Source organism: Rhizobium giardinii bv. giardinii H152 (assembly GCF_000379605.1).
GTDB lineage: Bacteria > Pseudomonadota > Alphaproteobacteria > Rhizobiales > Rhizobiaceae > Pararhizobium > Pararhizobium giardinii.
Genome location: NZ_KB902735.1, coordinates 55,148 through 164,773 on the forward strand (window position 1 = coordinate 55,148; position 109,626 = coordinate 164,773).

The window sequence follows — 109,626 nt, forward strand, 5'->3', positions numbered from 1 at the left end:
TGACGACACGCAACGCCTGATGGCCGCGGGCCAGCGTCTGGCGGCGGAAGTCTCACGCTTGTTTACCTCCCAGACAGACGACCGTCACTATTGGCTCGAGACGATGGTCAATCACGTTCCTGATTACATCTACGCCAAGGATCTCGAAGGCCGGTTCCTGATCGCCAACCGCGCAACCGTCATCGACAATGGCTTCACGGAAATGGAGGAACTCGTCGGCAAGACCGACTACGACCTGCATCCGCACGACATGGTCGCCAAAACGGTTGAAGCGGAACGGCAGGTCATCGCGACGGGCAGCCCGATCTTCGGAATGGAGGAGCGGGCGTTCATCGACAAGGGCTACGAGCGCTGGCTGATGACCTCCAAGGTGCCGCTGCGCAACAAGCAGGGCGTAACCATCGGCATCGTCGGCGTCTCGCGCAATATCAGCGACCGCAAGAAGGCCGAAAGGCTGCTGCTCGGCCAGGCCCGGCTGCTGGAGATGATCGCCAAGAGCACGCCGCTCGCTGATTTCTTCAAGGAGCTGATCCTGCTGATCGAGGCGCATCTGCCCGGCATCATCGGGTCCATCCTGCTTCTTTCGGAGGACGGCCGGCATCTTCTGACGGGGGCAGCGCCCGGCCTCGACGATGCCTATTGCGCGGCGGTCCACGGCACCGCCATCGGCCCGAAGGTCGGGTCCTGCGGCACGGCCGCCTGGCGCGGCGAACCGGTCTTCGTCGCCGATATCCTGTCCGATCCCCTCTGGGAGGATGTTGCCGATCTAGTGCGGCCCTTCGGTTATCGCTCCTGCTGGTCGATGCCGATCATGTCCTATCAAGGCAAGGTGCTTGGAACCTTCGCGCTCTATTCCCATAAGGTCGGCCTTCCGTCGGCGGAACAGAACGAACTGATTTCGATGGCGGCGCATCTGGCCGGCATCGCCATCGAGCGCCAGCAATCGGAAGAGCGCATCCAGTTCATGGCGCATCACGACGCGCTGACCGGATTGCCGAACCGGGTGTTGTTCGATAGCTGCGTCGCCACCGCCCTGCAACAGGCGCGCATCACCGGCCAGTGGGTGGCGCTCGCCTTTCTCGATCTGGACAATTTCAAGCTGATCAATGATACGATGGGTCATCACGCCGGTGATGAACTCCTGCGTATCGCCGCCGGCCGCATGCTGGACTGCGTGCGCAAGTCGGACATGATCGTGCGTGTCGGCGGCGATGAATTCATCATTCTGCTGACCGGCCTGCCGCCGGATAGCGGCGTCGTAACCTCCCGGCTCGAGACCATTCGCGCAGCGATCGGCGCTCCGCTCGTTCTTTCGGGGCGCAGCCTGCAGGTCAGCTGCAGCATGGGCGTCGTCTGTTATCCCGATCATGGCCAGACGGCAACCGAACTGCTGGCCAACGCCGACTCGGCCATGTACAGGGCCAAGGAAGTCGGCCGCAACAACCTGCAACTGTTTGACGCCGAAATGGCGGCGAAGGTGCGCGCAAAGCTGCGGCGGCACGAGGAACTGCGTGATGCCGTCGCGCGCGGCGAATTCGTGTTGCACTATCAACCGGAGATGAACCTGAAGACCGGCAGGATTTTCGCCGCCGAATCGCTCTTGCGCTGGCAGCACCCCGAGCGGGGCCTTGTCTCGCCGGCGGACATCATCCCGTTGGCTGAGGAAACAGGACTGATCGTGCCGATCGGAGACTGGGTGCTGAACGAGGCCTGCCGGCAGAACAAGGCCTGGCAGGACGCAGGCCTGCCGCCCATCGTCGTCAGCGTCAACGTGTCCGCCCGCCAGTTCCGCGAACGCAACTGGGTGTCGCGGGTGGCGGAAGCGCTTGAGGAAAGCGGGCTGGAGGCCCGGTATCTCGAATTGGAGCTGACCGAAAGCCTGATCATGCAGGATGTCGGCGCGGCGATCGCCACCATGCACGAGCTTCAGGCGCTCGGCGTCCACCTCGCCATCGACGATTTCGGTACCGGCTATTCGAGCCTCAGCGCACTGAAGAGCTTTCCCGTCCGGCGGCTGAAGATCGACCGATCCTTCGTTCAGCATATTCCGGGCGACGCCGACGACATGGCGATTACCGGTGCGATTATCTCGCTTGCGCAAAAGCTGCAGATCGCGGTGATTGCCGAAGGGGTGGAAACCCAGGCGCAGGTCGATTTCCTGCGGGCCAGCGGCTGTGACGACGTGCAGGGCTATTTCGTCAGCCGGCCGGTGAAGCCCTGCGCGTTTGCTGCCCTCATGGCGTGATCCCGCCGCCGCACTGTTGCGCTCTGGACAGGGTCGACAGGCGCTCTCATAGTTGTGAAGAGCCTTGATCGGCGCAAGCCCCGATCCAGCCGCAATTGCCATACTTGTGGCGGGGACCGGTGGATACTGCCGGAGCAATGATTTTTGCGTGGCGTCTTCGGCCGCGCCTTCGCCAATCCGCGTCAACGCCATATATAGAGTTCAATGACACTGTCCAAATCGCTCTCCCGCCGGCAATTTCTCAATCTCTCCGGGCTTGCCGTGGCTTCGGCCGGCCTTGCCGGATGCACCTCCTCGATGAACACCGACCGGTTTCGTGCCGAAACCGCGCCCTATTTCCGCAATCCGGCGCTGGAGGGCCGTTTCAGCGACCCGCGCTATGGAGCGGAACTGGAGGGGCCGGTCTATGGCGGGGAGCCTAGCGGCCTGCCGCCGCAATCGGCCTATTATGCCGAGATGTACGGCCCGAAAATCGATGACGGTTTCAACATACCGGCGGTCCCCTACGAGCAGATCGATGCGCGCTACTATCGCCAGGAGGTGCCCAACACGTTCGGCGAGCGGCCGGGCACGATCATCGTCGATACCGGCGAACGCTTCCTCTATCTGATCCAGTCCGACGGTTCCGCCATGCGCTACGGCGTCGGCATCGGCCGCGAGGGTTTTGCCTGGTCGGGCAGGGGTGTGATCCAGTGGAAACAGAAGTGGCCGCGCTGGAAGCCGCCGAACGAGATGGTGGCCCGCCAGCCGCAACTGGCGCAATACTCGATCGCCAATGGCGGCATGCCCCCGGGCATCGACAATCCGCTCGGCGCGCGGGCGATGTATATCTTCCAGAACGGCGAGGACACGCTTTACCGCCTGCACGGATCGCCGGAATGGCAATCGATCGGCAAGGCCGTTTCATCGGGCTGCGTGCGGCTGATCAACCAGGACGTCATTGATCTCTACGACCGCGTCCGCACCGGCGCGCCGATCCTGGTGATCTGAAACTTTTCGCCCGGTTTCTGCGCCCTTCGCTGCGCGCGGCGAAGGGCAAGCATTTGACCTTGCTCCATAATTCCTTGAGACTTATGGAGCGGCCCTAAGCGCCGTTGTGCTCGTCGAGATGCCGGTTGAGGTCGTGCAGCGCCGAGCGCAGGGCGGCGGCTTCCTTCATGCTGCATCCGGTCGCCTTGCCGATTTCCATCAGGATCCCGAAGGCCTCAGTCTTCAGCGCCACGCCTTTTTCGGTCAGCGCGACGATCACCTGCCGCTCGTCGCCCTTGTCGCGCGTGCGGCTGACGAACCCGGCCGTTTCCAGCCGCTTGAGCAGCGGCGACAGCGTGCCGGAATCCAGCCCCAGCTCCTCGCCAATGCCTTTGACGGTCATGTTGTCGTGCTGCCAGAGCGCCAGAAGCACGAGATATTGCGGGTAGGTGAGGCCGAAGCGGTCGAGCAGCGGCTTGTAGGTGCGGTTGAACGCGTGCGCCACGGAATAGACGGCAAAACAGAGCTGCTGGCCAAGCGCCAGCGCCTCGCCATCCTTGAGATCGTCCTTACGCGTGTCATTTTCGTCGGTCATACAGCGTATCCTCGCAGTTTTGGCGTCGGTTTGCAATTTGCAAAATTATATTGCGTCCGATTAAATTATGCGCTATTGAAAATGACAGCAAATTACCCTGCAATCAACCGCCTGGAACCAAGGAGACAGACCATGCCCATTCTTTACACCACCAAGGCATCCGCAACCGGTGGCCGTGCCGGCCGCGCCGTCAGCGAAAACGGTGTCCTCGATGTGACGCTGACCGTTCCGAAGGAACTTGGCGGCGATGGCGCCACCGGCACCAATCCTGAACAGCTCTTCGCCGCCGGCTATTCCGCCTGCTTCCTCGGCGCACTGAAGTTCGTCGCCGGCAAGGAAAAGGTGAAGATCCCGGATGACGCCACCGTGACCGCAACCGTGGGCATCGGCCCGCGCGACGACGGCACCGGCTTCTACATCAGCCCGTCGATTTCCGTGAACCTGCCGGGCGTCGATCGCGAGGTTGCCGAAAAGCTGGTCGCCGCCGCCCACATCGTCTGCCCCTACAGCCACGCGCTGCGCACCGCGACTGAAATCCCGGCAACGCTGGCCTGAGGCTCTTCGCCTGCTTCAAGAGAAAGAGCCCGGCGGAGCGATCCGCCGGGCTTTTCGTGTCGGGAAGCGTCTTCGTGATGACTGGGCAGAATCAAAATGGCGGCTCCATCCGGAACCGCCGTTTTGGTTTCCAGAACCAGACGGCTCGCTACCGCTTCAGGCTGCCCAGGATGCCGCGCACCAGCGCACGGCCGAGCGAGGAGGCGACGGTGCGGGCGACGGATTTCATTGCGGCTTCGGCGACGGATTCACGCTGGTAGCCGGAGCGGGCGCGGGGCTTTGCCTGCGTCGAAGCCGGTTCGTCGTCGCCGAAGCCGGGCAGGGTCCAGCGGCTGCCGCCGGAGGCTGGCGGCGCTTCTTCCGCCTCGCGCGCGGCTTGCGCCTGTTCCGCCGCCTTGGCGGCGCGCTTGGCCAAAAGCTCGTAGGCCGATTCCCGGTCGAAATCCTCGTCGTAGAGCCCGGCCACCGGGCTGATCTTCATGATGTCGGCGCGCTCGGCCTCCGTCAGCGGCCCGACGCGGCTCGAGGGCGGGCGGATCAGCGTGCGCTCGACCATCGACGGCGAGCCCTTGCCTTCGAGGGTGGAGACCAGCGCCTCGCCGGTGCCGAGATTGGTAATGACCGTTGCGCAGTCGAAGTCCGGGTTGGGGCGGAAGGTGTCGGCCGCCGTCTTTACCGCCTTCTGCTCGCGCGGCGTGTAGGCGCGCAGCGCATGCTGGACGCGGTTGCCGAGCTGCGCCAGCACCGTGTCCGGCACGTCGAGCGGGTTCTGGGTGACGAAATAGACGCCGACGCCCTTGGAGCGGATCAGCCGCACCACCTGCTCGATGCGCTCGAGCAGCACTTTTGGCGCGTCATTGAAAAGCAGATGGGCTTCATCGAAAAAGAACACCAGCTTCGGCTTGTCCGGATCGCCGACCTCCGGCAGTTCCTCGAACAGTTCCGACATCAGCCAGAGCAGGAAGGTGCCGTAAAGGCGCGGGTTCATCATCAGCTTGTCGGCAGACAGCACCGAGATCGCGCCGCGGCCGTCGCGGGTCGTGCGCATGATGTCGGAAACCTTGAGCGCCGGCTCGCCGAAGAAGTGCTCGGCGCCCTGCTGCTCGAGGATCAGAAGTTCGCGCTGGATCGAGCCGGTCGAGGATTTCGAGATGAAGCCGTATCTGTTGGAAAGCTCGGTGGCGTTCTCGCCCATATAGGTAAGCAGCGCCTGGAAATCCTTGAGGTCGAGCAGCGGCAGGCCGCCTTCGTCGGCGATCTTGAAGGCGATGTTGATCACGCCTTCCTGCGCGTCGCTGGCATTCATCAGGCGGGAGAGAAGCAGCGGCCCCATCTCCGAGACGGTGGCGCGCACGCGGTGGCCTTTTTCGCCGTAGAGATCCCAGAAGATCACCGGGAATTCCTGGAAGCTGAAATCGCTAAAGCCGATCTGCTCGACCCTTGTCCTCACCCAATCCTTCTCCTCGCCGATCGCGCCGATGCCGGAAAGGTCGCCCTTCACGTCGGCGCAGAACACCGGCACGCCGGCATTGGAGAAGCTTTCGGCCAGGATCTGCAGCGTCACCGTCTTGCCGGTGCCGGTTGCCCCGGTGATCAGGCCATGGCGGTTGCCGAACTTGAAATCGAGATATTCGGGCTTGTTGATCGTGTCGTCCGGCTTCCGGCTCGTGCCGATGTAGAGCTTCCCGTCCTCGAGCATGGGGGTCCTGTCTCCGTTTTACGATGAAAGCCGCGGGCTCGCCGAACGGCGCGGGGTTTCATCACATTGTTTTCCAAGGGATGTTATAGGAGCAGTGCTTGCCACCGGCAACAGAAGGATTGTAGCGGGTCGGGGGCCGAGCGCGCCCTATGGCCGCATTGTATTCGCCGCGGAGGCATGAAACGATGGTCGGGTTCACGCTGTGGACAGCCGGTTCGAACGGCGCTTGAGTTTCAAGCCGAGATAATTTACGTTGACGTCAACGTCAAAAAATACGAGGAGAATCACCCATGAACGAACTGATCACCCGCGTTGCGGACAATGTCGGTATCGACCCGGCAACGGCTGAAAAGGCCATCGGCATGATGCTCGGCTTTCTGCAGCGCGAAGCCGCCGACGGCCCGGTCGCCCAGATGATCGAGGCCATTCCCGGCGCTGCCGAAATGGTCGCAAAGTTCAACGGCGAAGGCTCGGGCAATGGCGGTGGTCTGCTCGGCGGTCTCCTGAGCGCAGTCGGCGCCGGCGGCGGTGTCATGGCGCTCGGCCAGCAGCTGATGTCGCAGGGCCTCGGCATGGGCGAGATCACCGCCCTTGCCAAGGAAACCATCGGCTATGCCAAGGAAAAGGCCGGCGCAGACGTCGTCGACGAAGTCGTCGCTTCGGTGCCGGGCCTCAGCCAGTTCGTCTGATCAAGACGGTTTCGAGATCGTTCACGGCTGCTTCCCAAGGGTGAAAGCGGCCGTGAATACAGGCAGCGCCAGCCCGGCCCCGGATCGGGCGGTGGACGGGCCGAGAAGATCCATCACCGTGCCCGTCGCACCTGAGCGGATCAGCAAGCTGCCCTTGAATTTTCCCCGAGTTGGTCAAGGTGGAGAGCGGGAAGCTCGCAAGGCCGGAAACGCCAACTCGATCAGAATCGCGCTGGCGAGGTCAGCATCGGAATGGCCGGCTGATTCGTCCACCTCAAAATCAGCCGCGCCGATAGTTCGTCCTCAACAGGATTTTGCCATGGCCGACACGGCGATGTCTTCGTCGGACAGCGTTCTTGACGATATACATGCCTTGTTATATAACGTGTTATATAAATCGGAGTGACCATATGGCTGAAGATGTCGTCCGTGCTTTCGGCTTCCTGAGCCTCGGTACCCGCATGAAGCGGATCGGCGAACGCCTGCAGGCGGACACTCAGAAGATCATCGATGAGATGGGCGTCGAAATCGCGGCAAGCCAGTATCCGCTCCTCGCTGCGGTCGACCGGCTTGGTCCGCTGGCGATCGGCGATTTGGCCGATGCGATGGGTGTGAGCCAGCCCGGCGTCACCCGCAGCATCGCGCAACTCGTCGATCTCGGAGTGCTGCGCGCGGAACCGGCGCCGGATGATCAGCGCCGCAAGCTCGTCAGCCTTACGGCGCAGGGCCAGCGGCTGGTGGATGAAGCAAAAGAGGCGATCTGGCCGCGCATCGAAGCGGCTGTCGCCGATCTCTGCGGCAAGCTCGATGGTCCGCTGCTGGATCAACTGGCAGCGATCGAAGACGGGCTTGCCGCTCTGCCGCTCAACCGGCGTGAACCGAAACCTTGAAACAAACGGGTGTTGAGATGAGCCATATCCTCGACCGGCCGATCTGGAGTGCCCTGGCGACCCGCCATGCGGCCCTTGCCGAAGGCAGTCCCCTGGCAAGACGCTATCAGCCATCCGTCAGCGCCTTTGCCGCTGCTCGCGACGACCGGCCGGAGAGCCTCGAAGCGCTCGGCCGGCTTGCGGCCCGCGACGAAATACTTCTGCTGGCAGAGGCAAACGAAATCGTTCTGCCACGCGGCCTTCAGATCCTCTCCACCGCCGATCTCGTCCAGATGACGGCCGAACAGCACCTGCCCCTGGTATCCGACCCGCGCATCGAGCAGCTGGGCGAAGCCGATGCCGCGGAGATGCTGGCGCTCGCCACCCTGACGAAGCCGGGGCCGTTTTCCATCCGGGCACAGGCGTTCGGCAATTTCTGGGGCGTGAAGATCGATGGCCGGCTTGTCGCCATGGCGGGAGAGCGGATGAAGCAGCCGGGATACACCGAACTGAGCGGCGTCTGCACGCATCCCGACGTTCGCGGCAAAGGGCTTGCGCGTTTGCTGTCGCGGTTCGTCGCGGGACAGATCTTCGCGAAGGGCGATCAGCCCTATCTCCACGCCTATGTGACGAACACGGCCGCCATCGCGCTTTATGAGACAATCGGCTTCAAGATCCGCTCGCCGATAAATGTCGCGGTCGTCGCGCCGGCGGCGTGAGAAATCCCTCTTACGGTTCTGCGATGTGAGGGCCAGACAATTTGCGACCCTCCACCCGCCACATGGGCGGGCGGCGAGATTACGGCCCTTGCCAAGGAAACCATCGGCTATGCCAAGGAAAAGGCCTGCGCAGACGTCGTCGACGAAGTCGTCGCTTCGGTGCCGGGCCTCAGCCAGTTCGTCTGATATCGGAAACCGTTCACGGCCGCTTCGCCGAGGCGGGGCGGCCGTGAACACCACCGGTGCCAGGCCGGCGCCGGTCAGTTCTGCCAGGCCTTGACGGTCTCGGCGATCCATTCGGCCGTCAGCGCCACCGCCGGCACCTTGACGCGCTCCGGATGCGTCAGCAGGAATAGCGGGCGCTCCGCGAGGGCGTTCGGTTCCTCGACCACGTCGAATCGCGCATCCTTTCGTGCAAAGCTCTCCGGCAACATCAGATCGGCACCCAAAGCCAGCGAGGCGGCAATCAGCACGTCGAGGCGGGTCGATGTCAGCACTGTCCGAGCATGCGGCCGCAACCGGTCCAGCGCCTGCATTTCCGGAACATGCGCCAGGCGCTCGCCATAGCGCACCACAACCTTCCCGGCCGTTTCCTCGTTGACGCCGGCCGGGCGGCAGAGATGGAAGCGCAGGGTTCCGAGGCTGCGGATCTTTGTGTCCTGCTCTGCAGTCCTGCCAAAGCGAAGCGCGATATCCGCTTCGCGCCGCTCGAAACTCAGGGATTGATCGTCGGCGACAAAGTCGAGGCTGATGCCGGGATTTTGCCTGGCAAAGACATCGAGCGCCGGAGCGAGAAGGGTTGAAAGTACGAAGCCGACGCTGGTAACGCGGACATGATCCTTCAGTTCCGCAGTCGCCCGCATCAGCGAGGCGATCGACAGCGAGGCCTCCTGCGAGATCGTCCGCAACCGGTCGATGATGCCGGAAAGCGGCGGGGTGGCAACGAGCTTGCCGTCAATGCGATCGAAAAGCGCGCTGCCGATGCGGCGCTCAAGGGCGGCGAGCCGTCGTGACACTGTCGTCTGGTCGACGCCGAGAGCCGCTGCCGCACCGGATAAGGTGCGATGCCGCAAAATGTGATCGAGAAGTTCCAGATCGGCCCAGTTTGAACCTGCATTCATGCAGCTTTGTCCTTGAAAATTTCGGGTATCCCTGTGTCCGCGCAGATTGGTAGTCTTGGCCATTCCAATCCGCAAGGGAGTTTTTTCATGACCGATACGACGATGCCCGCCACCACGATCCTCTCGCTCGCAGGTGTGGTCCTGACCCCACCCGTCCTTTCGGACGCGACCCTGATCCTGATCGATTACCAGAATGAATATCTTTCCGGACCGCTGACCCTGGTTGGAGCGGACGTCGCGCTGGAGCGGGCGGCGATCCTTCTGCAGGCCGCACGCGCGGCCGGGACGCCGATCATTCATGTCGCGCATCGGGGCGAGGCGGGCGATCTCTTCGACCGGGGCGCGTTCAGGGGCGCGTTTATCCCGGCTGTCGCGCCTGTGGAAGGCGAGGCGGTCGTCGAAAAGACCTATGCCAATGCCTTTGCCGCAACCGATCTCGAAGCCCTCGTCGGCCCGGCCGGCACGAAAATCGTCGTGGCGGGGTTCATGACCCATAATTGCGTCTCGTCCACCGTCCGTGCTGCTCGCGATCGCGATTATTCGATTACGGTCGCGGGCGACGCCTGCGCCACGCGTGACCTGCCGCTACCGTCGGGCGTCGTGCATGCGGTTGACCTGCATCGGGCGACGCTGGCAGCCTTGGCCGACACGCACGGTTTGATTGCCGATGTTGCCGAGCTGGTCCGCTAGAGTCCGGCAAAATGGCCGTCGGACCATGCTCCGGCGGCCCAAAGAGCCTGGCGCTCAGGCCGCCTCGTCCCAGACGGGGGCGAGGCCCTGCGGGTTGACGATGCGGCCATCCGGCTTGGCGAGCAGGTGGATCGCCTTCATCTCGTCGGTCGACAGCACGAAATCGAAAATGCCGAAATTCTCGGCCAGCCGCGATTGCGTTGCGGTTTTCGTCAGGGCGACGACGCCGTGCTGCTGGATCAGCCAGCGCAGCACCACCTGCGCGGCGGTCTTGCCATGATGGCTGCCGATGTCGTTGAGCACCGGATCCCTCGGCACGCGGCCGTCGGCCATGGCGTAGTAGGCGGTGATCGACATGCCGAGACGGTCGGCATCTTCCAGCACCTTCAACTGGTCGAGGTAAGGGTGATATTCCACCTGGTTGGTGACGAGGGGTGCTGCGCTCAGCCGTGCGGCCTCGTCCATCTGGCGGGTGTTGAAGTTGCTGACGCCGATATGGCGGACCTTGCCGGTCTGCTGGACGGCATTCAGGCGCTCGATCTGCTCGGCAAGCGGCACCGGGCTTCCCGGCCAGTGCAGCAGCAGGAGATCGACATAGTCGGTTTTCAGCTTCTGCAGGCTTTCGTCGACGGAAGCCGAAAAAGCGCCTTGCCTGTAATTGTCGACCCAGACCTTGGTGGTGAGGAAGATATCGGCGCGCGGCACGCCCGACTGCTGGATGGCGGTGCCGACTTCCGCTTCGTTGCCGTAGATCTGTGCGGTATCGACATGGCGAAAGCCAATCTTCAGGGCTTCCGGCACGATGCGCAGCACGTCCGGGCCGGGCATGCGGAAGGTGCCGAAGCCGAGGGCGGGAATGGCGGCGCCGTTGGCGTTGACGATCGGTTGCATGAAATTTTCCTTTTCGAGGCGGCCCGGCCTGCACTGCCGGGCGTTTTGAATGAAACAGGCCTATAGATGTGGCAGGCGTGGATCGGGTCAAGCCAGCCTCTGCGGGGCCGCTTTTCCGTCAGGCGGTCTGGGCAACGGGCTCCGGCCTGCGATCCAGCATGCTGCTGATCAGGGTGAGAACCAGCGCGCCGGCAACAAGAATTGCACCCACCCATGGCGTCGCCTGCAGGCCGAGCGGCGAGGCGACCACCAGGCCGCCGATCCAGGCGCCGGCGGCAATGCCGAGATTGAAGGCGGCGATGTTGAGTGCCGAGGCGACATCGACGGCACCGGGGCGGTGCTGCTTGGCCAACTGCACGACATAGAGCTGCAGGCCGGGCACGTTGGCAAAGGACAGAAAGCCAAGGGCAGCAAGCGTGATCAGGGCAGGGATCGCCGAGACCGAGGTGAGGGTGAACAGCGCCAGCACGGCAGCCTGGGCGGCAAACAGAATGGTCAGCGCCTTCACCGGATTGCGGTCGGCGATGCGGCCGCCGACGATGTTTCCTGCAGCGATCGCAAGGCCATAGAGCACGAGCACCAGGCTGACGGAGGAGGCGGCAAAGCCGGTGACCTCTTCAAGCATCGGCGCAAGGAAGGTGAACGTGACGAAGGTGCCGCCATAGCCGAGCGCCGTCATGCCGAAGACGAGGAGCAGGCGGCCCGAGCCGAGCACGCGGACCTGATCGAGAATGCTGGCCGGGGCCGCCTTGGACAGCGTTGACGGCAAAAGCGCGGCGATTGCGGTCAGCGCGATCGCGCCAAGCCCTGCGACGGCCCAGAAGGTGGCGCGCCAGCCGAAGGTCTGGCCAATGACGGTGCCGAGCGGAACGCCGGTGACGATGGCGACCGTCAGCCCCATGAACATCAGCGCGATGGCCGAGGCACGGCGGTTGGCCGGCACGAGATCGGCGGCAATGGTCGCGCCGACGGAGAACGGAGAGGATGCGGGCGACGAGCAGCATTTCATAGGAGGGGCTGAGTGCAGACAACGTGTTGCCGGCAATGAACAGCATCATCAGGCCGAGAAGCAGCGGCTTGCGCTCGATCCGGCCGGTCAGGGCGGTGAGGATCGGCGCGCCGAAAGTGACGCCGAGCGCATAGATCGACACGATCAGCCCGGCGAGCGGCAAGGTGATGGCGAGATCGGTGGCAACCGTCGGCAACAGGCCGACAATGACGAATTCGGTGGTTCCGATCGCATAGGCCGCGATCGTCAGTGCATAGAGGGCAAGAGGCATGGGAGCACCTTTGGTCGCCCGTGGGAGGCCGGGCTTGGGTTGGCGGCGGCTCACAGGATCCTCCGGGCCGCCGCTGGGTTTCGTTGGGCGGACTATGGATCACAGGGACTTGCGCGATAATCGAGAGGAATGGATAAATACCTGTGAAACGAATTCACAGGAGAGAGTGGGATGGACAACTGGGCAGGGGAGATGGAGGTGTTTGTCGCGGCGGCGGAATTGCAGAGTTTTTCCGCAGCCGGGCGGCGGCTGAAGCTGTCGCCGTCCGCTGTCAGCAAGCTCGTCACCCGCATCGAGGATCGCCTCGGCACGCGCCTTCTGGTGCGCACGACGCGCTCGCTGCTTCTGACGCCGGAAGGGGAAATCTATCTCGCCCGGGCGCAACGCATCCTCGCAGACATCGCCGAGACCGAGCGGCTTGTCGCCGAGGGTGGCCGGGCAACGCCGCGCGGCCTGCTGCGTGTCAATGCCTCGGTCGGCTTCGGCGAATGCTACGTCCTGCCGCTTGCCGGTGAATTCCTGGCGCTCTATCCGGAGGTCCGGCTCGAACTGTCGCTATCGGACAGCCTCATCGACCTGATCGAGGAGCGGACCGACGTGGCGATCCGCGTCGGCCCGATGCGCGATTCGTCCCTGAAGGCGAGGAAGCTGCTCGACAGCCATCGCATCACGGTCGCCACGCCGGGGTATATCGAGCGCCACGGCGAGCCGAAAACACCCGCAGATCTGGCGGCGCACAATTGCATCACCTTCACCTTCGGCAGGACGCCCGGCGAATGGCCGTTCCGCGATCCGGGCGTTGCCTCCGTCTATCTGAGCCCGGCTTCGGGCAATGTGCAGGCGGCGAGCGGCTCGATTGCCCGGCACCTCTGCCTGCAGGGGCTGGGCATTGCCCGCATCGGCAAGTTCCACGTCGAGCGGGATCTCGAAAGCGGCGCTCTGGTCGAGGTGCTGAAGGACTACAATCCGATCGAGCCGGAACAGTTCTATGCGGTCTTTGCGGGCCACGAGCATCTCGCGGCCCGCATCCGGGCGTTCATCGACTTTTTGGCCGAGCGGGTATGACGGCAAAGGCGGACACCGCCCGCAGGTTCAATCCCCTATTCGGCAGCCTTGAGGGATGTGATGATGGCCTGGAGTTCGGGGCCGTGCTGTTCCTGCATGCCCTTCGTGCCCCAATAGGTGATGACCAGAAGCTTGCCCTCCTTTGGCGACAGGAATGAAAGGCCGATGCTGACGTCGCCGTCATTGTCGCTGCCGGACCAGTCGAGATTGGTCATGTCCATGCCGTTGAGTTTCTCGCTGCTTTCCTTCTGCGTCGACGCGTCGATCTTGACGCCGTTCTTTTCAAGGAAGGCAACGGCGTCTTCGACTACCTTGTCGGTCGTTTCGCCGTCGGCGATGTCGATGGAGATATAGATGGCGCTGTCGCCCGACGTGGCGTCGATACCGCTCTCAGTCTCCTTCGGGCCCCAGTCGTCGGGGATCGTGATCGATGCGATCGGCGCGTCGCTCGGAAAATTCAGGGTCGCGGCATGGGAAGCGGCGGCCGGCAGGAAAGCGGCGATGACGGCCGCGGCAATGGTCTTTTTCATGGATGTCTCCGACGTTCAGCGTTCGTTTGAATCTTGCGGCTGACCGCCGCCGCATGGCATCGCCATTTCTCTTCCCGTCTTCCCCGGATCAAGAAATCAGATGGTTCGCAGCTCAGAGATACGCGAAAACTCTTAAAGGCATGCTCTCCAAATTTGGGTGAAATTCCATTTGTGCGGATCACCCTGCATCTCTCTTATGGCTTGACTGGCAGGATGGCTCTGGCAATTTGATGCGGCACGATCCTCCCCATCCTTTTCTTCCCGTGCTGATCCCTGGTCCCGATGCCCAGACTGCGAAAAATGTCCCTGACGCCTGATCTCGTGGCGCTCTGTCACCGCGACATTGTCGATCCAGGTCCCGACGGGCGCTGGACCGCCATTACCGACGAAGGCTACAGGGATCTTGCCGAACGGCTCGAGCGGGAGAGCCTCGGGCAGCCGCTATGGGTGTTTGCCTATGGCTCGCTGATCTGGAAGCCGGAGTTCGAGGCGATCGACAGGCAGCGGGCGACCGCGTTCGGCTGGCACCGGTCCTTCTGTCTGCATATCAATCGCTGGCGCGGCTCGCATGAGCAGCCGGGCTTGATGATGGCGCTGGAGCGCGGCGGGCGATGCGACGGTGTGATCTATCGCCTGCCGGACGGCGATCGCATCGGGCAGATCGAGCGCATGCTGCGGCGAGAAGTCAGTTCCTTCGAAAATATCGACGCCGTCCGATGGCTGCCGGTAAAATCCGAGAGCGGCCCATGCCGTGCGCTGGGGTTCTGGGTGGGGGCGAAGGGCGAGCGCATTCTCTCCCGCCGGCCGCTGGATGAGGTCGCGGGCATCCTGGCGCGCGCCTGCGGTCATTTCGGATCCTGCGCGGAATATCTCTACAACACCGTTTCTCACCTCGAGGATTTCGGCATCCGCGACCGCAATCTCTGGCGGCTGCAGCAGCTTGTGGCAGAGGAGATCAGGTCGATCCACGGGCCGGCCATCGCCTCGCCGTCGTAACCGCGAAGCGGAAACGCGGATGCGTTCGACGTGTTTCGGCGCTTCAGTGTTCGGCGCGTTGCGCCCCATGCGCCCTGACGATGGCGTCCGCTTCCTTGCCGTACAGTTCCTCGAAATGATCGAAAGTCTTGGAGAAATAGCCGATGCCTTGCGTCGCCGAGCGCAGCGCTCGCGCCAGTTCGTCGAGCGCGCCGCCGGGAACAAGGGCCCGGAAGATGTCCCATCCCTTGGCGGTTTCGTCCCGGTCGAAGCCGAGGACCTGACCCTTCAGCGCCGAGACGATCTGCACGAGGCTGCCCGAATAGACCGACGGAATGTGGATTTCGCTGCGGAAGACCGGCTGCATCAGCACGGCGGATCCTTCGGCCAGCGCCTGCCGCACTCCCATTTTCGCCGCGGTCCGGAACGCGTATTCCGAGCTGTCGACGGTGTGGTGCTGGCCGTCGGTTAGCGTCACGCCGACGTCGATGACCTCAAAGCCGAGCGGACCTTTCTCCATCGCCTCGCGCGCGCCCGCTTCGACGGCGGGGATGTAATTGCGCGGAACGACGCCGCCCTTGACGGTTTCGCCAAAGGTGAACCCCTGGCCGCGCTCGTTGGGGTGGATGCTCAGTTTCACATCCGCGAATTGCCCGGCACCGCCGGTCTGCTTGCGATGGCGGTAGTGGACCTCCGACGGCTTCGATATCGTCTCGCGGTAGATCGGGCTGGGTGGTCGGTCAGTGACGGCGATGTGAAAGACGTCGGACAGGGTCCGGCACAGGTCGCGCAGGTGCACCGGCCCCTGGGTGCAGACGAGCTGGGCGCCGGTCCCTTCCTCTTGGCGGACCTTCAGGCCTCGATCCGTCTCGGAAAGCTTGGCCAGCGTTTCGGAGAGCTTGTTCTCATCCCGCTCGCTGCCCGGCACGAGGATCCGCTCGAGCATCGGCGTCGATGCTTCCGTCCACTCCGGCGGGGCCACGGCCGCGTCGGAGCTCAACAGCGAGGGAACCGGCAGGTGGTCGGACTTGACCGTCGCGAAAACGTCTCCCGCCGCCGGGACAAACGGCGCGTTCGACCGGCCGTTTGCGGGATCCTGCACGGCCCCGAGCGTGGCACTGCCGAGCGACGCGCCTTGCTTCAGGCCCTCGCCGAGCGCACGAACGAGCACGGTCTTGCCGACATTCTGGCGATGATAGGCATGGAAGCTCGCGGCCGCCAGCTTGCCTGCGTCGATATTGGCTGCGCGGGCAAGGCGCTCGCGCAGCGCCTCGACAGGCGGCGCCTCATGGCGCAGCGCCTTCATCAGCCGCATCATGCCGTTGCCATGGCTGGCGGCACCGATCAGCACCGGGATGATCTTGTTTTCCTTCAGAATCCGCGAGGAGATGGCATAGAGCGCGTCGCTGGGCGGCTCGCGGTCTTCGATCAGTTCCTCGAGAAGCCAGTCGTCGAATTCCGACAGATGTTCCAGAAGCTCGGTGCGCGCCTCATGCTCGCGTTCGGCGGCGCTTTCGGGGATCGCGATTAGCGCCGACGTCTGGCCTTCGCGGTAGCGCCACGCCCGTTCCGAAATCAGGTCGCAACTGCCGACGATCCTGTCGCCCTCGCGGATCGGAATCTGACGCAGCAGAAGCGTGTGGCCGGCATAGTCCTGAAGGGCTGCGATCACGTCCCTGAGCCGCCCCCTCGGCTCGTCCATGCGGTTGACGAAGAGGATGCACGGCGTTCCCGAAGCCTCGATCACCCGCAGATAGGGGGCGGCCAGCACGGCCTCCTCGGGGGCGGGCGAAACACACAGGATACAGGCATCGCTGGCAAGAAGCGCATGTTGCGCATGCACCAGCGCTTCGTTGCCCCCGGGCGCATCGAGCGCGCACCACGGTTCGTTTCCGAATGTGAATTCCGTGAGGTTCAACCCGTAGGGGGAATTGGATTTTCTCGGCGCGCCCTCCAGCGAGCCGAGCTTTTCCACGACTGTCGATTTTCCGGTTTGCGAGGGTCCAAGTACAGTAAAGCAGCGCATGAGCGGTCCTCCCCTGCCATAAGCACAATTCTCGGCCCTCACAGGATGCCCTGAACCGGCGCGCCGCGCCAGAGGGGCAATTGTTCTTATTGGTTAAAGCGCGATGCTAGAGCTTGACCGCCACCAGAAACAGCCGCGGGAATTTCAACAGCACATGCCCGTCGGCGAGCGGCGGGTAGGCCTCCCGGATCCGCCGGAGATAGGCGGCGAGATAGGCCGCGCGCGCAGCCGGCGGCAGGGCGTCGAGATAGGGGCGAAGGCCGGTGCCCTGCACCCATTCGACGATCGCTTCGGCATTGGCCAGGCGATGATAATAGATCGTATGCCAGACATCGATCTTGATCGATTTCGGCGCCAGCCGGTCGAGATAGACGGAGGGGGCGGCAAGGGCGTTGCGGCGGCCGCGGTTGACGTAGAATTCGCTAAAGCGGGGATCTTCCGCCAGCTCGCGCATGAAGGCATGCGTCGGTTCGTCGAGATTGTCCGGCATCTGTACGGCAAGGGTGCCGCCGGGGATAAGGTCATCCATCAGCCGGTCGAAGACATCGAGGTGGTCCGGCAGCCATTGGAACACCGCGTTGGCGAAAAAGAGCGCCGCCGGTTCGCGCGGTGCCCAGCGCGCCAGGTCGCCTTTTTCGAAGCGGGTATGCGCCATCCGCTTGCGCGCCGCCGCCAGCATGTTCTCGTCGCTGTCGACACCCGTCAGAAGATAGGCCGGGAAGCGGTCTTGGACGAGTTCCGTCGAATTGCCGGGGCCGCAGCCGAGGTCGTACAGGGCGCCTTCGGGCAGATTTGGCACGTGGCCCAGCAGATCGCGCGCCGGCCAGGTGCGCTCGTCCTCGAATTTCATGTATTGTTCGGCGGACCAGGCCATCGGCTTTCTCCATCGGCGCACAGCACTGCCGCGTCCCCGGACGCGCAAAGGTCGCTTTAACCATTTGATATGCTAAATAATTTTCCCTTGGATCGATTGCAGTTCAAGGAACTATGCAGCGGCACATGTTGCCCAAAAGTCTGAGGCGGTTTTGCGGTAACGGGACGCGCGAAACAAAAATAAAACGCGTGCGCGCTACAGGCTTTCCAGCGACGGCAGGATCAGCGACGGACCGAAATCGGCATATTCGTCGGGCATGTCGCCGCGATTGATCCAGACGGTGCGGAAGCCGAATTTGGTGGCGCCGGCAACGTCCCAGCGGTTGGACGACTGGAACGAGACGACGTTCGGGTAGAGCCGGTAGGTGGTCGTCACCATGTCGTAGACTGCGGGCGCGGTCTTGAAGGCGCGCACCGTCTCGACGGAGAAGATGTCGTCGATGATCAGGTCGAGGCCGGCCTTCTTCACCGCCGATTGCAGCATCTGCGGCGTGCCGTTCGACAGGATGGCGATGCGCGCGCCGCGGCTCTTCAGGCTTTTCAGCACGCTCGGCACTTCCGGATAGCAGTCCAGATGCCAATAGGCGTCGAGCAGCGAGGCCTTGAGCTTCGGGTCGGCGGACGGAAACCGCGCAAAGGCATGGTCCAGCGCCTGTTCGGTCAGCGTCCAGAAATCGGCATGCGCCCCCATCAGCGTCCGGATCCAGGAATATTCGAGCTGCTTGGCGCGCCAGAGGTCGGAAAAGGCCTGGCCCTCCGGCCCCATCTCGCCCGCATGTTTGCGCACCGCCGCGTGAACGTCGAACAGGGTGCCATAGGCATCGAAGACATAGGCCGCATGAGACATCAAAAACCTCCCGTCATTCCCTTCGCGCCGGCCTTTTTCCAAATGCGAAAAGGAATCGGCCGCCTGATCGCCGCTTGAATACGGTTCTTTGCCGGGATCATGTCAAAAATTTGTGCGTTGCACAATCATTCTTCAAGAGAAAGCGGCTCAACTTTTTGCCGGTTTCCAGACCTTGGCCGGAAACCGCAGCGCCTGCTTGGCCAGGCGTCCCTTGAGCCCGAGCACCGTATCGCAGAGACCGGTCACGTGCCGGTTGGGCTTGGCCTCCGGCCTCAGCCCATGCAGCGCTGCCGCCGCCTCTTCCGGTTCCATGTAGCGGGCGAGAATGCCGAGCGTCAGCGCCGTCGAGCGGCCGATGCCGCGCAGACAGTGGACCAGCAGATGCGCATCCTCCGGCAGGCTGTCGATAAAGCCGAAGGCCCGTTCGATCGCGTCGGCCCGCGCCGCTTCAGGCTCGTCGGGATCGGTGACGTCGCCGAACAGAAGTTCCAGATGCCGCTCCGCCGGCAGCTCGATCATCGACAGAAGCTTGGTTCCCGGCGCCCGGATCGAGATCAGGTGGCTCGGTGCCCAGAGCGCCCGATTGTGCCGCGCCTCGGTCTGCGAGGCGACGATCACCCGGATCGGCCAGCCGTTCGGGTGGGAAGGATTGCCGTCGAGCAAGGGCGCATAAAGCGCGTCCGCCTGCTTTTCAGCCGTCCGCCTTTCAACTGCAAGTGCCATGGTCGCCTCTTTGATTCCGTTGCCTATATGAAAATAGCGGCGCTGCCGGGAAGGGGAAAGTGAAAAAAGCCGGTGATCGCGCAAGGGTGGTGGACTCCGGGCGCCGCCAGGCGGATTCCCCGCAATAGTCATTGTGCGTTGCAATATAAATGCTGTCCGCTATTGTGACGGCATGATGACAAAGAAGTTTTTCAAATGGCTGGCATGGATCGTGCTGGCCGCGCTTGTATTCGTGACCGTCTCGCCCATTGGACTTCGCCCCCACACACTGACGTCGGTCGGATTGGACCGCGCCGCCGCGTTTTTCCTGGCGGGTGCTGTTTTCGCCGTCGCCTATCCGAGGAGATGGATGTCGCTGGCGCTCTTTCTCGTCTTCTCGTCATTCGCGATCGAAATGCTGCAGGAACTTTCCCCGACCCGGCATGCGAGGCTAGACGACGCCCTGGTCAAGGCCGTGGGGGCCGTGGCCGGCATCATCGCCGGCAAGCTTGCCCTGACCATACGGCGCGGTATTCTCGCCCGCCGGCTGGCCAGATCCTGACGCGCCCGCAAGGGGCGGCAAGCGTCAAAGCAGCGTCGACAAACGGCTGGGTTCGACCGGCAAACGCTGCGGAAGCCCCATCTGCGCCATCCTCGACCCGTGGGGGATTCAGCCACCGGGCGTCTGCGCGGGCGAGGGGCCTCGCCCGCAGCGTCCTGCGCGCCATCATTTCTTTTTAGCGGCTGCCTTTTTCACCGGCTTTTCCACGACCGGCTCCTGGCCGAGCCGCAGGGCCTTCAGCATTGCTGTTTTCTTGTTTCGCGCCACAAGTTCCGCCTTGATGATGGCAAGAGCGGCAGCGGAGGTCTCGTCCTGGCTGCGACGCACGGTGACTTTGGCAAGCGTCTTGGTGTCGGTTTTATCGGTCAATGTCTGAACTCGCTTTGCAATGCTGAAGGAAAGGGAAGGGAGATTGCTCTCCCCGTCGCCGTCAAAAGACCGCGAGATATTTCAGCAGCGAAACAATGCCGATGATGATCACGATGATCTGGACGATCTGCTTGGCACGGCCGTCGATCGGCAGCCTCGCAACAAGGTAGAGAACAAGCACGATGACGAGAAACGTGATCAGAATGCCGATCAGCATGGATGATGCCATTATCCCACTCCATGAGCAACGACGCATTGTTGCGACCACGGGTGAAATAGGGCGCATCGCGCCAAATGGAAGTTGTAACGGCCGGAATAATCGCCGCGATGTTGCGCGTACCGGCCGGGCCTCGCCCTGAAGGGCTAAAACTGCGTGATCACGCTGATCCCCAGATCCTGCGCCGTGTCCATCGTCATCAGCGCCGGCACCGCTTCTTCGAGGCTGATGTGGCGGCCGATCAGTTTTTGCGGGTTGAGCTTGCCGGTTTCGAGCATCGCCATCATCGCCTCATAGCGCCAGGCCTGCATGCCGTGGCTGCCGTAGATTTCGAGCTCGTGGCCGATCACCTGCGCCATCGGGATCTGCGGCGCCGCATGTTCGCCGAGCATCAGGCCGACCTGCACATGACGGCCGCGGCGGCGGAGATTCTTGATCGAGTTGAAGCAGGTGACGGGCGAGCCGAGCGCATCGATCGAGACATGGGCGCCGCCCTTGGTGATCTCGCGCACGGCTTCTGCGATATCGCCGGTGACGCTGCCGTCGATGGTGGCGACGGCGCCGAGCTCGCGGGCGAAGGAAAGCTTCGTCTCGGAAATGTCGATGCCGATGACATTGGCGCCGAGCGCCGACGCGATCATGATCGCCGACAGCCCGACGCCGCCGCAGCCATGCACCGCCACCCATTCGCCGCCACGCACGCGGCCCTGGTCGACGATGGCGCGGAACGAAGTGGCAAAGCGGCAGCCGAGGCTGGCGGCGGTGGCGTAGTCGAGGCTGTCGGGCAAATGCACGAGGTTCTGGTCGGCATAGTCGATGGCGACATATTCGGCGAACGAGCCCCAATGGGTGAAGCCCGGCTGGAACTGGTTCGGGCAGACCTGGGCATTGCCGGAATGACACTCGCCGCAGCGGCCGCAGCCGGAGACGAAGGGAACGGTCACCCGGTCGCCGACCTTGTAGCGCATAACGCCCTTGCCCTTGGCGGCGACGGTGCCGGCCAGTTCATGCCCCGGCACGTGCGGGAGCGAAATATCCGGATCGTGGCCCATCCAGCCGTGCCAGTCGCTGCGGCAGAGCCCGGTCGCCTCGACCTTGATGACGACGCCGTCCTTGCTCGGTGTCGGGTCCGGCAGCATGCGGATATCGGGGGTCTTGCCGAAGGCGTCATAGTACATGGCTTTCATCGGTGCGGTCCTTCATGTCACAGTTGAGCCTATCTACCCGCGTCTGGCGCACGCATCCAGATTGGACGGTATGACTTTTTTTGATGTACCTATTTACCCTGTTTCTCGATTTTCCGGCTATTGCGGATATCAGAACGACGAAAAAACAGGAGACCGTCATGGCCGTCGACACATCCCCGCGCAGCACCACCTGGACCTATGTCGATGGCGAGTGGCTTTCGGGCAATCCGCCGCTGATCGGCCCGACCTCGCATGCCATGTGGCTCGGCTCGACGGTGTTCGACGGCGCCCGCTGGTTCGATGGCATCGCGCCCGATCTCGACCTGCATTGCCAGCGCGTCAACCGCTCGGCTCTGGCGCTCGGCCTCAAGCCCGTGGTGACGGCGGAGGATATCGAGGATCTTGCCTGGGAAGGCTGCAAGAAATTCGACGGCAAGACCGCCGTCTATATCAAACCGATGTACTGGGGCGAGCATGGCTCGGCAAGCAGCGTTGTCACGGTCGATCCGGAATCGACCCGTTTTGCGCTCTGCCTGTTCGAGGCGCCGATGGGCGGCGGTAACGGCGGCATGTCGGTCACCGTTTCCCCCTTCCGCCGGCCGACGATCGAATGCATGCCGACCGATGCCAAGGCCGGCTGCCTCTACCCCAACAACGGCCGCATCCTGGCCGAGGCCCGCACGCGCGGCTTCGACAATGCGTTGGTGCGCGACATGCTCGGCAATATCGCCGAGACCGGCTCGTCAAACGTCTTCATGGTCAAGGACGGCGTCGTCTTCACGCCGGCCGCCAACAAGACCTTCCTCGCGGGCATCACCCGATTGCGCGTCATGACACTGCTGCGCGACGCCGGCTTCGACGTGGTCGAGACCACGCTGACGCTCTCCGATTTCGAAACCGCCGACGAAATCTTCACCACCGGCAACTATTCCAAGGTCCTGCCCGTCACCCGCCTCGACGACCGCGACCTGCAATCCGGCCCGATCGCGGCCAAGGCGAAGGACCTTTACATGGACTGGGCACATTCGACGGGCCGGCAGGATTTGTGAGGATGCGGCAGATCGGCCATCCGCCGGAAAGCGGATGGCTCTTTCTCGGAGGGCAGGAGGGGGCTGCTGGTGGGGGCCAAAACGGTTTTCAAGGGGCGGGAAGAATTATTAGTCTTTCTCGCCAGCCGCCGACTTGGCCGCCCGCTTGGCAACACCCTTGTCGTACGTGTCCTTCCACCACGGCAGCAAATCACCCGGCTCGAACGGGTATTTCTTCACCTGCCGCACATCCGGAACAGCCGCTGTCCTTACCTCGCGAATGCTCCAGCCGTTGAACTGGTTCTCATGCGCCGCCGCTCGGAACGTCTCCAGCAGGTCATCGCCGGTGGACCGGCTCATGACGTTCTCTAGCTCGTGGATAGACACGAACAGCGGGGTACGCTTGTCGGCGGCCGTCATCTCCGGCTCTTTCTGTCCTGCGATCTTCTCCGCTTCAGCAATCATCGCTGTCCGCAGCTCGGCCGAAGTTTGCGTCCATGGCTCCATGGTCAGCACCACAGCCGCCACTTCCTCCGCAAGTTGATGCTGGATGATGCCGCGTCGAACATGGGAGAAGAACCGCCAGAGCTGGAAAACCGCATTGGCGATCTGATCGTATTGGCTCTTGGCGTCGGCTGCCGGGTCATTGGCATACTGCGCCTGAAACGACAGCTTGGTGGCCTTGCACTCGAACACCGCGACGATTTCTCCGTCACGGAGCATCAGTACGTCGGGCGTCTCGGCGGGATTGTTCTTGTAGGTGTAAGGCTGCGCCGGCTGCGGGTCGAACTCGGGCAGATAAGCCCGGATGGTGTTCCGCGCGTATCCCTCGAAGCGGCTTCGCGCCTCATTCATTACCCCGGTGGGAGCTGCGATAAGGTCGAAATAGAGCCCGACCGTCGAACGGAGCAGCAGGAACTCGGGGAAGGGAGCGATGTAATGGTTGCGCGGTGCCGCCCGGATAATCGGCCGCACGCGCAAGTAGCTGGGATGATAGGCGGCCGGAATGGCATTCCCCGCCGCCAGCTTCTTGTAAAGCTCGAAGGATTCCCGGCGGGCGGTCCACAGTTCCGCCGACACCATGCCCATCGTCTTTTCCATTGCGCCTTCGGCAAGCTCGACCGGCAGTTTCCCGGCCAAGGGCACATTCCATGCCGCCTGCTGGGTTTGGACATAGAGGCAGAAGCAGCAGGCCATGAAGTCCTGAACGGTCAGGCCATGGGTCTTCCCGAAGTAATCTGCGCACTGGCCCTGACCATAGATGAAAGCATGGCGGTAGATGTTCGCCACGTTTTCCCAGCCGGTCTGCCATGGAAACTGCCGGTGCGCGATGCGGTGGAACTCCCGCATGATGGTGTCGCCGGTAAGTTTCTTACTGTCTTGCTGCTCTACTGCCTTCAGCAGATTGATTGTATCGGCAAAATCGCTGAACTCCGTCGTGTTGATGGGCTTCTTCATGAAGTCCGGCACCACGTCCTTCCGCATGTTGAGCGTCAGTGTGATGATGCTCTCCATCTCCCATTTGTAGGCCATGTATTTCGATTCCATATCCGTCGTCTCCACTTCGACGGGATGGCGAATAAGCCCCTTCGCCTGGGCGACGCGGTTGCTCTGGAGGGCATGGATGGCCCATACCATCAGCAGGACGCGGCGGTCATCGGTATCCGACAGGCGACGCAACAGGACTTCAATCGGCTTCGCCTTGGGGTGGTAGGCGTGCATGGGGTTCTTGGGCATGGCCTTGGGTAGGGTTGGCCGGATGCGGGAGCCCCACCCGCGTACGGTTGGCACCCAATCGCGGTGGAAAAAGCCGTAGTGGGAAGTCGAGCGCAGGTAGATATCCCGAATATCCGGAAGGACTTTAGTCAGTGGCGCGCTTCCTGTAGTGGGACACGCGATCCTCCGTGACAGTGACGCTGAGGAGGTATTCGTTCATGGCAATGTGGTTGTCGACCCGCTCCATAATGGTGCCGATGGCCTCGGTCGCGGGGAAGGTCCACGTTTTGCGGGTCTGGTACAGTTTGTAGAGCTGCGAGCCGTCCTGCGGGTTCAGGCCGTCCTCGTCGCGGTTCATGATATCGGCGGTAACGACGTAATTCTTTTCGGTCATGTCTGCTCCTCGATTTCAGCGCTCCAAAGTAGCAGATTCGGCCAAATTCAATCCAGTCGGGATCCACCGCCCACGCAAAAGACGGGTTGAGCTGCCCTCCCGCGATGGCTATGTGGTGCATCTCAAGCGAACCTCGCAAGCAACAAGGCGTATCCAGGCATGATCCCAGAATTCCTCGTCACCCATTCCGGTGGCTTCCATGCCGACGAACTGTTGTCGAGCGTCGTCCTTACCCGGCTTTTCCCGCAGGCGCGCATCACCCGCAGCCGGGCGCCGGAATGGCTCGCACCCGGTCCGGACCGCATCATCTACGATGTCGGCGGCGCCTATGATCCTGATGCCCGCATCTTCGATCATCACCAGCGCGGTGCGCCGCTGCGCGACGACGGCCAGCCCTACAGTTCGTTCGGATTGATCTGGAAGCACTTTGGCCGCGACTATCTCGCCGCTTCCGGCGTTCCGCAAGCGCATGTCGAGACGATCCATGGCTCTTTCGATACGAGCTTCGTGCTGCCGGTCGATCTGGTGGACAACGGGGCGCTCAGCCCCGCCGTTGCCGGAAAGCTGGCGGGGCTCACCTTGCCTGCGCTGCTGGAAACCCTGAAGCCCGTTTTCGACGAGACCGATCCTGAAGCCGACGATCGTGCTTTCCACGCGGCATTGGCCGCAGCCCGCAGTTTTGTCGAGGCAAGGATCGCCCAAAGTGCTGCCAAGCTGCGGGCCGAGGCGCTGGTGAACCAGGCCATCGTCGATGCGGGCGAAGCGCGTATCCTGGAACTGCCGATGGGAATGCCGTTCCGTCCCGCCATCGTCAAGGCGGGCGCCGATCACCTGCTGTTCGTCGTCCATCCGCGCGACAGGGATTGGTGCCTGACCACCATCCGCCGCGCCGACGAAGGCTTTGAGGTGCGGGCCGATCTGCCGGCCGCCTGGGCCGGGTTGACCAATGGTGATCTGGAGGCAGCCTGCGGGGTGAAGGGGGCGAGCTTCTGCCATAACGGCCGCTTCGTTGCCGCCGCCCGAACCCGCGAGGCTGCTCTTGCGATGGCCGAACTGGCGGTGAACGAGGCTGTTTCGGCTGGTTCCGCTGCCGCGGCGGCGGCCGAATAACGAGTGCCGGCAAGCGCCGCGGCTACTTCGCCTCCGCCACCGGCGCCGCGCCATCCGTCGTCAGCGCAAACTGCTTCATCTCCTGCGGCGTCAGATAGTAGAGCCGGTCCGGCGGCGTCTCGAGTGCGTGCAGCCAGACACCGGACTTGACGCCCATTTGCTCCAGATGGCGGCTGACGTCGGCGGTCATCTTTTGCGCGTCGGACATGGCGCGTTCGGCAGAGAGCTTTTCCGTCGAGCCGTTGAAGATCTGGTGGACGCCGACGACGGCGCCCTTGTCGGCCTCGCGCGTCACGCCGCCGGCCATGATGATCGGGCAGGAGGAGGCGCAGAGCGCGCCGCTGGCGACCTTGGTGCCGAGCTTCTTCTCGCGGATCAGTTTCGAGATGGCGAGCGCATCGCCGACGGCGCCGCCGGGTGAATCGAGCAGCACGGTCTTCACATATTCGCCGCGCGCCGCGATCTCCTCGGCGAACCGACCGGCAGCGCCCGGGTCGATCGAACCCTGTGCTGCGAGGATGCCGCCCGGCTGAAGCTCGAAGCGGATCGGCTGCTTGAGCGTCTGCGGGTCGGCGGTGACGTCGGATGGCGCATTCTGCGGCTCGCCATCGGTCAGCGCCGGCGGCAGCACGGGCGCGGCTTCCGGCTGCATCGGGTCGAAGCCGGGGAGGTCCCGGTTGGCGGCGCTGAGCTCGTTCCAGTCGATGATGATGAAGACCACGGTGGTGGCGAGCAGCGCCTGGAAGGCATGGCGCATCAGCGTGCCGTCATCGGCGGAAAGCAGATAGGTCTTCAGCCGCTGGCCAAACCCTTCCAGCTGCGCGCGGGCGGTCATGGTCGGGGTCCCTTCATTTGCGAGGGCCCTTGCCGGAGAGGTCGAAGCTGGCGATGTTGGACTGCTCCTTCGCCTCGGCCTCGGCAAGCGCGGCATCGATATCGACGCCGCTTGACTGCAAGGCCCTCTGCACCTGCAGCGCCTCCAGCAGCTCGGCCGCGGTGATGCGCTCGGCAAAGGGCAGCTTCTGCTCCTGCCGCCGCAACGCGCCGTGGGCGATCGACAGCATGAAGACGAGGACGGCGGGCAAGAGATCGATGGCGATAGCGCCGGCCCAGCTCGGAATGAAATCCGAGGCATAACGCAGCACGGCGGCGGCCGACGAGAGCGGCACGAAGCGGCGTTCGCCGACCGGCTCGCGCGTCAGGATCTGGTCGGCGGCTTCCGACAGGACTTTCGACTGGGCGGCAACCGAGGTGCGGATGGTTTCCATCACCTGGTCCTGCCGGTTGGCGAGATCGGCCTCGGCGCCGCTGGCGACCGGGGCGATGAAGCCGAGCGACAGGTCTTCCGCTGCCCGCTTGACGGAGGCGGCGATCGAGGTCTGCTCCAGCGAGGTGATGGTGCCGGTCAATGCCACGGCTTCGGCCGCGAACTGCTCGGCGCGCGGATCGATCGCGCCGGGTGCCGAAACCAGCGTGCGCATGGTGGCAAGATGGGCGCGCCCTTCGTCGAACAGCGAGGTGACGCGTTCGCGCGAGGCGGTGATGCCGGTTTCGAGCTCCTTCAGCTGCGCCGCCATCTGCCCGAGCAGCTGGACGACGCTGCCGGCGCCGGTCGTGCCGGTCAGCGCGCCGCTTTCCCGCTCCTGGTCCGACAGGCGCTGGAAGCGCTCGGAGGTGCGCTGGATGTCGGGAAGCAGGCTCTGGGCGGCAAGGGCATTCTGGTGCGCCCTGTCGAGATCGGCGGTGTAGTCCTCGACCGTTTCGGCGAGATGCTGTTCGAGCGCCGCGGAGCCGGCAAGCGCGGCGGCGTTCAGCCAGCTCGCCATGGCGATGATCATCACGCAGCCGAGCGCCATGATGCCGAGCATTGCGGTGCGCGCCGAGGCGCCGGTGACATGCGGGTAGAACCGCGCCATATAGGTCCAGAAGGCGTAGATGGCGACGGAGACGGCGCTGGAATAGATCAGCGCCGCGAAGAAGACGGCAGTCGCCGAACCATCGAGAATGGAGCGAACCCCGAGATAGGTGTAGACACCCGACGCCAGCGCCAGAACGGCCAGCGCAAAGCGCGTCATGGTTTCGACGGAATCGATGCCGTCCTGCAAGCGATGAGATGCGCCAAGTGCCATGGAGTTTCTCCGGCTGGTTTGGCCTAACAAACCCTTAAAATACCGGCGAAATCAAGGCTGGAGCCGCGTCTCCCCCGGCACCCCGGGCTGGCGATCAGGCTGGCAGCGCCGCGTTGCCTGGCCGGCGATGAATCGTCCACGCCTGCAGACAGATGCCGATCAGGAAGATCACCGCCCAGATCGCCGTAACGGTCTGAACCGGCGCCGATTCCGGTCCGCTGCCGATCGGGTTTGCCGGCGGCACGCGCGACAGTGTCTCGTTGATCGCCGGCACCAGCAGCAGGAAGAAGGTGAACGACATCGACAGCGCCTGCAGATAGCGGTTGAGGCGGCCGAACCAGCCGAGCCTGGCGATGATCAGCGAGAAGACGACGGAGAGGATCGCAAGGATGCCGATCGCATGCCCGGCATTGAAGCCGCCTGTGCTCGACAGCCCGAAGGAGGTGAGGGCCGAAAGCACCAGCGTGATGACATAGATCCGCCCGGAATCGGTTTTCGGGCGGATCGCCCCGTATTTGGAAAAGCCATAGAGGCCGGCGACAACAGGCACGACGCTGATGACGGTATGGATGATGCCGAGAGTGGACAAGGGATTGGCCATGGAAATTCCTCTTGCGCGATTGAACGATCTTCGTACGCTGAATGAAATATGCAGACCTGAAAACGCCTGGCGCCGGGATATCGCGCATCGAAGCGCTGCCAGCCGGGCCGCATAGAACTTATACGGCCCAGGCGTTTGCGCAATCGAAATTAAGGCACTACCCGCGCAAATTGGTCGTGCGCCGGCCATGGTTTCCGACCAGCTTCGCGGCAGACCGAAGGACACCGTGACGAGCGCCGCCTTCACCCATTGCCGGTCGGCCGGCGAAAGCGGCAGGATCGGTCGCGGCAGGTCGAAGTTGCTGAGGTCGGTCGGTTGCGTTCCGGTGCGATGGCGCGGCATGGAACAATCAAGCGCGAGAAGTATTTTCCATGCCTGTAGCGAAATTTGGCATGGCGGCGGTTGCCTGTTTCAGCGGTGGTCCCTATGTTCCGCCTCACCGATTTCTTTCATGAATTCCAACCCGGCTTTCATGGACCCCGCCACGAAGAGGAGATACCATCATGGCTTTCGAATTGCCGAACCTGCCTTACGACTACGACGCGCTTGCGCCGTACATGTCGCGCGAAACGCTCGAATATCACCACGACAAGCACCACCTCGCTTACGTGACCAACGGCAACAAGCTTGCCGAGGAAGCCGGTCTCTCCGGTCTGTCGCTGGAAGAAATCGTCAAGAAGTCCTACGGCACCAACCAGCCGCTGTTCAACAATGCCGGGCAGCACTACAACCACGTGCATTTCTGGAAATGGATGAAGAAGGGCGGCGGCGGCACCGCGCTTCCGGCCAAGCTCGACGCGGCCATCAAGTCCGATCTCGGCGGCTACGACAAGTTCCGCGCCGATTTCATCGCAGCCGGCACCGGCCAGTTCGGCTCGGGCTGGGCCTGGCTCTCGGTCAAGAACGGCAAGCTTGAAATCTCCAAGACCCCGAACGGCGAAAACCCGCTGGTCCATGGCGCGTCGCCGATCCTCGGCGTCGATGTCTGGGAACATTCCTACTACATCGATTACCGCAACGCCCGTCCGAAGTACCTCGAAGCCTTCGTCGACAGCCTGATCAACTGGGACTACGTGCTCGAGCTCTACGAAGCCGCCGCATAAGTTTTCCGGTTACAACGGACACGAAACCCGGCAGCGATGCCGGGTTTTTTTGTACGGCGCTGCACATCTTCTACGCCACGCTCCTTTGCACCTCACCCTGACCCTCTCCCCGCAGGCGGGGAGAGGGGATGACGGAGGATGCCGCTTGTTCCTTCTCCCCGTCAAAACGGGGAGAAGGTGCCCGGCAGGGCGGATGAGGGGCAGCGACAATGAGCGACAATGATTGTGTGTTTAGGCAGCAAGGCCGCCTTAAACACTGTGACGAGGCTTCATCAGCGGCGCGGCGCCGCAAGCCCGGTGGCGAACGCCGTCAGAAGGTTCATGCCATGCGGCCAGTCGCCGAGCCCGCTTTGACCGTTGACGTGGCCGGCCGCGCCGATATCGACGAGGCCGCTCCCCCACGCCTCGGCCCGTTCTCTCGCATAGCGCGGGGTACCAAATGGATCGTTGCTGCTGGCAACGATCAACGACGGCATGCGCAACGGACCGGCGGGCGGATCGATGAAGTCGCATGCCTCCTGCGGGAAGGCTTGCGTGCGGGGATCGGGAACCGCGACCAGAAACGCTCCGGCGACGGGCAGAGCCGATGCCTGCTGCCAGTGCGCGACGAGCAGGCAGGCGAGACTGTGCGCCACCAGCAAGGGCGGGGCCGGCGACAGCTCGACCTCGCGCTCCAGCGCAGCGATCCAGTCGTTGCGGTCCGGACGGTCCCAGTCCGATGGCCGGAAGCGCCGCATCCGCGGATGCGTCTTTTCCCAATGCGTTTGCCAATGGCTTTCGCCCGATCCGCCGATTCCCGGCAGGATGATGATGTCCGTCATGGTCTCTCCGTGAAATGTCTGCGATTTTGCGAGGATGATGGACACGCGGCCGGTTTTGAATGAGAACTCATCGGAAAACGCTGCCGATTGCCGATGGATTGAAGGTGAAACATGGGAACTGCCGAAACGGACCGGTCCGGGCTCGATCCGACCGATATCGCCATCATCGAAGTGATGCAGGAAAACGGGCGCATCGCGATTTCGGAACTGGGGCGCCGGGTCGGGCTCTCCCAGCCCGCGACATCGGAGCGGGTCAAGCGGCTGGAGGAGAAGGGCATCATCTGCGGCTACGCGGCGCGCATCGACGCTGCGGCGCTCGGGCTCGGGATGATGGCGGTCGTTCGCCTGCGCACGACGCATGAGCATATCCGCGCCTGCCTCAAGCTGTTTTCCGAAATGCCGCACGTCATGGAGGTTCTGCGCCTCACCGGCGAGGATTGCTTTCTCCTGAAGGTGCTGGTTCCGACGCCGGGGGAACTGGAGACGATCGTCGACACGATCGCCCGATACGGAGCGGTGACGACGTCGCTTGTCCTGCGCAGCGAACCGCCGAAAGCGATCGGCCGCGCCTTGCTGCAAAGGCTTTGAGACGAGCCACGCATTTCAGCGCGGGTATTGACCGAGCACGAGAGGCGCCTTTCAGAACCGCTCCGACCCGAGCGCAGCAAGGGCTTGCATTGCGGCTTGGCAGCCTATACACGTAATAAGTGCAAACTTTTGATGCGGTGCAGCGACGAAGTTGCTTGACGCGGCAGGCTTTTGGCAGTTCCATCGCAACTGATCTGCTGGACCAACCAGTGGGTCAGTTGGAGACGCCGATGGAAGGCAGCCCAATACTCACCCAGATGCCGAAGGTCGGGCAGAGCCTGGATCGACGCACGACGCGCGACGTCATCGTCGAGAAGCTGATGGTGCTGATCGCCACCAACATGCTGCGCCCCGGCGACGTGCTGCCCGGCGAGCGCGAACTCGCCAATGTGCTTCATGTCAGCAGGGAGACGGTGCGCGGCGCCATCCAGACGCTTGCCGCGCGCGGCATCGTCGAGGTGTCCCAGGGCAGCCGCACGCGCGTCTGCAACGTCGATCTCAGCCATCTCACCGTTACCATCGCTTCGCCGAGCGCCATCGACAGCTACGATCTCGAGGACGTTCACGCGGCCCGGCTGCATATCGAGCTGAAGGTCGTCGGCGATGCGGCCGAGAGGGTTGGCGACGACACGATGAGCAAGCTCAGGAGCCTGCTCGACGCGCAGAAGCTCTGTGGCGACGACGCCATGCGCTTCCTGATCTGTGACCGCGAATTCCATGTGGCGATCTACCGGGCCTGCGGCAATCCGCTGCTCTCCGATTTCGTCACCGATCTCTACACCTACATGATGAACTACCGGCGCAGCGCCATGTCACGGCCGGGCGCCATAGACGCGAGTTACGACGACCACGTCGAGATCGTCGAGGCGCTTGCCCGGCGTGACCGGGAAGCGGTGGTTGCCGCATTTCGCCAGCACCTCACCCGGATCTACGACACGACGAAGGAACTGCTGACCTGAGGGAGCAATCGAGGGAAAAGAACAACAGCGGGACGGCCGGCTGATCCGGCTGTGCAGTGATTTCAAAAGGCAGCGTCCTTTGCGCGTACGCGTGGCGCTGGCGGGCGGCTGACAGGGAGATTGCCGAGAATGCATGTCATGGTGATTGGCGCGGCTGGAATGATCGGCCGCAAGCTGGTGGAGAAGTTCGCCCTTGAGGCAGGTGCACTGGGCTACGACATCGGCAAGCTGACGCTGGTGGACGTCATCGAGCCGCCGGTGCCGCCGTCGCTGTCGGCCATAGCGACGCCGCTTGCGCTTGATCTTTCCAAGGACGGCGCCGCCGAGAAACTCGTCGCCTTGCGGCCCGGCGTGATCTTCCATCTCGCGGCGATCGTTTCCGGCGAGGCGGAGGCCGATTTCGACAAGGGCTACCAGGTCAACCTTGACGGAACGCGGGCGCTCTTCGAGGCGATCCGCCATGAGGGGCTGCGGGAGCCCTACATTCCGCGCCTTATCTTCGCCTCGTCGATCGCCGTCTTCGGCCAGCCGTTCCCGGACAAGATCGGCGACACGTTCTTCACCACGCCGCTGACGAGCTACGGAACGCAGAAGGCGATCTGCGAACTGCTGCTGGCCGATTATTCGAGGCGCGATATTTTCGATGGCGTCGGCATCCGGCTGCCGACGATCTGCGTCCGCCCGGGCAAGCCCAACAAGGCGGCCTCCGGCTTCTTTTCCAATATTCTGCGCGAGCCGCTCGCCGGTCAGGAGGCGGTGTTGCCCGTCGACGAGGACGTGCGCCACTGGTTTGCCAGCCCGCGCTCGGCGGTTGGCTTCTTCGTTCATGCCGCACGGATGGATACGTCCTTGATCGGACCGCGCCGCAATCTGACCATGCCTGGCCTTTCGGCCCTCGTCGGCGAGGAGATCGAGGCTCTGCGACGCGTCGCCGGTGAGAAGGCGGTCAAGTTGATCCGCCGCAAGCCGGACCCGGTGATCCGCTCCATCGTCTCGGGCTGGCCGACCGATTTCGATGCGCGGCGCGCGTCCGAACTGGGGTTCAAGGCCGAAACCAACTTCGACGAGATCATCAGGATCCATATCGAAGACGAACTTGGAGGACAGATCTGACATGGCGCGTGGTTCGAAGTCCGGCGACGGCAAGATCGCATTGGTGACAGGCGGCGGCACCGGTGTCGGACGCGGCATCGCCGAGGCCCTGAGCGCCGAGGGTTATACCGTCGTCATCACCGGCCGGCGCGCCGAGGTGCTCGAGAAAGCCGCCAGCGACATGGCGTTGCAAACGGGCGGCACCGTGCGTGCGGTCAGGGCCGATATCGGCGATCCCAATGCGGTCGCCCGCCTTTTCGAAGCGATCCGCACCGAGTTCGGCCGGCTCGACCTCCTAGTCAACAATGCCGGCTCCAACGTCCCGCCCGTGCCGCTGGAAGAGGTGACCTTCGAGCAGTGGAGCGGCATTCTCGCCGCGAACCTGACGGGAGCCTTTCTGTGTACGCAACAGGCATTCCGGCTGATGAAGGCGCAGGTGCCGCGCGGCGGCAGGATCATCAACAACGGCTCGATCTCGGCCCAGGCGCCGCGGCCGAATTCCGCTCCCTATACCGCGACGAAGCATGCGATCACCGGGCTGACCAAGTCGACCGCCCTCGACGGGCGGCAATATGACATTGCCTGCGGCCAGATCGACATCGGCAACGCCGCGACCGACATGACGTCGAAAATGAGTTCCGGGGTGCTGCAGGCAAATGGCGAGACCGCCAGCGAGCCGACGATCCCGGTCAAGCATATCGCCGAGGCCGTCATCTACATGGCGAGCCTGCCGCTGGAGGCCAACGTGCTGACGATGACGGTGATGGCGACGAAGATGCCGCTGGTCGGGCGGGGCTAAGTCGAGGAAACCGGAGGGCGTCCGAGAACGGCATGAGGAGAGGCCGCCGGACAATCACCGATTTCAGATGAAATTCATATGGGAGGAAAGCACATGGCAGGCGTTGATTTCGTCGATGTCAGAAAATCATTCGGAGCCTTTCCCGTCATCAAGGGCGTGAACATCGAAATCGAGGACGGCGAATTCGTCATCCTTGTCGGTCCCTCCGGCTGCGGGAAGTCGACGCTTCTGCGAATGCTGGCGGGTCTCGAAAACATTTCGGCCGGCGAAATCCGCATTGGCGACAAGGTGGTCAACGCCCTGCCGCCCAAGGATCGGGATATCGCCATGGTGTTCCAGAACTATGCGCTTTATCCGCACATGACCGTCGCCGACAATATGGCGTTTTCGCTGATGCTGAACGGCTCTTCAAAAGCCGAGATCGACAAGCGTGTCGGCATCGCGGCCGGAATTCTGGGGCTTACGAAACTGCTCGACCGCTACCCGCGCCAGCTTTCCGGCGGCCAGCGCCAGCGCGTCGCCATGGGCAGGGCGATCGTGCGCGATCCGCAGGTGTTTCTGTTCGACGAGCCGCTGTCCAACCTCGATGCGAAACTGCGCGTGGCCATGCGCGCCGAGATCAAGGAACTGCACCAGCGGCTGAAGACGACCACCGTCTATGTCACGCACGACCAGATCGAGGCGATGACCATGGCCGACAAGATCGTCGTCATGCATGACGGCATCGTCGAGCAGATCGGCGCGCCGCTTGATCTCTACGACAGCCCCGCCAATCTTTTCGTCGCCGGTTTCATCGGCTCGCCGGCGATGAACATGATCAAGGGCAGGCTGGATCCGCAAAATCCGAACAGCTTCATCGCAGCCGACGGCATGGCATTGCCGGTCGCGCGGCCGCCCTCGGCGGCAAGGGGGCGTGACCTCATCTACGGTCTGCGGCCGGAATATATGTCGCTCGACCCGAACGGCTTCCCAGTCACCGTCGCCGTCATCGAGCCCACCGGCTACGAGACGCAGTTGATCGTGCGCTTCGGCGGGACGGACGTCACCTGCGTTTTCCGCGAGCGCGTGACCGCCCGGCCCGGGGAGGCAATACACCTGTCGATCGATGCCGATCATGTCCACCTGTTCGACGCCGAAACCGGCATACGGCTGATCGACTGATACCGCCCCGTTTGCCGCTGCGTCGGGCAAGAGGAGCCCCGGCGCATCCGGTCTCGGGTCGAGGTTCCGGCCAACCGGAACACCTCGTTGCAGCATTCGCCAAACGGGACGGCGGGTGCCGGAAAGGATGATGTCCCGTTGTCACCAGGAGGAGCATTATGACTTTCAAGAGACGTGATTTTCTCACCGCATCCGCCGCGCTGGCGGGCATCGCCGGGCTTTCGCCTTTCGGCATCCGCCCGTCTTTCGCGCAAGGGGCGGAGCCGGCCTACAAGCCGGAGGAAGGCGCGAGCCTGAGGCTGTTGCGCTGGACGCCCTTCGTCAAGGGCGACGAGGATGCATGGCTTGCCAACACCGCGAAATTCACGGAAGCGACAGGGGTCGAGGTCCGCATCGACAAGGAAAGCTGGGAAGACATTCGCCCGAAGGCAGCCGTCGCCGCCAATGTCGGTTCCGGGCCGGACATGGTGATGTGCTGGTTTGACGACGCCCACCAATATCCCGACAAACTCGTCGATCTGACCGAGCTCGCCAATTATCTCGGCGGAAAATATGGCGGCTGGTACGATGGCGTGAAGGGTTATGCGACGCGCGAAGACAAGTTCATCGCCATGCCGCTGACCGCCATCGGCAACGCTGTCTGCTACCGTGACAGCCACATGAAGGCGGCGGGGTTCAGCGAGTTCCCGAAGGACACCGACGGGTTCCTCGAGCTCTGCAAGGCCATGAAGGCCAAGGGAACACCGGCCGGCTTCCCGCACGGCAAGGCCGTCGGCGATGGCAACAACTATGCCCACTGGCTGCTCTGGAGCCATGGCGGCAAGATGGTCGACGAGGGCGGCAAGGTCGTCATCAACAGCCCCGAGACGCTGAAGGCGATCAACTACGCCAAGGCGCTGTACGAGACCTTCATTCCCGGCACCGAGAGCTGGCTCGACATCAACAACAACCGCGCCTTCCTCGCGGGGCAGGTGTCGCTGACGGCAAACGGCGTCTCGCTCTATTATGCGTCGAAGAAAGACCCGGCGATGGCGGAGCTCTCGGCCGATATCCGCACCACCAACTTCCCGGTCGGCCCGGTCGGCCAGAGCGTCGAACTGCATCAGACGAGCTCGCTGCTTCTGTTCAACCACACGAAATATCCGGAAGCGGCCAAGGCCTATATCAAGTTCATGATGGAGGCCGACCAGATGAACGCCTGGATCGAGGGCTCCAGCGCCTATTGCTGCCAGCCGCTCAAGGCTTTCGCCAACAACCCGGTCTGGACGTCCGATCCGATCCACGCGCCCTATGCGCGCGCCTCCGAGACGCTGCGTCCCAACGGCTATGCCGGCCCGCTCGGCTATGCGTCCGCCGGCGTGATGGCTGATTATGTGCTGGTCGACATGTTTGCCTCCGCGGTCACGGGGCAGATGACACCGGAAGATGCGGTTGTCGAGGCCGAGCGCCGGGCCAACCGCTACTATAGGGTCTAGGTCCTGAAGGCGGCCTGCATGGGCCGCTTGAGACGTGGTACCGGCGGAAATGCTCCCGCCGGTACCGTTTGGCAATTCGTTCTACGGGAGATGTCCGATGTCCAGCGTGTCGTCCAGGAAGCCGCCTTCGGCGATGGCTTCGCTCATGCAGAACAGGAACATGATCGGTTTCCTGTTCATGCTGCCGGCCGCGGTTTTCCTTGTCTGCTTCCTGACCTATCCGCTTGGTCTCGGCGTCTGGCTCGGCTTTACCGATACGCGCATCGGCCGTGACGGGGTGTTCATCGGGCTCGAGAACTATGTCTTCCTGGCCGAGGACTCGGTCTTCTGGCTCTCGGTCTTCAACACGCTTCTCTACACGATCGTCGCGTCGGTGCTGAAGTTCGTCTTCGGGCTCTGGCTGGCGCTCCTGTTGAATGAGAACCTGCCGTTCAAATCCTTCTTCCGGGCGATCGTGCTCTTGCCCTGGGTCGTTCCCACCGTGCTCTCGGCACTGGCCTTCTGGTGGATCTACGATGCGCAGTTCTCGATCCTCTCCTGGTCGCTGATGCAGCTCGGCGTGATCGACAGCCCGATCAATTTCCTGGGCGACCCGGAAAATGCCCGTGCCTCGGTGATCGCCGCCAATGTCTGGCGCGGCATTCCCTTCGTCGCCATCTCGCTGCTCGCCGGCTTGCAGACCATTCCGGTCTCGCTGCAGGAGGCTGCATCGCTGGACGGTGCGACGAGCTGGCAGCGCTTCCGCTATGTGACGCTGCCGATGCTGACGCCGATCATCGCCGTGGTCATGACCTTCTCGGTGCTGTTCACCTTTACCGACTTCCAGCTCATCTATGTGCTGACCAAGGGCGGGCCGGTGAATGCGACGCATCTGATGGCGACGCTGTCCTTCCAGCGCGGCATTCCCGGCGGACAGTTGGGCGAGGGGGCCGCAATCGCGGTTGCGATGATCCCCTTCCTGCTTGCTGCCATCATGTTCAGCTTCTTCGGCCTGCAACGCCGCAAATGGCAGCAGGGCGGCCAGGATTGATTGGGGGAGAATGACGATGACCACGACCGTGAAATCCGAAGACGCCGTTCTCACCGACGATGTACAGGGCATGACTTATCTCAACCGCCTGCCGCGCAGGATCGTGATGGTCTATCTGCCGATGGCGGTGTTCGTCTTCGTGCTGCTGTTTCCGTTCTACTGGATGGCGATCACCGCGGTGAAGCCGAATTCGCAGCTGACCGACTACACCAACTACAGCCCCTTCTGGGTGGTCGGCCCGACGCTCGATCATATCAAGTATTTGCTGTTCGAGACCTCCTATCCGGGCTGGCTGTGGAACACGATGCTGGTGGCGACCTGCTCGACATTCCTGTCGCTGGCGGCATCCGTCTTTGCGGCCTACGCGATCGAGCGGGTGCGGTTCTCGGGCTCGCGGCCGGTCGGCCTGATGATCTTTCTCGCCTATCTCGTGCCGCCGTCGATCCTGTTCATTCCGCTGGCCTTCATCGTCTTCAAGTTCGGTATCTACGATTCCAGGCTGGCGCTGATCTTCACCTATCCGACCTTCCTCATTCCCTTCTGCACCTGGCTGCTGATGGGCTATTTCCGGTCGATCCCGTTCGAGCTCGAGGAAAGCGCGCTGGTGGACGGCGCGACGCGCTGGCAGATCCTGACCAAGATCATCCTGCCGCTTGCCGTCCCCGGGCTGATTTCGGCCGGCATCTTTGCATTCACGCTGTCCTGGAACGAGTTCATCTATGCGCTGACCTTCATCCAGTCTTCGGAAAACAAGACCGTGCCCGTGGGCGTGCTGACCGAACTGGTCCGCGGCGACGTGTTCGAATGGGGCGCGCTGATGGCGGGCGCGCTGTTCGGCTCGCTGCCGGTGGTGATCCTCTATTCCTTCTTCGTCGACTATTACGTGTCGTCGATGACCGGGGCGGTGAAGGAATGAATGCCCGTCTTTTGCGGCTGCTCCCTCTTCTCCCCGGCGGGGAGAAGGTGGCGCCCCCGGGTCTTGCCTGCGGCAAGCCCGAGGACAGGCTGCGGGCCGGATGAGGGGGCGGCTTGCGCCGAAATCACCGTGAAACCCCCTCATCGCCTCGCATACGCTCGGCTCTTCTCCCCGCGGGGGAGAAGAGGGAGCTTGTCGTAACCGCCTTCCCTCCATGGCGATGGCCCTGCCCCAAATGGGTTCCGCTTTAAGGAATTATGCAGCAGCGCGTTCAGTCGTGGTCGTGGTCGTGATGCGAAGGCAGGTCGAGGCCGAAGGTCTTGGTGAGGTCGCTCACCTGCGCCGGGCTGAGATAGCGTGGGTTGAGATTGCGCAGCAGCAGATAGAGCTTCGCCGTCTCCTCCAGCTCCTCGGTCGCGAAAACCGCCGCCTCCAGGCTGTCGCCGGCGACGACCGGTCCGTGATTGGCCAGAAGCACCGACGAATATTTTCCCGCCAGCCCGCGGATCGCGTCGGCGACCGCCGGATCGCCGGGACGGTAATAGGGCACCAGTGCGGTTTCGCCGGCACGCATGAGATAATAGGGCGTCATCGGCGGCAGGGCGGCGCGCGGATCGATCTCCGGCAGCATGGTCAGCGCCACCGCGTGGGTGGAGTGAAGATGGACGATGGCGCGGGCGCTGCCGCGTGTGTCGTAAAGCGCGGTGTGAAGCGGAATTTCCTTGGTCGGCTTGTCACCGGCGAGGAGCCGGCCTTCGGCATCCAGCCGTGAGATGCGGGCCGGGTCGAGGAAGCCGAGCGAGGCATTGGTCGGCGTGACCAACCAGCCGCCATCCTCCAGCCGCAGCGATATGTTGCCCGACGAACCGGGCGTCAGCCCGCGCTCGAACAGCGAGCGGCCGTAGCGGCAGATTTCCTCACGCAGGCGGGCGTCTGACATTGCAGTTCCTCCGGTATCAGAGCGGTTCAGTTCACAGTACACGACAGTGGCCGGCTGTCGTCATGGCCACTCATCCGCCCTGCCGGGCACCTTCTCCCCGCCAAAGCGGTGAGAAGGGAACTTGCCGCACCGTAGCCATTCGTTTGCAGCCGGGCCGGGCTGTCCCCTCTCCCCGCTTGCGGGGAGAGGGTTAGGGTGAGGGGCAAGAACGGCCTGTTCGCGGTCGTGTCCTGTGCCGATAGAATCGTCAAACCTCTCTATCTTCTTGTTTTACGCAATTCCGATGTCAGGCGGTGGCCCCTTCGATCAGTTCGAAGCCGAGGTCGACCACCTGGGGTGGCGCATTGGTGACGACAAGCTGTGCGGCTACCTGTCCGGTCGCCACGCGCGGCGTGCGGATGGTCGACAGCGGCTGCGGCGTCGCCCGACCGATATCCAGCCCGTTATAGCCGAAGATGGCAAGCTGTCCGGGGATCGAGATCCCCCGCGCCAGACAGTGGAAATAACCGCCCAGCGCCATGTCGTCGTTGGAGAAATAAACCGCATCGAGGTCGGGGGTGCGGGCAAGCAACCGCTCCAGCCCCAGCCTGCCGTTCTCCACCGATGATGCCCCGGCGAGAATTTCGCGGTCGGCGAGGGGGGCGTCGCCCGTTCCGAGTGTTTGGCAAAAGCCGGCAAAGCGCTTGCCGGCGCGGGTGTCGCGGTTGAGGTCGTGGCCGACATAGCCGATCCGGCGATAGCCCCGCTTGAGCAGGAAGGCGGCGCTTTCGCGTCCGGCCGCGCCGTTCGAGAACCCGACCGCCAGATCAAGCGCATCGCCGTCGACATCGAGCATTTCCACGATCCGGCAACCGCTCGCACGCAGCATCTTCACCGTACCCTCGGTGTGCTCGTATCCCGCCAGCATCACCGCCGCCGGCCGCCAGGCGAGCATCGCGGCGGCGAGCGCTTCCTCCTTTGTCGGATCATAATCGGTGACGGAGAAAACCGCCTGGTACCGGTTTTCCTCCAGAACGGCGCTGGCGCCGCGCAGCACGTCGGGAAAGACGATGTTGGACAGCGAGGGAATGACGAAGGCGACAAGGCGCGAAGTGGTGGAAGCCAGCGTTCCCGCGATCCGGTTCGGCACATAGCCGAGCCGCTCGACGGCGGCAATCACCCGGTCCCGCGTCTTGCCGGAAAACGAACCGTGGTTGCGCAGCACGCGCGAAACCGTGCTCTCGCCGACGCCTGCTGCGTCTGCGACCTCGGCAAGCGTTACCGTCGCCTGATGTTTGAATTCCATCGTCACAACTTCAATCCAAGCTCTCGGGCCGGGTAGCGGCATGGCCACCCGAAGACCCTCCGCGCCGCCACCATTTTTCACCACTGGCGCCAAGAAGCAAGATATTTTTGGCAGCGCTACCATCGCTGTTGGCAGCGCTGCCAAAATGGGTTAAAGAAAATGGCGGCGCCGCCAAAAATGGCCTGGCGTGCCGCGGGAGGACCGCCAGGGGACCGCTTTGCGGGCCGCTCTAGAAACCGATTGAGAGGGACAATGGTGAAATCCTATCTTGCGGCGGCTGCCTTGGTGGCCTTGACCCTTACGGCGAGCGCGGCCTGGGCTGCGGACGGTGCTCTGGCAGAGATCCAGAAGGCCGGCGTGATCAGGATCGGCACGACCGGCGACTACAAGCCTTTCAGCTACAAGGGCGCCGATGGCAGCCTCACTGGCGCGGATATCTCGATGGCCAAGGATCTGGCTGCGAGCCTCGGCGTGAAGGCGGAGTTCGTGACCACCACCTGGAAAACGATGCTGGACGACTTCAAGGCCGGCAAGTTCGACGTTGCGCTCGGCGGCATCACAGTGAACCCTGCACGGGCAGAGGTTGGCGACTTTTCCGTTTCGAACGTCAGCGACGGCAAGCGACCCATCGCCCGATGTGCGGACAAGGACAAATACACGACGCTGGAGGCGATCGATCAACCCACGGTACGGGTAATCGTCAATCCGGGCGGCACCAATGACAAATTTGCGCATCAGCATTTCAAGAAAGCGCCGATCGAAGTTTTCCCTGACAACAAGGTGATCTTCGGCCAGATCGCCGCAGGCAAGGCCGATGTGATGGTGACCGACGGCGTCGAGGTGGATCTGCAATCCAAATTGAACGCCGGCGTACTGTGCCCGGTGGCGGTCAAAGAGCCGTTTACGCACTTCGAAAATGCGTATTTGCTTCGCAAGGACCCTGCCTTGAAAGCCGCGGTGGATGCTTTCATGCGTAAGGAACTAGATAGCGGCAACTGGAAGAAGAAGCTCGACGCGGCGATGCAATGAGCTTGCCCTGCCGGCGTCTATAAGCCGGCATTGGGAGGCGACAAGGCGCGAAGCGGTGGAAGCCAGCGTTCCCGCGATCCGGTTCGGCACATAGCCGAGCCGCTCGACGGCGGCCATCACCCGGTCCCGCGTCTTGCCGGAAAACGAACCGTGGTTGCGCAGCACGCGCGAAACCGTGCTCTCGCCGACGCCTGCTGCGTCTGCGACCTCGGCAAGCGTTACCGTCGCCTGATGTTTGAATTCCATCGTCACAACTTCAATCCAGGCTCTCGGGCTGGGTAGCGGCATGTCCACTCGAGGACCCTCCGCGCCGCCACCATTTTTCACCACTGCCGCCAAGAAGCAAGATTTTTTTGGCAGCGCTACCAATTTCATGTTGGCAGCGCTGCCAAAATGGATTAATGAAAATGGCAGCGCTGCCAAATCATGGCTTGGCGTGCCGCGGGAGGAACCGACAGGAGACCGCGGCAACAATTGGAGGAGAGAATCATGACGCTGCAGACGCAGGCGCCAGTCGTTGGCGTACATCCCGCCCAGGCGGTGGAAGACCGTGCCTATGGCAAGGTATTCTGGAGAATCGTGCCCTTTTTGATGTTGTGCTACGTGGTTGCCTATCTCGACCGCGTCAATGTCGGCTTCGCCAAGCTGCAGATGTCGAGCGAGCTCGGCCTCTCCGAGGCGGCCTACGGCATCGGCGCAGGCATTTTCTTCATCGGCTATTTTCTGTTTGAAGTGCCGAGCAACGTCATCATGAACAAGGTCGGTGCGCGTGTGTGGATCGCCCGCATCATGATCACCTGGGGCATTATTTCCGCCGCCTTCATGTTCACCTCGTCGGAAACCGTCTTCTATGTCCTGCGTTTCCTGCTGGGCGTTGCCGAGGCCGGATTTTTCCCCGGCATCATTTTGTACCTGACCGCTTGGTATCCGGCCAATCGCCGGGCCCGGATCATCACCACCTTCATGTCCGCAATCCCGATATCCGCCATTTTCGGCAACCCGCTTTCGGGTCTCCTGATGGATAGTTTCCACGGCACGCACGGTCTTTCCGGCTGGCAGTGGATGTTCCTGATCGAAGCCATCCCGGCCATCCTTTTCGGCGTCGCCACCTTCTTCTACCTCGATGATAACATCCGCGCCGCGAAATGGCTGGACGAAGACGAAAAGGCCGTTCTGACGGCCAATATCGAAGCCGAAAACCGGACCAAGGTCTCGAGCCCCCACAGCATTGCCGGAACCCTCACCGACCGCCGGGTCTGGCTGATGTGCCTGATCTATTTCTGCTTCGTGCTTGGACAATACGGCCTGAATTTCTGGATGCCGTCGATCGTCAAGGCCTCGGGCGTCACCGGAAACCTGAACATCGGCCTGATTTCCGCGATCCCCTACATCTGCACCTTCGTCGCGATGCTGGCGCTCGGACGCTCCGCCGACCGGCTGCGCGAACGGCGGTGGCACCTCGTCATCCCCGCGCTCATCGCCGCCGGTGGCTTTGTCGCGGCGACCATGGCAACGAGCACGACGGTCTCGATCGTCTGCCTATCGCTGGCCGCTGCGGGCGCCATCAGTTGCGCGCCGCTGTTCTGGTCGCTTCCAACCGCCTTTCTCGCCGGTACCGGCGCCGCGGCCGGGATCGCCTGGATCAATTCGGTCGGAAATCTTGCCGGGTTCCTCGGGCCGTTCCTGGTCGGCTATCTGAAGGACTTTACCGGCACCAACAGCGCCGGCATGTATCTGCTGGCCGCAGCGCTGGTCATCGGTTCGCTGGCCGTGTTGACGGTGCCGGCAAAAACCGTCAATCGCTAGACATCGACCCCTCCGCATGGCCACATCCGGAGGGGCAGCTCTTCCCTTACAAGACTGGAGAACATCGCCATGTCACCGCTTGCTGAAAACTCCGGCCCCGTCGTCGTCGCGGCCGTCATCGGTCTTGGTTCCATGGGCCTTGGAATGGCCCGGTCGATGAAGCGCGCCGGTCTCGACGTCGTCGGCTACGACATTACCCCCGCGGCGGTGGATCGCTTCATCGCTGACGGTGGACGCGGCGCAGCCACGCCCGCCGCCGCGGCAAGGGACGCCGACATTGTCGTCTCCGTCGTCGTCAACGGCGCGCAGACCGAGGCCGTGCTGTTCGGCCCCGAGGGTGTCGCGGCCACGATGAAGCCCGGAGCCGTCTTCATCTCCTCGGCGACCATGGATCCGGCTGTCGCGCGCGATCTGGCGCAACGGGCGGAGGCTCTCGGCCTGCATTATCTAGACGCACCGATTTCGGGTGGTGCCGCCAAGGCTGCGAGCGGCGCGCTGACGATCATGGCATCCGGCTCCAAACAGGCGTTCGACACGGCCCGCCCGGGTCTCGACGCCATGGCCGGCAAGGTCTACGAGCTCGGCGACGCGGCCGGAACCGGCGCTGCCTTCAAGATGATCAACCAGCTTCTCGCCGGCGTGCACATCGCGGCTGCCTGCGAGGCGATCACGTTTGCCGCCAGGCAGGGCCTCGACCTCGACAAGGTCTATGAGGTGATCACCGCCTCTGCCGGCAATTCATGGATGTTTGAAAACCGCGTGCCGCATGTGCTGGCCGGAGACTATACTCCGTTGAGCAGCATCGAGATTTTCGTCAAGGATCTTGGCATCGTCCAGGACATGGCCCGCTCGGAGCGCTATCCGGTGCCGCTGGCGGCCGCTGCCCTGCAGATGTATCTCGCCGCCTCGGGTGCCGGCATGGGCCGTGACGACGATTCCTCGCTCGCGCGCCTCTACGCCCAGCTCTCGGGCGCCCAGTTGCCCGGTGCGGCCAACGAGCCGGAGAAGCAGTAAAGGAACGCCACCATGCCGGTTTTCGCCGCCAACCTGACGATGATGTTCAACGAATGGCCGTTCCTCGACCGCTTCGACGCCGCGGCCGATGCCGGCTTTGCCGCCGTCGAATATCTCTTTCCCTATGAAGCCCCGCCGGAGGCGATCGCCGAACGGCTTGCCCGCAACAATCTGCAGCAGGCCTTGTTCAACCTGCCGCCGGGCGACTGGGCGGGAGGCGAGCGCGGTATCGCGACGCTTCCCGGACGGTTCGAGGCATTGAAGTCGGATGTCGAGCGGGCGCTGGACTATGCGGCAGCGACGGGCGTCAGGCGGTTGCATCTCATGGCCGGTCTTGCCGATCCCCATGACGAGGATGCGGCCTCATCCTACCGCCGCTCGGTCGCCCACGCTGCCGGGCGGCTTGCGGAAATGGGCATCGACCTCCTGCTTGAGCCGATCAACGGGCGAAACATGCCGGGATATTTCCTCAATGATTTCGGTATCGCCGAAAAACTGATCGCAGACCTCGGCCTGCCGAACCTGAAATTGCAATTCGATATCTATCACCGCCAGGTCATCCATGGTGACGTGACGATGGCCTTGCGCCGCCTCATGCCGATCACCGGCCATATCCAGATCGCCAGCGTGCCGTCACGCAACGAGCCGGATGGGGAGGAGCTCAACTATCCCTATCTGTTCGAGGAAATCGACCGCCTCGGCTATGACGGTTTCATCGGCTGCGAATACATCCCGCGCGGCCACACGCTGGACGGCCTTGGCTGGTTCAGACCTTTTGCACGGAGCTAGACGATGGCTATATTGCTCGGATCAATCGCTGACGACTACACGGGCGCGTCCGATCTCGCCAACACGCTGACGAAGAACGGCCTGCGCACGGTGCAGACGGTCGGTATCCCCGATCCGTCGCTCTCGCTGCCGGATGTCGACGCCGTCGTCGTTTCCCTGAAGATCCGCTCTGTCGCGGCCGCCGACGCCGTGGCTGCGGCGACCAAGGCCGAACTGTGGCTGCGCGGGCGCGGTGCGGCGCATGTGCTGTACAAGATCTGCTCGACCTTCGATTCCACCGATGCTGGCAATATCGGTCCGGTCACCGAGGCATTGAGCGACGCCGTGGGCGGCGGCTTGGTGGTGGTGACGCCAGCCTTTCCGGAAACGGGACGCACCGTCTATCTCGGCCATCTCTTCGTCGGCGGGCAGCCGCTGAACGAAAGCCCGCTCAAGGATCATCCCCTCAACCCGATGCACGACGCCAATCTCGTTCGCGTGATGGCGAGACAGTCGCGTGGCGCCGTCGGGCTTGTCGATCTGGCGTCGATCGGGGCGGGAGCCGATGCGGTCCGAGCCCGGCTCGAGGCCCTGCGTGCGGCGGGTGTCACGACGGCGATAGCGGATGCGGTCTTCGAACGCGACCTCGAGACGCTCGGCGAGATCGCGCTGGAAACGCCGGTGTCCACCGGCGCGTCGGGTCTCGGGCTTGGCCTCGCCCGCGCCCTCGTCCGATCCGGCCGGGTATCGTCCGCGGTGACGACAACGGCGGACGCCATTCGCCCGGTGGGCGGGCTTGCCGCGGTCGTTGCCGGCAGTTGCTCCAGGGCGACGCTGCGGCAGCTCGAGGTCGCCGAACAGTCGATGCCGGTTCTGCGGCTCGACCCGGAAAAACTGCTTGCCGGTCCCGACGAGATTGCCACGGCGATTTCCTGGGCGGGAGACCGCATTTCCGCCGGCCCCGTTGTCGTCGCCGCGAGTGCTGCGCCGGAAACCGTGTCCCGGCTGCAAGCGCAATACGGACGCGACGCCTCCGGCCACGCGATCGAAACCGCAACCTCGATCATCGCCGCCGAACTGGTGGCACGGGGCGTGCGGCGCCTGGTCGTCGCCGGCGGCGAAACCTCCGGTGCCGCGGTCGACAGGCTCGCCATTCCGGCCTTCCTGATCGGCCCGGAAATCGCTCCCGGCGTGCCCGTGCTGCGCACGGTCGGCAATGCGCAAGGCGACATGCTGCTGGCGCTGAAATCAGGAAACTTCGGCGGCGAGGATTTCTTCACCGCCGCGCTGGCGATGATGCACTGACGGGGGCTGCGCGTCAGCTCTTACAGCGCCGCGCGGCAGGTATGAGCCAGGACAAGGCGCGCCTCTCAATGTAGCTGCTGTCGGACCTGTTTCCGGCGATGGAGGCCATGATTTCCTTTTGGATCTGCGTCAGTGCCATCAGCGTCCGTCTCCGAGCTGGGAGACCATTTTTCGTCCCATTGCATAAGCTCGCGCATCCCCGCGCTCCATCAGAGCGTTGGCGACAACGCGCGCCTTCTGCCGAAGATCGGGCAATGTTTCGATGTCGATGTTGTCGAAAACTCTCAGCCCATACCTCTCGGTCGCAATCCTGATGAATTCCGCCAGACGAGCCTTCTCGGCCCGGTGCGCGGAGCGAAATTCTGCCGCAACATTCACGATGTCATCTCGGCGTGCTCTGGGAACGAGAACTTCGACCCTGACGAGATCGGATGCTCCTCCGGTCTCGCGATACCTCTTGATGCGCTCTTTCACAGGCATGGCCACAGCTCCGACATGGTGCCAATATACGCGTATCCGGGATACGTATCAAGCTTTTATATTTGTTACGAAAAGATCGAATTTTTCAATTTTTGGTGCCGCGCCTTGATCCGAGACAACAACACCAGTCGACTCTCCGTCATCCCGACCGCGGCATGTTCGGGATAGTGCGAGCCGTCCCCGCCGCTTCTTCCGGCGACGGCGTTCGGCGGACCGCATCGTCCGCCATGCTGTTCACCCGCCATCCCCTGATCCACAAGTCCCGGAGGCCGTCGCCTTCGCCGCGAAAATGGCTGTCCGTTACCGCGCAATGCTCCACCCGGTCGGCGCGGAAATTGCGGATGGCGGTGCGCAGCTCGCACCAGGCGACGACCACGGCGGTTGCCGAATAGTAGATCAGCGCCAGCGGCCGGATCGTGCGCTGGCTTGGCCTCCCGAACTCGTCGCGATAATCGAGGAGCAGTTTCTGCTCGTCGCGGATCGCCCGGCGCACCAGCGCGAGATCGAGCCCTGAGGGCGGCGGCGCGATCGTCCCCCAGGCATGCAGCGCGTTGGAGCGCATGGCCTGCCTGAGCGGCGCGGGCAGGGCGCCGGCGATCTTCTGGCTGACGCGCTTGGCGGCGTCCTTCAGTTCCTCGTCGCCGGTGCGCTCCAGTAGCGCCAGGGCCAGCACGATCGCCTCCGTCTCCTCGATCGAAAACATCAGCGGCGGCAGGTCGAAGCCGGGCCGGAGAATGTAGCCGATGCCGCGCCCGCCCTCGATCGGCACCCGCATCGCCTGCAGCGCTGCAATGTCGCGGTAGATCGAACGGACGGTCACTTCGAGGCTTTCGGCGATCTGCGCGGCCGTCACCGGTTTTGTCGCCAGCCGCAGGATCTGGATGATCTCGAACAGTCGCGATGCCTTGCGCATGGTTTTCCTCGTTGCGCGAAACGCTCCTGACAGAACCCTGTCAGTTGGGTGAGGCTATACCACGTTCCCAAGTGTTTGAAAAACAACGCTGCGCTCACTGCAGCACATCTCTTGACAGACGGACAACTGACATGACCTACGCGGAAAATCTCTGGCTCTTCTTCACCCTTCTCTTCGGCATCATCATCGTGCCGGGCATGGACATGGTCTTCGTCATGGCCAATGCCTTGACGGGCGGGCGGGCGTCCGGCCTGACTGCGACGGCGGGCATCATGGCGGGCGGTGTCTTCCATACGCTCTATGCGGCGCTCGGTGTCGGCCTGCTTTTGCACATGGTGCCGCAACTCTTCAACCTGCTGCTGCTGTTCGGGGCCGCCTATATCGCCTGGATCGGCTTTTCCCTTGTGAGAAGCAGCATCGCCATCGCCTCGGTCGAGCCCGGCGCCCGGCTGTCGCTCTGGACGAGCTTTCGCCGTGGCGCCTTGACCAGCATCCTCAATCCCAAGGCCTACCTGTTCATGCTGGCCGTCTATCCGCAATTTCTGAAGCCGCAGTTTGGCCCCCTTTGGTCGCAGGCGCTGATCATGGCGATCATGATCTCGGTCACCCAACTGGCGGTCTATGGCAGCCTTGCGCTTGCCGCGGGGCGCAGCCGCGACGTGCTCATCGCCAGCCCGCGGGCGACGGCGCTGGTCGGCAAGTCGGCCGGCGTGGTGCTGATTGTCGTTGCCGCATTGACCGCCTGGCAGGGCTGGACGTCCGTTGCGTGAAGGCGGCAGCACAAAACTGGAGTGATAAACTCCTGTTAATTCAGTCTGTTGCAGCAGCCGGTCCTGAACGCGATCTCAAAAAAATGTTACTTCCTTCGTCAATGCAAAATGCAATCATGCCGGCGCATCGAGAGGAATGGCCGCGTCAATATCCGTCACGGCTATGTCGGACAGGGAGAATTTCATGCAATTGAAAGCCGTGCTTTTTGCAATCGTCATCGCCGGTGTCGCCGGCGCCGTTACGGCTGCGGACGAACCGCAGGTGGTCCGCCAGGCGCTGATGAAGGGGGTCGGCCAATCGACGGGCGCGCTCGTGGCCATCGCCAAGGGGGAAAAACCCTATGACAGCGCCGTCGTTAAGGCGTCGCTGGAAACGATCAGCAAAAACGTCAAGGCCTTCCCCGATCAGTTCCCGCCCGGTTCGGAAACCGGAATGGAATCGGAAGCCAGCCCGAAGATCTGGGAGAACATGGACGACTTCAAGGCCAAGGCAGCCAAGCTTGGTGCCGATGTCGACGCGACCCTCGCCCAGATTCCCGCCGACCAGGCCGGTGTCGGTGCAGCGCTCGGCGCGATCGGCAAGAATTGCGGCGGCTGTCACGAGACCTACCGCCTCAAGAAATGAGGCGGCGGGTCGTTTCCAGCTAAAAATGGTTCGATGCCGTGCCGGGCTCCAAGCCCGGCGCGGCGCAATAGTTTCGACGGCGTCCGGTGCGCGTCCTGTTTGACGCGCGGCGCTGTCGTGTTTCGCAAGGGGCAGGAGGATGGCGCTGATGGGCGCACGGGTTCGCAAGCTGGTGTCGGCGGTGGTGCTGTTCGGCGCGACGGCCGGTGGCGTCGCCTGGTTCCTGACCAAGCCCGAGCCGTGGCCGGCCGCCCATTGGGAAGGGCTCGGCGAACCGGATCTCGCCAATGGCGAGCGGGTCTTCTGGGCCGGCGGCTGCACCAGTTGCCACGCGGCACCGAAAACGGAAGGCGACGCCAGGCTGGTGCTATCAGGCGGGCTGCCGCTGAAGAGCCCGTTCGGCACCTTCCATGTTCCCAACATTTCGCCGGATGAATCGGCCGGTATCGGCAGCTGGACGCTCGCTGAATTCGGCACCGCGATGACGCGCGGCGCAGGCCGGAACGGCGAACATCTCTACCCGTCCTTTCCCTACGGCTCCTATGCCCGGCTGACGTCCAAGGACGTCAATGACCTCTGGGGCTTCCTGAAAACGCTGCCGAAAAGCACCAATGTCGCGCCGCCGCATGATCTGCGGTTTCCCTACAACATCCGCCTGGTCCTCGGCGGCTGGAAGCTCCTGTTCTTCACCGACAAGCCGCGCGTGACGGTCGACACCGGCAATCCGAAGCTCGCCCGCGGCCAGTATCTGGTCGAAGGTCCCGGCCATTGCGGCGAATGCCACACCCCGCGCAACACCCTCGGCGGCTTCGAGGCGGATCGGTGGCTGGCGGGTGCGCCAAACCCGGAAGGCGAGGGCCGCATCCCCAACATCACCCCGGGCTCGAAGAGCATCGGCGCATGGAGCGAGAGCGACATCGTCACCTATCTCGAGACCGGCTTCACGCCCGATTTCGATTCGGTTGGTGGCTCGATGGTCGAGGTGCAGAAGAACCTCGCCAGACTGCCGGCGGGCGATAGGGAGGCTATCGCGGCGTATCTGAAGGCGGTGCCGGCGAGGGAATAGTAAAATGCTTGCATTTATTGCTAGCATTCCTTAAAGTGATAGCATTCAGCAAACAAAGGAAGACGCTTGCCGCGAGGGCAACGGTTCGCGCGTAAGATTTTCCTTCGCAGCCGAGGTGGAAAGTTTTCATCGGCCGCATCCGGCGAAGGAAGCCAAGCGCTATCAAGTTCGCACAGCGCGGGAATTCCTGCTTCGCATAGGAGTAGAGCCTTGAACATAATGTCTTACAAGGGCTATGCCGCCCGGATCGAATATGACGCCGAAGATGAGATTTTCTTCGGCAAGCTCGCGGGCATAACCGATGGCATAGGTTTTCACGCCGATACGGTCGCGGATCTTAAAGTCTCGTTCCACGAGGCCGTTGACGATTATATCGAAACCTGTGCCAAGATCGGCAAAGATCCGCAAAGAACCTATTCCGGCAAGATGATGTTCCGTGTTGACCCGGAAGTGCATGCCCGGGCCGCCAAGGCTGCGGAACTCTCCGGCAAAAGCCTCAACCAGTGGGCGGCGGAGGTACTGGCAAAAGCCGCGTCGAAAGCGGCTTGAGCCACCGTGTCCTTTGTGCGCCTGAACAGAGCACACGGCAGTGGCCGTGTCGCCCCCTCTGCCCTGCCGGGCATTTCCCCCTCAAGGGGGGGAGATTGGCGTAGGGCTGGCTTCTTGCTCCTAATCTCCCCCCCTTGAGGGTCCCTTGAGGGGGAGATGTCACGAAGTGACAGAGGGGGTATTCCCGGTGTTGTCGTATACCGTGCGTCTGGACGCACGGCGCTGAAGGAGCGAACCCTGAAATATGCTGCGCCGAGAATGCCTGCTAGTGCGCGCCGTCTCACGCCAGCGCCTGCAGATAGCGCATTCCGGTCACCGGGCCCGGCGTGAAGTTTTCCGATTCGTAGAAGCGGTGTGCCTGGAAATTGCCGGTGGCGGCGCTGACGGAGAGGTAGGTCGCGCCGGCCATGCGGGCCTGTTCGCGGGCCTTTCCGACGAGATGGCGGCCGATGCCGGTGCCGCGATGGGCCGGGCGGACGTAGAGCTGGTGCAGTTCCATGCCGCGGGCTCCCTGCTGGGCGCGGTAGAGCGGCACGAGAATGGTATAGCCGATCAGTTCGCCGCCGGCTTCGGCAACCAGCGCGGTGATCCACGGCATGCGGCCGAACAGGTCGCGTTCCAGATGCTCCGGGGTCACGGCAGCCGTATCGCCGTGATGGGCGGCAAGCTCGGCGATCATTTCGGCAAGCTCGGCCAGGTCGCGGCTCTTGGCGGCGCGGATGGTCACCATCGGCGCGCGGGTGGCCGGATGGGCATGATGTGTCGGAATGGCGGTCTGCAGCATGTCGAGGCTCCTGAATGGCTTTCCGCCATCAGGTGCCGTCCAAAAACAAAAGCCGCCTGATGGCGGCTTGTTGAACGAGATCAGTCAGCCGCACCTATGGGAGCAGCGTAAAATACCAGCGGGCGATGTTTGCGGTTCTGATCATGGCGGGCAATTTCGCCTTTTCGGGAATTTTGTCAACCGGAAATCGTGCCACCGTTAATTTTTGTGGTCGAAACAAGATTGCGGGACGCCATCTTTCCAGCAAAGAGCAGCCACATTCGCTGCCTACCGATCATCATCAGCGACAGCGCCGGTCCGTTGAGAAGTGTCTAATATTCGTCATTCTTATCAATGGCTTGCCGTCGCTTCCAGATTCATTACGGGAGAACCCATCGCATGTCGTTCACGCTCCGTCGCCGCTCCTTCATCATCGGCTCCAGCCTGCTTCTGCCCATCGCCGGCCTCGGTGCCGGTCCCGCCTTTTCCGCCGAGAACGACATCAATCGACAGCTTGCTAGCCTGGAAAAGCGCACCGGCGGCCGCCTTGGGGTTTCCGTCCTCGATACCAAGAGCAACGTCTCCTTCGGCCATCGCCAGGACGAGCGCTTCGCCATGTGCTCGACCTTCAAGGCACTGGCCGCCGCTTTCGTGCTGGCGCGTGTCGACAAGGGGCAGGAGACGCTCGGCCGGCGCATTGTCGTTTCGAAGGCGGATCTCCACGCCCATTCGCCGGTCGCCGAAAAGCACGTCGGCGACGGCATGACGGTCGGTGAACTCTGCGACGCCGCCGTCACCTACAGCGACAATGCCGCCGCCAACCTTATTCTGGCGAGTTTCGGCGGGCCGGACGGGCTGACGGCCTGGCTGCGCTCGATCGGCGACGAGACGACGCGGCTCGACCGTACCGAGCCCGCCCTCAACGAGGCGAAGCCGGGCGATCCGCGCGATACGACGACACCGGCGGCGATGATGCGCACCCTTGGAAAACTGCTGCTCGAAGACGTGCTGTCGCCGTCCTCCCGCGACCAGTTCGCCGCCTGGCTCGTCGCCAACAGGACGGGCGACCGGCGGCTGAGGGCAGGGCTTCCCACCAACTGGACGATCGGCGAGAAGACCGGCACAAGCGGCCATGGGGAAGCGGGCGATGTCGGCTTCATGCGCCCGCCCAAGGGCCAGACGATCCTGGCTTCCGTCTACATCGCCGAAGCGCCAAAGCCGGTGAAGGAACTCGAGCCGATCTTTGCCGAGGTCGGCAAGTTGATCGCCGGGATGGCGTGACGGGCAGGGGAGGTTTCCCGCACTCGTCTCGTGAACTCAAGCGGCAGCTATTCCTTCGGCAGCCTGTAGGCGATCACATAGTCGCCGGGCGTCGTGCCGACCGAGCCGTGGCCGCCGGCGACCATCAGGATGTACTGCGTGCCGTCGGCGGTGGCATAGCTCATCGGCGTCGACTGGCCGCCAGCCGGAAGGCGTCCCTCCCAGAGCACCCTGCCGGTCGTCAGGTCATAGGCGCGCAGATAGTTGTCGACGGCGGCACCGAGGAAGGCCAGGCCACCCTTGGTGATCATCGGCCCGCCGATGCCCGGCACGCCGACCTTGAAGGGCAGGGGCAGCGGCGTCATGTCATGGACGGTGCCGTTGCGGTGCTTGTAGGCGATCTCGCCTGTCTTCAGGTCGACGCCGGCGACATAGCCCCAGGGCGGTGCCTGGCACGGGATCTTCAGCGGCCCGAGGAAGGGACCCATGAAGACGCCATAGGGCGCACCGTCATTGCGGTTCAGCCCCTGTTCCGATCCCTTCTGCGACTGCTCCTTTGGCGGGATCTGTTCGCGCGGAACGAGCCTTGAGGTAAAGGCGAGATAGGTCGGCATGCCGAACATCACCTGGCGCTCCGGATCGACCGCCACCGCGCCCCAGTTGAAGACGCCGAAATTGCCGGGATAGACGAGCGTGCCCTCGAGCGACGGCGGCGTGTATCGCCCTGCATATTTCAGCCGCTGCAGGTTGATCCGGCAGGCGAGCTGGTCGAACATCGTCACGCCCCACATGTCCTTGCCCGTCAGCGGCGGCGGCGAGAAGGAAAGGTCGGAGATCGGCTGCGTCGGCGCTGTGAAATCCTCCGGGATGGCGCCGGTCGGGGCGGGGATTTCCTTGATCGGGATGATCGGCTCGCCGGTCCGCCGGTCGAGCACGTAGAGGTCGCCCTGCTTGGTCGGTCCGACGAGTGCCGGCACCGGCTGGTCGTCCTTGCCGGTGATGTCGATCAGCACCGGCTGGGCCGGCACGTCCATGTCCCACAGGTCGTGATGCACGGTCTGGCGCACCCAGCGCACCGCGCCGGTGTTGATGTCGAGCGCCACGATGGAGGAGGCGTATTTCTCGACATGCTCCGAGCGGCCCATGCCGAGCTGGTCTGGCACCTGATTGCCCATCGGCAGGTAGACGAGACCGAGCTTTTCGTCATAGCTGAAGACGGACCAGCTGTTGGGCGAATTGGTGGTGTAGGTCTGGCCTTGCGGCAGCGGCGTTGTCACGTCCGGATTGCCCGAATCCCAGTTCCAGACCAGCGCGCCGCTGTCGACGTCGAAGGCGCGGATGACCCCGGACTGCTCCTCGGTCGAATAGTTGTCGTTGACTGCACCGCCGATGATGATCTTGCCGGCCACGATCACCGGCGGCGAGGTGGAATAGTAGTAGCCGGCCGGATTGTATTTCATTCCCTCTTCGAGATGCAGCACGCCCTGGTCGGCAAAGTCCTTGCAGACCAGGCCGTTCGCGGCGTCGAGCGCGATCAGGCGCGCATCCGAGGTCGGCAGGTAGACGCGCTCGGCGCAGGGGCTGCCGGCGGTTGCGGCTGGATCGGCATGATAGCTGACGCCGCGGCAGGTCTGGTGCTGCCGGTCCGGGTTCATGCCGGAGTTGGAATCGAATTTCCATTTCTCCTTTCCGCTCGCCGCATCGAGCGCGATCGCCCAGTTGTGCGGCGTGCAGAGATAGAGCGTGTCTCGCACCTTCAGCGGCGTCACCTGATAGGTCGTCTCGCCGACATCGTCGGGCAGCTTCACGTCGCCGGTCTGGTATTGCCAGGCGACTTCCAGCGTACCGACGTTGTCCGGCGTGATCTGCCCAAGCGGCGAATAGCGCTGGCCATAGGAGGTGCGGCCATATTGATGCCAGTCCCCCTCCGGAACATTGCCGCCGAGATCGGGCGTGGCCGCAGCAGCGGCGACAGGCAATTCGCCTGCAAGGTCAAGCGGGTCCTGCGTCATCGAATAGCCGGCAACGGCGATCGCGGCGATGAAGGCGGCGGCAAGCGGCAGGGCGCCGGCCGCATAGACCTCTCCTGACGGGCTTGCAAACCCGAGGCGGCGACGGATGGCCGGCAAGAGGAGCCAGAGGCCGAGGAGGATGATCACGCCGCCGCGCGGGCCGAGTTGCCACCAGTCGAAACCGACTTCCCAGATCGCCCAGCCAAGCGTGCCGAGAATGAGCAGGGCATAGACGATGAGCGCCGCGCTGCGCCGCCTGAACAGGAGAAAGGCGGTCAGCAGAAAGCCGAGGCCGGCAATCACGTAATACCAGCTGCCGCCAAGCACGGCGAGCCAGAGCCCGCCTGCGCCGAGCGCCAGCCCGATCAATGCGAAGACGAGGGCCGTCAAAGTGATCAACATGAATCGTCTCCCGTTCCGGATGCCGCGCCGTGTTGCGTCGTGTCGAGGTTCAATCGCCGCGTGCCGTCACCGGACATATCGCGAAGCCCCTGCCTTTCAATGGCAGCCTTCGCGAAGACTGCGGAATAAGGCAGCGGCCATAGGCGCTTAGGAGATGCAGATGCAGTGTTGACGGGGATGACGCTCGCCTCGCTACGCCCGCAAACGGGGAGGGGACGAGGGAGGCCGCCGCTTCTCCATTCTCCCCGTTCACGGAGAGAAGGTGGCCGACAGGCCGGATGAGGGCAGGGTTTCCGCACCGCCTGCACCGACGGAACAAGGCAGCGCGCTTGCGGGTTTTTCCTCGAAACGATCGATGGAGCCGACAATGCCGAAAAAGAAGCACAAGAAATGGTCGCGGCACGTGACCGAGACCAGCAATGCCATGGACCTGGAAAAGGATGTGTTCCGCTCCCATGACCCCGAGGAAATCGCGCGATCGCTGAAACATTCGGCCGAGACGAGCGACCGGCGCAAATCGAACCCGTTTCGATCTGCCATGTCGATGCTGAATTTCTACATCAACCGCGCCGGCAGGAACCTGCCCCGCAAGCAAAGGAAGGTTCTCGAGGATGCCAAGGGCGAATTGCGAAGGGATTTTGGCCGCGATCCGAAATAGCCCGGCGCCGAACGGGCAAAGGACGCTGTAGCACTTTCAAAAACCTGCATAACGTCGCAAATCGATTCCGCTTTTCCAGGCAATGCAGTAGATCATCCGCGTCGTGATTTACAACGAGGCTGATATGAAGAGATTGCTGTTTGTTCTCCTGGTTGCGGTTGTTGCCGGCGTCGCCGTCATCGGTGGGCGCTGGTGGATCTATGTCACCAACACCAGCGATCCGCTGGACGAGGTGGGCATCGAGCTGAACAGCCGCATGCCGGAGCCGCTGCGCAAATGGGGCTGCGCCCGGTTGAAGGCGAATTTCAGCGCTCGGCTGCCGCCTTATGGCTGCGCGGCAACCGGAGGCACGGCCTGGGAATAGGCGCTGAAGGCGAGCCGCCGGCGAAGCGCCGACTGCTCGTCATCACGTGCCGCAGAACGTGCGGAACACTTCCTCGGCGGGGGCCGGCGGCGCGGCGTAGGCCGAAAAGCCGGGCTGCTCCTCATAGGGTTTCGCAAGCACCGAAAGCAGCGCCTCGAACAGCGAGAAGTCGCCATCGTCCTCGGCCGCGCGGATGGCCTGCTCGATGCGGTGGTTGCGCGGAATGTAGGCCGGGTTGACCAGCCGCATCGCCTGCGCCCGTTCGCGCGGCGTCGCTTGTGCCTCGCGCGACAGCCGGGCGCGCCATTCGGCAAGCCAAGGGCCGAGTGCCGTCGGGTCGGAGAAGGTGGCAGCAAAGGCGTGCTCTGCCGTGTCGCTCTCGGCCACGTCGGCAAGCCGCCGGAAGGTCAGGGTGAAATCCGCCTGTCCTTCCTTCATCTGCCTCAGGAGGCCCTGGACAAGATCGAGGTCGCCGTCTTCTTCGCCGATCAGGCCGATCTTGGCTTTCATGCCGGCGAGCCAATGGGTCTGGAAGCGCGGACCATAGCCGGCGATCACGTCGTTGGCGAGATTGACCGCCTCGGATGGTTCCGGGTCGAGGAGCGGCAGCAGCGTTTCGGCCAGCCGCGCCAGGTTCCACTGGCCGATCGCCGGCTGGCTGGCATAGGCATAGCGCCCGCCCTGGTCGATCGAGGAGAACACCTTGGCCGGATCATAGGCGTCGAGAAAGGCGCAAGGGCCGAAGTCGATCGTCTCGCCGGAGATGGCGCAATTGTCGGTGTTCATCACGCCATGGATGAAGCCGACGCCAAGCCAGCGCGCAATCAGCGCCGCCTGGCGCTCCGCGACCGTCTCAAGCAGCGCCAGATAGGGGCGCTCCTGTCCCTTGATCTGCGGGTAGTGCCGGTCGATCACATAGTCCGCCAGCGTCTTGACACCTTCGGTATCGCCACGCGCGGCAAGAAACTGGAAGGTGCCGACGCGGATATGGCTGGCTGCGACGCGGGTGAAGACGGCACCGGGCAGCACGCGTTCGCGGTAGACCGGCTCGCCGGTGACCACGGCCGCCAATGCCCGGGTTGCGGGAATGCCGAGCGCATGCATCGCCTCGCTGACGATATATTCCCGCAGCACCGGCCCGAGTGCGGCGCGTCCGTCACCGCGGCGGGAGTAGGGGGTCTTGCCGGCGCCTTTCAGCTGGATGTCACGGCGCACGCCGTTCCTGTCGATCACTTCGCCAAGCAGGATCGCCCGGCCGTCGCCGAGCAGCGGCACGAACTGGCCGAACTGGTGCCCGGCATAGGCCATGCCGAGCGGCTCGGCGCCTTCGGGAACGCTGTTGCCGGAAAAGACCTGGGCGCCATCGCGCTCCAGCGCATCGGCATTAAGGCCGAGCTCTTCAGCCAGCGGCCGGTTGAACTTGATCAGCCACGGTTCCGCCACCGGCGTCGGATGGACGCGCGCGAGAAAATGCGCCGGCAGCCGCGCATAACTGTTGTCGAACGGAATCGGTGCAACCGCAGTCGTTCTTTCCGATTTCGGTTGGGTATGGTCCATGCCGCCTGATCTCCATCGGAAGCCGTGTCCGTCATCGGCTTGCGAATGATAGCGCATTCGCAAGCTGAAGGTCAGCCGGATATCGTGCGTGCGGGCCTGCATTGCAAGGCCTTGTTGCGCGCCGCTGGTCGATGGGATCATGCCGGCGTTTTGCGTCGGCGCCAGCCCCTCGCTGCCGAGGGGCCGGCATTATCGCGCCTTGGTCATTGCACCAGGCGAACGGCGCCGGGATTGTTGATTTTCATGTTTGCCAGCTCCGGATCGCAGTTCATCTTGAAATAGCTGTTTCCGGTAAGGGTGATCTCCTGCGCGATCAGGCGAATGCACTCTCCGCCCGTGGCGCCGTTTCCGGAATACTGGATCTCCTGCGTGTCCGGCATGTAGACGATCCCGGTCAGCGAGGATGCGCTGTTGCCGTTGATCACGGCCGGTTCCGTGTTGCCATGCTCCGCGACGATGGAAAACCCGGCCCAGGTTCCTGAGAGCGATGGCGTGATGTGGAACGTCGCACCGCCGTGAATAACGAGCTTGGCATCGTCGAGCAGGAAAAACGTGACGCCGGAACCGGTCACCACCGATTGGCTGGTCAACTGCAGGGAGCCGCCATCGATGAAATAGTTGCCGGGCTCCAGCTTGATTGCGCCCTTGAGCTCGAGACTCCCATAGGTCCCTGGCTTCAAGGTCACGACGTAATCGGCGTTGTTTGTTTTCGGGGTCTTGCCGGTGCCATTGCAATCCCCGTTGCCGCCGCCGCCGTCGACGAAGTTTTGACCGCAACCGGAAAGGTCGACCCACGCGCCCGTGGCCGGGAGTTTTTTGTACTTGAACGGATCCGGGACCCGAGACGATTTCTCGTGTGGAGCCGGACAGGCCAGTTGCACGGCAGCGGGGTCGATCGATATGCCGCCCGCAGAAAACAGACATTCGGCCTTCAGGCTGCCCGAGCCGCCGACATAGATCGCCTGCCCATCGATGGAGTTGGCGGTGATGGTACAGCCGCTCATATCGATATTGGCGCTGCCGCTGACTTCGAAGGCCCGGTATTTTGTCGAGTGAAGGGCAAGAATGCACGCCTCTGTTCCCGGCACCCGGGCGGCAATGGCGCGCTTGCTGATCTCAAAGGGAAGCCGCTCCAGAAACATGGGTTTGTAATTGAACCCGTAGGCCGCCGTTGCCGTGTCCTCGAGAGCGCCATGAGCGAGTGACAGGCTGAAACTCGACAGATCGTCTTCCTCGGGCAGCGGCTCGGAGTTTTGCGGAACGGCGAAATTGCCGAAAAAGACCGCGCTTGCTTCCTTGGTCGCTTCTTCTTCGCTGGAACCTTCACCGAAGGATCGGACTGCCGAAAGGGCGGCACTGTCGAGCGCCGCCTGCAGTTTCGTTGCTTCGACGTAGGCGGCTCCAAGGTCAATCACCATCGCGGCGGTTCCGATGACCGGAACGAATGCGATGGCGGTAAGAGTGGCGAAATTACCCGATTCGTCGTCGAGGAAATGATCGATGCACGTCTTCGATGGCCACCGCATAGCTACCCCCTCTATTTGGACTGGCAATGAAGACCAACATTACGCATCGCTAATGGGTAAAGAATTAAGCAATTCGTTAAGATTGTCTGATCTTGCAATCATGAGGATTCTGGTCATGATTAAGCAAATCAACCTGAAATGGTATTCGTGACGTCGGGGTAATGCCGGCCGCCGTCACGGGATGCATATCTCTCCTGGCCAATTACGCCCTTCGGTCGACCGTGTCGGAGGGGAAATCCAGCGTCAGGCGCTCAATCGATTGTCTGCAAAGCAGGCTTCGCAGATGGCAGCCACATGGCGATGGTCGGTGCCGCAGCAGCCGCCGAGGACCCTGAGTTGCGGCATCTGGCGCGTGAGTTGCCGGTAGCGCCGGCCGAGGTCGGCGGGATCGCCGGCATCCAGCGTCTCGCTTTCGTCGAGCTCCTGATGGCTCATCTTCGAGGCATTGGCGCGGATGCCGCCGATCCGTTTCAGCCACGCCCCGTCGCCGGCGACGACATCGTCGAAATGGCTCGGATGGGCGCAATTGATCATGTAGTAGAGCGGGTAGGCGCCGGTCGCCGCATCCACCGCCTCGATCGCCTGCCTCAGCGTCCGGCCGGTGACAAGATTGCCGTCCGTTTCCACCGTAAAGGAAATCACGCACGGCATCTTCATCCGCCTGGCAGCGCGCGCGATGCCGATCGCCTCGTCAATGCTGGTCAGCGTGAAGGCGGTCACCATGTCGGCGTCGGTGCCGGCGAAGGTCTCGATCTGCGTTGCGTGATAGGCCTCGGCTTCCTCGGCATCCATGTTGCCGGCTTTATAACCGTCGCCGCGCGGACCGATGGCGCCGCTGATGACGATCGGCGCGCCGGGCCGCTCATAATCGGCGCGAAGCTCGCTCAGCAGTTCCACCGCATCCTCGTTGGCTGCCCTCAGCGCCTCCGCGCTATAGCCGAGCTTTGCGCCCCAGTCCGGATTGGACCGCCAGGTTGCCGTGTCGAGCACGAAGCCGGTTCCGTTTTTCCCGGCGATGTCGAGATAGCGGACGTAATAGTCCCTCAGCTGCCGGCGGCCCGCCGGCTCGGCCAAAAGCACGAAGGAGGCGAAATGCGGCAGGTCTGCGCCCTCGTGAAAGATCAGCGTGGTCTCCATGCCGCCATCGGTAAGATACATGCCGCCCTTCAACTGCGGCAGGTCGTGTCGGTATTTGCTCACGGTCTTCATCCTCCCTTGTCGTTCGCGGCAGCGTCGAAAGGCGTCGCCAGGTGCGAGGATTCTTGCCGTTTTATCTCCTGCGAAAATAGAGGACTTGCGGTATACTGGCGAGAGATTATAAAAAATTCAGCAATATCAAATGGTTTTGGACCGGAGCGGCGACTGGGCGAAAAATCGTTTCCCTCGTCGTCCAAGCAAAACCGTACCGACGGTACAGGAGCGGGAGATGCGCAAGGGCGAGGAGACGAGGACCCGCATTCTCGACGTGGCGGAAGCGGCCGTGTTGCAGAAGGGCTTCGGCGGCACGTCGATCGAGGAACTGATCGCCGAGACCGGCATCACCAAGAGCGGTTTCTTCTACCATTTCCGCGACAAGAACGAGCTCGCCAAGGCGCTGCTGAACCGCTACATCGAAAACGACGAGCGGATCTACGACGAGATCTTCAGCCGTGCGCGCGACCTGATGGACGATCCGCTGCAATCCTTTCTGCTCGGGCTGAAGCTTTTGTCGGAATTGTTGTCCGACCTGCCGAACGGCCATCCGGGCTGCCTGGTTGCGACCATCTGCTATTACGAGCGGCTCTTCGATCGGGAAATTCAGGAGATCAACCGCCAGGCGGCTTTGACCTGGAGGCGCCGCTTCCGCGGCATGTTCGATGAGATTTTCGCCGTCTACACGCCGCGCGAGCAGTTTGACGTGGACCAGCTCGCCGACATGGTCTCGACGGTGATCGAAGGCGGCATCGTGCTGTCCAAGGCGTTGAAGGAACCACAAAGCCTGCCGGGTCAGATTCTCGTGTTCCGCAGCTTCGTCAAACTGCTGTTCCAGCCGGTGCAGCAGGCCCGAGCGGCCTCGTGACATGAGCGGTCACGGTGGCAGGCCTGCGTTTCGCAGGCCATCGGCCCACCGCGCTGCATCGTCCGGTCGCCGGATCGGGAAGAAATCGTCGAGGTTCGACAGGCGGAAGTCGGGATCGAGCTGACGCAATCGCGTCATCGCCTCCGCTGCCTCCTCAGCCTGTCCGGCCAGCGCATGGCTTGCTGCAGCGACGCAGGTTGCGATGAAGTGCACCGGCTGCTCGCGAATGGCCGCGCGTGCCCACGACGACGCCTCGCCATACTGGCCAGCAAAGAAGTGGGCGGCGGCCATTGCGGCTTGCGCATTGAATATCTGAGGGTCCTGCGGGTTCAGGCGAATGGCCCGAGCGAGATGATCGAGTGCCACCTCCGGTTCGCCAAGCCAAATCCTGGCCCAGCCGCTGAACAGCCATGTTGAGGCCCAATTGGGATTGAGTGCAAGAGCACGCTCCAATAAATCAGCGCCATAGTCGAGTGCGCCGAGAACATAGGTAAAGGCGATGCCGGCGGTGGAGAGCGCCACCGCGTCATCCTTGCCCAAAGCCGCGGCCCGGCGGGCCAGCCGCTCGGTTTCGACAGTTTCTTGCGCGCGGTCGACCATCCAGCCACTTGCCTTGCGCTGCGAATAGCAGCGGGCCGCCATGCCGTAGGCCGCAGCAAATTCCGGGTCGAGCTCGATGGCGCGGTAAAACAGCCGCAGAGCCTCGTTGTTGGCCTCGCGGCTCCAGCGATGCAGGGCTGCCATGCCGCGCAGGAAGTAATCATAGGCGTCGAGATTCTCGGTGGGCTTGCGCTTGGCCCGCTCGATCTCGGCCTGTTCGAGCTTGGGGCCGATGGCGCCGACCACGTTTGCGGTTACATGGTCCTGAAGCTCGAAAATGTCTTCGATCCCCCCCTCAAAGCGATCCGCCCAAATGTGCATGCCCGTGGCGGCCTCGACAAGTTCGGCAGAGATACGCACCCGGTTGGCCGCCCTGCGCACGCTGCCCTCCAGCACGTAGCGCACGCCCAATTCGCGCCCGACGTGCTTCACGTCGACGGCACGCCCCTTGTAGGTGAAGCTGGAATTGCGCGCGATGACGAAGAGCCAACGAATGCGCGACAGGCCGATGATGATCTCTTCGACAATGCCGTCGCCGAAATAGTCCTGTGCCGGATCGCTGCTCATGTTGCCAAACGGCAGTACGGCGATCGATGGCCGGTCCGGCAGCGCGAGCACGGGCGCTCGCAACGGCATGATCTGATCGAGGTACGCGCGGTAGGTTCGCAGCGGGCGCGCGATATTCTTGAGGTGCTGCAAGCCCATATCGGCAAAGCTGAGATCGACCTTGCCGTCGATCTGTCGGTGCACGTCTTCAGAGATACAGATTCCGCCGGCTTCGGAAATCTCCTCGAGCCGGGCCGCCACATTGACACCGTCGCCGAGGATGTCGTCGCCCTCGATCAGGACGTCGCCGAGATTGATGCCGACACGAAAGAGCATCCGCTGATCGGCGGGTGCCACGGCATTTCGCTCGGCCATCAACCTCTGGATGGCGGCTGCGCACGCGACGGCGGCGACGACTGACGGAAACTCCAATAACACGCCGTCGCCGATGGTCTTTACGATCCGACCGCCGTGTTCCGTGATGATCGGCGACATAGCCTCCCGGTGGACGCGCAGCGCACGCGCCGTCCCGGCTTCATCGGCTCCCATCAGCCGGCTGAAGCCCATGACGTCGGCAGCCATAATAGCCGCCAGCCTGCGTTCCACCTGGGGCTCACCCACGGACCCATGCTTCCCATATGGTTCTAAAACCACACTATAGCACGAGCCCTCCCCGGAGCGCTCGGCTCAATTCATTAAGTGTGTCGAAAATAATCCGACCGAAGACGGTGCAGCGAAGCGGCCATCATCGCTGATGCCGACCACCATTTTGCGTGCTGAGTCCCCCCGGATCTGCAGTGAGACTTAATGGGCCTGCCGCGCGTGGGACGCAGTTCCCGTCCGCGGACGGCCAGCCGGCCCCCTACATCTTCCCCGCAACCTTGATCGCAAAGGCATATTCAAACGCGATCTCCTCCAGCCGCTGGAAGCGGCCCGAGGCGCCGCCGTGGCCGGCGTCCATGTTGGTCTTCATCAGGATCGGCTCGGAGCCGGTGGTCTTCTCGCGCAGCTTGGCCACCCATTTGGCCGGTTCCCAATAGGTGACGCGCGGGTCGGTGAGGCCACCGAGCGCCAGGATGGCCGGGTAGGGCTTTTCCGCAACGTTGTCATAGGGGCTGTAGGCTGCCATGCGCTCGTAGGCCGTCCTGCTCTCGATCGGGTTGCCCCATTCCGGCCATTCCGGCGGGGTGAGCGGCAGCGTGTCGTCGAGCATGGTGTTCAAGACATCGACGAAGGGAACGGCGGCGATGATGCCCTTGAACTTCTCCGGCGCCATGTTGGCGATCGCGCCCATCAGCATGCCCCCGGCCGATCCGCCCTCGGCGACGATGTTTGCGTAGGAGGTGAACTTCTGTTGATTCAGATAGTCGGCCGCCGCGATGAAGTCCTTGAAGGTATTGGTCTTCTTCTCCATCTTGCCGTCTTCGTACCACTGAAAGCCCTTGTCCTTGCCGCCGCGGATATGGGCGATGGCATAGACGAAGCCGCGGTCGGCGAGCGACAGGCAGTTGGTGTTGAAGCCTGCCGGGATGCTGATGCCATAGGCGCCGTAGCCGTAGAGCAGGCAGGGGGCCGAGCCGTCGAGGGCCACATCCTTGCGGTAGAGCAGGGTTACCGGAACCTCGACGCCATCCCAGGACGGCGCCATGACGCGGCGGGTGACGTAGTCGTCGATATTGTGGCCGGATGGCACTTCCTGCGTCTTCAAGAGCCTGCGCTCGCGCGTCGCCATGTTGTAGTCGTAGAGCTGGCTCGGCGTCGTCATCGACGAATAGGAGAAGCGGATGACGTCGGTGTCGTATTCGCCGGCACCGGAGAGACCAAGCGAGTAGGCTTCCTCGGCAAAGGCGATCGCGTGTTCCTCGCCGCTCCTGCGGTCGCGGATTTTGATCTGCGGCAGGCCGTTTTCCCGCTCCAGCCAGACGAGATGGCGGGCAAAGGCCATGTGGCTGATGATCAGCCGCCCCGGCGTGTGCGGCACGACGTCGGTCCAGTTTTCCCGCCCAGGCTTGTCAACCGGCGTCTGCATGATCTTGAAATCCTTGGCGCCGTCAGCATTGGTGAGGATGTAAAAGACATCGCCGCCTTCGGTCAGCGAATATTCGAGCCCGGTTTCGCGCACTGAGACCATTTGGGGCTTCGCATTGATGTCGCTCGTCGGGATCAGCAGATATTCGCTGGTCTCATGGTCGTGGATGTCGATGTAGATGAAATCGTCGAGCATCGAGCCGCCGACTCCCATGAAAAAGCCCGGATCCTCCTCCTCGTAGACCAGCCGGTCGTCGCTCTGCGGCGTGCCGATGATGTGGTGGAAGATTTTTGAAGGCCGATGGTTGTCGTCGAGCACGGTGTAGAAGAAGCTCTTGCCATCCGGTGCCCAGGCGCCGCCGCCGCCGGTGTTTTCGATGACGTCCGTGAGGTCTTCGCCCGTCGCAAGATCGCGCACCCGCAGCGTGTAATATTCCGAGCCCTTGTCGTCATAGCCCCAGAGGCCGCGGCTGTGGTCGCTCGTATGATCGATGCCGGCAAGCCGGAAATAGGCCTTGCCGGCGCCTTCCTTGTCGCCGTCGAGAAGCACCGTGCGCTCGCCACCGTCGCGGGGAATGCGGAAATAACGCGGCTGTTCGCCGCCGGTGACGAAGAAGGTGCCATAGGCGAACGGCCCGTCCTTCATCGGCACGGAACTGTCGTCTTCCTTGATGCGGCCCTTCATCTCGGCAAACAGCGTCTTCTGCAGCGCCTCGGTATCGGCCATCGCCGCCTTCATATAGGCGTTCTCGGCTTCCAGGTGCTTGCGGATTTCCGGATCGAGGATCGACGGATCCTTGAACATCGCCTGCCAGTTGTCGGCACGCAGCCAGGCGTAGTCGTCCGTCCGGCTGATGCCATGGCGGGTATCCGTGACCGGCTTTTTCGGAGCGACGGGAGCAGCGGGCAGATTCTTGAAGATGGACAAGGATGACTCCGGGAAAAATGCGAGGGGTGTAGACCGGAGATAGAGGCCGGGTGCCAAAGGTTCAAGGAAAAAGCTCCGGACACCGTGCGGACGCCTGAACAAATTCGCATGCTGCGTCAGCGGACGGCATGCCGCTGGCCGGTGCGCAAGGAGAAGTGCGAGCACCGGGATTTGCATATGTCAGTTTTAACCGTACGTTAGCGCAATTCCTTCAGATTGCGCCGTAGCGCGCGATGTTCCCTTTCCTGCTGCGCCCTGCCAGAGGCATCATGCCTTGACCCCCAATTTTCGTTCAGCTTGCGGGAAATCGCTCCCGCCGGAGTTTCGTCATGACGTTTCGCAATCTCTCCATTCTCCAGAAGATCGGCCTTGTCGTATTCGTCATGGGGCTCTCTTCGCTGGTCATCGCCTTTGTCGGAGCGCGGGGGATTTCGGCGCTCGAATCGGCGATCGTATCGGTCGGCAACAAGGAGGAAGTCGCCCGCGAGGCGATGGACCTGCGCGTCGACATCATCGCCATCAGCCGCATGACCTACCAGCTGGCCGCGCAGCCTGAAAAGGCAACGGATTTCCGCGCAGAAACGGAAAAGCGCGCCAAGGAAATGCTCGAGCGCCTGCCGAAGATCGAAGCGGCGGCCGATGCAACGGAACTCAAGCAGCTGCAGACGATCCGCGCGACGCTCGAAACCTATTTCGGCGAAATCCGCGCCATGGTTGATGTCGCCGAAAAGAACGGCAAGGACACCGCCGCGATCAAGGCCGGCCTCGACAAGGCGCTCGCCGCGCAGAAGACCGTAACCAGCGCCGTCAAGGAATACAGCACCTATTCGGGCGGGGCGCTTGCGAGTGCCCGCGCCGACGCCCTGCAGTCCTCGTCGCTGGCGCTGGTCATCGCCATCGCATCGGCCGCGGCCTGCATCGTGCTGGGCGCAGTGGCGAGCCTTCTCGTCGCGCGCCGGGGGATTGCTGCACCGGTTCGCGCTCTGACGGCCGCCATGAGCCGCCTGGCCGAGGGTAACCTCGACAGCACCGGCACCGATGCCGAGCGCAAGGACGAGATCGGCGAAATGGCCCGCGCCGTCGAAGTCTTCCGCCGCAACGCGCTGGCGATGCGCGACATGAAGGCCCAGGAAGCGGCACTCCATGCCCTGAGCAGCGATCTGCAGTCGAGCATCAGCGCCGTCGTCGCGGCCGCCGTCGCCGGCGATTTCACCGGCCGTATCGGCAAGGATTACCAGAACGACGATCTCAACCGCTTCGCCGGCAGCGTCAACGAACTGGTCGACAGTATCGACAGCGCCGTCGCGGAAGTGCGCCGCGTCATCGCCGCCCTGGCCGACGCCGATCTGTCGCAGAGCATGGAGGGCCAGTTCCAGGGCGCCTTCGCCGAGCTGCAGCAGAACGTCAACACCACCATGCTGACCTTGCGCTTGACCATGCAGAATGTCCGCGGTGCTGCCGGCACCATCAAGGAAAGCTCCGCCGAACTGAGCTCTGCCGCCAACGACCTGTCCAAGCGCACCGAGCAGCAGGCCGCCGCGCTCGAGGAAACCGCCGCAGCATTGGACGAGATCACCGCGACCGTCCGCGCCTCCTCCTCGCGCGCCAACGAAGCCCGCGACATGGTGCGGGAGACGAAGGAGAGCGCCGGCAAGTCGGGCGAGATCGTCCGCGATGCCGTCAGCGCCATGAGCCGCATCGAGGGCTCGTCGAGCCGCATCAGCCAGATCATCGGCGTCATTGACGAGATCGCCTTCCAGACCAACCTGCTTGCCCTCAATGCCGGCGTCGAGGCAGCGCGGGCAGGCGAGGCAGGCCGCGGCTTCGCCGTTGTCGCCCAGGAAGTGCGCGAACTGGCGCAGCGCTCGGCCAATGCCGCCAAGGAAATCAAGACGCTGATCAGCGCCTCTGCCTCGGAAGTCGAAGGCGGCGTCTCGCTGGTCAGGGCGACCGGCGATGCGCTGCTGGAGATCGAGCAGCTCGTGCTGCGCGTCAACGACCACGTCGAAAGCATCGCCACGGCCGCACGCGAGCAGGCGACGGCGCTTGCCGAAATCAACACCTCCGTCAACCAGATGGACCAGATGACGCAGAAGAACGCCGCCATGGTCGAGGAGACGACGGCCGCCAGCGAGACGCTGGCCGAAGAGAGCCGCCAGCTCCAGACCCTGCTTGCCCGCTTCAAGCTGGAAGAGGCAAGTCGCGTATCGCATTCACAACCGCAGCAACGCACCCGTTACGCGGCCTGAGCGATCAACCGGCCAGCAAAACCGGACAGCAAACAAGAATGAGGGGAGGACGGCAACGTCCTCCCCTTGCGCATTTCGTGTCGTCGCGCTGGAAGGCGCCGGTCTCGCAAGCCGCCCGAAAGGTGGACCGGGCCGCGTTCAGGTCGTAGAATGAAACCTTCCTTGTGGGCTGAGGCTTCAGGGCAGGAGGCGCATATGGCTATATTCATGGACCGGCATGACTTTTCGGCAATTACCGCGGCCGACGCTGCCGAGGCGCACCGCAGGGATATCGAGATACAGGATAGGTACGGGGTCAAGTTCCTGACCTACTGGTTCGACCAGCAGCGTGGAACCGTGTTTTGCCTCGTGGATGCGCCCGATGCGGAAACGGCCCAATGCGTGCACCGCGAGGCGCATGGCTACATCGCCGGCGAGGTTGTCGAGGTCGCGTTGTCGGCGGTCGAGGCGTTTCTCGGCCGAATACAGGACCCCGAGCAGGCCCCGGGACAATCCTCGGGCGAAATGGACTGCGGCCATCGGGCAATCCTGTTCACCGACATCGTCGGCTCGACGGCGATGACATCGCGCCTCGGCGACCGCATGGCGACCGAACTCGTCAGGGCGCATGATTCCATCGTGCGCAGATGTCTTGGCCATGCCTCGGGCCGCGAGGTGAAGCACACCGGCGACGGCATCATGGCGACGTTCGCCGCGACATCCGCGGCCGTCGATTGCGCAATGGCCATTCAGCAGGAATTCAAACGGTACAACCTCGGCAACTCCGAGCCTATTCATGTTCGCATCGGACTGGATTGCGGCGAGCCCATCGAGGACAGCCGCGACCTGTTCGGCTCCACCGTGCAGCTTGCCGCTCGATTGTGCGCTGCGGCCTCCAGCGACCAGATTCTGGTGTCGGAGAACATTTTTCGAGAGTACGGCGCCACCGATGTCTTCGGTCACGCGACCCGCCGGCGGCTGAAGGGATTTGCGAAGCCCATGCTGGCCTTCCAATGCGACTGGGCTGATGCCGGGGTTTAAGACCGCCAGATCCAGCCCGACGCCCCCGGGGACGACGACCTAAAACTTTTTCACGAAAAAAATTCGCCGGCATGTCGATTGTGCCGGCGCTCGTTCGTCGTAGGAGCAGGAAGGTCGATGTGGCCTCCGCCAACAAGAGGAGAAGACGATGCGTGTCATAGTCATGGTAAAGGCGACTGAGGAGAGCGAAGCGGGGATCATGCCCTCGACCGAGCTCATGGAGGCGATGGGCAAGTTCAACGAGGAACTGATCAATGCCGGCGTCATGCTGGCGGGCGAGGGGCTGCATCCCTCGTCGAAAGGCAAGCGTATCGCCTTCGACGGTCCCAGCCGCACCGTGATCGACGGCCCCTTCGCCGAAACCCGCGAACTGGTCGCCGGCTTCTGGATCTGGGAAGTCAAGGACATGGCCGAGGCGGTGGAGTGGGCGAAGCGCTGCCCCAATCCGATGCCGGGCCCGAGCGAACTCGAGATCCGCCAGGTGTTCGAGGCCGCCGACTTCGGCGACGCCCTGACGCCGGAACTCGCCGAGCAGGAGGAGCGTCAGCGCCAGAAGCTGGCCGGCCACTAGAGCCGGATGGTTGCAGGTTGAATCACGGTACACGACAGGACCGAGAATACCCCCCTCTGTCACTTCGTGACATCTCCCCCTCAAGGGGGAGATCGGGAGCAAGAGGCCAGCCCCAAGCCAATCTCCCCCCTTGAGGGGGAGATGCCCGGCAGGGCAGAGGGGGGTGAGACGGCCACTGTCGTGTGCTGTGAGGTCGAATCGACCTGAAAGCTGAATCCGCTCTGCAAACAAAGAAGTAGCCGCGCCGCCACCACCATCCGTCGCCGCTGCCGCTTGACGTGGCCCTTGCACCTCCCGTAAGCGGAAAGCATGGCGGCGACGGAAATCCACCAGACGATCGAGACCGTGTTCCGGATCGAACAGGCCAGGCTCATCGCGGGCCTGGTGCGAATGGTGCGGGACGTGAACCTCGCCGAAGACCTGGCCCAGGACGCCCTCGTGGCAGCCCTGTCCGAATGGCCGAAGACCGGGGTGCCGAAAAACCCGGGCGCCTGGCTGATGGCCGCTGGCAAGCGCCGGGCCATTGACGGCTTCCGCCGCAGCAAGATGCTGGCGCGCAAGCACGCCGAGATCGGCCGCGACCTCGGGGACGAAGGTGTCGACCCCGTCGCGGACATCGAGGCGGCCATGGATGACGACCTTGGCGATGAGCTGCTCGGCCTGATCTTCACCGCCTGCCACCCGGTGCTCTCGCCCGAGGCGCGCGCGACGCTGACGCTGCGCCTGATCGGCGGGCTGACGACGGACGAGATCGCCCGTGCCTTCCTCTCCAGCGAAGCGACCATCGCCCAGCGGATCGTGCGGGCCAAGAAGACGCTCGGCAAGGCCGGCCTGACCTACGAAGTGCCGCGCGGGCCGGACCGCAAAGAACGTCTCGCCTCGGTGCTCGAGGTCATCTACCTGATCTTCAACGAGGGCTATGCGGCGACCGCCGGCGAAGACCTGATCCGCCCGGCCTTGTGCGCCGAGGCCCAGCGCCTCGGCCGCATCCTCGCCGGCCTGGCGCCGGGCGAGCCCGAGGTCTTCGGCCTTCTCGCTTTGATGGAAATCCAGGCCTCGCGCCTCAACGCCCGAACGGCGCCGGACGGCTCGCCGGTTCCCTTGACCGAACAGAACCGAGCCCACTGGGACCAACTGCTGATCCGGCGGGGCCTTGCCGCTCTGGAGCGCGCCGAAGCGCTCGGCGGCGCGGGCGGTCCCTATGCCCTGCAGGCCGCACTCGCCGCCTGCCATGCAAGGGCAAGAAAGGCGGAAGAGACGGATTGGCAGAGGATCGCCGGGCTTTACGATGAACTGCGGGCGGTCATGCCGTCGCCGGTGGTCGACCTCAACCGGGCCGTGGCCCACAGCATGGCCTTCGGGCCTAGGGCCGGCCTTGCCCTCCTGAACGAGATCGAGCAGGCGGGTGCCTTGCGCGACTACGCGCTGCTGCCGGCAGCCAAGGGCGATTTCCTGTTCCGCACTGGCCGGCTGACCGAGGCCGGGGCAGAGTTCGAGCGCGCTGCCGCGCTCACGCGCAACGCGCGCGAAAAGGCCTTCCTGCTCGGACGCGCGGCTGCCTGCGGCGGCTAGTGGATTCCCGACGACGTGGCGTCATGCAAGTCTGCTGGATGCGCAGTGGTCGCGGTCATCTGTTTCCGGTCAGCAGCCCCGGAAGGACTGCGTCGAACCGTCATCCTGCGACGCGCGCGGCCGACGCGGCCAGGATGAGCTCGCGGACGGCATGCAGGTCGCTGACAACGCCCGTGCATAGGGACTGGATTTCCGGGGTTGGGCCAAGAAGATCGGGGACCATGAAAGTCATCATTTCGGCAGCAGATGCGGAGCGAACCCCGTTGTGGGAATCCTCCAGAGCCAGGCATAGAGTGGGGGCCACGCCAAGACGCTTCGCCGCCGTCAGGAACGGGTCGGGCGAGGGTTTGCTGGCGACATAATCTGTGTCCGATGACCGCATGGAATCGGTCGGCCAGGCCATGGGCGGAGAGATGGCTCTGCACAGTGGAGTGGGCCGACGAAGTCGCGATACATCGCGGCATCGCGAGCTGGTCAAGAAAGTCGAGCAGTTCGACGACGCCGGGCTTCAGCCGGAGTTGCGTGGCGGCCAGCAACTCGAAATGGCCGATCATCTGTGCGAAATACTGGTCTATGGGAAAATCCGGTCCCATTTGTTCCAGAAGCAATACTCTGCTCTGGACCCAAGGCACGCCTATGGTGCGTTGAATAACGGCTGTCGGCAGGTCGTGACCTCCAACGGCTGCAGCCGCCAGAAACGCCTCTTGATAGAGTGTCTCGGTATCGAAAATCAGCCCGTCCATGTCGAAGATCACGGCGACTGGCATATGAGGAAGCGTCATTTTCCACGTATAGTTGATGCCCCGCAGCTCGGCAACAGCATGCACGGGGCTCGGAACTCGTTGGAGCGTTTGGGCTCCCGCGGGCCGCGTCACCACCTTACAATCTGTCCGACCCCGCAAGGCGCACCCGCAGACTCGTCACTTTTCGGCGTTGTTCAAGCCTGCAGGTCCTTCGCGGCGCATGCGAATGCGGTCGTCACGCCGCCAGCTTCAGCCCGATGCCCCACGGGTCGACGAGCGAAACGGTGGCGCCGGTGCGCGTCACCGGAATTTCCAGCGCCTCGAGCCTGGTGATCGCCGTCTCGAGCTTGGCCGGGTCGTTGAAATGCACGGTGTAGTCCGCAAGGCCGGTCATGTTGTCCTGGCGCTTCGGCGCGCCGCGCGAATTCCAGATATTGGCGCCGACATGATGGTGATACTTGCCCGAGGCGAAGAAGCTGGCGCCGGGGTACGTCGCCATCAGGTCGAGCCCGAGCACGTCACGGAAGAAGGCGTTGGCCTGCGGAATGTCGGAGACCTGCAGGTGGATATGGCCGATCGCCGTGCCGTGCGCCATGCCGTCCCACCTGTCCTTCGGCGCCTCGTCGTAGAGCGCCTGCAGGTCAAGCGGCAGCGTCGCCATCCTCACCATGCCGTCGTCGATATAGTTCCATTCCTGCCGCGGCCGGTCGCGATAGACCTCGATGCCGTTGCCCTCCGGGTCACCGAGATAGATCGCCTCGCTCACCAGATGGTCGGACGCGCCCTGCAGCGGCACGTTGTTGTGGGCGATATGGGCGAGCCAGCGGCCAAGTTCGGCGCGGTCGGGCACGAGGAAGGCCGTGTGGAACAGGCCCGGCGCATTGCGCGGCGCAACGGCGGCATTGCCCTGCGTCGTCAGCGTCAGAAGCGGCCGCCCGGCAACGCCGAGCGTCTCGCCGCTCGCCGTCTTGTCAATCGGCGTCAGGCCCATGATCTGCTGATACCATGACGATACCATTGGCAGGTCGCGAACCACCAGATGCGAGTGATCGATATAGGCCGGCATGCGGACGGCGTGGGTTGCGGCGTGCTCTGTCATTGTCGTGCTTTCTGCCCTGGTTGCGGCTGCGGCGGTTCCCGTTGCCAGCGCTGTCGCCGACAACTTGATGAAGGTGCGTCTGTCGAAGCCGGCCATGGCGCATTCCCCTTTGAAACTCTTGCAAACCTATATGGCGCGCCCGCGGCGTCCACGAAAGGTGGCGTATTGAGGAAGTACCGTTCTCGCCCTGTTGACAATCACGGTACGACAGTGGCCGTCTCACCCCCCTCTGCCCTGCCGGGCATCTCCCCCTCAAGGGGGGAGATTGGCGTGGGCTAGCCTCTTGCCCCGATCTCCCCCCTTGAGGGGGAGATGTCACGGAGTCACAGAGGGAGTATTCCCGGTACTGGTCGTGCACTGTCGTTGACCTGCGACCGCATGGCCGGTTGTGAATTTTCCCCGAATACACCTATATTCTAATTTATCCGCGCCAGGCGGCGAGGGTCGGCAAAACAACGGCCCAGGAGGCAGGATATCCTGCCTCTCCGCCGGTGCGGCGAACCCGAGGAGACAGTCATGTATTCGAGAATCATCGTCCCGATCGCCATGGACCAGCTGGAGCACGGCGAAACGGTGCTGGAGCGCGCCAAGTCGCTGCTGGACGAGGGCGGCGAAATCATTCTCCTGAATGTCGTCGAGGATCTGAATGCCTATGCGCAGGGCTACATGATTGTCGACTTTCCGCTGGAAATGGTCGAGGCATCCCGCAAGCATGCGATGAACACGCTGACCGAGCTCCAGCAGAAGCACGGCGTCAAGGGCCGCGTCGAAATCCGCGTCGGGGGCGCAGCCGGTGTGATCAACGCCTTTGCGGAGGAGATGGAGGGCGACCTGGTCATCATCGCCTCGCACCGGCCGGGCCTGATCGACTACTTCATCGGCTCGACCGCAAGCCGCGTCGCCAGCCATTGCAAATGCGCCGTGCTGATCGATCGCTGAACCGGGATTGCCGGGCGCGGCTTACGGCGCCGGGTGAAATTGGCCGTTCGTGACCTCGGGCACATGATCCGATAGAGTGAAAGCGCGTTCTCCGGTACAGTGGGGATCGAGGCGCTGCCGGCGTTCAGCGCCATTGCCGAAGGCAATATCGGAGCGTCAGAGCGAAGGAATGTTTCATGACAGACCGGATCCGCCCGCTGCAACCGGGAGAGGCCGCGCCCGCGTTCGTGCTTCCCGCCGCCAATCGCGAGGGTTTGGCCTCTCTCGCCAGCCTGCTGGGCCGGCCGTTCCTCATCGGCTTCTATCGCGGCCTGCACTGCCCCTTCTGCAGGCGTCAGGTCGGACAGCTTTCAAGCCTGCAGCCCGCGCTGCAGGCCATGGGCGTCGAGACGCTGGCCGTGATCAATACGCCGCTCGAGCGCGCGCGTCTCTATTTCCGCTACCAGCCGACGCCGGTGACGCTGCTGTGCGACCCGGACTGCCGCACGCACCGGGCCTTCGGCGTGCCACGCGTCGAGGTGCTGCCCGATGGCAGCAGCGAGCAGCCGGAGTGGCCATTGCGGACGACAATGGCGGATTTCCTGGGCGCGCGCATCAATCCCGGCGGCGAAATGCCAGAGCCGCTGCCGCCGATGGAAGCCAATACGGTTCTCAATGCCAAGGACGGATTCGAGCTCGACGAAGCCGACAAGACGATTTTCGCAAACCACGGCACGCAGCTGGTCGGGCACTTCCTGGTGAATGCGGACGGCATTGTCGGCTGGGCGCAAATCGAGGCGCGGGACGGGCCGAACAGCCTCGGCGTTTTCCCGACCGCGGCCGAGATTATGGCCGCAGCCGGCAAGCTCTGATCTTGCCCCCACCCTCCGGTGAAATGTCGATCTGTCGCAAAGTTTGATCCTCCGGCTCTGTTTCGACGCTGCTGTCTATGGCACATTGGCAAGACTGCCACGCGTTGTGGCGGCGCGATATCGGGCATCATGGGTGGGTGATGTGCCGGCAACATCGTGAAGCCGGATTGAAATGAAGTATCGAGGGGCTCTGGTGGAAATCAAGGGCATCAAATGGAACTACGATCGCTCTGAGCTGATTGCCGACGGCGTCGTCCACGGGATCGGTCTCGCCTTTGCGCTGATCGGCGTCACGGCAATGATCTTCTATGCCAGCGTCTGGAGCACGTCCGGGCAGCTCGCGGCCGCCTGGATCTATGGCGCCGGGCTGGTTGCGACGCTGTCGATCTCCTTCCTCTACAATCTCTATCCCGTGTCGAAGACGAAATGGTTCCTGCGCCGCTTCGACCATTCGTCGATCTTCGTACTGATCGCCGCCACCTATACGCCGTTTTTGCAACGCGGCTGGGACGATCCCTCTCTGTTCGGCATGCTGATCGGCATCTGGACGATCGCCTTTGTCGGCGTGCTGATCAAATGCGCCTTTCCGGGCCGCTTCGACAAGGTAGCGATCCTGCTCTATCTGGCCATGGGCTGGAGCGGCGTGTTTGCCGCGGGGCCGCTCCTGTCGCAGCTGACGGAAACGACGCTGATCCTCATCGTGATCGGCGGCATCCTCTATTCCTGCGGCGTGATCTTCCATGTCTGGGAAAGGCTGCGTTTCCAGAACGCCATCTGGCACGGCTTCGTGGTGATCGCGTCTGCCGTGCACTATTCCGCCGTGCTCACTTGCATCAGCAGCGCCTCGGCCTGATCGTCTCATCGCAAATGTGACGGCGCCTGTCAGTGCTGCGCGGCACCTGGAGCCTGTTGCGGCGCCTGTTCGCATCCTGCGGCTGGCCGCAACGATTTCACCAACCGGCCGATGACGCTGTTGAACGTCTTCAACCTGTCGCGCGGATAGCGAAGGTGAAAATACGCAGCGTTGCCGTCGCAAAGAGCGATGCCGCGGACATAGAGAATATCTGCCGATCGCGCGCCGGAATAGCTCGCCCAGCCGTTCGTCACCTTGTCATAGGTGATCGTCCATCCGGCCGCCCGGTCCGCATCGAGGCGCTTTCGGGCCTCGCCGGCAAATTCGCCGGTTTCGAGCATGGTGCCGTAGAGCGAAAGCTCGGAACGCCCGTCATCCGAGCGAAAGGTCGCGCCGTCGCCGTTGTCGGCCTCCTTGCCCAGCGTGAAGCCGGGCGGCACGGCTGCACTATATCCGAAGCGCGGATTGGAATAGCTCGTCCAATCGTCCGCGGCGAGGGCGGGCGAGCTCGTGCAAAGGGCTGCCGTCAGCAACAGCGCAGGTCTCAAGTCCAGCTCCCTGTTTTGTCGCATCCGCCGCTCGGTCGTCTTTGAGACGCGGGGCAGTAGAAATTTATGCGCGGTAAAACTAAGGAGTACACCGCGGGTTGAAAAAAGACTGCTTCCCCCTAAAATCATGGAGGGGGCAAGTGGCAACCATGAAGAGCGCCAGGTGTTAACGATATATTAGTCATATCGAAGACTTTGCCGGAAAAATGTGTATCGTGTCAAAACGGCGGAGAATCGCCAAAAAGGAGGGGCAGTGGCAGAACCAGGGAATGCGGCCAGCCGCACAGTTTCAAGCGAACGTTCCAACCCTGACGTCGATGATACGGGCGTTCCCCTCTGGAGCGAGGCGGACGGGGAGCCGACACCGGGGCGCAATTGGTCGATCATCCTCGTCTTCGTGTTCGTTCCCTTGATGGCGCTGGCCGTACTGGTGCTCTGTCTTTATGCGCTGTTTGCGCATCTGTTCGGCATGCCGCAAGCGCCCGAGATGGGCATCGGCGGCACCAGGCTGCCATCCTGACGGACTGCCGCCCGGGTCGGGCGGCTCACTCCTGTTCGAAGGTCAGGGCAACCCCGTTCATGCAGTAGCGCAGGCCGGTGGGCGGCGGGCCGTCGGGGAAGACGTGGCCGAGATGCGCGTCGCAATCGGCGCAGCGGATTTCCGTCCGGCTCATGCCATAGGACGTGTCGTGATGTTTCGTCACGGCGTCCACCGAGATCGGTTCGTAGAAGCTCGGCCAGCCGGTGCCGGAATTGAACTTCGCCTGCGAGCGATAGAGCGGCCGGTTGCAGCAGACGCAGTGATAGACACCCTTCTTGCTCAAGTCGAAATCCGGGCTCGAGAAAGCGCGCTCGGTGCCGTGCTGGCGGGTGATCCGGTACTGTTCCGGCGTCAGCTGCGCACGCCATTCCTCATCGGTCTTGAAGATCTTCAAGGTGCTGGTGTCGTTCATCGGTCTCTCCCCTGATTTGCTGCAGATATAGGAAGCATGCGGCGTTCCGGCAATCACCCGCGGCAGCGCCCGATTGTTCGGCTGCGGCAATCTGGGGAGAGGGGCCGTTTTTCCGGCCATAAGCTTGAGTTCGTTGCTCGCTTGGCTTATCCCCAAGAGTATTCGCCATCAGTATTCGCCATCGACATTCGTTCGCCGAGCTTCCTTGCCATCTCCTGCCACCCCGCAGCCCGCAACTCTTGAAAGGACCAATCGGACCCATGAGTGTCGCCGATCTGACATTTCTGGCTCTCCTTTTGCCGTTCCTGGGCGCGATCGTGGCACCGCTGCTCACCCGCATCCTCGGTCACAACGCCGCCTGGGTGCTGGCGCTCGTGCCCGTGGCGATCTTCCTGCATTTTACCGGCTTCTCGGCTGAGATCGCTCGCGGCGAGGTGGTGACCGGCGGCTATGCCTGGGTGCCGTCCTTCCAAGTCCGCTTCTCCTGGCTGATCGATGGGCTGTCGCTGACCTTCATGCTGTTGATTTCCGGCATCGGCGCGCTGATCGTGCTTTACTCCGGCGGCTACCTGAAGGGGCATCCGCATCAGGGCCGGTTCTTCTCGTTCCTGCTGATGTTCATGGGGTCGATGCTGGGGCTGGTGGCCTCCGACAGTTTCCTGATGCTGTTCGTCTTCTGGGAGCTGACCTCGATCACCTCCTTCCTGCTGATCGGTTTTGACCATCAGCGCGAGGCCGCCCGCCGCGCAGCCCTTCAGGCGCTGGTGGTGACGGGCGGCGGCGGGCTGTTCCTGCTCGCCGGGCTGATCATCCTGTGGAACATGACCGGCATCAACCAGTTTTCGCTGCTCACCGCTTTTGCCCCGCAGGTCAAGGCAAGCCCGCTCTATCTGGCGGCGCTGGTCCTCGTGCTCGGCGGCGCCTTCACCAAATCGGCGCAGTTCCCCTTCCATTTCTGGCTGCCGAACGCGATGGAGGCGCCAACGCCCGTCTCGGCCTATCTGCATTCGGCGACCATGGTGAAGGCCGGGGTCTATCTGTTGATGCGGCTTTACCCGGTGCTCGGCGGCACGCCGGCCTGGCAGATCATCCTGCCGGTGTTCGGCGCAACGACCCTCATCATCGGCGCGCTCCTGGCGGTGCGCCAGACCGATCTGAAGCTGATGCTCGCCTATACGACGGTGTCGTCGCTCGGCCTTCTGGTTCTCCTGACCGGCTTCGGCGCGCCCTACGCGATCGAGGCGGCAGCGCTCTATCTGCTGGCGCATTCCCTGTTCAAGGGGGCGCTGTTCATGGTGGCGGGCTGCATCGATCACGAAACGGGAACGCGCGACGTGACGCGGCTGGGCGGCCTGCGGTTCGCCATGCCGCTGACCTTCGCCATCGCGCTCGCGTCGGCCGCTTCGATGGGCGGGCTGCCGCCGTTCTTCGGCTTCCTGGCCAAGGAAGAGGTCTATACCGCGCTGTCCGCCTTCGACGGCCGCGCGATCATTTTTGCGGTGCTGGCCGTTGTCGGCAATGCGCTGATGTTTGCCGCCGCCTTCGCCGTGGCGCTGAAGCCGTTCATCGGCAAACGGATCGAAACGCCGAAGGCCGCACACGAGGCTCCCGTCCTGCTCTGGCTCGGTCCGGCCGTGCTGGCGCTGAAGGGGCTGGCGGTCGCACTCCTTTCCGGCACTGTCCATGAACTGATCACGTCGCCGATGGCATCCGCCATTGCCGGCGAGGCGCGGGTGGTGACCATCTCGCTGGCGCCGCATATCGGCGTTCCGGCGGCACTCTCGACCCTTACCGTTCTGCTCGGGATCGGCGTCTATCTTAGGCTTGCGCGGCTTCGCGCGGCGATCGCCGCCGCTCTCGCCGCCATCGGCTGGGGGCCGGATCGCGGTTTCGACCAGGCGATGCGCGGCCTCGTCCGGCTGTCTTCCGCAGTCACCCGGCGGCTGCAGACTGGCCGGCTCGACATCTATATGACCGCCACCTTCACCCTGCTGGCGGTCGTCCTCATCGTCCCGCCCTTCCTCTACGGCGAACTGGCGCGCGCGCCGGTCTTTCCGCAGGATATCCCGCTGCACGAGCTCGCCATCATGGCAATCGCCGTGATCGGGCTTGTCGCGGTGGTTCTGGCGCAGGACCGGCTGACGGCGATCGTCTCGCTCGGCATCCAGGGCTTTTCGGTGGCGGTGATCTTCCTCCTCTATGGCGCGCCGGATCTTGCCTTCACCCAGTTCATGATCGAGACGCTCGCCGTCGTCATCCTGGCTCTGGTGATGACGCGGCTGAGGCTTTCGCCCTCCGACCACCGGCCGCTGCGCGAGAACCTGCCGGATGCGGCGATCGCGCTTGCCTGCGGGCTCGGCGCGACGCTCTTTCTCATCAAGGTGACGGAAGCGCCGTTCGACACGGGGCTCAGCGATTTCTTCAACCAGTATTCGAAGACGATCGCCCACGGCGCCAATGTGGTGAACGTCATCATCGTCGATTTCCGCGGCACGGACACGCTCGGCGAGATCGCCGTGGTGATGATCGCCGCGCTGGCGATCCTGTCGCTCGTGCGGCTGCGGGCCGGTTCGCTGCGGCGCATCGCCGACAATGATCCCGATGCGGAGGAGGCGAGCCGATGAGATCGCTGATCTTGCGCACCGTAGCGCCGCTGATCGTCGGCCTGATGGTGCTGTTTTCGATATTCGTGCTTTTGCGCGGCCACAACGAGCCGGGCGGCGGCTTCATCGGCGGGCTGATCGCGGTCGCCGCCCTGTCGATCTACGGCATCGCCTTCGGCGTCGAAACCGTGCGCCGGGCGATCGTCTTTCACCCGCTGGCCATCGCCGGGGCAGGGCTCATGCTTTCGACACTGTCCGGCCTCGTGTCGATGGTGTTCCATGTGCCGTTCATGACGGGGCTTTGGATCTATCCGGTCATCCTCGGCGAAGAGGTGCCGCTGTCGAGCGTCATGACCTTCGATATCGGCGTCTACCTGGTCGTCGTCGGCGCTGTGACCTCCGTCGCCTTGTCGCTCGAGGAACGGGGAGAGGATTGATGGAACCCGTTTTTGCACTCCTCACCGGCATCTTCCTGACGATCGCCATCTACCTCATGATGTCGAAGTTCATCATCCGCATGCTGATGGGGGTGGCCATCCTCGGCAATGCCGTCAACCTGCTGATCTTCACCAGCGGCCGGATCATGCGGGAAGTGCCGCCGGTGATCGGGCCAGGTCTCGACGTGCCGGCCGGGCCGGTGGCCAACCCGCTGCCGCAGGCCCTGATCCTGACGGCGATCGTGATTTCCTTCTCGTTCTTCGCCTTCCTGCTGGTGCTCTCCTGGCGCGCCTACAGCACGCTTGGCACCGACAACACCGACGAGATGCGGGTGGCCGAGCCGGACGGCGCCCCGCCGCCGCCGCTGGGATACTGACACGACCATGGCCGTTTCCTCGCCCCCCGTCGATCTCTCCGCAGCGCTGGTTCTCGAGCCGGTGGCAGCGCTCGACTGGCTGGTGATCCTGCCGGTTGCCTGGTGCATCGGCATCGGCGCCGTGCTGATGATGGTGCGGCACCGGACCTTTCTCCACCCGCCGATCGCCGTTGCCGCGCTTGGCGTTCTTGCCGGGTTCGATGCCACCCTCCTGTGGCATGTCGCGCAAAACGGTCCGGTGACCATGGTCATGGGGCGCTGGCTGCCGCCCTTCGGCATCGCGTTCACGGTCGATCTGACGGGCGCGCTGTTTGCACTCATTGCGGCCATGGTGGCGCTCGCGGGCGCGGTTGCCGCCGTCACCGACATCAACGACAGCGGTCGCCGCTACGGCTTTTATCCCTTTCTGATGCTCCTGATGGCCGGCGTCAGCGGCGCCTTCCTGACCGGCGACATCTTCAACCTCTATGTCTGGTTCGAGGTCTTGCTGATCTCGTCCTTCGGTCTTCTGGTGCTCGGCGCGGAGCGCGAGCAGATCGACGGGGCAGTGAAATACGGCTTTCTCAACCTCGTCGGCACGACGCTGTTCCTGATCGCCACCGGCTACCTCTACGGCATCTTCGGCACGCTCAACATGGCCGACATCGCGGCCAAGGCCGGACCGTTGCGAGAGACGGCGCCGCTGACGACGCTGGTTGCGCTCTTTGTCTTCGCCTTTGCCATGAAGGCGGCGGCCTTTCCGGTGAACTTCTGGCTGCCCGCCTCCTATCACACGCCGCGCATCGTCGTGTCGGCGCTGTTTGCCGGGCTGCTGACCAAGGTCGGCATCTATGCGCTGATCCGCGTTTCCGTCATGCTGTTTCCGCTCGAGCGGGACGACCTCAGCCTCGTCATCGCAGCCGTCGGCGCTCTGACGATGGTGACCGGCGCGCTCGGTGCGCTGGCGCAGACCGACACGCGGCGGCTGCTCGGCTATCTCGTCATTTCCGGCATCGGCTCCATGCTTGCCGGTGTTGCCCTCGGCGGCCCGGGCGGCATCGGCGGCGCGGTCTTCTACGCGCTGCATTCGATGGTGGTGATGACGGCGCTCTATCTGGCGGCTGGCCTTGCCGCCCGCCTCGGCGGCGGCTTTTCGCTGGCCTCGCTCAGCGGGCTCTATGCGCGCCATGCGCTGTTTTCCGCTTTGTCGCTGATGCTGTTCTTCGCGGTCTCCGGCCTGCCGCCGTTTTCCGGCTTCTGGCCGAAGGTGATGCTGGTCAAGGCGGCGCTCGACGGCGGCGCCGGGTGGCTGGCGGCGGCGCTGCTTTTCACCGGCTTCCTGACGATGATCGCCACGGGGCGCCTGTTCCTGCTCGCCTACTGGCGCCCGGCGGCCGCGGCCGCACCGTCGGGACAGGCCGCAGTGCCGGCGACGGCGCTCCTGCCGCTCATCGTCCTGACGGCGGTCAGCGTCCTGATCGGCCTGTTTCCCGAGACATTGCTTGGCCTCGTCCAGCAGGCCGCCTTGACGCTCGACGAGCCGTCCGCCTATCTCCATTCCGTCTTTCCAGCCGGGAGCGCGCCATGAGATTCCGCGCCATGAGATTCATCGTCGTCAATCTGCTGCTGACCCTGGTTTGGGCGTTCGTCACCGGCAGCTTCACCCTGCACAACCTGGCACTCGGCTTTGCGATCGGCGCGATGTCGCTGCTTTTGGTGCGCGACCAGTTGCCGGCGAGCCTCAACCGCGTCCGCCCGATAAAGCTGCTGCTGCTGGTAGGACTGTTCTTCAAGGAACTGATGCTGTCGGCAATCAAGGTCGCGGTCATGGTGCTCAGGCCGAACATGCGACTGCGGCCGGGCATTTTCGCCTATCCGCTCACGATCACGCGCGATTTCGAGATCACCCTTCTCGCCAATCTGATCACGCTCACGCCCGGCACCTTGTCGGTCGATGTCTCGGACGACCGCAAGATGCTCTATGTGCACGCGCTCTCCTGTCACGATCCGGCGGCCGAAAGGCGGGCGATCTCCTCCGGCTTCGAACGCCGCATCCGGGAGGCGTTTCCGCTATGAGCGCGTCCGCCATCCTTTCGTTCTCGACCACCTTCGCGCTCGTCGCCCTGTCGCTCGGCCTGTTGCTGACGGTGGCGCGCATCGTGCGCGGCCCGACCCTGCCGGACCGGGTGCTCGGGCTCGACATGCTGGTCGCCATCGCCATCGGCTTCATCGCCGTCATCGCCATCCGCAGCGGCTTCAATCTCTATATCGACATTGCCATTGCGCTGAGCCTCGTCGGATTTCTCGCGACCGTCGCCTTTGCCCGCTTCATTCTGGCGCGCGGCCTGTCGCCGGAATCCGCCGGTGCCGACAGCCGTGCAGCGGCAGTGCCGACGCGTGGCAAGGCACTGGCACCGGCGCGGCGCCAGAATAAGGGAGGCCGCCGATGAGCGCCGGTCCGGATCTGCTTGTGGCGATCGCGGTCAGCGTGCTTCTGGTGGCTGGCTCGATCTTCAGCCTGCTCGCAGCGCTTGGACTTTTGCGCTTCCCGGATCTCTATACGCGCATGCATGCGGCGTCGAAGGCAGGCACGATCGGCTCCGGCCTTTTGCTGCTAGCCGCCGGCCTGCACGCCCTCGATATCGCCATCCTGCTCAGGGCGCTTGCCGGGTTCGCCTTCTTCGTCCTGACAGCGCCGGTTTCAGCCCATCTTCTTGCCAAGGCCGCCCATCAGGCGGGCTACAAGCTGACCAATCTGTCCGTTACCGACCAATTGCCCCTGGCAAAGCAGAAGTCCGACAGGCTCTGAATTCAGCAAACATTACAGCACATTGGACGTAGAGAATCATCTTCGCTGCAACACAGCGGTGTGTCATTTTTGGGAATGTAACGTAATGTTTCCGCGCCGGATATGCTTTGCGTCGCGCGTCAAGATCAATAGGCTAGATCTCGCATAAATTATTATTGGACTTTTCTTCGAACGGTGTTAATCGAGTAAAGGCAAAGTGTCCAATACCATATTAATTCGTATCGAAATTCCAGCATGGGTTGTGAATAGTGATCGTTGCTTTGAAGTGCCGTTATTTTCCGGCGCTTTGGCGACGTATTCAAACTCCGGAATTAGGAGTAATATGAGAGCTTGCCGCGGTTTTACGGTTTCAGTCGAGGGTAATCTTCGATTGAAAGCCGATTATGGCGGTTTTCGGACATTTTCTTCGCATGTTTGGGTTGTGTTCGCGATACCCGTCGCGGGCATGTGGAAGAATTCCGATAGGAGAAAGAAAGAATGACGGATCTAACGCTTGGCTCGGGCCACGATCTTCTGGTTGAACTCACCGCTGAGATCGTTGCAGCCTATGTCAGCAATCATGTCGTGCCGGTCGCCGAACTCTCGACGCTGATCGGCGATGTGCACGCCGCCCTGAACAACACCAACAGCCCGGTTCCGGTCATTGTTGCCGTTGAAAAGCCGAAGCCGGCCGTGTCCGTGCGCAAGTCGGTTCAGGATGACCAGATCACCTGCCTGGAATGCGGTGGCACCTTCAAGTCGCTGAAACGCCACCTGATGACGCACCACAGCCTGTCGCCGGAAGAGTACCGCGAGAAGTGGGACCTGCCGGCCGACTATCCGATGGTGGCTCCGGCCTATGCCGAAGCGCGTTCGCGCCTCGCCAAGGAGATGGGTCTCGGCCAGCGCCGCAAGCGCCGCGGCAAATAAGGGCTGGGCACTTTCGGCCCTTTGTGAAAGACAAACCGGCGAGGCGGGACCTGGCCGGTTTTTGCCATCCGCGTGCCGCCACGGAGCGACATCAGATTCGTGGAGTGAGGAAAATATACCTATTTTCTTCGGGAATGTGATTAAAAACCTCGGTAAAACAATGCTTGGTTGCCGAAAGGCTGTTTCTTTTATCCCCGCAATCGCACTAGGGTGTATGAATTAATTCCTATTTCAAGGAGTAAATCATGCGCCCCAGCAAAGCTGCCCCTCTTTTCACCCCCCCTTTGACGCCGCCGAACCGCACCCGCGCCGTGACGACACGGCGCCGGCATCTGGAAATCAAGTCGGCTTCGCCATCGGGCGATGGGCTGAGCATTGTCGAGCCGTGGGGGCCGGTCTTGCCCGTTGCCGTTCATCTGCGTTGCCGGGTCGTGCGCCAATTGACGGCCGAGATGGTGATGCTGGTCGGCGAGAGGGTTCCGCTGAGGCGCGACCGGCGGCGCACCAGCTGCCACGTCCGGCAGATCTCCATGTATGTCTGCCATGTCGTGCTGCAGATCTCGCTCACCGATATCGGCTACGCGTTCCGCCGCGATCGGACGACGGTCAGCCATGCCTGCCATGTCGTCGAGGACCGCCGCGACGACCCCGCCTTCGACGATTTCATCGCCTCGGTCGAGCGCGTCGTCACCTCGGTCTTCGGCGCGCCGGGAGGCCGCGAGCATGAGTGATGCCGTTGATGCCAAGACGATCGTCCGCCTCGTGCGGTACGCGGCAAGCCATCCGGTTGTCGTCGTCGAGCCCGGGGAGGGAGGCGTGACGTTGAGCGCCGGCAAGGACCGGCCGCCGCGGCATTTCCCGCACGGCGCGCTGGACCGGGCCTGCGCGTCGGGCCTTGTCGTCCGCGAGGCTAACCGCGTTCACGCCACGCCCGAGGCCCAGGGCTTTCTGCGCCGTGCCCTGCTTGCGCCGGACGACGCATTTCAGGAGCAGCATCGCGAGATCGACAACCGCACCGTTTCCGTCGATGGCATCCGCCAGCCTGCACGGGTCAACGCACTTGAATCACCGCTCGGCGCCATTGCCCGGCTGAAGGAGAAATCGGGCCAGGCCTTCCTGACGCCCGAAGCGATTGCCGCGGGAGAGCGGCTGCATGCCGATTTCACCCGGGCGCAATTGCAGCCGCGCCTGACCATGGCCTACGAACCGCGGCTGGCCTCAAAGACAAGGGGAGGGACCGGCGGCACGGCCGACCTCTGCGACACCGCGCTTGCCGCGCGCATGCGGGTCGGCAGGGCGATGGAGGCGATCGGCCCGGAACTCTGCGGCGTCGCGCTCGATGTCTGCTGCTTTCAGAAGGGACTGGAACTCGTCGAGCGGGAGCGGCAATGGCCGGCACGCTCCGCCAAGCTGATGTTGCGCGCCGCCCTGATGACATTGGCCCGCCACTATGCGCCGCCGCGACCAGCCGGCAGGCAAAGCCATGCCTGGGGCGCGGAGGGTTATCGCCCGGATGTCAGTGGCCTGGTGACGGGTATCAAGGATGGATGACGGCAAGCACCGGATAGGGCGCCTGTTGCGCTTCGGTGCACAGGGCAGTTGTCGCGGTGTTGTAAGGGGGCCGCTGTCCTGAGACGTGCGTGGGGGCGACGCAGCGGCTAAGATGCCTCAATGCTTCTTTGGCTGTCCAGGAGCCGGCTTCGGCGTTGCACCCCTGTAGCCATCGAGCCGCTCGTAGCGGATGCCGGTGAACAACAGGATAACGGCGTTGCCCGGCGGGACCGGACCCATCGCCGGTTTCGGCGGCGCCCGCGTCAAGCGGTCCTCTATTCGAATAACTTCTGCCATGCTCGTCTCCAAAAACTGGTTGAGACGGATGAACTACCGTATTTCACCCTGCCCGTTCTGCGGGCCGGCGCGTTCCTCAAGCTCTCGCCCGGACATCTGCGCCTTTCTCGATTGCTCCTTCTTCATGCCATTCGTGAAAGCGGTCGCCTTTGATCGAGGTGATCTCAAGCTGTCCGATTGAGCCATACGATAGTTAATAGCTCCTTAACCGTCAAAACCCCAATCCTAGGGATAGAAATCCCTGTTTTTGGTTAATTTGCCCGGAGTTACCACCGGACAAAGCCTTGCGCCTTCAAAAATGACAATAGACGCGCAAATGACGCGCCGCCGTTCCGAAGGGAACAGTTCACGCGGGTTTAGCGCCTTGCCAGCAAACCGATGACGAAAGCGACGCCTGCGACTGCCAGCAACGTCGATACGGGTTCTTCGCGGACACGCTCTCTTAGACGTTCGGTGAGCACTTCGGCCTCGGAGGTCACCACCGCCTTCGCCCCCGTGCGGATGGCGGAAACGGATTCCGTCAGCCGGGTAATCTCGGCGCGCAGGTCGGAGATCTGCGTGTCGAGATCGACCTTTGCGGCACTCGCTTCGATTTCGGCCTGGTTCGGTACCGATGCGAATTTCTTTTCGACCATCTCATGGCTCCTTTTTCCAACGCCGTGACAACGCGCCAGCGTGCCTTTGGTTCCGGCCGTTTTTCGCGCATCACCGATCCAGGGCAGGGCGTTCCTCGCCAGGTTTCGGGAACGAAGGAGGTGCTTTCGCGTTTCTTTAGAAGACACATGTGGTGTTGAACGGATGCCATCTCAAAAAAGACATGAAAACAACGGTCTTTGCGCAAAGAGGATGGGTTCGACGGCGGCGGTGCCCAACGCCAGACAGGATAGAAAAACGAATGACGATACAACACACATTGAAGGCAGCGCTGCTGGCGCTCGCAGCGTTGCTGCTGCCGGCCGCCGCACACGCGGCAGCAGGCTTTGCCACCGCCAATGTCAATATGCGCTCGGGACCGAGCACGGCCTATCCGGCGGTCACCGTCATTCCGATTGGCACGCCGGTGGAGATTCACGGCTGCCTCTCGGAAGTCCCCTGGTGCGACGTATCCTTTTATGAAGGCCGCGGCTGGGTCGCCTCCCGCTATGTCCAGGTCGAGTACCAGGAAAGCCTCGTCTATCTGGAGCCCTACTATTACGATACGCTCGGCATTCCGTTCGTGACCTTCGAAATCGGAAACTATTGGGATCGTTACTACCGCGACCGCGACTTCTACAGGGATCGGGACTATTATCGCGACCGTTACCGCAACGGCGATTACTACCGCCGCGATACGGACGGGAACCGCGCCCAGCGCGATCGCCGCATCCGCCGCGACTATGAACGTTTCGACCGCGCGCGCCGCAGCGATGACGACGGCGGTTCCATCGAACGGTCCCGCCGTGACCGCATCGAGCGCCGGGACCGCGACGGTGATCGTGTCCGCGCCGAGGCCCAGCGCCGCGAGGAAGTTCGGGAAGCTGCGCGCGAGCGCACCATACGCGAGCGTCGCTCACGCGACGACGATGGCAATATCGAACGTCCGCGCCGTGACCGCGATCGTATCCGCGCCGAGCGCCANCGCCGCGAGGAAATGCGGGAATTGCGCGGCACGCGCTCGCGTGACGGGGATCGTAGCCGCGCCGAGCGCCAGCGCCGCGAGGAAATGCGGGAATTGCGCGGCACGCGCTCGCGTGACGGGGATCGCCCGCGTCGCCGTTGCCGACCGGCCGACGACAACTGCAACTGACCGGTTTCTCGCAGGCATTGCGATGGGCGGCTTCCAGGCCGCCCATTCTGCGTTCTGATGCACCCTGTGGGATCTCTCCTCAAGGCGATATCCTGCAGCACTGCGCGTAAACATGCCCGGGCAGGGCCGTCCTTGGCGATCGGTAAACGAAATGTTAACCACGTCGCTGTACTCTTTCTCAATCATTCAGCCGTGATCGGCAGGGTAGGCTCGAACGGTGCCAATGCCAATGTTTTCAGCGCTTTGGCGCATTGACACTGGCGTCGGCCACGGGTTTCGAATTGGCGCCCTGCGATTTTGCCTGAGAGTTCGATATCCCTACGGATGAGCGGAAAGACCGTTTGTCCGAAATCGGGACAGTGGTGTGCGTACGAGTGGGTGGTATCCGTGGCGGACCGGTTTCGTGAGTTGGAAAGGCCGCAGGCAGGACGGCTGAAGGACGTTGTCCTGATGGCGACCGTGACTGGTTTCGAGGGATTGCGCCATCCGCGCAGGTCCGACCTCAAGCAATTTGCCGAACTGTTCGAGCCGCTGTTTGCCGCTTCCAGCGACGAAGCCCGCCGCCAGGCCGCCGCCGCTCTCTCGCAATGCCCGCACGTACCGCAATCGGTGGCGCTGCTCATCGGCAACGCGCCGATTTCCATTGCCGCGATTTTCCTCACCCGCTCGACCTCGGTGGACGACGCAACCCTCTTGCAGATCATCCGTGCCCAGGGTCCGGCCCACGCCACCGCGATTGCCCGCCGCGAAAACCTGTCGGTCAATGTCGTCGATGCGCTGGTCGAGCGCCGTCAGACGTCGAGTGGCCCCGTCAAGCCACTCGACGTGCCGGCCGCGGCGGAAATGCGTCTGTCGGAAGCCGTCGCATCGGACATGACCACGGCGAAGCTGCGTCGTGAAGAAAAACTGCGCAGCGACATCAAGGCGCTGGCCCGCGCAACCAATCAGGACCCGCCGGCCGGTCCCGCCCTTGAACCGCTGAGCCCGCTTCACGAGGCGCTTCTCGTCCGCTTCGCCCGCTCCGGCGAGGCCAATCTTTTCGCCGCCAGCCTTGCGGCCGCCCTGTCGACCAGCCTGGAGCTCGGCGAACGCATCCTGCTCGATGTCTCCGGCCAGCATCTTGCCATCGCGCTGACGGCGCTCGGCATGCAGCGCGAAGACAGCCTCTTCGTGCTCGGCTCGCTTTATCCGGATCTGGCAGAACGTCTGGGCGGCACCACGCGCAGCGAGGCCCTCATGTCGTCGCTCACCCCCGAAACGAGCCACGCCCGCCTGCAGGCCTGGCTGCGCACCGACGAGGAACAGGCGGCAGCCGGGGCCGAACACCGGCCCTATCTTGCGCCCGAGCGCGGCGCCGATCCACGCCGGTTGCCGACCGCCAAGGAAACCATCCCACGCGGCGGCGCCTTGACGCAGCAGCAGGCTTTCGGCCGCAGGCGTTGAACGTCAGCCTTCCTTTTCGGCGGTGACATCGAACAGGTCGCCGCGGCTCTCGACCTCGATTTCCACAACCCAGCAATCCGGATCGAAGCGGATCTCGCGGGCAATCGCCTGTTCGACCGTCTCGCCGTCCGCCTCCTGCAGCCGGATCTCGAACAGGCGGCCAGGCAACGGACCATCGAAGAAACTCTGCGGCGCCGGGGCATAGAGCGTTTCGGTGCCAAGCCGCGACCGCTGCCGGATGAAAATCGCCCCGGCGTCTTCGGCGCCCTTGCGCAGCACGGCGGCATAGCCGCCGAGGTTGAAGACCCGGCGCAGCAGAGCGGAGACGAAGATTTCGGATTTGAGGCGCATGGCAGGCAGATACACCGGGGCGGGCTGCGGCGCAAATGTCGCCCCGGTCGCGGGCGAAAGCGACCCTATCGAAATGACATCCGACCAAGTAGGAGGCGCGCAACACCCCCCAATGGAGCGATGCCCAATTGTCGGACGGGAGTGCTGTCGCATATCCCCGGCGGGGAGAAGTGCCGAGCGCATGCGAGGCGATGAGGCTCGGCGATTTCGGCGCCAGCCACCCCCCCCTCATCCGGCGCTTCGCGCCACCTTCTCCCCGCCGGGGAGAAGAGGGAACAAGCCGAAAATCGGACTTATGTAGCAAATGCCACAAGACTCCAAGTCAACTAGGGCGTGAACTCATAAAAACGCAGCCATAGTCGGATGGAGGCGACGGGGGTCCGCTTGGTTGCATCTCCTGATAAGATCAGCATCACACTTCAGCTTGAGCCCCGATCTGGAGGCCTCGCATGCTCTGCAGCAACGCGCTCGCTCCGTTCGTCATCGTCGCTCTCGTGGCCCTCGGTCCGCTACCGGCTGGAGCGCAGAACAATGCTGCGTCACCGCCGCCGGCGATCTCCCACAAGGTCAAGCTTTGCCAGGTGTGTCACGGTGCGAATGGTCTGCCGACTGTTAAGAACACGCCGATCATCGCCGGCCAGCACGAGTCCTCTTTGCTGATAGCTTTGCAGAAATATCGCAATGGAGAGCGCACCGACGACCTCATGGGCCGGATCGCGAAGAATCTTTCCGACGACGACATGAAGGCGCTTGCGGCCTACTTCTCCACACTGCCCTGGCCCGCCTACCGCGAGCCGGCCGACGCAGCGAGCATTACCCGCGTCCAAGCGCTCGACGCCGGGAAGAAGTGCACATCGTGCCACCGGGAGGGTTTCGTCGGATACGCCAACACTCCGCGCGTCGCAAATCAGAAGCTGGACTACCTGATCAAAACCCTCTCCGACTTTTACGATAACAAGCGCCCGAACATGCCCCGCATGACGGCGTTGGTGCGCAATTTTTCGGCCGACGACATCGCTGCCATGGCTCACTATCTTGCCGGCCTCTGACGATCAGTTCGGGGTCGCGGCGATCCACCGAATAGGGCCGCCGAAATAGCGATCACGGCGTTACGGCGATCGGCACCTCTTTGCCCACGATGGCCGTTTATCTGCTTAACAACCGCTCTGATTGCACTGCGTGACCTTTGTGGCAATTGCTACATAAGTCCGTCGAAAATCGACAAGCGATGGCCCTGGCCTGCGGGCAGAGGGTCAGGGTGAGGGGCAAAGCTCGCCTGGAATTTCCTCGGACGTGCACGCACCACCTCAGAGCGCGCCGATTTCCTTCATTTTCTTCAGCACCTTGTCGCTCGGCTGGCCGGTTTCGGGCAGGCGGTAGTGCTTCTCGAAATGGCGGATGGCCGAGCGGGTCTGTTCGCCTGCGACGCCGTCGATCGAGACGTCGCTATAGGCAAGGTTGCTCAGGCCCTTCTGGATATTCATCACCAGTTCGCTCGAGGCGGGGATATCGACCTTGGGAATGAACTGGGGATCGACCTCGGCATTGCGGATCGCGGCGGCGACCGGGTCGAGTTCGCCCTTGCCGCCCTTGACGTTCCCGTAGGGCCGTTCGGCCGGCCGGGCTGCGGTCCGCGTCTTTTCCGTCGCCGGCTCCCTTTGCAGCGCTGCGAGCAGGGTTTCGCTGGCAGCGCCGGTTTCCGGCCGGCCGGCCTGCTTTTCGAAACGCAGGATCGCGGCTGCGGTCTTCGGGCCGGTCTTGCCGTCGGCCGGACCGTCATAAAGGCCGCGCCGGGCCAATTCCTTCTGGATGCCCATGACCAGCGCCGAGCCCGCGACCGGCACTGCTACCGGCTGGACCTGCGCCGTTTCGGCTGCAGGCTCCGGCTTCGGCTCGTCGATCTTCGCCGCCGCGTTTTCGTCCTCCCGCTGGATGACGAAGGTCGTCACCTTGCGCGGCGAAGCGCCGGCCGGTTCCTCGTCGAGGCTGGTGGTCTGCGGATGGGTGAACGGCAGGCGGGTGCGCAGGAGCGGCGAGGGATGGGCGCCCGGCTGGTACCACATCGCATTTGCCGCGACGAAACTGAACGCCACTACGAAAGCGGCAGAGCCGCCGAAACGGCCGGGATTTCGCGAGGCGAGCCGACCGGCGAAGACGAGACCGCGCGTCGCAAGGCCGAGCACCACAAGGGCTGGGCCGCGCTGCGCCTTCCTTTTCCGCTCAGGCGGTTTTCGCTTGCGAGCCGTCATGGCCGGCGCCTCCAATCATCGCGTCACCCGGCGCCCGGTCGGTGTCCAAGGCCCCGGCCGTTCGTCGTGTCCCCGTTCGTCACCTCTCTTGTGCGCTCCTTCAGGCGCGGCGGAAACTCCACCATTGTCTGTTCCACAACTTCCTGCTCGTCGGCGAAACGGATGCCGGAGCCATCGAGCGGAATTGTGACGGTGATCACCGTTCCCTCGCCGGAACGGCTGCGCAGCTCGAACTGGCCGCCATGCAGCGACACCAGGCCCTTGACCAGCGACAGGCCGAGGCCGGTTCCCTCATATCTGCGGGTATAATCGTTCTGGATCTGCACGAAGGGCTGGCCGAGCGTCGCGAGCTTGCTCTCGGCGATGCCGATGCCGGTATCGCTGACGGTGAGCTTCAGGTCGCCGCCGGAGACCTCGGCATCGATGGTGACGAGGCCGCCGCGGTCGGTGAACTTGATCGCATTGCCGACGAGATTGATCAGGATCTGCTGGAGGGCACGCTGGTCGGCATTGACCTCGCCCACCGAGCGCATGATGCGGCTGGTCAGTTGCACGCCCTTTTCGCGCGCCTGCAGCCCGAGCATCGCTTCGCAGGCATTGACGACATCGGCGACGCGGAACGGCTCGGGCATCAGCTCGTAGCGGCCCGCCTCGATCTTGCTCATGTCGAGCATGGTGTTGACGACCGACAGGAGATGGGCGCCCGACTGGTTGATCAGCGCCACATATTCCCGCTGGCGGTCGTTTTCGAGCTTGCCGAAATATTCGCCCGCAAGGATGTCGGAAAAACCGAGAATGGCATTGAGCGGCGTGCGCAGTTCGTGGCTGACCGCTGCCAGGAAGCGGGTCTTGGCGTCATTGGCGGTTTCGGCGAGCCGGGTCTTCTGCACGGCCTCGGCCCGCAGGCGCGCCTCCTCGGACACGTCGCGCGACTGGACGAGAATTGCGGCAAGCGGTTCCTCGCCGCCGCCGAGCGCGGTCATCTCGCAGCGCATGTGGACGAACTGCTCGCCCCCGGCAAAGGCATTCGGCCGCTCGAAGCGGATATCGATCGTCGCCTGGCGGTTGCCCTGGCGCAATTCGTCGATCGCCTGCAGGAAGTGAATCCGGTCGGAAACGTGGACCTGCTCGATAAAGCCGCGACCCATCGGATTGCGCATCCAGGCCAGGTAGGATTCCGCGTCGCGGCCGTGAATTCCAGTGACCGAGCCCCTGACATCATGGATCGTGACGAGGCCGGCGAAGCAGTCATAATGCCGCGCGCCGGTGTCGGCAGGGGCTGGCTGCGGCCCGGCTTGCGGCACGACCGGCGGGAGGCTGCGCGCATAGGCGATGCCGCCCGCAGCCGAAACCAGCCCGGCGGCGGCGACCAGCGCTGCGCCGACCGGCAAGGCCAGCGAAACCGGCAGGACAGCCGACAGCGCCAGCGGCACGGAAGGGAAGGCAACAAGCGCGCTGGCGGCGACGGCGCGGACAACGGCAAGTTCGCGGCGTCTCTCCGGCTCGCCGGCGACCTGGCGCGGCAGCCAGGCGCGTGCGGCGTCATCCACGCGGGATGCCATCCTTCCAGCAATGTTACGCAATACGCTCACGTTTAACCCTGTACGCTCGTTCTTTTGCCGGAATCCATCATGGGTTCCGCCTTATGCGAGGCCGTCATCTCGGGCCTGAAAATGGCCTTGGCGGACGATGACTTCCCACTTCCGAATTTCGCACCCGCGGCTTAATGAAAGGATAAATCAAATCGCCACAAAACCCGCGGAATCGCCGGAAAATCCCATTCCGGGACAAATCGGGACGGCTTCGTCTTTTGTGGTTAATGGGGCGTAAGCAACGGATTTCAGGCGGTTTTTTCCGCCCTGTTAACCTTTAAGGCAGCGCTCTTCTTCCGCGAGGCCTGCGTTTGCTGGACTGCCACCTGCGGCTCCGCCACGATCCTTAATGGCAAACCGTAAAATGCACATAAAATGCGGTTCAAATGCCGATATGGACAATTTTACGAAAAGACGGTGCAAATGCGAACGGTTTTGGCAAAGGCATGTTCCGAATCCCCGCCTAAGGTGTGATGACAAGGCGCCAGGAAGCGAATCCGGCAAAGACCGGACGTCCGGCGCCGGACCAAGGGCCGGACCAAAGGATTGGGCAAAACAATGTGGTTTCTGATCAAGGGAACATTCTGGTTTTCGCTGGTGCTGGTGCTTTTGCCGTTCCTCGACCCGTCGAGCAGCGCGACGCTTGACAAGGGGCCGAAGGTCGATGTCGGCGACACGATGTCGGCTGCCACGGAGGCCTTCGGCTATATCAGCGCGCTCTGCGTGCAGAAGCCGGATGTCTGCGAAAAGGGTGCGGAAACCTTCGTGGCGCTCGGCCACCGCGCCCGCGAAGGCGCAAAGATTGCCTATCTCTTCCTCGACCAGCAATTCGCCGAACCGAGCGACACCGTGACGACCGGCACCATCACCGCGGCCGACCCGACAGCGGCCGTCACGGGTGAAGAACCGACCGCCGCCGAGGCCGAGCCGCTCTTCAACAAGATCCCCGTGCCGGAAAAGCGCCTCGATCCGAAAACGGCATTGGCGAAGTAAACCGAGCCCGGTTTGCCCTTTCATCCTGCCTGAACTGCCGATCTACGGCCGCCGTGAGGTACGCTCACCCCTCACGGCTTTTTCTTTCCACCGTCGCCTGTGCCGGCCAAACCGCGGATCGGTTGCCGAACGCGGTGTTTTCCGAAAACGCTTCACACTCCTTGGCATCGCGCCTATATGAAGGGCATGGACCAGGTGAACACATCGCGGATCACGCCGCTTGCCGAAATCATCGACAATTGCTCCTATCTGGACGATTGGCAGGACCGGATGAGCTATGTCATCGAGCTCGGCCGCAAGCTGCCGGAGATGCCGGAGGAGAAGCGCACGGCCGAGAGCAAGGTGCAGGGCTGCGCCAGCCAGGTCTGGGTCGTCACCCATGCCGATAGCGCTAGCGATCCGATCCTCACCTTCGAAGGGGAATCGGACGCCCATATCGTGCGCGGCCTCGTCGCCATCGTGCTGTCGATCTTTTCCGGCAAGCCTGCCTCGGATATCCTCAAGATCGACGCGCTCGACCTGTTCGGCCGCATGGGCCTGATCGAATATCTGACCGCCCAGCGCGCCAACGGCCTGCGCTCGATGATCAAGCGCATCAAGGACGAGGCTGGCCGCCGGCTATCGGCATAGGGCACGACAATGGCCGCTTCACCCCCCTCTGCCCTGCCGGGCATCTCCCCCTCAAGGGGGAGATTGGCGCGGGGCCGGCTTCTTGCTCCGATCTCCCCCCTTGAGGGGGAGATGTCACGAAGTGACAGAGGGGGGTATTCCCGATGCCGTCGCAGCACTTTGAATTTTCTGCATAATCCTTAAACAGGTTCCGATTTTAGGATTATGCAGTCATGCCTCAGCGGCGGAACGGCTCGCAGCTCGATTCGGCGAGAAAATTGCGCGCGGGCTCCTGGAAGCTGTCGGTCGGGGCGAGTGCCCGCAACACGGCGTATCCTTCCTCATCCGGCATTTCGACCATGATCGACTGGGCGAGGCTTTCGGACGGCGTTTTTCTGAGATCGACCAGCTGGATCGGCGTTGCCATCACCAGATCGAGATTGCCATTGACGGCCGTGTGGTCGTTCATGCTGAAAATCTCGTTGGAATCGGCGTCGTAGATCGACAGCGACCAAAAGGGGACCGAACCCTTGGCGAGGAACCGGGCGGGGCCGGCACTCACCGAAAAGCCGCAGACGGCGACGCGCAGGAACGGATCCTCATTGGCAAGGCCGGTCGTTCCCGGCTCATTGCCGAGCGCGAAGAAACTGTCCATCTCGTAGAGACCAAGCACCCGGCTATAGGCATCCTTGCCGGTGAATTGCGGCAGCGCAAGCACGATGACGATGTGCAGCAGTGCTGCGCCGACGAGGCCGACGAGGATGGCGAAGAGAGCGCTACGCATCCGCGCACCCCGTCTTGACGATCTTCGGCATGGCGAGATCGATGAGGCCCGAGGAACCGGCGGTCGGCGTGTCGAGCAGCGTCAATACCAGCTTGAAGGCGCCGGCGCGGCGGACCGCCAGCCAGTTGTCGGGCTGCGCGACCGGGGAGACGTGGATGATGAAGGAACTGTCCGGCTGTCTGAGAACGGTCCAGGCATTGATCGCGCCCGGAAGCGCCGGATCGGTCTTCATCGGCTGGTCGTTGGCATTGGTTGCATAGAGCGTCCAGAAACGGGCGGGCGGCGTGACGCCGGTGATATCGTAGGAGCAGCCGGAGGAGAGCTTCTGACCGTCGCTGTCGATGGCTGCGGTGAACTGCAGGCCTTCGGCACCGCCATAGAGCAGCTTTCCCGCCCGCGCCCGGTGCGCCTTGGCATAAGGGTCGGTATTTGCCGTCTGCGCATCCGGAAAGGCGACCCAGGGTCCAAGCGCGATCGCCCCGAAACCGACGGTCGCCTTCAGGGCGGAGACGGTGGAGACGATGCCGACACCGAAGGCGACGCACAGGGCAAGGGCAACGAGGAGGGGGATGCGGAACAAGAGAGGCTACCGGGGAATCTGGGGGATTTGCGGGGAAAACGACGGTTTCAAGAATGTCGGACGGCACCCCACTGTGTGACTGCGTGACTCCCCCTCAAGGGGCGAGATCAGCGGGGGTAAGCGGCGCCACGGCGCCCGCCGCAAGCTCCGTCGCCGCTGTCTTGCAAATAGGGTTGCCGCATCCAATCTCCCCCCTGGGGGAGATGTCACGCAGTGACAGAGGGGGGTGTGCGGCGAGTTGCCGAGTTGTCCACAGAGCGGAGTGCACCAAGCATACATCACTTGAATGCTCCCATACCAACGACCCGCACGATATGTTGGCAGACATTGTCGATGTCGCGAAGAATGTCGTCGTTCCAGAAACGCAATACTGTCCATCCAAACGATGACAAGATGCGATCACGTTCTTCGTCACAAAGCCGCTGAACCTCCCGGCCGTGACCGGAGCCATCGACCTCGACAACGATCTTGTGCTCGGGGCAGGCGAAATCCACGACATAACCTGCAATTGGGAGCTGGCGGCGGAAGCCCATGCCCATCAGCTGATGGGCGCGAAGCGCGTTCCAGAGCTTCAACTCGGCATCCGTCATCGCCTTGCGCATGCGGCGGGCGGACTTGCGCAATACAGGCCTGACCTCAGCGTGCGGCACGGCACCCCCCTCTGTCACTGCGTGACATCTCCCCCTCAAGGGGGGAGATCAGGCGCGGAGACGCCAAGCAAGTGGCAACGGAGTTTGCAGCAACCGCGATGGCCCTCGGGGGAACGGCGAGGCTCGCGATCGATATGCACACTTCAGCGCCCGGCATTGCGCCCTCCCTTGACGATCTCGCCGGTGCGTTGCGGGTCGATTACCGCGACCTTGCCGGGGAGGTCGGTGGGCGCCGCTTTGAGGGGCGGCGTGGTGTTGAATTTCTCGGCGATCGATTTCAACAGGCGGGTGACGTCGGACGACAGCGAACGCGGGCGCACGAGCGGCGGGAGCGCGTTTTCGTCCTCGGGCTTGGTGGCGGCGACCTGCGCCTCCTTCTTCTTGGTGTCGGGACCCGGCAGCGGGTTTTCGATGCCGGGGATGGCGCGGTGCTCGATCCCCTGCTCGGCATAATCCATCAGCCGCTTGAAGGTCATGGCCGGCAACGAGCCGCCGGTCATGTTGTTGGTCGACGTATAGTCGTCATTGCCGAACCAGACGGCGGTCGTGTAATCGCCGGTGAAGCCGACGAACCAGGCGTCGCGATAGGCCTGCGTCGTGCCGGTCTTGCCGCCGACGACGATGCCGTTGTCGAGCGCCGCCTTGCGGGCGGTGCCGATGATCGGGATCTGGGTCAGCATGAAGTTCATGTTGGCATTGGCTTCTTCGCTCACGACCCGCCTGGCCGGTGGCGCGTCGCGGCTGAAGTCGTAGAGGATGTCGCCGTCGTAATTGAGGATCTGGCTGACGCCGTGGCGGCGGGCCTCGAGGCCGCCGGCGGGGAAGACGGCGTAGGCGGTCGCCTGATCGAGGACCGTGACCTCCGACGTGCCGAGCGGCATGGTCTTGTCGGTGCGGATCGGGGTTTCGACGCCCATCTTTTTGGCAGTGGCGGCGATGATCTCGGTGCCGAGTTCGTCCTTGGCGAGGCGGACCGGCACGGTGTTGATCGACTTGGCGATGGCGGTTAGCAGCGTGACGCGGCCGGAATAGCTGCGGGCGTAGTTCTGCGGCGACCAGCCGCGCCAGGTGACCGGCGCGTCGCTGATCACCGAGTCCGGCTTGAAGCCCTTTTCCATCGCGGCGGTGTAGGTGTAGACCTTGAAGGACGAGCCCGGCTGGCGCAGCGCCTTGGTGGCGCGGTTGAACTGGCTTTCGCCATAGTCCCTGCCGCCGACCATGGCGCGCACGGCGCCGCCGTTTTCGATCATCACCACGGCGCCCTGCTTGACCTTGTAACTTTCGCCATACTGCCGAAGGCTGGATTCGACGGATTCCTCGGCTGCCTGCTGCAGTCCCATGTCTATCGTCGTGCGCACGACGAGCGAATGCTGGGCAAAGGGCGCGGCGATGCGCTGCACCTCGTCGAAGGCCCAGTCGAGGAAGAAATCGGGGGCCTGGACCTGGGCGCGGTCGATGACGGTCGCCGGATTGAGGCGGGCGGCGATCACCTGCCCCTCGGTCATCAGGCCGCCCTGGACGAGGTTGGTCAGGACCTCGTTGGCGCGGGCACGGGCGGCCGGCAGGTTGACATGCGGCGCATAGCGGGCGGGCGCCTTGAACAGGCCGGCAAGCATGGCGCTTTCGGCCAGATTGATGTCGGTGATGTTCTTGCCGAAATAGAACTGCGAGGCGGCGGCTGCGCCAAACGTGCCGCCACCCATATAGGCGCGGTCGAGATAGAGCCGGAGGATCTCCTTCTTCGACAGGTTGCATTCCAGCCAGACGGCGAGGAAGGCTTCCTTGATCTTGCGCTCGATGGTGCGCTCGTTCGACAGGAACAGGTTCTTGGCCAGCTGCTGCGTCAGCGTCGAGCCGCCCTGGACGACGCCGCCGGCGCGGGCGTTCTCGGAAATCGCGCGGGAAAGGCCGAGGAAGTCGATGCCGTAATGATCGAAGAAGCGGCGATCCTCGGTCGCCAGCACCGCCTTGATCAGCGTATCCGGCAATTCGTCGATCGGCACGGAATCTTCGTGGATGATGCCGCGATGGCCGATCTCGTTGCCGTAGCGGTCAAGGAAGGTGACGGCAAAATCGCTCTGGGCGCGCCAGTTGCCCTTGGTTTCCTCGAAGGCCGGCAGCGCCAGCGCCAGCATCAGCACGGAGCCGGCGGTGCCCCAGGTCATGCACTCGCCGAGCACCTCGAACAGCGCCTTCTTCCAGCCGCGCACGGTAAAGCGCCGGAAGAAGATGGTGATGTCTTCCCACCAGACGCCGAGGCGGAAGCCGGCATTCCAGACGGTGGAATCGATCCAGCTGTCGACGCGCAGCAGGATATGGCGCTTCCTCGGGCGGTCCTGCTGCGGGACGCGGTCCTCCTCCATCCGGTTGTCGTCTTGGCTTGGATTCTGCACGGCGGTCTCGCAGCTACTGTAGTGCCCCGGGGCGATATTTGCATGGGGCGGGTTTCTATTCTACGGCGATATCGATAATGAGCCTTAAAAAACCGGCAATCTTTTGTAAAATTGTCGCCGAAATCCAACACAGGAAAGTATCAGGATCATGGGCGCCGAGCCCTTCTGGAAGACGAAAAGCCTGGCCGAAATGACGAATGCGGAGTGGGAAAGCCTCTGCGACGGCTGCGGGCTCTGTTGCCTCAACAAGCTGGAGGACTGGGAAACGGGGGAGATCGCCTGGACCAATATCGGCTGCACGCTGCTCGACGGCGAGAGCTGTCGCTGCAAGGACTATCCGAACCGGCAGGCGACGGTGCCCGACTGCATCCAACTGACGCCGGAGGAGGTCGACACACTGAGTTGGCTGCCGCCGACGTGCGCCTACCGGCTGGTGCGCGACGGGCACGATCTCTACTGGTGGCACCCTCTGGTGTCCGGAGACCCGGAGACGGTGCACCAGGCTGGCATTTCGGCGCGCGGCCGCACCGTGTCGGAAGATGACGTCGATGTCGAGGATTTCGAGGACTATCTGGTCGACTGGCCGCTGACGGTGGGGCAGAGGTGAACCGGTAGGCTATTCGGCAAGCTCCTCGGATTTCTGCAGGGTTTCCTCGGTCTTCTGCAGGGTCTTCGGGGCGACGTTGCGCCAGGCGGTTTCCATCACGTGGTCGATTGTGTCTTCGTCGGCATCCGCGAACCAGACCGAGGTCCAGCCCTTCTCGCCCCAGCCGCCGGGGACGGCGGCACAGACGCCGGGCTCGGTTTCGAGAAGCATCTTCTGCTGATCGGGGGTGAACTTGAAAACGGCACGACCGGCTTCGGGCAGGGACATGAAGATACGCTTGCCAACGCGGAAATCGCGTTTGCCGAAATGGGCGCTTTCGACAGCGCCTGGCAGGCTCAAAGCCCGCTTTTCCAAGTCCTCGGCTCTCATGTCGGAAAGAGTACCACGCCTCGTTCAATGTGCAAAATTACGAAAGATTGTCAGGAATAGGAAAATAATCCTTGACGCCGTGACGGTGGTTTGATAGGGTTATGGCATAGTCGGAAAAGTGCGGGTGAGGCGGGAATGCTTCCCCGGTTTTCTGTAAGGCGCGCGTTTTCGGCGCGGATCACCCCACCCCTTCGCTCCGACCCTCCTCCTCAAGGGGAGGGTGGCGACGCCGCCTCATCGGTCTAACGACGATGCTTTCAAGGACATTGCGATGACGTCTGATCTGGATTTCGATCCGGAGCTCTTCGGTTTCTGGCTGAAGGCGCCGGTCTATGATGGCTTGCGGCCGGGCGGCGAGGCGGAACTTGACGCCATGGCCCGGCACGTCATTCTCGACAGGAAGGCCGAACGCACCTCGCTCGACGACCTGCAGGACATGCTGAACGGCATGACCAAGGAACTGCGCGAACAGATGCAGCAGTTCCAGCGGCTGCGCGAGGCGGCGCGCGAGCGGGAGACCGAGGCCGAGGGCGACATCGACCGCAAGCTGATCCAGGCGGACGCAAAGGCGAGCATCGAGGCGATGTCGCTGATCGTGCGAACCCTGGAGAAGATCGACAGCCTGCAGAGGACGATCGTCCGTGACCGCGAACTGCAGGCGGAGCAGAATTTGGATGAAGAAGGGTACAATGCTCTTGTGCGCGAATTCAACAACCGCGTCGAAGAGCGTGCCCTGCGGTTGTCCCGAGAGGAAAAGCGTCGAGAGGCTGAAGGCGCGGCGCAGAATGCTGCGGCTGAGCACGCGCCTGCTACCGTCGCCATCGGCGTGCCGCGAGGCGGCGGACCCTCCTGAGCCATGGCTCCTCGAGGCGGTGCGGCAGTTTTTCGACCTGGAAGATGATCTCGATCGGGAAATGGGCAGCTTGCTGGAACGGCGAAACAATGGCCGGCAATTGATCGGGGCACTCGGCGCCGGACTTGCGGCGCCGCTCAAGACCTCCAATGCACCGGATGACGGCATGGCGGCCGATGCGCACTCAGGCGAGGCGGCTGTCGAGGCGCCCCGAACAAAGCCAAAGCATACGGGAGCGAACCTCCTCCGGTTCATGCGATGCTGGGAGGAAAATGCACGCGACGAGCAAAGGCCGCCGCCGGGCGACTGGCGGGTCTGGCTCCTGATGGGCGGGCGCGGCTCGGGCAAGACGCGGGCGGGTGCCGAATGGGTGCAGCAACTGGCGGGCGGCGCGCGGCCGGGCTTGCGGATCGCGCTGGTGGCAGAGACGCTGGGCGACGCGCGCGAGGTGATGATCGACGGCGTTTCCGGCATCTGCCGGATCGCCTGGAACAACCGGCCGGAGTTCGAGGCGTCGCGGCGCAGGCTCGTCTGGCCGAACGGCACGGTGGCGCAGATCTTTTCCTCCGAGGACCCGGAAAGCCTGCGCGGGCCGCAGTTCGACTATGCCTGGTGCGACGAACTCGGCAAATGGAAACACGGGCAGGAAACATGGGACATGCTGCAGTTTGCCCTCCGGCTGGGCAGCGATCCGCGGGCGCTGGTGACGACGACGCCGCGGCCGGTGCCGGTGCTGAAGGCGTTGATCGCCGATCCCGGCACGGCGACCTGCAGGATCCGCACCAGCGACAATGCCGCAAACCTGGCGCCGGGATTTCTCGACGCCATGGCCGGGCGCTATGGCGGCACGCGGCTGGGTCGACAGGAACTCGACGGCGAGATGATCGAGAATCGCGAGGACGCGCTCTGGTCGCGCTCGGCGATCGAGGCATTGAAACTGCGCGACGCCGGGCCGCTCGGCCGCATCGTCGTCGCGGTCGATCCGCCCTCCGGCGGCGGCCGGGAATCCTGTTGCGGTATCATCGTGGCAGGGCTCGACCGGACCGGGCGCGGCGTCGTCCTGGCGGACTGCTCGGTCGAGGGCGCAAGCCCGGCCGGATGGGCGGGTGCCGTGGTCAAGGCCTATCGCCGCTTCGATGCCGACCGGATCGTCGCCGAGGTCAACCAGGGCGGCGACATGGTGCAGGCGGTGCTGAAGGGCATCGACGCCGGGCTGCCGGTGACGTCGGTCAGGGCCACGCGCGGAAAATGGCTGCGAGCCGAACCGGTTGCGGCGCTCTACGAGCAGGGGCGGGTGGTGCATGCCAGCTCGTTTCCGGCGCTCGAGGACCAGATGTGCGATTTCGGGCCGGACGGGCTGTCGTCGGGACGCTCGCCGGACCGGCTGGACGCGCTGGTCTGGGCGTTGACGGCGCTGATGCTGGAAGGCGGTGGCGAACCGCGGGTCAGGGGGATTTGATCTGACCCCTGGCGGGCGGTCGCGGCGAAGTCGCGGGTGGGGGGATCCGTTGCGTGCAGCGGAAAGTCACCCACCTCGGAGCTTTGCGCCGACCCTCCCCCTCAAGGGGAGGGTGGACCGCTCCGGCCAAGCGCGAGAGTGAGCACAATGACGTCAATGAGGAGACGGCATGGTTTTCCTCCTCTCCCCGCCGGGGAGAAGGTGGCGCGAAGCGCCGGATGAGGGGATGCCGCTTGCTCCTCGTCTGCCGCACCGCCCCCGCCTCGCATGCGCTCGGCACTTCTTGCCGGCGGGGGAGGAGGGAGGCTGTGGCAACAGCCTTCGATCGGCATGCCGAATCGCGGATGGCGCGGGTGACCGCTCAGGCGCACAAAAGCTCGCCCCCGTAGTCTTGCCTGACCCTCCCCCTCGAGAGGAGGTGGACGCGCGGTTACTGGCGCGGCGTGGCGGCGGAAGGCTTGGGGTTGGCCGAGGCGCTTTCGCGCATCTGGCGCCATTCGCTTTCGAGGCGTTCGAACTGGGCCTGGGAAATTGGCTGGGCCGGCATGGGCATCCTCTCTTTGATTTTTGCAACGTCCGGTAACGGTGGCGGCGCGGAAAGGTTCCGCGCTCAGCGCCGTTGCCGGTCAAAAAAACAGAATGGAAGGATCAGCGCTTGTCGTCGGTGCCGGTCGGCAGCTTTTGCGTGGAGGAGGCGTTGATGCGCATCTGCTGCCAGACGTTTTCGAAGCGGTCGAGGATATGCTGGGGAACGGTCGCGCGGGTGGCGTCGGCCTGGATCTTGGTCTCTGCGTTCATGCGAACCTCCTCGATGAAAGGGCAATATCATCTTGCCCTCTTCAAATTCCACATCCCAAAGGCAAAGTAAATCAGCAGATTAAACGGTTTAAACGATTTAAATTACTTAAATCGATTTAGCATCACGACTTTTTTCAACATGACCAATGGCGGCGGAGGAAGAATAGCGGTGGATCGGACGGTGTTTTTCAAAGCGGTACGTGCATCACTCTTCGACGGTGCCTTGAAGCAGGGCCAGGTGGATGGATTGACGGCGATTCTCGATCGCTGGGCGCGGATGCCTGAGCCGGCCGACAGGCGCTGGCTCGCCTATATGCTGGCCACCGCACATCACGAGACGGGCCGGACGATGCAGCCTGTGCGCGAAACCTTCGCCACGAGCGACGAGCGGGCAATCGCCATTCTGGAGGCCCAGTTTCGCAAGGGCGGACTGCCTTCGGTGTCCACGCCCTATTGGCGGCGGGACGGCGAGGGCAAAAGCTGGCTCGGGCGGGGGCTGGTGCAACTGACGCACAGGGTCAACTACGCGAAGATGGCGCAGGCGACAGGGATCGATCTGCTGGCCAATCCCGAGCGGGCAATGGAGCTGCCGGTCGCTGTCGATATCCTGTTTGCCGGCATGCAGAGCGGGGCTTTTACCGGCAAGAGGCTTGGCGACTACTTCTCTCTTTCGCGAGAGAGCTGGACGGGCGCGCGGCGGATCATCAACGGCCGCGACAGGGCGGAGCTGGTGGCGAGCTACGGCCGGCAGTATCTCGCAGCGTTGCGGCTGGCAGCCGGCGCGCCGCCGGCGGTCGGACGATCGGCCGCTTGAGTGCTGAGCGTCGAATATGACGCCACTGCGTTGCCCCTCATCCGCCCTGCCGGGCACCTTCTCCCCGTTGTGACGGGGAGAAGGGACCAAGCGGCAGACTCCGATTTTCCCTCTCCCCGCCTGCGGGGAGAGGGACAGGGGTGAGGGGCAAGCGGCAAGCGCTTCCTTCGGTTTCAAATCGCACCCATCGGTGCATTCGAGGACATCATGAAAAATCCATTTCGTCTGCCGTGGCGGCGCCCGGCTGAGAGCGAGCGCGTGGCCGAAACCAAGGCGGCGTCCGGCTTCATCGCCATCGCCCATGAGGGCCGGGCGCACTGGACCGGGCGGTCCTATGCGGCACTGGCGCGCGAGGGCTTCATGAGGAACCCGGTGGCGCACCGGGCGGTAAGGCTGATTTCGGAAGCGGCGGCAGCGGTGCCGCTGCTGCTCTACGAAGGGACCGGGGAGCGCAGCGAGCACCCGTTGCTTTCGCTCCTGGCGCGGCCGAACGGCCGCATGGCCGGGGTCGATTTCCTGGAGACGCTCTACGGCCACCTGCTGCTCTCCGGCAATGCCTATGTCGATGCGGTCAGCGTCGGCGAAGAACTGCGCGAACTGCATCTGCTGCGGCCGGACCGGGTGAGCATCCGCGAGGGACGGGACGGCTGGCCGGAGGCCTATGACTACCGGGTCGGCAACCATCTGCGGCGGATCGCGGCGGGTGAGGGCGGGCTCCTGCACCTGCGGCTCTTTCACCCGCTCGACGATCATCTCGGATTTCCGCCGCTGGCGGCAGCGCAGATGGCGCTCGATCTCTCCAATGCGGCGGCGACCTGGAACAAGTCGCTGCTCGACAATTCGGCCAGGCCTTCGGGGGCGCTCGTCTACCAGCCGAAGGAGGGCGGCAATCTGTCCGCCGACCAGTATGACCGGCTGAAGACGGAGCTCGACGAGGGCTATTCCGGACCGATGCGGGCGGGCCGGCCGCTGCTGCTCGAAGGCGGGCTCGACTGGAAGGCGATGGGGCTGTCGCCGAAGGACATGGATTTCGTCGAGGCGAAGAACGGGGCGGCACGCGACGTAGCGCTCGCCTTCGGCGTGCCGCCGATGCTGATCGGCATTCCCGGCGACAACACCTATGCCAACTACCAGGAGGCCAACCGGGCCTTCTACCGGCTGACGGTCCTGCCGTTGATCGGCCGCACCGCCTCGGCGCTGTCCGGCTGGCTGTCGGCGCGGTTCGGCGAGACGCTGAAACTGGTGCCGGATCTCGACCAGGTGACCGGGTTGACGGGGGAGCGCAGTGAAGTCTGGGCCCGGGTGAAGGACGCGGATTTCCTGACCGACGAGGAGAAGCGACAGGCGGTGGGGTATTGAGGGCCATCAATGGCTTGCGTGCGCGACCTCACGCCGGCTGCTTGGGATTTAATCAATATGTGAAGCGACTGATTCATTTTCTCGGGATGCCAGCTCAAGCGATTCAAAAGATTCGCAAAAACCGCCCCAGCTGACGCAACGTCAGGCAGCGTCGGACCTTCGGCTAGAAGGTTGCCGCAACGTCAGCCATGACCAATTCCAACAGTAGCATCAAGGGCTTAACAAATGGCTGATTTTGGCAATGACCCCGGCCTCTGGGCCGCCAAGGGTATCGGCTCGGCAGCCGGTGCTGCCGTATCGCTTGTCTATATGCTGCCGAAGGGCAAGCGCGAGGCGGGTTCCCGCTTCTTCACCGGCATGGCCTGCGGACTGATCTTCGGTGGGCCGGCGGGGCTCTGGATCGTCTCCAGGCTCGGCATTGCCGGCAGCCTGTCGGGCACCGAGGTGATGCTGACCGGATCGGCCGCGGCAAGCCTTCTCGCCTGGTGGGCGCTGGGGGCTGCGGTGCGGGTCGTGGAGAGGCTTGGGCGACGTAGCCAATAGGCAGTAGGCAGTAGCCAGTAGCCAGTAGCCAGTAGCGAATAGCCAGTAGCCAGTAGGCAGTCGGAACGAGTGGCGACTGCCTATTGAACCATCCCTTTCAAACCTGGAGATACTCATGACGACCGACAGCTTGCCTGTCTGGCGAACGAAGAAGTTTGCCAATCTGACGCTTTCCGGGCTGACCGGCGAGGGGCGTTTTTCCGGCTATGCCAGCATCTTCGGCGAGGTCGATCTCGGCAAGGACGCGATCGAGCCGGGGGCGTTTTCGCAATCGCTTGCCCGGCGTGGCGCCGGTGGCCGTGCGCATGCTGTTCCAGCACGATCCGGGCGAGCCGCTCGGCGCCTGGAAGACGATCCGCGAGGACGCGCGCGGGCTCTATGTCGAGGGGCTGCTTTCGCCCGGCGTCGCCCGTGCCCAGGAAGTGCACCAGCTGATGAAGGCTGGCGCGCTCGACGGGCTGTCGATCGGCTTCCAGACCGTCAAGGCGAAGACCGACAGGGGCGGCGTGCGCCGCATCCTCGAGGCCGACCTCTGGGAAATCTCGATCGTCACCTTTCCGATGCTGCCTTCGGCGAGCGTCTCGAACGTCAAGAACGCGCGGTTCTTCCGCGACAAGGAAACGGAGCTCGTGCGCACCATGCGGCGGGCGGCCCGGATGATGAAGCTCTGACAAGAAGGAAATGCCAATGAGCAGGACGAGCAGTGTGGCGGCGGAGATCAAGGCTGCCCCCGAGATCACGGTGGCGCCGGAGATCAAGACCGCGCCGGAGACGATGACCGCCGCCTTCGAGGATTTCATGGGTGCCTTCGAGGCGTTCAAGGAAACCAACGACCGGCGGCTTTGCGAGCTGGAAGGCAAGTTGACCGCCGATGTCGTCACCCGCGACAAGATGGACCGTATCAGCCGCGCCATGGACGAGCAGAAGCGGCTGATCGACCAGATGGCGCTGAAGAAGGCGCGGCCCGCGCTCGGCCGCAGCGGTGAGGCAAGCCTGGAGGCGTCGGAACACAAGGCGGCCTTCGAAAGCTACATCCGCCGCGGCGACGAGCAGGCTCTGCGCGAGCTGGAGGCAAAGGCGCTTTCGATCGGCTCGGCGAGCGACGGCGGCTATCTGGTGCCGAACGAGACCGACACCGAGATCGGCCGCCGCCTTTCGGTGGTTTCGCCGATCCGGGCGATGGCCACGGTCCGGCAGGTTTCGGGAGCGGTGCTGAAGAAGCCCTTTGCGCTTGCCGGCATGGCGACCGGCTGGGTGGCGAAAACCGCGGCGCGGCCGCAGACGACGACGCCGCAGCTGGCAGAGCTGTCCTTTCCGACGATGGAACTCTACGCCATGCCGGCGGCAACGGCAGCGCTGCTCGACGATGCGGCGGTCGATATCGAGAACTGGATCGCCTCGGAGGTGGACATCGCCTTCGGCGAGCAGGAAGGCACGGCCTTCGTCACCGGCGACGGCACCAACAAGCCGAAGGGTTTCCTGAGCTACACCAATGTCGCAGAAAGCGGCTGGAGCTGGGGCAATATCGGCTATATCGCCACGGGTGCGAGCGGCGCCTTCAAGGCGAGCGGCCCCTCCGATACGCTGATCGACACGATCTATGCGCTAAAGGCAGGGCACCGGCAGAATGCTTCGTTCGTGATGAACCGCAAGACCCAAGCCGAAATCCGCAAATTCAAGGATGCCGACGGCAACTACCTCTGGCGGCCACCGGCGACGGCCGGCCAGCAGGCCTCGCTGATGGGCTTCCCGATCGCCGAGGCCGAGGACATGCCGGATATTGCCGCCAACAGCACCTCGATCGCCTTCGGCAATTTCGCCGCCGGCTATCTCGTCGTTGATCGCACCGGCGTGCGGGTGCTGCGCGATCCCTATTCCGCCAAGCCCTATGTGCTGTTCTACACGACCAAACGCGTCGGCGGCGGAGTGCAAAATTTCGAGGCTATCAAGCTCGTCAAATTCGCGGCATCTTGAAAAAACGTAAGGCGGCCCTTTCTCCAAGGGGTCTCAGCCTTCGCGCCGGCGGTTTTCCCTGCCGCCTGGCGCCGGGACGGACGCGGCACCCCTCCCACCGCGTCCGTCCATCTTTTCTGCCTTTCGAGCATTTCCGTTTTCTCCGAGCCGCGAAAACGCTCGCTGGAATTGCTCTCGACGGAGATTTCCATGACCATTCGTGAACTGACGCCGCCCATCGGCGAGCCGCTGACGCTTGCCGAGACGAAGGCGCATCTGCGCCTCGACAGTGGCGCCGAGGACGCACTGATTTCAGCCCTGATCCGCACGGCGCGCGAGCATCTGGAGCGGGAGACGGGGCTGGCGTTTTTGACGCGCAGCTTCCGGCTCTATCTCGACGACTGGCCGCGGTCGCGGGTGATTCAGATTGTCAGAGGGCCGGTGCAAACGATTGAGGCGGTTACGGTCTACGATGCGGCCGGCATGCCGGGAGAGATCGATGTTTCCGGCTTCGTGCTTGACGGGCAGGCGCGGCCGGCGCGGCTCGTCCTGCCCAAGCAGCCCGCGCCGGGACGGGCGATGCATGGCATCGAAATCGATTTTTCCGCCGGTTTCGGCGCAACCGGCGCCGACGTGCCGGACACGCTGAAGCGGGCGATGCTGTTGCATCTGGCGCTGCTTTACGAGTTCCGTGGCGCGGTTGCCCCGGACGACCAGCCGGCGGCGGTGCCGGCCGGATACGACCGGCTGATCGCGCCGTTTCGCCGGCGGGGGCTTTGACCATGCGGGCGATCACCCTCGATCCGGGGCAGATGTCGGCGCGCCTGGAACTGGAGATACGCGATGACGTGAGCGACGGGCAGGGCGGTGTCGTCACGGGTTTTTCCGTCGTCACCTCGCTCTGGGCGCGGATCGTGCCGGCTTCATCCGGGCACGAAGAGCGCGCGGACGAGCAGGTCTTTACCGTGACGCATCGCATCTGGATCCGGGTTCCGCGACGACCTCGCGGCGGGCATGCGGTTTCGCAAGGGCCTGCGGATCTTCACCGTGCGGGCCTTTCGCGATCCGGACGAAACGGGGCGCTATCTGGTGTGTGACTGCACGGAGGAGGGACGATGAGCGCTGCTGCGGCCTTGCAGAAGGCGATCTACGAGAGGCTTTCGGGCGATGCCGAGTTGCTCCTGCTGCTCGGGGATGGCGGCGTGCGGGATCATCTGCAGACGGGGTCGCA

Annotated in this window: 109 protein-coding genes and 6 pseudogenes (2 of these 115 only partly in view); 69 read left to right on the top strand and 46 right to left on the bottom strand. The window is 63.4% G+C overall.

The window, feature by feature from the left end; translation table 11 throughout:
* Both A3AY_RS0130495 and A3AY_RS0130500 read left to right on the top strand, forming a co-directional pair.
* Positions 1–2,245 carry the 3' portion of an EAL domain-containing protein gene (locus A3AY_RS0130495; RefSeq protein WP_210312561.1) on the top strand. The gene continues 56 nt to the left of window position 1, outside the view, so 2,245 of the gene's 2,301 nt are visible here — the last part of the coding sequence; its start codon lies beyond the left edge, outside the window; the stop codon is at positions 2,243–2,245.
* 204 nt (positions 2,246–2,449) lie between these two features.
* Positions 2,450–3,235, top strand: a complete 786-nt coding sequence (locus A3AY_RS0130500; RefSeq protein WP_018329458.1) for a L,D-transpeptidase family protein — start codon at positions 2,450–2,452, stop codon at positions 3,233–3,235.
* A 94-nt stretch (positions 3,236–3,329) separates the two neighbouring features.
* On the opposite strand, the gene A3AY_RS0130505 is transcribed toward A3AY_RS0130500, so the two are convergent.
* A complete protein-coding gene (locus tag A3AY_RS0130505) occupies positions 3,330–3,809 on the bottom strand; it encodes a MarR family winged helix-turn-helix transcriptional regulator (RefSeq protein WP_018329459.1) in 480 nt (159 codons plus the stop codon).
* Between the two features lie 132 nt (positions 3,810–3,941).
* Here A3AY_RS0130505 and A3AY_RS0130510 point away from each other — a divergent pair, with 132 nt between their 5' ends.
* Entirely contained in the window at positions 3,942–4,364 is a 423-nt protein-coding gene (locus A3AY_RS0130510; protein ID WP_018329460.1) for an organic hydroperoxide resistance protein, read from the top strand.
* Positions 4,365–4,512: 148 nt separating this feature from the next.
* Here the strand turns inward: A3AY_RS0130510 and A3AY_RS0130515 are convergent, their stop codons facing one another.
* The gene (locus A3AY_RS0130515) at positions 4,513–6,063 is read right to left on the bottom strand and encodes a helicase HerA-like C-terminal domain-containing protein (RefSeq protein ID WP_018329461.1); all 1,551 of its coding nucleotides are present in this window, start codon (positions 6,061–6,063) and stop codon (positions 4,513–4,515) included.
* A gap of 290 nt (positions 6,064–6,353) precedes the next feature.
* Between A3AY_RS0130515 and A3AY_RS0130520 the strand changes: the two genes are divergently transcribed.
* From A3AY_RS0130520 to A3AY_RS0130535, 4 genes are read left to right on the top strand one after another with little or no spacing between them, the layout of a single operon-like run.
* Complete coding sequence (locus tag A3AY_RS0130520; RefSeq protein WP_018329462.1) at positions 6,354–6,752, top strand: DUF2780 domain-containing protein; 399 nt, start codon at positions 6,354–6,356, stop codon at positions 6,750–6,752.
* 52 nt (positions 6,753–6,804) lie between these two features.
* Entirely contained in the window at positions 6,805–7,158 is a 354-nt protein-coding gene (locus A3AY_RS39495) for a hypothetical protein (RefSeq protein ID WP_154663352.1), read from the top strand.
* Positions 7,159–7,162: 4 nt separating this feature from the next.
* Positions 7,163–7,642, top strand: coding sequence for a MarR family winged helix-turn-helix transcriptional regulator (locus A3AY_RS0130530; RefSeq protein ID WP_018329464.1), 480 nt, complete (start codon positions 7,163–7,165; stop codon positions 7,640–7,642).
* Positions 7,643–7,659: 17 nt separating this feature from the next.
* Entirely contained in the window at positions 7,660–8,340 is a 681-nt protein-coding gene (locus tag A3AY_RS0130535; protein WP_018329465.1) for a GNAT family N-acetyltransferase, read from the top strand.
* Between the two features lie 260 nt (positions 8,341–8,600).
* Here A3AY_RS0130535 and A3AY_RS0130540 read toward each other — a convergent pair whose 3' ends face one another.
* A complete protein-coding gene (locus tag A3AY_RS0130540; protein ID WP_018329466.1) occupies positions 8,601–9,461 on the bottom strand; it encodes a LysR family transcriptional regulator in 861 nt (286 codons plus the stop codon).
* A gap of 87 nt (positions 9,462–9,548) precedes the next feature.
* Here A3AY_RS0130540 and A3AY_RS0130545 point away from each other — a divergent pair, with 87 nt between their 5' ends.
* A complete protein-coding gene (locus A3AY_RS0130545; RefSeq protein WP_018329467.1) occupies positions 9,549–10,151 on the top strand; it encodes a cysteine hydrolase family protein in 603 nt (200 codons plus the stop codon).
* A gap of 54 nt (positions 10,152–10,205) precedes the next feature.
* Here the strand turns inward: A3AY_RS0130545 and A3AY_RS0130550 are convergent, their stop codons facing one another.
* On the bottom strand, positions 10,206–11,042 hold the full coding sequence (locus A3AY_RS0130550; protein WP_018329468.1) for an aldo/keto reductase: 837 nt from the start codon (positions 11,040–11,042) through the stop codon (positions 10,206–10,208).
* Positions 11,043–11,160: 118 nt separating this feature from the next.
* Positions 11,161–12,322, bottom strand: a pseudogene (locus tag A3AY_RS36580) (MFS transporter).
* A 171-nt stretch (positions 12,323–12,493) separates the two neighbouring features.
* On the opposite strand from A3AY_RS36580, the gene A3AY_RS0130560 reads away from it, so the two are divergent.
* Positions 12,494–13,387: a LysR family transcriptional regulator gene (locus tag A3AY_RS0130560; RefSeq protein ID WP_018329471.1), complete on the top strand. Its 894-nt coding sequence runs from the start codon at positions 12,494–12,496 to the stop codon at positions 13,385–13,387.
* A 35-nt stretch (positions 13,388–13,422) separates the two neighbouring features.
* Here A3AY_RS0130560 and A3AY_RS0130565 read toward each other — a convergent pair whose 3' ends face one another.
* Positions 13,423–13,917 (bottom strand): hypothetical protein, encoded by a 495-nt coding sequence (locus A3AY_RS0130565; RefSeq protein ID WP_018329472.1) that lies wholly within the window; start codon positions 13,915–13,917, stop codon positions 13,423–13,425.
* 300 nt (positions 13,918–14,217) lie between these two features.
* Between A3AY_RS0130565 and A3AY_RS0130570 the strand changes: the two genes are divergently transcribed.
* Entirely contained in the window at positions 14,218–14,913 is a 696-nt protein-coding gene (locus tag A3AY_RS0130570) for a gamma-glutamylcyclotransferase (protein WP_018329473.1), read from the top strand.
* A gap of 43 nt (positions 14,914–14,956) precedes the next feature.
* Here A3AY_RS0130570 and A3AY_RS0130575 read toward each other — a convergent pair whose 3' ends face one another.
* The 4 genes from A3AY_RS0130575 to A3AY_RS0130595 form a co-directional block, all read right to left on the bottom strand.
* Complete coding sequence (locus A3AY_RS0130575) at positions 14,957–16,918, bottom strand: elongation factor G (protein ID WP_026203993.1); 1,962 nt, start codon at positions 16,916–16,918, stop codon at positions 14,957–14,959.
* A gap of 106 nt (positions 16,919–17,024) precedes the next feature.
* Entirely contained in the window at positions 17,025–17,792 is a 768-nt protein-coding gene (gene tam / locus A3AY_RS0130580) for a trans-aconitate 2-methyltransferase (protein WP_018329475.1), read from the bottom strand.
* Positions 17,793–17,987: 195 nt separating this feature from the next.
* Positions 17,988–18,638, bottom strand: a complete 651-nt coding sequence (locus A3AY_RS0130585) for a haloacid dehalogenase type II (RefSeq protein WP_018329476.1) — start codon at positions 18,636–18,638, stop codon at positions 17,988–17,990.
* Positions 18,639–18,785: 147 nt separating this feature from the next.
* Positions 18,786–19,361, bottom strand: coding sequence for a phosphatase (locus A3AY_RS0130595; RefSeq protein WP_026203994.1), 576 nt, complete (start codon positions 19,359–19,361; stop codon positions 18,786–18,788).
* 172 nt (positions 19,362–19,533) lie between these two features.
* On the opposite strand from A3AY_RS0130595, the gene A3AY_RS0130600 reads away from it, so the two are divergent.
* A complete protein-coding gene (locus A3AY_RS0130600) occupies positions 19,534–19,902 on the top strand; it encodes a VanZ family protein (RefSeq protein ID WP_018329479.1) in 369 nt (122 codons plus the stop codon).
* Between the two features lie 165 nt (positions 19,903–20,067).
* On the opposite strand, the gene A3AY_RS0130605 is transcribed toward A3AY_RS0130600, so the two are convergent.
* The 3 genes from A3AY_RS0130605 to A3AY_RS0130615 all read right to left on the bottom strand — a co-directional run bounded on the left by A3AY_RS0130605 (position 20,068) and on the right by A3AY_RS0130615 (position 21,675).
* Positions 20,068–20,271 (bottom strand): hypothetical protein, encoded by a 204-nt coding sequence (locus A3AY_RS0130605; RefSeq protein WP_018329480.1) that lies wholly within the window; start codon positions 20,269–20,271, stop codon positions 20,068–20,070.
* 61 nt (positions 20,272–20,332) lie between these two features.
* Positions 20,333–20,500, bottom strand: a complete 168-nt coding sequence (locus tag A3AY_RS38770; protein ID WP_085995080.1) for a Thivi_2564 family membrane protein — start codon at positions 20,498–20,500, stop codon at positions 20,333–20,335.
* A gap of 134 nt (positions 20,501–20,634) precedes the next feature.
* Complete coding sequence (locus A3AY_RS0130615) at positions 20,635–21,675, bottom strand: zinc-dependent alcohol dehydrogenase family protein (protein ID WP_026203995.1); 1,041 nt, start codon at positions 21,673–21,675, stop codon at positions 20,635–20,637.
* A 158-nt stretch (positions 21,676–21,833) separates the two neighbouring features.
* Between A3AY_RS0130615 and A3AY_RS0130620 the strand changes: the two genes are divergently transcribed.
* Entirely contained in the window at positions 21,834–22,724 is an 891-nt protein-coding gene (locus A3AY_RS0130620) for a branched-chain amino acid aminotransferase (protein ID WP_026203996.1), read from the top strand.
* Positions 22,725–22,832: 108 nt separating this feature from the next.
* On the opposite strand, the gene A3AY_RS0130625 is transcribed toward A3AY_RS0130620, so the two are convergent.
* Together A3AY_RS0130625 and A3AY_RS0130630 are read right to left on the bottom strand one after the other, a co-directional pair.
* Complete coding sequence (locus tag A3AY_RS0130625) at positions 22,833–24,425, bottom strand: hypothetical protein (RefSeq protein WP_018329484.1); 1,593 nt, start codon at positions 24,423–24,425, stop codon at positions 22,833–22,835.
* A gap of 139 nt (positions 24,426–24,564) precedes the next feature.
* Positions 24,565–24,813 carry a hypothetical protein gene (locus tag A3AY_RS0130630; protein ID WP_018329485.1) on the bottom strand — a complete coding sequence of 83 codons (249 nt, stop codon included), beginning with the start codon at positions 24,811–24,813 and terminating at the stop codon, positions 24,565–24,567.
* 159 nt (positions 24,814–24,972) lie between these two features.
* Here A3AY_RS0130630 and A3AY_RS0130635 point away from each other — a divergent pair, with 159 nt between their 5' ends.
* Complete coding sequence (locus A3AY_RS0130635; protein ID WP_018329486.1) at positions 24,973–25,923, top strand: MYG1 family protein; 951 nt, start codon at positions 24,973–24,975, stop codon at positions 25,921–25,923.
* Between the two features lie 22 nt (positions 25,924–25,945).
* Here the strand turns inward: A3AY_RS0130635 and A3AY_RS0130640 are convergent, their stop codons facing one another.
* The 3 genes from A3AY_RS0130640 to A3AY_RS0130650 all read right to left on the bottom strand — a co-directional run bounded on the left by A3AY_RS0130640 (position 25,946) and on the right by A3AY_RS0130650 (position 28,653).
* Positions 25,946–26,758: a COG3904 family protein gene (locus A3AY_RS0130640; protein WP_018329487.1), complete on the bottom strand. Its 813-nt coding sequence runs from the start codon at positions 26,756–26,758 to the stop codon at positions 25,946–25,948.
* Between the two features lie 13 nt (positions 26,759–26,771).
* Positions 26,772–28,052 carry a hypothetical protein gene (locus A3AY_RS0130645; RefSeq protein ID WP_018329488.1) on the bottom strand — a complete coding sequence of 427 codons (1,281 nt, stop codon included), beginning with the start codon at positions 28,050–28,052 and terminating at the stop codon, positions 26,772–26,774.
* A 94-nt stretch (positions 28,053–28,146) separates the two neighbouring features.
* Positions 28,147–28,653: a hypothetical protein gene (locus A3AY_RS0130650; protein ID WP_026203998.1), complete on the bottom strand. Its 507-nt coding sequence runs from the start codon at positions 28,651–28,653 to the stop codon at positions 28,147–28,149.
* A 503-nt stretch (positions 28,654–29,156) separates the two neighbouring features.
* On the opposite strand from A3AY_RS0130650, the gene A3AY_RS0130655 reads away from it, so the two are divergent.
* Positions 29,157–29,756, top strand: coding sequence for a superoxide dismutase (locus tag A3AY_RS0130655; RefSeq protein WP_018329490.1), 600 nt, complete (start codon positions 29,157–29,159; stop codon positions 29,754–29,756).
* 272 nt (positions 29,757–30,028) lie between these two features.
* Here the strand turns inward: A3AY_RS0130655 and A3AY_RS0130660 are convergent, their stop codons facing one another.
* On the bottom strand, positions 30,029–30,577 hold the full coding sequence (locus tag A3AY_RS0130660) for an RBBP9/YdeN family alpha/beta hydrolase (RefSeq protein WP_018329491.1): 549 nt from the start codon (positions 30,575–30,577) through the stop codon (positions 30,029–30,031).
* Positions 30,578–30,688: 111 nt separating this feature from the next.
* On the opposite strand from A3AY_RS0130660, the gene A3AY_RS0130665 reads away from it, so the two are divergent.
* From A3AY_RS0130665 to A3AY_RS0130700, 8 genes are all read left to right on the top strand, one after another.
* On the top strand, positions 30,689–31,165 hold the full coding sequence (locus tag A3AY_RS0130665) for an Lrp/AsnC family transcriptional regulator (RefSeq protein ID WP_018329492.1): 477 nt from the start codon (positions 30,689–30,691) through the stop codon (positions 31,163–31,165).
* A 230-nt stretch (positions 31,166–31,395) separates the two neighbouring features.
* A complete protein-coding gene (locus A3AY_RS0130670; RefSeq protein ID WP_018329493.1) occupies positions 31,396–32,124 on the top strand; it encodes a FadR/GntR family transcriptional regulator in 729 nt (242 codons plus the stop codon).
* Between the two features lie 129 nt (positions 32,125–32,253).
* On the top strand, positions 32,254–33,237 hold the full coding sequence (gene denD, locus A3AY_RS0130675) for a D-erythronate dehydrogenase (RefSeq protein WP_018329494.1): 984 nt from the start codon (positions 32,254–32,256) through the stop codon (positions 33,235–33,237).
* A 1-nt stretch (position 33,238) separates the two neighbouring features.
* Entirely contained in the window at positions 33,239–34,015 is a 777-nt protein-coding gene (locus A3AY_RS0130680) for an SDR family oxidoreductase (protein WP_018329495.1), read from the top strand.
* A gap of 93 nt (positions 34,016–34,108) precedes the next feature.
* Positions 34,109–35,176: an ABC transporter ATP-binding protein gene (locus tag A3AY_RS0130685; protein ID WP_018329496.1), complete on the top strand. Its 1,068-nt coding sequence runs from the start codon at positions 34,109–34,111 to the stop codon at positions 35,174–35,176.
* A 158-nt stretch (positions 35,177–35,334) separates the two neighbouring features.
* Complete coding sequence (locus A3AY_RS0130690; protein ID WP_018329497.1) at positions 35,335–36,651, top strand: ABC transporter substrate-binding protein; 1,317 nt, start codon at positions 35,335–35,337, stop codon at positions 36,649–36,651.
* Positions 36,652–36,748: 97 nt separating this feature from the next.
* Entirely contained in the window at positions 36,749–37,681 is a 933-nt protein-coding gene (locus A3AY_RS0130695; protein WP_026203999.1) for a carbohydrate ABC transporter permease, read from the top strand.
* 16 nt (positions 37,682–37,697) lie between these two features.
* Entirely contained in the window at positions 37,698–38,597 is a 900-nt protein-coding gene (locus A3AY_RS0130700; RefSeq protein ID WP_018329499.1) for a carbohydrate ABC transporter permease, read from the top strand.
* 271 nt (positions 38,598–38,868) lie between these two features.
* Here the strand turns inward: A3AY_RS0130700 and otnC are convergent, their stop codons facing one another.
* Both otnC and A3AY_RS0130710 read right to left on the bottom strand, forming a co-directional pair.
* Positions 38,869–39,537 (bottom strand): 3-oxo-tetronate 4-phosphate decarboxylase, encoded by a 669-nt coding sequence (gene otnC / locus A3AY_RS0130705; protein WP_018329500.1) that lies wholly within the window; start codon positions 39,535–39,537, stop codon positions 38,869–38,871.
* A gap of 286 nt (positions 39,538–39,823) precedes the next feature.
* Positions 39,824–40,822 (bottom strand): LacI family DNA-binding transcriptional regulator, encoded by a 999-nt coding sequence (locus A3AY_RS0130710; RefSeq protein ID WP_018329501.1) that lies wholly within the window; start codon positions 40,820–40,822, stop codon positions 39,824–39,826.
* Positions 40,823–41,074: 252 nt separating this feature from the next.
* Here A3AY_RS0130710 and A3AY_RS0130715 point away from each other — a divergent pair, with 252 nt between their 5' ends.
* Positions 41,075–41,851, top strand: a complete 777-nt coding sequence (locus A3AY_RS0130715) for a transporter substrate-binding domain-containing protein (protein WP_018329502.1) — start codon at positions 41,075–41,077, stop codon at positions 41,849–41,851.
* Between the two features lie 36 nt (positions 41,852–41,887).
* On the opposite strand, the pseudogene A3AY_RS0130720 reads toward A3AY_RS0130715, so the two are convergent.
* A pseudogene (locus tag A3AY_RS0130720) lies at positions 41,888–42,097 on the bottom strand (LacI family DNA-binding transcriptional regulator); the annotation flags it as partial.
* A gap of 243 nt (positions 42,098–42,340) precedes the next feature.
* Here A3AY_RS0130720 and A3AY_RS0130725 point away from each other — a divergent pair.
* The 4 genes from A3AY_RS0130725 to otnK all read left to right on the top strand — a co-directional run bounded on the left by A3AY_RS0130725 (position 42,341) and on the right by otnK (position 46,744).
* A complete protein-coding gene (locus A3AY_RS0130725) occupies positions 42,341–43,657 on the top strand; it encodes an MFS transporter (RefSeq protein WP_018329504.1) in 1,317 nt (438 codons plus the stop codon).
* Positions 43,658–43,726: 69 nt separating this feature from the next.
* The gene (ltnD, locus tag A3AY_RS0130730) at positions 43,727–44,671 is read left to right on the top strand and encodes an L-threonate dehydrogenase (protein ID WP_018329505.1); all 945 of its coding nucleotides are present in this window, start codon (positions 43,727–43,729) and stop codon (positions 44,669–44,671) included.
* 12 nt (positions 44,672–44,683) lie between these two features.
* Positions 44,684–45,460, top strand: a complete 777-nt coding sequence (otnI, locus tag A3AY_RS0130735; protein WP_018329506.1) for a 2-oxo-tetronate isomerase — start codon at positions 44,684–44,686, stop codon at positions 45,458–45,460.
* A gap of 3 nt (positions 45,461–45,463) precedes the next feature.
* Complete coding sequence (gene otnK, locus A3AY_RS0130740; protein WP_018329507.1) at positions 45,464–46,744, top strand: 3-oxo-tetronate kinase; 1,281 nt, start codon at positions 45,464–45,466, stop codon at positions 46,742–46,744.
* 138 nt (positions 46,745–46,882) lie between these two features.
* On the opposite strand, the gene A3AY_RS0130750 is transcribed toward otnK, so the two are convergent.
* A complete protein-coding gene (locus A3AY_RS0130750) occupies positions 46,883–47,224 on the bottom strand; it encodes a hypothetical protein (RefSeq protein ID WP_018329509.1) in 342 nt (113 codons plus the stop codon).
* Positions 47,225–47,363: 139 nt separating this feature from the next.
* Positions 47,364–48,137 (bottom strand): helix-turn-helix transcriptional regulator, encoded by a 774-nt coding sequence (locus A3AY_RS0130755; protein ID WP_018329510.1) that lies wholly within the window; start codon positions 48,135–48,137, stop codon positions 47,364–47,366.
* A gap of 131 nt (positions 48,138–48,268) precedes the next feature.
* On the opposite strand from A3AY_RS0130755, the gene A3AY_RS0130760 reads away from it, so the two are divergent.
* The 4 genes from A3AY_RS0130760 to A3AY_RS0130775 all read left to right on the top strand — a co-directional run bounded on the left by A3AY_RS0130760 (position 48,269) and on the right by A3AY_RS0130775 (position 51,147).
* Positions 48,269–48,907: a LysE family translocator gene (locus tag A3AY_RS0130760; RefSeq protein WP_018329511.1), complete on the top strand. Its 639-nt coding sequence runs from the start codon at positions 48,269–48,271 to the stop codon at positions 48,905–48,907.
* A gap of 184 nt (positions 48,908–49,091) precedes the next feature.
* On the top strand, positions 49,092–49,532 hold the full coding sequence (locus A3AY_RS0130765) for a c-type cytochrome (protein ID WP_018329512.1): 441 nt from the start codon (positions 49,092–49,094) through the stop codon (positions 49,530–49,532).
* Positions 49,533–49,680: 148 nt separating this feature from the next.
* Positions 49,681–50,598 (top strand): c-type cytochrome, encoded by a 918-nt coding sequence (locus A3AY_RS0130770; RefSeq protein ID WP_018329513.1) that lies wholly within the window; start codon positions 49,681–49,683, stop codon positions 50,596–50,598.
* A 210-nt stretch (positions 50,599–50,808) separates the two neighbouring features.
* Entirely contained in the window at positions 50,809–51,147 is a 339-nt protein-coding gene (locus A3AY_RS0130775) for a type II toxin-antitoxin system HicB family antitoxin (protein WP_026204000.1), read from the top strand.
* A 280-nt stretch (positions 51,148–51,427) separates the two neighbouring features.
* Here A3AY_RS0130775 and A3AY_RS0130780 read toward each other — a convergent pair whose 3' ends face one another.
* On the bottom strand, positions 51,428–51,931 hold the full coding sequence (locus tag A3AY_RS0130780) for a GNAT family N-acetyltransferase (RefSeq protein ID WP_018329515.1): 504 nt from the start codon (positions 51,929–51,931) through the stop codon (positions 51,428–51,430).
* Between the two features lie 378 nt (positions 51,932–52,309).
* Here A3AY_RS0130780 and bla point away from each other — a divergent pair, with 378 nt between their 5' ends.
* Complete coding sequence (gene bla, locus A3AY_RS0130785; protein WP_018329516.1) at positions 52,310–53,191, top strand: class A beta-lactamase; 882 nt, start codon at positions 52,310–52,312, stop codon at positions 53,189–53,191.
* 47 nt (positions 53,192–53,238) lie between these two features.
* On the opposite strand, the gene A3AY_RS0130790 is transcribed toward bla, so the two are convergent.
* On the bottom strand, positions 53,239–55,584 hold the full coding sequence (locus A3AY_RS0130790; protein WP_018329517.1) for a glucose/quinate/shikimate family membrane-bound PQQ-dependent dehydrogenase: 2,346 nt from the start codon (positions 55,582–55,584) through the stop codon (positions 53,239–53,241).
* 367 nt (positions 55,585–55,951) lie between these two features.
* Here A3AY_RS0130790 and A3AY_RS0130795 point away from each other — a divergent pair, with 367 nt between their 5' ends.
* Together A3AY_RS0130795 and A3AY_RS0130800 are read left to right on the top strand one after the other, a co-directional pair.
* On the top strand, positions 55,952–56,242 hold the full coding sequence (locus tag A3AY_RS0130795; protein ID WP_026204001.1) for a DUF3175 domain-containing protein: 291 nt from the start codon (positions 55,952–55,954) through the stop codon (positions 56,240–56,242).
* Between the two features lie 124 nt (positions 56,243–56,366).
* Positions 56,367–56,606, top strand: coding sequence for a hypothetical protein (locus A3AY_RS0130800; RefSeq protein WP_026204002.1), 240 nt, complete (start codon positions 56,367–56,369; stop codon positions 56,604–56,606).
* A gap of 42 nt (positions 56,607–56,648) precedes the next feature.
* Here the strand turns inward: A3AY_RS0130800 and A3AY_RS0130805 are convergent, their stop codons facing one another.
* The 3 genes from A3AY_RS0130805 to A3AY_RS0130815 form a co-directional block, all read right to left on the bottom strand.
* Entirely contained in the window at positions 56,649–58,163 is a 1,515-nt protein-coding gene (locus tag A3AY_RS0130805; RefSeq protein WP_051108450.1) for a protein adenylyltransferase SelO, read from the bottom strand.
* A 203-nt stretch (positions 58,164–58,366) separates the two neighbouring features.
* Positions 58,367–59,689, bottom strand: coding sequence for a pilus assembly protein TadG-related protein (locus tag A3AY_RS0130810; RefSeq protein WP_018329521.1), 1,323 nt, complete (start codon positions 59,687–59,689; stop codon positions 58,367–58,369).
* A 243-nt stretch (positions 59,690–59,932) separates the two neighbouring features.
* Complete coding sequence (locus A3AY_RS0130815) at positions 59,933–60,889, bottom strand: homocysteine S-methyltransferase family protein (RefSeq protein ID WP_026204004.1); 957 nt, start codon at positions 60,887–60,889, stop codon at positions 59,933–59,935.
* 226 nt (positions 60,890–61,115) lie between these two features.
* Here A3AY_RS0130815 and A3AY_RS0130820 point away from each other — a divergent pair, with 226 nt between their 5' ends.
* Complete coding sequence (locus tag A3AY_RS0130820; RefSeq protein ID WP_018329523.1) at positions 61,116–61,748, top strand: TetR/AcrR family transcriptional regulator; 633 nt, start codon at positions 61,116–61,118, stop codon at positions 61,746–61,748.
* Positions 61,749–61,757: 9 nt separating this feature from the next.
* Here the strand turns inward: A3AY_RS0130820 and A3AY_RS0130825 are convergent, their stop codons facing one another.
* On the bottom strand, positions 61,758–63,476 hold the full coding sequence (locus tag A3AY_RS0130825; RefSeq protein ID WP_018329524.1) for an adenylate/guanylate cyclase domain-containing protein: 1,719 nt from the start codon (positions 63,474–63,476) through the stop codon (positions 61,758–61,760).
* A 280-nt stretch (positions 63,477–63,756) separates the two neighbouring features.
* Entirely contained in the window at positions 63,757–65,850 is a 2,094-nt protein-coding gene (locus A3AY_RS0130830; RefSeq protein ID WP_018329525.1) for a S9 family peptidase, read from the bottom strand.
* Positions 65,851–66,179: 329 nt separating this feature from the next.
* Here A3AY_RS0130830 and A3AY_RS36585 point away from each other — a divergent pair, with 329 nt between their 5' ends.
* From A3AY_RS36585 to A3AY_RS0130850, 4 genes are all read left to right on the top strand, one after another.
* Positions 66,180–68,099: a HAMP domain-containing methyl-accepting chemotaxis protein gene (locus A3AY_RS36585; protein ID WP_018329526.1), complete on the top strand. Its 1,920-nt coding sequence runs from the start codon at positions 66,180–66,182 to the stop codon at positions 68,097–68,099.
* A 195-nt stretch (positions 68,100–68,294) separates the two neighbouring features.
* Positions 68,295–69,119, top strand: a complete 825-nt coding sequence (locus A3AY_RS0130840) for a nickel-binding protein (RefSeq protein ID WP_018329527.1) — start codon at positions 68,295–68,297, stop codon at positions 69,117–69,119.
* Between the two features lie 148 nt (positions 69,120–69,267).
* Positions 69,268–69,690: a YciI family protein gene (locus tag A3AY_RS0130845; RefSeq protein WP_026204006.1), complete on the top strand. Its 423-nt coding sequence runs from the start codon at positions 69,268–69,270 to the stop codon at positions 69,688–69,690.
* Positions 69,691–69,999: 309 nt separating this feature from the next.
* Positions 70,000–71,262: an RNA polymerase sigma factor gene (locus A3AY_RS0130850; protein ID WP_018329529.1), complete on the top strand. Its 1,263-nt coding sequence runs from the start codon at positions 70,000–70,002 to the stop codon at positions 71,260–71,262.
* A gap of 100 nt (positions 71,263–71,362) precedes the next feature.
* Here A3AY_RS0130850 and A3AY_RS41625 read toward each other — a convergent pair.
* Together A3AY_RS41625 and A3AY_RS0130860 are read right to left on the bottom strand one after the other, a co-directional pair.
* Positions 71,363–72,044 (bottom strand): annotated as a pseudogene (locus tag A3AY_RS41625) (HAD family hydrolase).
* A gap of 196 nt (positions 72,045–72,240) precedes the next feature.
* Complete coding sequence (locus tag A3AY_RS0130860; RefSeq protein ID WP_026204007.1) at positions 72,241–73,104, bottom strand: VOC family protein; 864 nt, start codon at positions 73,102–73,104, stop codon at positions 72,241–72,243.
* 516 nt (positions 73,105–73,620) lie between these two features.
* On the opposite strand from A3AY_RS0130860, the gene A3AY_RS0130865 reads away from it, so the two are divergent.
* The 3 genes from A3AY_RS0130865 to trhA all read left to right on the top strand — a co-directional run bounded on the left by A3AY_RS0130865 (position 73,621) and on the right by trhA (position 75,747).
* Positions 73,621–74,043 (top strand): universal stress protein, encoded by a 423-nt coding sequence (locus tag A3AY_RS0130865; protein WP_018329531.1) that lies wholly within the window; start codon positions 73,621–73,623, stop codon positions 74,041–74,043.
* Between the two features lie 176 nt (positions 74,044–74,219).
* Entirely contained in the window at positions 74,220–74,894 is a 675-nt protein-coding gene (locus A3AY_RS0130870; RefSeq protein ID WP_018329532.1) for a redoxin domain-containing protein, read from the top strand.
* 172 nt (positions 74,895–75,066) lie between these two features.
* Positions 75,067–75,747 (top strand): PAQR family membrane homeostasis protein TrhA, encoded by a 681-nt coding sequence (gene trhA / locus A3AY_RS0130875; RefSeq protein ID WP_210312562.1) that lies wholly within the window; start codon positions 75,067–75,069, stop codon positions 75,745–75,747.
* Between the two features lie 29 nt (positions 75,748–75,776).
* On the opposite strand, the gene A3AY_RS0130880 is transcribed toward trhA, so the two are convergent.
* Positions 75,777–76,295 carry a hypothetical protein gene (locus A3AY_RS0130880; protein ID WP_026204008.1) on the bottom strand — a complete coding sequence of 173 codons (519 nt, stop codon included), beginning with the start codon at positions 76,293–76,295 and terminating at the stop codon, positions 75,777–75,779.
* A gap of 253 nt (positions 76,296–76,548) precedes the next feature.
* Between A3AY_RS0130880 and A3AY_RS0130885 the strand changes: the two genes are divergently transcribed.
* Positions 76,549–76,815 carry a hypothetical protein gene (locus tag A3AY_RS0130885; protein ID WP_018329535.1) on the top strand — a complete coding sequence of 89 codons (267 nt, stop codon included), beginning with the start codon at positions 76,549–76,551 and terminating at the stop codon, positions 76,813–76,815.
* Positions 76,816–76,840: 25 nt separating this feature from the next.
* Here A3AY_RS0130885 and msrB read toward each other — a convergent pair whose 3' ends face one another.
* Positions 76,841–77,248 (bottom strand): peptide-methionine (R)-S-oxide reductase MsrB, encoded by a 408-nt coding sequence (gene msrB, locus A3AY_RS0130890; RefSeq protein WP_026204009.1) that lies wholly within the window; start codon positions 77,246–77,248, stop codon positions 76,841–76,843.
* Between the two features lie 260 nt (positions 77,249–77,508).
* Here msrB and A3AY_RS0130895 point away from each other — a divergent pair, with 260 nt between their 5' ends.
* The 10 genes from A3AY_RS0130895 to A3AY_RS0130940 all read left to right on the top strand — a co-directional run bounded on the left by A3AY_RS0130895 (position 77,509) and on the right by A3AY_RS0130940 (position 85,913).
* Positions 77,509–79,872: a putative monovalent cation/H+ antiporter subunit A gene (locus A3AY_RS0130895; protein WP_018329537.1), complete on the top strand. Its 2,364-nt coding sequence runs from the start codon at positions 77,509–77,511 to the stop codon at positions 79,870–79,872.
* Positions 79,869–80,288, top strand: a complete 420-nt coding sequence (locus A3AY_RS0130900) for a Na(+)/H(+) antiporter subunit B (protein ID WP_018329538.1) — start codon at positions 79,869–79,871, stop codon at positions 80,286–80,288. The genes A3AY_RS0130895 and A3AY_RS0130900 overlap by 4 nt, the downstream gene beginning before the upstream one ends.
* Positions 80,288–80,665 (top strand): Na+/H+ antiporter subunit C, encoded by a 378-nt coding sequence (locus A3AY_RS0130905; RefSeq protein ID WP_018329539.1) that lies wholly within the window; start codon positions 80,288–80,290, stop codon positions 80,663–80,665. Before A3AY_RS0130900 ends, A3AY_RS0130905 begins: the two co-directional genes overlap by 1 nt.
* A 7-nt stretch (positions 80,666–80,672) precedes the next feature.
* Positions 80,673–82,232, top strand: a complete 1,560-nt coding sequence (locus A3AY_RS0130910) for a Na+/H+ antiporter subunit D (protein WP_018329540.1) — start codon at positions 80,673–80,675, stop codon at positions 82,230–82,232.
* An 11-nt stretch (positions 82,233–82,243) separates the two neighbouring features.
* Positions 82,244–82,720, top strand: a complete 477-nt coding sequence (locus A3AY_RS0130915) for a Na+/H+ antiporter subunit E (protein ID WP_026204010.1) — start codon at positions 82,244–82,246, stop codon at positions 82,718–82,720.
* On the top strand, positions 82,717–83,094 hold the full coding sequence (locus A3AY_RS0130920) for a cation:proton antiporter (protein WP_018329542.1): 378 nt from the start codon (positions 82,717–82,719) through the stop codon (positions 83,092–83,094). Before A3AY_RS0130915 ends, A3AY_RS0130920 begins: the two co-directional genes overlap by 4 nt.
* On the top strand, positions 83,091–83,453 hold the full coding sequence (gene mnhG / locus A3AY_RS0130925) for a monovalent cation/H(+) antiporter subunit G (protein WP_018329543.1): 363 nt from the start codon (positions 83,091–83,093) through the stop codon (positions 83,451–83,453). The genes A3AY_RS0130920 and mnhG overlap by 4 nt, the downstream gene beginning before the upstream one ends.
* Before the next feature lie 477 nt (positions 83,454–83,930).
* Entirely contained in the window at positions 83,931–84,362 is a 432-nt protein-coding gene (locus A3AY_RS0130930; RefSeq protein WP_018329544.1) for a Ros/MucR family transcriptional regulator, read from the top strand.
* Positions 84,363–84,607: 245 nt separating this feature from the next.
* Positions 84,608–85,093, top strand: a complete 486-nt coding sequence (locus A3AY_RS41290; protein ID WP_018329545.1) for a helix-turn-helix domain-containing protein — start codon at positions 84,608–84,610, stop codon at positions 85,091–85,093.
* Entirely contained in the window at positions 85,086–85,913 is an 828-nt protein-coding gene (locus A3AY_RS0130940) for a DUF6456 domain-containing protein (RefSeq protein ID WP_018329546.1), read from the top strand. The genes A3AY_RS41290 and A3AY_RS0130940 overlap by 8 nt, the downstream gene beginning before the upstream one ends.
* Before the next feature lie 117 nt (positions 85,914–86,030).
* Here the strand turns inward: A3AY_RS0130940 and A3AY_RS0130945 are convergent, their stop codons facing one another.
* Both A3AY_RS0130945 and A3AY_RS0130950 read right to left on the bottom strand, forming a co-directional pair.
* Positions 86,031–86,210 carry a hypothetical protein gene (locus tag A3AY_RS0130945; protein WP_018329547.1) on the bottom strand — a complete coding sequence of 60 codons (180 nt, stop codon included), beginning with the start codon at positions 86,208–86,210 and terminating at the stop codon, positions 86,031–86,033.
* Positions 86,211–86,566: 356 nt separating this feature from the next.
* Entirely contained in the window at positions 86,567–86,845 is a 279-nt protein-coding gene (locus A3AY_RS0130950) for a hypothetical protein (protein WP_018329548.1), read from the bottom strand.
* 365 nt (positions 86,846–87,210) lie between these two features.
* On the opposite strand from A3AY_RS0130950, the gene A3AY_RS36600 reads away from it, so the two are divergent.
* The gene (locus tag A3AY_RS36600) at positions 87,211–87,996 is read left to right on the top strand and encodes an SH3 domain-containing protein (protein ID WP_478001493.1); all 786 of its coding nucleotides are present in this window, start codon (positions 87,211–87,213) and stop codon (positions 87,994–87,996) included.
* Positions 87,997–88,383: 387 nt separating this feature from the next.
* Positions 88,384–89,439 (top strand): DUF2336 domain-containing protein, encoded by a 1,056-nt coding sequence (locus A3AY_RS0130960; RefSeq protein WP_026204011.1) that lies wholly within the window; start codon positions 88,384–88,386, stop codon positions 89,437–89,439.
* Between the two features lie 3 nt (positions 89,440–89,442).
* Here the strand turns inward: A3AY_RS0130960 and A3AY_RS0130965 are convergent, their stop codons facing one another.
* A complete protein-coding gene (locus A3AY_RS0130965; RefSeq protein ID WP_026204012.1) occupies positions 89,443–89,790 on the bottom strand; it encodes a DUF1491 family protein in 348 nt (115 codons plus the stop codon).
* A 449-nt stretch (positions 89,791–90,239) separates the two neighbouring features.
* On the opposite strand from A3AY_RS0130965, the gene A3AY_RS0130970 reads away from it, so the two are divergent.
* Positions 90,240–90,839 carry a c-type cytochrome gene (locus A3AY_RS0130970; RefSeq protein WP_018329552.1) on the top strand — a complete coding sequence of 200 codons (600 nt, stop codon included), beginning with the start codon at positions 90,240–90,242 and terminating at the stop codon, positions 90,837–90,839.
* Positions 90,840–91,097: 258 nt separating this feature from the next.
* Here the strand turns inward: A3AY_RS0130970 and A3AY_RS0130975 are convergent, their stop codons facing one another.
* Positions 91,098–92,039, bottom strand: coding sequence for a peptidoglycan-binding domain-containing protein (locus A3AY_RS0130975; RefSeq protein ID WP_026204013.1), 942 nt, complete (start codon positions 92,037–92,039; stop codon positions 91,098–91,100).
* Positions 92,011–93,631: pseudogene (locus A3AY_RS36605) on the bottom strand (sensor histidine kinase). The gene A3AY_RS0130975 and the pseudogene A3AY_RS36605 overlap by 29 nt, the downstream one beginning before the upstream one ends.
* Positions 93,632–94,189: 558 nt before the next feature.
* On the opposite strand from A3AY_RS36605, the gene A3AY_RS0130990 reads away from it, so the two are divergent.
* Both A3AY_RS0130990 and A3AY_RS0130995 read left to right on the top strand, forming a co-directional pair.
* Positions 94,190–94,624 (top strand): DUF5330 domain-containing protein, encoded by a 435-nt coding sequence (locus A3AY_RS0130990; protein WP_018329556.1) that lies wholly within the window; start codon positions 94,190–94,192, stop codon positions 94,622–94,624.
* A gap of 210 nt (positions 94,625–94,834) precedes the next feature.
* Positions 94,835–95,254 carry a SufE family protein gene (locus A3AY_RS0130995; RefSeq protein ID WP_026204014.1) on the top strand — a complete coding sequence of 140 codons (420 nt, stop codon included), beginning with the start codon at positions 94,835–94,837 and terminating at the stop codon, positions 95,252–95,254.
* A 217-nt stretch (positions 95,255–95,471) separates the two neighbouring features.
* Here A3AY_RS0130995 and A3AY_RS0131000 read toward each other — a convergent pair whose 3' ends face one another.
* From A3AY_RS0131000 to A3AY_RS0131015, 4 genes are all read right to left on the bottom strand, one after another.
* Positions 95,472–96,017, bottom strand: a complete 546-nt coding sequence (locus A3AY_RS0131000; protein ID WP_018329558.1) for a DUF1254 domain-containing protein — start codon at positions 96,015–96,017, stop codon at positions 95,472–95,474.
* Positions 96,010–96,597 (bottom strand): DUF1214 domain-containing protein, encoded by a 588-nt coding sequence (locus A3AY_RS0131005; RefSeq protein WP_018329559.1) that lies wholly within the window; start codon positions 96,595–96,597, stop codon positions 96,010–96,012. Before A3AY_RS0131005 ends, A3AY_RS0131000 begins: the two co-directional genes overlap by 8 nt.
* Before the next feature lie 278 nt (positions 96,598–96,875).
* On the bottom strand, positions 96,876–97,247 hold the full coding sequence (locus tag A3AY_RS0131010) for an endonuclease domain-containing protein (protein ID WP_026204015.1): 372 nt from the start codon (positions 97,245–97,247) through the stop codon (positions 96,876–96,878).
* Positions 97,248–97,390: 143 nt separating this feature from the next.
* Positions 97,391–99,610 carry a transglycosylase domain-containing protein gene (locus tag A3AY_RS0131015; protein ID WP_018329561.1) on the bottom strand — a complete coding sequence of 740 codons (2,220 nt, stop codon included), beginning with the start codon at positions 99,608–99,610 and terminating at the stop codon, positions 97,391–97,393.
* A gap of 178 nt (positions 99,611–99,788) precedes the next feature.
* On the opposite strand from A3AY_RS0131015, the gene A3AY_RS0131020 reads away from it, so the two are divergent.
* Positions 99,789–100,247: a YcgN family cysteine cluster protein gene (locus A3AY_RS0131020; RefSeq protein ID WP_018329562.1), complete on the top strand. Its 459-nt coding sequence runs from the start codon at positions 99,789–99,791 to the stop codon at positions 100,245–100,247.
* A 9-nt stretch (positions 100,248–100,256) separates the two neighbouring features.
* Here the strand turns inward: A3AY_RS0131020 and A3AY_RS0131025 are convergent, their stop codons facing one another.
* Positions 100,257–100,616 carry an MmcQ/YjbR family DNA-binding protein gene (locus tag A3AY_RS0131025; RefSeq protein WP_026204016.1) on the bottom strand — a complete coding sequence of 120 codons (360 nt, stop codon included), beginning with the start codon at positions 100,614–100,616 and terminating at the stop codon, positions 100,257–100,259.
* 271 nt (positions 100,617–100,887) lie between these two features.
* Between A3AY_RS0131025 and A3AY_RS37240 the strand changes: the two genes are divergently transcribed.
* Together A3AY_RS37240 and A3AY_RS36615 are read left to right on the top strand one after the other, a co-directional pair.
* Positions 100,888–101,469: a hypothetical protein gene (locus tag A3AY_RS37240; protein WP_018329564.1), complete on the top strand. Its 582-nt coding sequence runs from the start codon at positions 100,888–100,890 to the stop codon at positions 101,467–101,469.
* A 253-nt stretch (positions 101,470–101,722) separates the two neighbouring features.
* A complete protein-coding gene (locus A3AY_RS36615; RefSeq protein ID WP_112853898.1) occupies positions 101,723–102,928 on the top strand; it encodes a DNA-packaging protein in 1,206 nt (401 codons plus the stop codon).
* A 648-nt stretch (positions 102,929–103,576) separates the two neighbouring features.
* Here the strand turns inward: A3AY_RS36615 and A3AY_RS39505 are convergent.
* Complete coding sequence (locus A3AY_RS39505; protein WP_018329567.1) at positions 103,577–103,726, bottom strand: hypothetical protein; 150 nt, start codon at positions 103,724–103,726, stop codon at positions 103,577–103,579.
* 181 nt (positions 103,727–103,907) lie between these two features.
* On the opposite strand from A3AY_RS39505, the gene A3AY_RS0131050 reads away from it, so the two are divergent.
* From A3AY_RS0131050 to A3AY_RS0131085, 8 genes and pseudogenes are all read left to right on the top strand, one after another.
* Positions 103,908–104,540 carry a glycoside hydrolase family 19 protein gene (locus A3AY_RS0131050; protein WP_245275973.1) on the top strand — a complete coding sequence of 211 codons (633 nt, stop codon included), beginning with the start codon at positions 103,908–103,910 and terminating at the stop codon, positions 104,538–104,540.
* A 207-nt stretch (positions 104,541–104,747) separates the two neighbouring features.
* Positions 104,748–105,899: a phage portal protein gene (locus A3AY_RS0131055; RefSeq protein ID WP_018329569.1), complete on the top strand. Its 1,152-nt coding sequence runs from the start codon at positions 104,748–104,750 to the stop codon at positions 105,897–105,899.
* Positions 105,900–106,124: 225 nt separating this feature from the next.
* The gene (locus A3AY_RS0131060) at positions 106,125–106,442 is read left to right on the top strand and encodes a DUF6107 family protein (protein ID WP_018329570.1); all 318 of its coding nucleotides are present in this window, start codon (positions 106,125–106,127) and stop codon (positions 106,440–106,442) included.
* A 115-nt stretch (positions 106,443–106,557) separates the two neighbouring features.
* Positions 106,558–107,113: pseudogene (locus tag A3AY_RS36620) on the top strand (HK97 family phage prohead protease).
* Between the two features lie 16 nt (positions 107,114–107,129).
* Entirely contained in the window at positions 107,130–108,416 is a 1,287-nt protein-coding gene (locus A3AY_RS0131070) for a phage major capsid protein (RefSeq protein WP_018329573.1), read from the top strand.
* A 189-nt stretch (positions 108,417–108,605) separates the two neighbouring features.
* A complete protein-coding gene (locus A3AY_RS0131075) occupies positions 108,606–109,175 on the top strand; it encodes a head-tail connector protein (RefSeq protein ID WP_018329574.1) in 570 nt (189 codons plus the stop codon).
* Between the two features lie 2 nt (positions 109,176–109,177).
* Positions 109,178–109,514 (top strand): annotated as a pseudogene (locus tag A3AY_RS41630) (phage head closure protein).
* Positions 109,511–109,626, top strand: the 5' portion of a protein-coding gene (locus tag A3AY_RS0131085; protein WP_018329575.1) for a DUF3168 domain-containing protein. The gene runs 283 nt beyond the window's last position; the window shows 116 of its 399 coding nt (coding positions 1–116); the start codon lies at positions 109,511–109,513; its stop codon lies beyond the right edge, outside the window. Before A3AY_RS41630 ends, A3AY_RS0131085 begins: the two are co-directional and overlap by 4 nt.

What these genes read in the sequence shown, in the direction of transcription:
- A3AY_RS0130500 (WP_018329458.1), top strand. Translation starts at nt 2,450, where the DNA reads ATGACACTGTCCAAATCGCTCTCCCGCCGGCAATTTCTCAATCTCTCC.
- A3AY_RS0130505 (WP_018329459.1), bottom strand. Translation starts at nt 3,809, where the DNA reads ATGACCGACGAAAATGACACGCGTAAGGACGATCTCAAGGATGGCGAG.
- A3AY_RS0130510 (WP_018329460.1), top strand. Translation starts at nt 3,942, where the DNA reads ATGCCCATTCTTTACACCACCAAGGCATCCGCAACCGGTGGCCGTGCC.
- A3AY_RS0130515 (WP_018329461.1), bottom strand. Translation starts at nt 6,063, where the DNA reads ATGCTCGAGGACGGGAAGCTCTACATCGGCACGAGCCGGAAGCCGGAC.
- A3AY_RS0130520 (WP_018329462.1), top strand. Translation starts at nt 6,354, where the DNA reads ATGAACGAACTGATCACCCGCGTTGCGGACAATGTCGGTATCGACCCG.
- A3AY_RS0130530 (WP_018329464.1), top strand. Translation starts at nt 7,163, where the DNA reads ATGGCTGAAGATGTCGTCCGTGCTTTCGGCTTCCTGAGCCTCGGTACC.
- A3AY_RS0130535 (WP_018329465.1), top strand. Translation starts at nt 7,660, where the DNA reads ATGAGCCATATCCTCGACCGGCCGATCTGGAGTGCCCTGGCGACCCGC.
- A3AY_RS0130540 (WP_018329466.1), bottom strand. Translation starts at nt 9,461, where the DNA reads ATGAATGCAGGTTCAAACTGGGCCGATCTGGAACTTCTCGATCACATT.
- A3AY_RS0130545 (WP_018329467.1), top strand. Translation starts at nt 9,549, where the DNA reads ATGACCGATACGACGATGCCCGCCACCACGATCCTCTCGCTCGCAGGT.
- A3AY_RS0130550 (WP_018329468.1), bottom strand. Translation starts at nt 11,042, where the DNA reads ATGCAACCGATCGTCAACGCCAACGGCGCCGCCATTCCCGCCCTCGGC.
- A3AY_RS0130560 (WP_018329471.1), top strand. Translation starts at nt 12,494, where the DNA reads ATGGACAACTGGGCAGGGGAGATGGAGGTGTTTGTCGCGGCGGCGGAA.
- A3AY_RS0130565 (WP_018329472.1), bottom strand. Translation starts at nt 13,917, where the DNA reads ATGAAAAAGACCATTGCCGCGGCCGTCATCGCCGCTTTCCTGCCGGCC.
- A3AY_RS0130570 (WP_018329473.1), top strand. Translation starts at nt 14,218, where the DNA reads ATGTCCCTGACGCCTGATCTCGTGGCGCTCTGTCACCGCGACATTGTC.
- A3AY_RS0130575 (WP_026203993.1), bottom strand. Translation starts at nt 16,918, where the DNA reads ATGCGCTGCTTTACTGTACTTGGACCCTCGCAAACCGGAAAATCGACA.
- tam (WP_018329475.1), bottom strand. Translation starts at nt 17,792, where the DNA reads ATGGCCTGGTCCGCCGAACAATACATGAAATTCGAGGACGAGCGCACC.
- A3AY_RS0130585 (WP_018329476.1), bottom strand. Translation starts at nt 18,638, where the DNA reads ATGTCTCATGCGGCCTATGTCTTCGATGCCTATGGCACCCTGTTCGAC.
- A3AY_RS0130595 (WP_026203994.1), bottom strand. Translation starts at nt 19,361, where the DNA reads ATGGCACTTGCAGTTGAAAGGCGGACGGCTGAAAAGCAGGCGGACGCG.
- A3AY_RS0130600 (WP_018329479.1), top strand. Translation starts at nt 19,534, where the DNA reads ATGATGACAAAGAAGTTTTTCAAATGGCTGGCATGGATCGTGCTGGCC.
- A3AY_RS38770 (WP_085995080.1), bottom strand. Translation starts at nt 20,500, where the DNA reads ATGGCATCATCCATGCTGATCGGCATTCTGATCACGTTTCTCGTCATC.
- A3AY_RS0130615 (WP_026203995.1), bottom strand. Translation starts at nt 21,675, where the DNA reads ATGAAAGCCATGTACTATGACGCCTTCGGCAAGACCCCCGATATCCGC.
- A3AY_RS0130620 (WP_026203996.1), top strand. Translation starts at nt 21,834, where the DNA reads ATGGCCGTCGACACATCCCCGCGCAGCACCACCTGGACCTATGTCGAT.
- A3AY_RS0130625 (WP_018329484.1), bottom strand. Translation starts at nt 24,425, where the DNA reads ATGCACGCCTACCACCCCAAGGCGAAGCCGATTGAAGTCCTGTTGCGT.
- A3AY_RS0130630 (WP_018329485.1), bottom strand. Translation starts at nt 24,813, where the DNA reads ATGACCGAAAAGAATTACGTCGTTACCGCCGATATCATGAACCGCGAC.
- A3AY_RS0130635 (WP_018329486.1), top strand. Translation starts at nt 24,973, where the DNA reads ATGATCCCAGAATTCCTCGTCACCCATTCCGGTGGCTTCCATGCCGAC.
- A3AY_RS0130640 (WP_018329487.1), bottom strand. Translation starts at nt 26,758, where the DNA reads ATGACCGCCCGCGCGCAGCTGGAAGGGTTTGGCCAGCGGCTGAAGACC.
- A3AY_RS0130645 (WP_018329488.1), bottom strand. Translation starts at nt 28,052, where the DNA reads ATGGCACTTGGCGCATCTCATCGCTTGCAGGACGGCATCGATTCCGTC.
- A3AY_RS0130650 (WP_026203998.1), bottom strand. Translation starts at nt 28,653, where the DNA reads ATGGCCAATCCCTTGTCCACTCTCGGCATCATCCATACCGTCATCAGC.
- A3AY_RS0130655 (WP_018329490.1), top strand. Translation starts at nt 29,157, where the DNA reads ATGGCTTTCGAATTGCCGAACCTGCCTTACGACTACGACGCGCTTGCG.
- A3AY_RS0130660 (WP_018329491.1), bottom strand. Translation starts at nt 30,577, where the DNA reads ATGACGGACATCATCATCCTGCCGGGAATCGGCGGATCGGGCGAAAGC.
- A3AY_RS0130665 (WP_018329492.1), top strand. Translation starts at nt 30,689, where the DNA reads ATGGGAACTGCCGAAACGGACCGGTCCGGGCTCGATCCGACCGATATC.
- A3AY_RS0130670 (WP_018329493.1), top strand. Translation starts at nt 31,396, where the DNA reads ATGGAAGGCAGCCCAATACTCACCCAGATGCCGAAGGTCGGGCAGAGC.
- denD (WP_018329494.1), top strand. Translation starts at nt 32,254, where the DNA reads ATGCATGTCATGGTGATTGGCGCGGCTGGAATGATCGGCCGCAAGCTG.
- A3AY_RS0130680 (WP_018329495.1), top strand. Translation starts at nt 33,239, where the DNA reads ATGGCGCGTGGTTCGAAGTCCGGCGACGGCAAGATCGCATTGGTGACA.
- A3AY_RS0130685 (WP_018329496.1), top strand. Translation starts at nt 34,109, where the DNA reads ATGGCAGGCGTTGATTTCGTCGATGTCAGAAAATCATTCGGAGCCTTT.
- A3AY_RS0130690 (WP_018329497.1), top strand. Translation starts at nt 35,335, where the DNA reads ATGACTTTCAAGAGACGTGATTTTCTCACCGCATCCGCCGCGCTGGCG.
- A3AY_RS0130695 (WP_026203999.1), top strand. Translation starts at nt 36,749, where the DNA reads ATGTCCAGCGTGTCGTCCAGGAAGCCGCCTTCGGCGATGGCTTCGCTC.
- A3AY_RS0130700 (WP_018329499.1), top strand. Translation starts at nt 37,698, where the DNA reads ATGACCACGACCGTGAAATCCGAAGACGCCGTTCTCACCGACGATGTA.
- otnC (WP_018329500.1), bottom strand. Translation starts at nt 39,537, where the DNA reads ATGTCAGACGCCCGCCTGCGTGAGGAAATCTGCCGCTACGGCCGCTCG.
- A3AY_RS0130710 (WP_018329501.1), bottom strand. Translation starts at nt 40,822, where the DNA reads ATGGAATTCAAACATCAGGCGACGGTAACGCTTGCCGAGGTCGCAGAC.
- A3AY_RS0130715 (WP_018329502.1), top strand. Translation starts at nt 41,075, where the DNA reads ATGGTGAAATCCTATCTTGCGGCGGCTGCCTTGGTGGCCTTGACCCTT.
- A3AY_RS0130725 (WP_018329504.1), top strand. Translation starts at nt 42,341, where the DNA reads ATGACGCTGCAGACGCAGGCGCCAGTCGTTGGCGTACATCCCGCCCAG.
- ltnD (WP_018329505.1), top strand. Translation starts at nt 43,727, where the DNA reads ATGTCACCGCTTGCTGAAAACTCCGGCCCCGTCGTCGTCGCGGCCGTC.
- otnI (WP_018329506.1), top strand. Translation starts at nt 44,684, where the DNA reads ATGCCGGTTTTCGCCGCCAACCTGACGATGATGTTCAACGAATGGCCG.
- otnK (WP_018329507.1), top strand. Translation starts at nt 45,464, where the DNA reads ATGGCTATATTGCTCGGATCAATCGCTGACGACTACACGGGCGCGTCC.
- A3AY_RS0130750 (WP_018329509.1), bottom strand. Translation starts at nt 47,224, where the DNA reads ATGCCTGTGAAAGAGCGCATCAAGAGGTATCGCGAGACCGGAGGAGCA.
- A3AY_RS0130755 (WP_018329510.1), bottom strand. Translation starts at nt 48,137, where the DNA reads ATGCGCAAGGCATCGCGACTGTTCGAGATCATCCAGATCCTGCGGCTG.
- A3AY_RS0130760 (WP_018329511.1), top strand. Translation starts at nt 48,269, where the DNA reads ATGACCTACGCGGAAAATCTCTGGCTCTTCTTCACCCTTCTCTTCGGC.
- A3AY_RS0130765 (WP_018329512.1), top strand. Translation starts at nt 49,092, where the DNA reads ATGCAATTGAAAGCCGTGCTTTTTGCAATCGTCATCGCCGGTGTCGCC.
- A3AY_RS0130770 (WP_018329513.1), top strand. Translation starts at nt 49,681, where the DNA reads ATGGGCGCACGGGTTCGCAAGCTGGTGTCGGCGGTGGTGCTGTTCGGC.
- A3AY_RS0130780 (WP_018329515.1), bottom strand. Translation starts at nt 51,931, where the DNA reads ATGCTGCAGACCGCCATTCCGACACATCATGCCCATCCGGCCACCCGC.
- bla (WP_018329516.1), top strand. Translation starts at nt 52,310, where the DNA reads ATGTCGTTCACGCTCCGTCGCCGCTCCTTCATCATCGGCTCCAGCCTG.
- A3AY_RS0130790 (WP_018329517.1), bottom strand. Translation starts at nt 55,584, where the DNA reads ATGTTGATCACTTTGACGGCCCTCGTCTTCGCATTGATCGGGCTGGCG.
- A3AY_RS0130795 (WP_026204001.1), top strand. Translation starts at nt 55,952, where the DNA reads ATGCCGAAAAAGAAGCACAAGAAATGGTCGCGGCACGTGACCGAGACC.
- A3AY_RS0130800 (WP_026204002.1), top strand. Translation starts at nt 56,367, where the DNA reads ATGAAGAGATTGCTGTTTGTTCTCCTGGTTGCGGTTGTTGCCGGCGTC.
- A3AY_RS0130805 (WP_051108450.1), bottom strand. Translation starts at nt 58,163, where the DNA reads ATGGACCATACCCAACCGAAATCGGAAAGAACGACTGCGGTTGCACCG.
- A3AY_RS0130810 (WP_018329521.1), bottom strand. Translation starts at nt 59,689, where the DNA reads ATGCGGTGGCCATCGAAGACGTGCATCGATCATTTCCTCGACGACGAA.
- A3AY_RS0130820 (WP_018329523.1), top strand. Translation starts at nt 61,116, where the DNA reads ATGCGCAAGGGCGAGGAGACGAGGACCCGCATTCTCGACGTGGCGGAA.
- A3AY_RS0130825 (WP_018329524.1), bottom strand. Translation starts at nt 63,476, where the DNA reads ATGGCTGCCGACGTCATGGGCTTCAGCCGGCTGATGGGAGCCGATGAA.
- A3AY_RS36585 (WP_018329526.1), top strand. Translation starts at nt 66,180, where the DNA reads ATGACGTTTCGCAATCTCTCCATTCTCCAGAAGATCGGCCTTGTCGTA.
- A3AY_RS0130840 (WP_018329527.1), top strand. Translation starts at nt 68,295, where the DNA reads ATGGCTATATTCATGGACCGGCATGACTTTTCGGCAATTACCGCGGCC.
- A3AY_RS0130845 (WP_026204006.1), top strand. Translation starts at nt 69,268, where the DNA reads ATGCGTGTCATAGTCATGGTAAAGGCGACTGAGGAGAGCGAAGCGGGG.
- A3AY_RS0130850 (WP_018329529.1), top strand. Translation starts at nt 70,000, where the DNA reads ATGGCGGCGACGGAAATCCACCAGACGATCGAGACCGTGTTCCGGATC.
- A3AY_RS0130860 (WP_026204007.1), bottom strand. Translation starts at nt 73,104, where the DNA reads ATGACAGAGCACGCCGCAACCCACGCCGTCCGCATGCCGGCCTATATC.
- A3AY_RS0130865 (WP_018329531.1), top strand. Translation starts at nt 73,621, where the DNA reads ATGTATTCGAGAATCATCGTCCCGATCGCCATGGACCAGCTGGAGCAC.
- A3AY_RS0130870 (WP_018329532.1), top strand. Translation starts at nt 74,220, where the DNA reads ATGACAGACCGGATCCGCCCGCTGCAACCGGGAGAGGCCGCGCCCGCG.
- trhA (WP_210312562.1), top strand. Translation starts at nt 75,067, where the DNA reads ATGAAGTATCGAGGGGCTCTGGTGGAAATCAAGGGCATCAAATGGAAC.
- msrB (WP_026204009.1), bottom strand. Translation starts at nt 77,248, where the DNA reads ATGAACGACACCAGCACCTTGAAGATCTTCAAGACCGATGAGGAATGG.
- A3AY_RS0130895 (WP_018329537.1), top strand. Translation starts at nt 77,509, where the DNA reads ATGAGTGTCGCCGATCTGACATTTCTGGCTCTCCTTTTGCCGTTCCTG.
- A3AY_RS0130900 (WP_018329538.1), top strand. Translation starts at nt 79,869, where the DNA reads ATGAGATCGCTGATCTTGCGCACCGTAGCGCCGCTGATCGTCGGCCTG.
- A3AY_RS0130905 (WP_018329539.1), top strand. Translation starts at nt 80,288, where the DNA reads ATGGAACCCGTTTTTGCACTCCTCACCGGCATCTTCCTGACGATCGCC.
- A3AY_RS0130910 (WP_018329540.1), top strand. Translation starts at nt 80,673, where the DNA reads ATGGCCGTTTCCTCGCCCCCCGTCGATCTCTCCGCAGCGCTGGTTCTC.
- A3AY_RS0130915 (WP_026204010.1), top strand. Translation starts at nt 82,244, where the DNA reads ATGAGATTCATCGTCGTCAATCTGCTGCTGACCCTGGTTTGGGCGTTC.
- A3AY_RS0130920 (WP_018329542.1), top strand. Translation starts at nt 82,717, where the DNA reads ATGAGCGCGTCCGCCATCCTTTCGTTCTCGACCACCTTCGCGCTCGTC.
- mnhG (WP_018329543.1), top strand. Translation starts at nt 83,091, where the DNA reads ATGAGCGCCGGTCCGGATCTGCTTGTGGCGATCGCGGTCAGCGTGCTT.
- A3AY_RS0130930 (WP_018329544.1), top strand. Translation starts at nt 83,931, where the DNA reads ATGACGGATCTAACGCTTGGCTCGGGCCACGATCTTCTGGTTGAACTC.
- A3AY_RS41290 (WP_018329545.1), top strand. Translation starts at nt 84,608, where the DNA reads ATGCGCCCCAGCAAAGCTGCCCCTCTTTTCACCCCCCCTTTGACGCCG.
- A3AY_RS0130940 (WP_018329546.1), top strand. Translation starts at nt 85,086, where the DNA reads ATGAGTGATGCCGTTGATGCCAAGACGATCGTCCGCCTCGTGCGGTAC.
- A3AY_RS0130945 (WP_018329547.1), bottom strand. Translation starts at nt 86,210, where the DNA reads ATGGCAGAAGTTATTCGAATAGAGGACCGCTTGACGCGGGCGCCGCCG.
- A3AY_RS0130950 (WP_018329548.1), bottom strand. Translation starts at nt 86,845, where the DNA reads ATGGTCGAAAAGAAATTCGCATCGGTACCGAACCAGGCCGAAATCGAA.
- A3AY_RS0130965 (WP_026204012.1), bottom strand. Translation starts at nt 89,790, where the DNA reads ATGCGCCTCAAATCCGAAATCTTCGTCTCCGCTCTGCTGCGCCGGGTC.
- A3AY_RS0130970 (WP_018329552.1), top strand. Translation starts at nt 90,240, where the DNA reads ATGCTCTGCAGCAACGCGCTCGCTCCGTTCGTCATCGTCGCTCTCGTG.
- A3AY_RS0130975 (WP_026204013.1), bottom strand. Translation starts at nt 92,039, where the DNA reads ATGACGGCTCGCAAGCGAAAACCGCCTGAGCGGAAAAGGAAGGCGCAG.
- A3AY_RS0130990 (WP_018329556.1), top strand. Translation starts at nt 94,190, where the DNA reads ATGTGGTTTCTGATCAAGGGAACATTCTGGTTTTCGCTGGTGCTGGTG.
- A3AY_RS0131000 (WP_018329558.1), bottom strand. Translation starts at nt 96,017, where the DNA reads ATGCGTAGCGCTCTCTTCGCCATCCTCGTCGGCCTCGTCGGCGCAGCA.
- A3AY_RS0131015 (WP_018329561.1), bottom strand. Translation starts at nt 99,610, where the DNA reads ATGGAGGAGGACCGCGTCCCGCAGCAGGACCGCCCGAGGAAGCGCCAT.
- A3AY_RS0131020 (WP_018329562.1), top strand. Translation starts at nt 99,789, where the DNA reads ATGGGCGCCGAGCCCTTCTGGAAGACGAAAAGCCTGGCCGAAATGACG.
- A3AY_RS0131025 (WP_026204016.1), bottom strand. Translation starts at nt 100,616, where the DNA reads ATGAGAGCCGAGGACTTGGAAAAGCGGGCTTTGAGCCTGCCAGGCGCT.
- A3AY_RS37240 (WP_018329564.1), top strand. Translation starts at nt 100,888, where the DNA reads ATGACGTCTGATCTGGATTTCGATCCGGAGCTCTTCGGTTTCTGGCTG.
- A3AY_RS36615 (WP_112853898.1), top strand. Translation starts at nt 101,723, where the DNA reads ATGCGATGCTGGGAGGAAAATGCACGCGACGAGCAAAGGCCGCCGCCG.
- A3AY_RS39505 (WP_018329567.1), bottom strand. Translation starts at nt 103,726, where the DNA reads ATGAACGCAGAGACCAAGATCCAGGCCGACGCCACCCGCGCGACCGTT.
- A3AY_RS0131055 (WP_018329569.1), top strand. Translation starts at nt 104,748, where the DNA reads ATGAAAAATCCATTTCGTCTGCCGTGGCGGCGCCCGGCTGAGAGCGAG.
- A3AY_RS0131060 (WP_018329570.1), top strand. Translation starts at nt 106,125, where the DNA reads ATGGCTGATTTTGGCAATGACCCCGGCCTCTGGGCCGCCAAGGGTATC.
- A3AY_RS0131070 (WP_018329573.1), top strand. Translation starts at nt 107,130, where the DNA reads ATGAGCAGGACGAGCAGTGTGGCGGCGGAGATCAAGGCTGCCCCCGAG.
- A3AY_RS0131075 (WP_018329574.1), top strand. Translation starts at nt 108,606, where the DNA reads ATGACCATTCGTGAACTGACGCCGCCCATCGGCGAGCCGCTGACGCTT.